Annotated in this window: 69 protein-coding genes, 1 pseudogene and 4 riboswitches (1 of these 74 cut by a window edge); of the genes and pseudogenes, 58 read left to right on the top strand and 12 right to left on the bottom strand. The window is 57.1% G+C overall.

Going from position 1 to position 115,343, the window contains the following annotated elements; translation table 11 throughout:
• The 22 genes from AC0YNU_RS22210 to AC0YNU_RS22105 all read left to right on the top strand — a co-directional run.
• Positions 1 to 1,123 carry the 3' portion of a thiamine pyrophosphate-binding protein gene (locus AC0YNU_RS22210; protein WP_475760704.1) on the top strand. Its footprint begins 662 nt before the window's first position, so the window shows 1,123 of its 1,785 coding nt (coding positions 663-1,785); its start codon lies beyond the left edge, outside the window; its stop codon occupies positions 1,121 to 1,123.
• A gap of 47 nt (positions 1,124 to 1,170) precedes the next feature.
• Positions 1,171 to 3,411, top strand: a complete 2,241-nt coding sequence (locus tag AC0YNU_RS22205) for a glycosyltransferase (protein ID WP_475760702.1) — start codon at positions 1,171 to 1,173, stop codon at positions 3,409 to 3,411.
• A gap of 533 nt (positions 3,412 to 3,944) precedes the next feature.
• Positions 3,945 to 9,413, top strand: a complete 5,469-nt coding sequence (locus AC0YNU_RS22200) for a beta strand repeat-containing protein (protein ID WP_475760728.1) — start codon at positions 3,945 to 3,947, stop codon at positions 9,411 to 9,413.
• 223 nt (positions 9,414 to 9,636) lie between these two features.
• Complete coding sequence (locus AC0YNU_RS22195; protein ID WP_475760700.1) at positions 9,637 to 11,421, top strand: thiamine pyrophosphate-binding protein; 1,785 nt, start codon at positions 9,637 to 9,639, stop codon at positions 11,419 to 11,421.
• Positions 11,418 to 12,299, top strand: a complete 882-nt coding sequence (locus tag AC0YNU_RS22190; protein ID WP_475760698.1) for an acetaldehyde dehydrogenase (acetylating) — start codon at positions 11,418 to 11,420, stop codon at positions 12,297 to 12,299. Before AC0YNU_RS22195 ends, AC0YNU_RS22190 begins: the two co-directional genes overlap by 4 nt.
• Before the next feature lie 3 nt (positions 12,300 to 12,302).
• Positions 12,303 to 13,304, top strand: coding sequence for a 4-hydroxy-2-oxovalerate aldolase (gene dmpG / locus AC0YNU_RS22185; protein ID WP_475760696.1), 1,002 nt, complete (start codon positions 12,303 to 12,305; stop codon positions 13,302 to 13,304).
• A 33-nt stretch (positions 13,305 to 13,337) separates the two neighbouring features.
• Positions 13,338 to 14,267 carry an NAD-dependent epimerase/dehydratase family protein gene (locus tag AC0YNU_RS22180; RefSeq protein ID WP_475760695.1) on the top strand — a complete coding sequence of 310 codons (930 nt, stop codon included), beginning with the start codon at positions 13,338 to 13,340 and terminating at the stop codon, positions 14,265 to 14,267.
• A 192-nt stretch (positions 14,268 to 14,459) separates the two neighbouring features.
• A complete protein-coding gene (locus AC0YNU_RS22175; RefSeq protein ID WP_475760693.1) occupies positions 14,460 to 16,247 on the top strand; it encodes a sensor histidine kinase in 1,788 nt (595 codons plus the stop codon).
• Positions 16,248 to 16,269: 22 nt separating this feature from the next.
• Positions 16,270 to 17,751: a glycoside hydrolase family 32 protein gene (locus tag AC0YNU_RS22170; RefSeq protein WP_475760691.1), complete on the top strand. Its 1,482-nt coding sequence runs from the start codon at positions 16,270 to 16,272 to the stop codon at positions 17,749 to 17,751.
• Positions 17,752 to 17,774: 23 nt separating this feature from the next.
• Complete coding sequence (locus AC0YNU_RS22165) at positions 17,775 to 19,463, top strand: response regulator transcription factor (protein ID WP_475760689.1); 1,689 nt, start codon at positions 17,775 to 17,777, stop codon at positions 19,461 to 19,463.
• Positions 19,464 to 19,547: 84 nt separating this feature from the next.
• The gene (locus AC0YNU_RS22160) at positions 19,548 to 21,254 is read left to right on the top strand and encodes an extracellular solute-binding protein (RefSeq protein ID WP_475760686.1); all 1,707 of its coding nucleotides are present in this window, start codon (positions 19,548 to 19,550) and stop codon (positions 21,252 to 21,254) included.
• Between the two features lie 85 nt (positions 21,255 to 21,339).
• Positions 21,340 to 22,239 (top strand): ABC transporter permease, encoded by a 900-nt coding sequence (locus tag AC0YNU_RS22155; protein ID WP_475760684.1) that lies wholly within the window; start codon positions 21,340 to 21,342, stop codon positions 22,237 to 22,239.
• Positions 22,240 to 22,250: 11 nt separating this feature from the next.
• A complete protein-coding gene (locus AC0YNU_RS22150) occupies positions 22,251 to 23,135 on the top strand; it encodes a carbohydrate ABC transporter permease (RefSeq protein ID WP_475760682.1) in 885 nt (294 codons plus the stop codon).
• A 175-nt stretch (positions 23,136 to 23,310) separates the two neighbouring features.
• Complete coding sequence (locus tag AC0YNU_RS22145; RefSeq protein WP_475760680.1) at positions 23,311 to 25,680, top strand: carbohydrate binding domain-containing protein; 2,370 nt, start codon at positions 23,311 to 23,313, stop codon at positions 25,678 to 25,680.
• Between the two features lie 96 nt (positions 25,681 to 25,776).
• Positions 25,777 to 27,864: a glycoside hydrolase family 36 protein gene (locus AC0YNU_RS22140; RefSeq protein ID WP_475760678.1), complete on the top strand. Its 2,088-nt coding sequence runs from the start codon at positions 25,777 to 25,779 to the stop codon at positions 27,862 to 27,864.
• A gap of 113 nt (positions 27,865 to 27,977) precedes the next feature.
• The gene (locus AC0YNU_RS22135) at positions 27,978 to 33,563 is read left to right on the top strand and encodes a sugar-binding protein (protein ID WP_475760676.1); all 5,586 of its coding nucleotides are present in this window, start codon (positions 27,978 to 27,980) and stop codon (positions 33,561 to 33,563) included.
• 174 nt (positions 33,564 to 33,737) lie between these two features.
• A complete protein-coding gene (locus tag AC0YNU_RS22130; protein ID WP_475760674.1) occupies positions 33,738 to 34,796 on the top strand; it encodes a zinc-dependent alcohol dehydrogenase in 1,059 nt (352 codons plus the stop codon).
• 29 nt (positions 34,797 to 34,825) lie between these two features.
• Positions 34,826 to 36,106 (top strand): glycoside hydrolase family 140 protein, encoded by a 1,281-nt coding sequence (locus tag AC0YNU_RS22125; RefSeq protein ID WP_475760672.1) that lies wholly within the window; start codon positions 34,826 to 34,828, stop codon positions 36,104 to 36,106.
• 147 nt (positions 36,107 to 36,253) lie between these two features.
• On the top strand, positions 36,254 to 37,114 hold the full coding sequence (locus tag AC0YNU_RS22120) for an AraC family transcriptional regulator (protein ID WP_475760670.1): 861 nt from the start codon (positions 36,254 to 36,256) through the stop codon (positions 37,112 to 37,114).
• Positions 37,115 to 37,238: 124 nt separating this feature from the next.
• Complete coding sequence (locus AC0YNU_RS22115) at positions 37,239 to 38,210, top strand: N-acetylglucosamine kinase (RefSeq protein WP_475760726.1); 972 nt, start codon at positions 37,239 to 37,241, stop codon at positions 38,208 to 38,210.
• A 45-nt stretch (positions 38,211 to 38,255) separates the two neighbouring features.
• Positions 38,256 to 39,554 carry a family 4 glycosyl hydrolase gene (locus AC0YNU_RS22110; protein WP_475760668.1) on the top strand — a complete coding sequence of 433 codons (1,299 nt, stop codon included), beginning with the start codon at positions 38,256 to 38,258 and terminating at the stop codon, positions 39,552 to 39,554.
• A 13-nt stretch (positions 39,555 to 39,567) separates the two neighbouring features.
• Positions 39,568 to 40,311, top strand: a complete 744-nt coding sequence (locus AC0YNU_RS22105; protein ID WP_475760666.1) for a 6-phosphogluconolactonase — start codon at positions 39,568 to 39,570, stop codon at positions 40,309 to 40,311.
• A 56-nt stretch (positions 40,312 to 40,367) separates the two neighbouring features.
• On the opposite strand, the gene AC0YNU_RS22100 is transcribed toward AC0YNU_RS22105, so the two are convergent.
• The 4 genes from AC0YNU_RS22100 to AC0YNU_RS22085 form a co-directional block, all read right to left on the bottom strand.
• A complete protein-coding gene (locus AC0YNU_RS22100) occupies positions 40,368 to 41,468 on the bottom strand; it encodes a Ger(x)C family spore germination protein (RefSeq protein ID WP_475760664.1) in 1,101 nt (366 codons plus the stop codon).
• Positions 41,465 to 42,565, bottom strand: a complete 1,101-nt coding sequence (locus AC0YNU_RS22095) for a GerAB/ArcD/ProY family transporter (protein ID WP_475760662.1) — start codon at positions 42,563 to 42,565, stop codon at positions 41,465 to 41,467. The genes AC0YNU_RS22100 and AC0YNU_RS22095 overlap by 4 nt, the downstream gene beginning before the upstream one ends.
• Positions 42,562 to 44,004: a spore germination protein gene (locus tag AC0YNU_RS22090; protein WP_475760660.1), complete on the bottom strand. Its 1,443-nt coding sequence runs from the start codon at positions 44,002 to 44,004 to the stop codon at positions 42,562 to 42,564. Before AC0YNU_RS22090 ends, AC0YNU_RS22095 begins: the two co-directional genes overlap by 4 nt.
• A 100-nt stretch (positions 44,005 to 44,104) precedes the next feature.
• A complete protein-coding gene (locus AC0YNU_RS22085) occupies positions 44,105 to 44,644 on the bottom strand; it encodes an NAD(P)H-dependent oxidoreductase (RefSeq protein WP_475760658.1) in 540 nt (179 codons plus the stop codon).
• Positions 44,645 to 44,909: 265 nt separating this feature from the next.
• On the opposite strand from AC0YNU_RS22085, the gene AC0YNU_RS22080 reads away from it, so the two are divergent.
• From AC0YNU_RS22080 to AC0YNU_RS22065, 4 genes are all read left to right on the top strand, one after another.
• On the top strand, positions 44,910 to 45,260 hold the full coding sequence (locus tag AC0YNU_RS22080) for a winged helix-turn-helix transcriptional regulator (protein WP_475760656.1): 351 nt from the start codon (positions 44,910 to 44,912) through the stop codon (positions 45,258 to 45,260).
• Between the two features lie 214 nt (positions 45,261 to 45,474).
• Positions 45,475 to 47,256 carry a sensor histidine kinase gene (locus AC0YNU_RS22075; RefSeq protein ID WP_475760654.1) on the top strand — a complete coding sequence of 594 codons (1,782 nt, stop codon included), beginning with the start codon at positions 45,475 to 45,477 and terminating at the stop codon, positions 47,254 to 47,256.
• Complete coding sequence (locus AC0YNU_RS22070) at positions 47,237 to 48,388, top strand: response regulator (protein WP_475760652.1); 1,152 nt, start codon at positions 47,237 to 47,239, stop codon at positions 48,386 to 48,388. The genes AC0YNU_RS22075 and AC0YNU_RS22070 overlap by 20 nt, the downstream gene beginning before the upstream one ends.
• 324 nt (positions 48,389 to 48,712) lie before the next feature.
• Positions 48,713 to 62,584, top strand: coding sequence for an S-layer homology domain-containing protein (locus AC0YNU_RS22065; protein WP_475760650.1), 13,872 nt, complete (start codon positions 48,713 to 48,715; stop codon positions 62,582 to 62,584).
• 86 nt (positions 62,585 to 62,670) lie between these two features.
• Here the strand turns inward: AC0YNU_RS22065 and AC0YNU_RS22060 are convergent.
• Positions 62,671 to 63,096, bottom strand: a pseudogene (locus AC0YNU_RS22060) (DUF6526 family protein).
• Between the two features lie 254 nt (positions 63,097 to 63,350).
• Between AC0YNU_RS22060 and AC0YNU_RS22055 the strand changes: the two are divergent.
• From AC0YNU_RS22055 to AC0YNU_RS21995, 13 genes are all read left to right on the top strand, one after another.
• Positions 63,351 to 65,723: a glycoside hydrolase family 95 protein gene (locus AC0YNU_RS22055; RefSeq protein WP_475760648.1), complete on the top strand. Its 2,373-nt coding sequence runs from the start codon at positions 63,351 to 63,353 to the stop codon at positions 65,721 to 65,723.
• 722 nt (positions 65,724 to 66,445) lie between these two features.
• Positions 66,446 to 67,999 carry a response regulator gene (locus AC0YNU_RS22050; protein WP_475760724.1) on the top strand — a complete coding sequence of 518 codons (1,554 nt, stop codon included), beginning with the start codon at positions 66,446 to 66,448 and terminating at the stop codon, positions 67,997 to 67,999.
• Positions 67,996 to 69,696 (top strand): sensor histidine kinase, encoded by a 1,701-nt coding sequence (locus tag AC0YNU_RS22045; RefSeq protein ID WP_475760646.1) that lies wholly within the window; start codon positions 67,996 to 67,998, stop codon positions 69,694 to 69,696. Before AC0YNU_RS22050 ends, AC0YNU_RS22045 begins: the two co-directional genes overlap by 4 nt.
• A 191-nt stretch (positions 69,697 to 69,887) precedes the next feature.
• Entirely contained in the window at positions 69,888 to 70,868 is a 981-nt protein-coding gene (locus AC0YNU_RS22040) for an ABC transporter permease (RefSeq protein ID WP_475760644.1), read from the top strand.
• 24 nt (positions 70,869 to 70,892) lie between these two features.
• The gene (locus AC0YNU_RS22035) at positions 70,893 to 71,789 is read left to right on the top strand and encodes a carbohydrate ABC transporter permease (protein ID WP_475760642.1); all 897 of its coding nucleotides are present in this window, start codon (positions 70,893 to 70,895) and stop codon (positions 71,787 to 71,789) included.
• A 51-nt stretch (positions 71,790 to 71,840) separates the two neighbouring features.
• The gene (locus tag AC0YNU_RS22030) at positions 71,841 to 73,499 is read left to right on the top strand and encodes a type 2 periplasmic-binding domain-containing protein (RefSeq protein WP_475760640.1); all 1,659 of its coding nucleotides are present in this window, start codon (positions 71,841 to 71,843) and stop codon (positions 73,497 to 73,499) included.
• Positions 73,500 to 73,614: 115 nt separating this feature from the next.
• Entirely contained in the window at positions 73,615 to 75,993 is a 2,379-nt protein-coding gene (locus AC0YNU_RS22025; protein WP_475760638.1) for a hypothetical protein, read from the top strand.
• On the top strand, positions 75,990 to 79,454 hold the full coding sequence (locus AC0YNU_RS22020) for an endo-alpha-N-acetylgalactosaminidase family protein (RefSeq protein ID WP_475760636.1): 3,465 nt from the start codon (positions 75,990 to 75,992) through the stop codon (positions 79,452 to 79,454). The genes AC0YNU_RS22025 and AC0YNU_RS22020 overlap by 4 nt, the downstream gene beginning before the upstream one ends.
• A gap of 36 nt (positions 79,455 to 79,490) precedes the next feature.
• Positions 79,491 to 80,492 (top strand): asparaginase, encoded by a 1,002-nt coding sequence (locus AC0YNU_RS22015; RefSeq protein ID WP_475760634.1) that lies wholly within the window; start codon positions 79,491 to 79,493, stop codon positions 80,490 to 80,492.
• A gap of 135 nt (positions 80,493 to 80,627) precedes the next feature.
• On the top strand, positions 80,628 to 81,500 hold the full coding sequence (locus tag AC0YNU_RS22010; protein ID WP_475760632.1) for a sugar phosphate isomerase/epimerase family protein: 873 nt from the start codon (positions 80,628 to 80,630) through the stop codon (positions 81,498 to 81,500).
• A 28-nt stretch (positions 81,501 to 81,528) separates the two neighbouring features.
• On the top strand, positions 81,529 to 82,824 hold the full coding sequence (locus AC0YNU_RS22005) for an alpha-L-fucosidase (protein WP_475760630.1): 1,296 nt from the start codon (positions 81,529 to 81,531) through the stop codon (positions 82,822 to 82,824).
• Positions 82,824 to 84,317 carry an arylsulfatase gene (locus tag AC0YNU_RS22000; RefSeq protein ID WP_475760628.1) on the top strand — a complete coding sequence of 498 codons (1,494 nt, stop codon included), beginning with the start codon at positions 82,824 to 82,826 and terminating at the stop codon, positions 84,315 to 84,317. Before AC0YNU_RS22005 ends, AC0YNU_RS22000 begins: the two co-directional genes overlap by 1 nt.
• A 44-nt stretch (positions 84,318 to 84,361) precedes the next feature.
• Positions 84,362 to 85,279 (top strand): metallophosphoesterase family protein, encoded by a 918-nt coding sequence (locus AC0YNU_RS21995; RefSeq protein WP_475760626.1) that lies wholly within the window; start codon positions 84,362 to 84,364, stop codon positions 85,277 to 85,279.
• A gap of 331 nt (positions 85,280 to 85,610) precedes the next feature.
• Here AC0YNU_RS21995 and AC0YNU_RS21990 read toward each other — a convergent pair whose 3' ends face one another.
• Positions 85,611 to 85,874, bottom strand: a complete 264-nt coding sequence (locus AC0YNU_RS21990; RefSeq protein WP_475760624.1) for a hypothetical protein — start codon at positions 85,872 to 85,874, stop codon at positions 85,611 to 85,613.
• A 264-nt stretch (positions 85,875 to 86,138) separates the two neighbouring features.
• On the opposite strand from AC0YNU_RS21990, the gene AC0YNU_RS21985 reads away from it, so the two are divergent.
• On the top strand, positions 86,139 to 87,185 hold the full coding sequence (locus AC0YNU_RS21985; protein WP_475760622.1) for a DUF4037 domain-containing protein: 1,047 nt from the start codon (positions 86,139 to 86,141) through the stop codon (positions 87,183 to 87,185).
• Between the two features lie 47 nt (positions 87,186 to 87,232).
• Here AC0YNU_RS21985 and AC0YNU_RS21980 read toward each other — a convergent pair whose 3' ends face one another.
• On the bottom strand, positions 87,233 to 88,822 hold the full coding sequence (locus AC0YNU_RS21980) for a helix-turn-helix domain-containing protein (protein WP_475760620.1): 1,590 nt from the start codon (positions 88,820 to 88,822) through the stop codon (positions 87,233 to 87,235).
• Positions 88,797 to 90,563: a cache domain-containing sensor histidine kinase gene (locus AC0YNU_RS21975; protein ID WP_475760619.1), complete on the bottom strand. Its 1,767-nt coding sequence runs from the start codon at positions 90,561 to 90,563 to the stop codon at positions 88,797 to 88,799. The genes AC0YNU_RS21980 and AC0YNU_RS21975 overlap by 26 nt, the downstream gene beginning before the upstream one ends.
• Before the next feature lie 252 nt (positions 90,564 to 90,815).
• Between AC0YNU_RS21975 and AC0YNU_RS21970 the strand changes: the two genes are divergently transcribed.
• The 6 genes from AC0YNU_RS21970 to AC0YNU_RS21945 all read left to right on the top strand — a co-directional run bounded on the left by AC0YNU_RS21970 (position 90,816) and on the right by AC0YNU_RS21945 (position 97,015).
• A complete protein-coding gene (locus tag AC0YNU_RS21970; protein WP_475760617.1) occupies positions 90,816 to 91,778 on the top strand; it encodes an ABC transporter permease in 963 nt (320 codons plus the stop codon).
• A gap of 23 nt (positions 91,779 to 91,801) precedes the next feature.
• A complete protein-coding gene (locus AC0YNU_RS21965; RefSeq protein WP_475760615.1) occupies positions 91,802 to 92,692 on the top strand; it encodes a carbohydrate ABC transporter permease in 891 nt (296 codons plus the stop codon).
• An 85-nt stretch (positions 92,693 to 92,777) separates the two neighbouring features.
• Entirely contained in the window at positions 92,778 to 94,481 is a 1,704-nt protein-coding gene (locus tag AC0YNU_RS21960) for a type 2 periplasmic-binding domain-containing protein (protein WP_475760613.1), read from the top strand.
• A 180-nt stretch (positions 94,482 to 94,661) separates the two neighbouring features.
• Positions 94,662 to 95,600, top strand: coding sequence for a hypothetical protein (locus AC0YNU_RS21955; RefSeq protein ID WP_475760611.1), 939 nt, complete (start codon positions 94,662 to 94,664; stop codon positions 95,598 to 95,600).
• A 51-nt stretch (positions 95,601 to 95,651) separates the two neighbouring features.
• Complete coding sequence (locus tag AC0YNU_RS21950; protein WP_475760609.1) at positions 95,652 to 96,077, top strand: NUDIX hydrolase; 426 nt, start codon at positions 95,652 to 95,654, stop codon at positions 96,075 to 96,077.
• Positions 96,078 to 96,472: 395 nt separating this feature from the next.
• The gene (locus AC0YNU_RS21945) at positions 96,473 to 97,015 is read left to right on the top strand and encodes a GNAT family N-acetyltransferase (protein WP_475760607.1); all 543 of its coding nucleotides are present in this window, start codon (positions 96,473 to 96,475) and stop codon (positions 97,013 to 97,015) included.
• 45 nt (positions 97,016 to 97,060) lie between these two features.
• Here AC0YNU_RS21945 and AC0YNU_RS21940 read toward each other — a convergent pair whose 3' ends face one another.
• Positions 97,061 to 97,963: a helix-turn-helix domain-containing protein gene (locus tag AC0YNU_RS21940; RefSeq protein WP_475760605.1), complete on the bottom strand. Its 903-nt coding sequence runs from the start codon at positions 97,961 to 97,963 to the stop codon at positions 97,061 to 97,063.
• Positions 97,964 to 98,122: 159 nt separating this feature from the next.
• Between AC0YNU_RS21940 and AC0YNU_RS21935 the strand changes: the two genes are divergently transcribed.
• The 5 genes from AC0YNU_RS21935 to AC0YNU_RS21915 all read left to right on the top strand — a co-directional run bounded on the left by AC0YNU_RS21935 (position 98,123) and on the right by AC0YNU_RS21915 (position 104,178).
• Positions 98,123 to 99,259 carry a Gfo/Idh/MocA family protein gene (locus tag AC0YNU_RS21935; protein ID WP_475760603.1) on the top strand — a complete coding sequence of 379 codons (1,137 nt, stop codon included), beginning with the start codon at positions 98,123 to 98,125 and terminating at the stop codon, positions 99,257 to 99,259.
• A gap of 176 nt (positions 99,260 to 99,435) precedes the next feature.
• On the top strand, positions 99,436 to 100,902 hold the full coding sequence (locus tag AC0YNU_RS21930; RefSeq protein ID WP_475760601.1) for a spore germination protein: 1,467 nt from the start codon (positions 99,436 to 99,438) through the stop codon (positions 100,900 to 100,902).
• On the top strand, positions 100,899 to 101,984 hold the full coding sequence (locus AC0YNU_RS21925; RefSeq protein WP_475760599.1) for a GerAB/ArcD/ProY family transporter: 1,086 nt from the start codon (positions 100,899 to 100,901) through the stop codon (positions 101,982 to 101,984). Before AC0YNU_RS21930 ends, AC0YNU_RS21925 begins: the two co-directional genes overlap by 4 nt.
• On the top strand, positions 101,981 to 103,090 hold the full coding sequence (locus AC0YNU_RS21920; RefSeq protein WP_475760597.1) for a Ger(x)C family spore germination protein: 1,110 nt from the start codon (positions 101,981 to 101,983) through the stop codon (positions 103,088 to 103,090). Before AC0YNU_RS21925 ends, AC0YNU_RS21920 begins: the two co-directional genes overlap by 4 nt.
• 131 nt (positions 103,091 to 103,221) lie before the next feature.
• Positions 103,222 to 104,178, top strand: a complete 957-nt coding sequence (locus AC0YNU_RS21915; protein WP_475760595.1) for a phytanoyl-CoA dioxygenase family protein — start codon at positions 103,222 to 103,224, stop codon at positions 104,176 to 104,178.
• Positions 104,179 to 104,360: 182 nt separating this feature from the next.
• Here the strand turns inward: AC0YNU_RS21915 and gcvPB are convergent, their stop codons facing one another.
• The 3 genes from gcvPB to gcvT form a co-directional block, all read right to left on the bottom strand.
• On the bottom strand, positions 104,361 to 105,818 hold the full coding sequence (gene gcvPB / locus AC0YNU_RS21910; RefSeq protein WP_475760722.1) for an aminomethyl-transferring glycine dehydrogenase subunit GcvPB: 1,458 nt from the start codon (positions 105,816 to 105,818) through the stop codon (positions 104,361 to 104,363).
• Between the two features lie 182 nt (positions 105,819 to 106,000).
• Complete coding sequence (gcvPA, locus tag AC0YNU_RS21905; RefSeq protein ID WP_475760593.1) at positions 106,001 to 107,356, bottom strand: aminomethyl-transferring glycine dehydrogenase subunit GcvPA; 1,356 nt, start codon at positions 107,354 to 107,356, stop codon at positions 106,001 to 106,003.
• A gap of 5 nt (positions 107,357 to 107,361) precedes the next feature.
• Entirely contained in the window at positions 107,362 to 108,471 is a 1,110-nt protein-coding gene (gene gcvT / locus AC0YNU_RS21900) for a glycine cleavage system aminomethyltransferase GcvT (RefSeq protein WP_475760591.1), read from the bottom strand.
• A 104-nt stretch (positions 108,472 to 108,575) separates the two neighbouring features.
• Positions 108,576 to 108,671: riboswitch (glycine riboswitch) on the bottom strand.
• 3 nt (positions 108,672 to 108,674) lie between these two features.
• Positions 108,675 to 108,779: riboswitch (glycine riboswitch) on the bottom strand.
• A gap of 149 nt (positions 108,780 to 108,928) precedes the next feature.
• Positions 108,929 to 109,045, top strand: a riboswitch (glycine riboswitch).
• Positions 109,046 to 109,048: 3 nt separating this feature from the next.
• A riboswitch (glycine riboswitch) is annotated at positions 109,049 to 109,131 on the top strand.
• Positions 109,132 to 109,247: 116 nt separating this feature from the next.
• On the opposite strand from gcvT, the gene gcvH reads away from it, so the two are divergent.
• The 7 genes from gcvH to AC0YNU_RS21865 all read left to right on the top strand — a co-directional run bounded on the left by gcvH (position 109,248) and on the right by AC0YNU_RS21865 (position 115,311).
• Positions 109,248 to 109,640 carry a glycine cleavage system protein GcvH gene (gcvH, locus tag AC0YNU_RS21895; protein WP_475760589.1) on the top strand — a complete coding sequence of 131 codons (393 nt, stop codon included), beginning with the start codon at positions 109,248 to 109,250 and terminating at the stop codon, positions 109,638 to 109,640.
• A complete protein-coding gene (gene lipA, locus AC0YNU_RS21890; RefSeq protein ID WP_475760587.1) occupies positions 109,582 to 110,592 on the top strand; it encodes a lipoyl synthase in 1,011 nt (336 codons plus the stop codon). The genes gcvH and lipA overlap by 59 nt, the downstream gene beginning before the upstream one ends.
• 12 nt (positions 110,593 to 110,604) lie before the next feature.
• Positions 110,605 to 111,270 carry an L-serine ammonia-lyase, iron-sulfur-dependent subunit beta gene (sdaAB, locus tag AC0YNU_RS21885; RefSeq protein WP_475760585.1) on the top strand — a complete coding sequence of 222 codons (666 nt, stop codon included), beginning with the start codon at positions 110,605 to 110,607 and terminating at the stop codon, positions 111,268 to 111,270.
• A 122-nt stretch (positions 111,271 to 111,392) separates the two neighbouring features.
• On the top strand, positions 111,393 to 112,298 hold the full coding sequence (gene sdaAA / locus AC0YNU_RS21880; protein ID WP_475760583.1) for an L-serine ammonia-lyase, iron-sulfur-dependent, subunit alpha: 906 nt from the start codon (positions 111,393 to 111,395) through the stop codon (positions 112,296 to 112,298).
• 39 nt (positions 112,299 to 112,337) lie between these two features.
• Entirely contained in the window at positions 112,338 to 113,768 is a 1,431-nt protein-coding gene (gene lpdA / locus AC0YNU_RS21875; protein WP_475760581.1) for a dihydrolipoyl dehydrogenase, read from the top strand.
• Between the two features lie 5 nt (positions 113,769 to 113,773).
• Entirely contained in the window at positions 113,774 to 114,637 is an 864-nt protein-coding gene (locus AC0YNU_RS21870) for a lipoate--protein ligase family protein (RefSeq protein ID WP_475760579.1), read from the top strand.
• Between the two features lie 14 nt (positions 114,638 to 114,651).
• The gene (locus AC0YNU_RS21865) at positions 114,652 to 115,311 is read left to right on the top strand and encodes a hypothetical protein (protein WP_475760577.1); all 660 of its coding nucleotides are present in this window, start codon (positions 114,652 to 114,654) and stop codon (positions 115,309 to 115,311) included.
• Positions 115,312 to 115,343: the final 32 nt, after the last annotated feature.

Genomic DNA, 115,343 nt, shown 5'->3' with positions numbered 1-115,343 from the left:
CGGCGTTCGAGGGGCGAACGCAACCCAACAACTCCGCGAGCTGGCGGAGAGCTGCCGAATACCGGTTGTCAGCTCGTTGATGGGTCTAGATGCGCTGCCGGCCGACCATCCCATGAGTACGGGACTTATCGGTTCCTACGGAAATCGCTATAGTAATCTCGCGTTGGCCAACTGCGATTTCTTGCTCATCTTGGGGTCGCGATTGGATTCTCGCCAAACAGGGACGCGGCCCGATACCTTCGCCAGAGCGGCCAAGAAAGTTCATGTGGATGTGGAAGACGTTGAACGATTCGGGAACGTGCGCGCGGATCTAACGATTCGTGCCGATGTCCGGCAATTCTTGAATGATATGAATAAAGCCTTGTCCGGACGGCTCCTTCCGGACTTCTTGCCATGGCAGGAAACCATCTTGCGATATAAGCGCAATTATCCGAGCGGGAGACCTGCGGCCCAATCGGAGGCGATTAATCCTAACCGTTTTATGGAATTGTTATCCTCGCGCAGCGGCGAAGGCGACATTATCGTGCTGGATGTCGGTCAACATCAAATGTGGGCCAGCCAATCCTTTCGCTTGCGCGAAGGTCAACGGCTCCTGAATGCCGGCGGCATGGGAGCCATGGGATTTGCTCTTCCGGCCGCGATCGGAGCCGTCATGATGGCCCCGGATAAACAGGTCATCGTGATTGCAGGTGACGGCGGCATACAGGTCAATATTCAGGAGCTGCACACGATTGTTCACCAGGAGCTTCCGATTAAGATTTTCGTCATGAATAATCATCATTTGGGCATGGTGAGGCAATTCCAAGATCTCTATTTCGAAGGTCGTCAGCAATCTTCGGTTCAAGGGTACGGCTGCCCCGATTTCGTGAAAGTGGCGGCTGCTTACGGCATTCCTGCTCTGAAAGTGGAGCGCTATGAAGAAGCCGCAGCCAAGATCGACATGGCGTTGGAAGCAAAAGGTTGTTTTCTAGTCGAGATCCATTTGGACGTTCTGACCAATGTAATTCCCAAGCTTGCCGTTAATCGTCCGATTGAAGATATGTCTCCCTTGTTAACGCGCGAACAATTAGCGGCCGAGATGCTGATAGAGCCTCTCCCGGAACCCGGTGACGGCGTATCGTGACGTGAATGACATGAGAGCGGCAGGGCATTTCGTATCGAGGTGGACAAATGACAACCAGCATCGTGATTCTGACGCATAATCAACTATCGTTAACGGAAAGGTGTTTGCATAGCATCAGGCAGCATACGAAGGATTATGAACTCATCGTCGTCGATAACGCGTCCACGGACGACACGGTGGCTTATTTAAGGATGCAGCCCGACGCGATCATTCTGGAGAACAACGAGAATCTTGGTTTTGCCATAGGCTGCAACCAAGGCATGGCGCTTGCAACGGGGGAAAACATCCTCTTTCTCAATAACGATACGATCGTGACGGAACACTGGTTAGAAAATATGCTGCGCGTGTTGTACGAGAACGAAAGAGTCGGAATGGTCGGTCCCGTAACGAATTACTCCAGCGGACATCAATGCATTCCGGTTACCTATAGCGATATGAGCGATGTAAGCGGACTTGAACGATTCTCGAGGAATCATTGCCAAGAGAATGCAGGTTGTTACACCGATGTGCGCCGTTTGGTCGGTTTCTGTTTATTAGCGAAGAGAAGCTTGCTGGACGAGATCGGCGGCTTCGATGAACGTTATCGGCTCGGAAACTATGAAGACGACGATCTATGTCTGCGCGCGCTGCGAGCCGGATACTTGCTGCGGGTCGTTCATGATTCTTATATCCACCATTTCGGCCATGCGACGATGCATCATCTGGCAGAAATGAATCTCGCTTCGCTCATGCAGCAAAATCGTCAGAAAGCATCGGAAAAGTGGGGCAATGAAATCCATCAGATTATTTATAAACCCGCGCGTACCGTCAGTTTCTGCATGGTTGCCAAAAATGCCGGGCAAACGTTAGCGCAATCGTTGGTCTCCATCCTGGATGATGCGGAGGAGATCATTATTGTCGATCTGGGCTCGGACGATCGGACGATCGAGATCGCGAACAACTATACCTCTCGTGTATTTCGTTATGACGGACCGGATGAACTTGAAGGTCCTTGCCGATATGCCTTCGATCAAGCAACGCAAGAGTATGTCGGTTGGCTGCAGCAAGATGAACGGTTCGATGCGGAGCTGCTTAGAAAGCTAGCTAGCCTGAAATTTTCAATGGATGGCAGCGAGGATCGCGTCTCTCTGGCCAACGATCGCTGCCTGTTCCGCAGAGCGGCGGGATTTCCAATGCCGGACGAATCGGAAGAGGGGGAGGGAAGCTCAACGATGATTACCGTTAGTCTGTGCATGATCGTTCGGAATGAAGAGGACGGACTGGCTAATTGTTTATCATCCGTCAAGGGAATTGCAGACGAGCTTGTAATCGTGGACATGGGATCAACCGACCGCACGAAGGAAATTGCCGCATCCTTCACGGACCGGATTTTTGATTTCGAATGGACGGATGATTTCTCGGCAGCTCGCAACTATGCCTTCAGCCAGGCCACCAAAAAATATATCCTCTGGCTGGATGCCGATGAACATATGCAGGAGAAAGACCGGCAGCTGTTCATCAGACTGAAAAAAACGCTTGGCATGGATGTGGATAGCGTGACCATGAACGATTACCTCGCTTTCGATACGTCCGGGAACGTAGCTACCAGTCAGCGGCGGCACCGATTAGTCCGCAGGGACCGCAGCTTTCCATGGATGGGCGCGGTTCATGAATATCTGGCTGTCTCGGGCAACATACAGCACAGCAACGTGGGCATTACACCTAGTAAGCGTGAAAGGCCTACTGACCTTCACTTGCAAATCTACTTAAAGAAAGAGCAGGCCGGTGAACCGTTCGCGCCAAGAGATTTATATTATTTTGCAAATGAGCTGCGCGATCACAGTCAATATCGCAAGGCCATGCTGTATTACGAAAAGTTTCTGAGCAGTAAAGAAGGATGGGTGGAAGATAATATCCAAGCCTGCATGCGGATCGCCGATTGTTTTGGACGGCTGGGCCAGAGGGAGAAACAGGTCGAATCGATGTGCAGGACGCTCGCCTACGATAGACCGAGGGCGGAATTTTGCTGTGCGCTTGCTGGCTATTTTCTGGAAGAGAAGCAGTACGACAACGCGATCTTTTGGTTTACGGCTGCCGTGAATCAGGAGCACGACGCGAATACGATGGCCGAGGTCAATCATTTTCACTCGACTTGGCTGCCTCACTTGCAGTTGTGCATTTGTTACGACCGCTTAGGACAGTTTGAGCAAGCGAATGCGCATAATGAGAAAGCCTTGTCGTATTATCCGAATCATCCGAGCATGCTGTTTAATCGGAATTATTACCAGAACAAGTTGGGAGTTAACTGATTTCTTTTTTTTCATCGAGTAATCCGTCCATCCCAGTCAACGTTTATCCTCATACTTTATGGGTATGGAGGTGACAGACGTTGACTGTTTTCTGTTCGCTAAAGAAAGCGAAATCGAACAAGAATCGAAAAACAACTAAAACCACATGTCCAGGAAACAACCCTCGTAAAAAAAAGAAACCAGTCAACAAGTCGCCAAAGGGTCCTCATAAACAGAAAAAAAGGAAAAAACCACATAAAATGTGTTTGGTGTGCCATGAAGTACGTTGTACATGCCATAAGAAATGTACCAAGAAAGGAAGTTGCAAGCGAGGTCCGCGCGGGTTGAAAGGAACCACGGGCGAACAAGGGCAGACGGGAGCAACAGGTGCTACGGGAGATCCGGGAACAACCGGAGTAACGGGAGCGACGGGTCCGACGGGACCGAAGAGAGCTGCTGGTCTGACTGGGGCTACTGGTGCTAGAGGTGCGACTGGAGCTACGGGAGCAAGAGGAGCGACTGGAGCTACGGGTGCAAGAGGTCCGACTGGAGCTATGGGAGCAAAAGGAGCGACGGGCGTAACAGGAGTTATGGGAGCGACGGGCGCTACTGGTGCGACGGGAGTTGCAGGAGTTACAGGGTTGACGGGAGCTACGGGAGTAACGGGGCTTACGGGAGTTACAGGAGCTACAGGAGCTACAGGAGCTACAGGAGTTACGGGGCCGACGGGAGTAACGGGAGTAACAGGAGTCACGGGAGCTACAGGAGCTACAGGAGCTACAGGAGCTACAGGAGTTACAGGTCCGACGGGAGTAACTGGAGTTACAGGAGTCACCGGTCCGACGGGGTTAACCGGAGCTACAGGTTCGATAGGGGCAACAGGTCCGACAGGGGCTACAGGAGTAACCGGTCCGACCGGTCCGACAGGAGAAACTGGAGTAACAGGTCCTACCGGTGCAACCGGAGCCACAGGAGTAACAGGTCAAACAGGAGCAACAGGAGCAATAGGAGCCACAGGTCCGACGGGAGTTACCGGTCCAACAGGTCTGACGGGAGCAACAGGCCCGACAGGAGCCACAGGTGCAACCGGTCCAACAGGCCCAACAGGAGTTACCGGTCCAACCGGCCCGACAGGTGTAACAGGTGCGACCGGCCCGACTGGAGAAACTGGAGTAACAGGTCCTACCGGTGCAACCGGAGCCACAGGAGTAACAGGTCAAACAGGACCGACGGGAGCAACCGGAGCTACTGGTGCAACGGGAGCAACTGGAGTTACTGGAGTTACTGGCGCTACGGGTCCGACAGGAGTTACCGGCCCAACAGGTGCAACAGGAGCCACAGGTTTGACGGGAGTTACCGGTCCAACAGGTCTGACGGGAGCAACAGGCCCGACTGGAGCTACAGGAGTAACCGGTCCGACCGGTCCGACAGGCTCGACTGGAGCAACCGGCCCGACAGGTGCAACTGGACCGACGGGAGTAACGGGGGCTACAGGTCCAACTGGTGCCACTGGCCCGACGGGAGCAACTGGTCTGACTGGCCCAACAGGAGCAACAGGAGCAACAGGCCCGACAGGAGCAACAGGAGCCACCGGCCCAACAGGTCCAACGGGAGATACAGGTTCAACCGGAGCAACAGGTCCGACGGGAGTTTCCGGTCCAACAGGAGCAACAGGCCAGACAGGTGCAACAGGACCGACGGGAGCAACTGGTGCAACAGGACCGACGGGAGCAACAGGAGCCACCGGAGCAACAGGAGTAACCGGAGTAACCGGCCCAACCGGCTCAACAGGTCCGACAGGAGTAACGGGTCCAACAGGTGCAACAGGTCCGACCGGCCCAACGGGAGCGACCGGAGTAACCGGCCTAACAGGCCCAACAGGAGCAACGGGAGTAACCGGCCCGACAGGCCCAACAGGAGCAACAGGCCCGACTGGCCCAACAGGAGAAACGGGAGTTACTGGCTCAACCGGCCCAACAGGAGAAACGGGAGTTACAGGTCCAACAGGAGCAACAGGCCCAACAGGAGTAACCGGCCCAACAGGCCCAACCGGTCCAACAGGCCCAACCGGTCCAACAGGAGCCACAGGATTAACCGGCCCAACGGGAGCAACAGGAGCAACTGGCCCGACAGGAGCAACCGGAGCAACTGGCCCGACAGGAGCAACAGGAGTAACCGGCCCAACCGGCCCAACAGGCTCAACGGGAGCAACAGGCCCGACTGGCCCAACAGGAGAAACTGGAGTTACTGGCCCGACAGGAGCCACCGGAGCAACAGGCCCGACAGGAGCAACGGGAGTAACCGGCCCAACCGGCCCAACAGGAGCCACCGGAGCAACAGGCCCGACTGGCCCAACAGGAGAAACTGGAGTTACTGGCCCGACAGGAGCCACCGGAGCAACAGGCCCGACAGGAGCAACAGGAGTAACAGGAGCGACCGGTCTGACAGGTGCAACAGGTCCAACAGGTCCGACGGGAGCTACCGGTGCAACAGGAGTAACAGGTCCAACAGGAGTAACAGGAGTAACCGGCCCGACCGGAGTAACAGGCCCGACCGGTGCAACCGGAACCACAGGTGTAACTGGTCCGACAGGAGCCACCGGACCAACAGGTCCAACAGGTCCAACGGGTGTAACAGGTCCAACAGGAGCCACAGGAGTAACCGGTCTGACCGGCCCAACAGGAGAAACGGGAGTTACTGGCCCGACAGGAGCGACCGGCCCGACAGGTCCAACTGGCCCAACTGGCCCAACGGGAGCAACAGGAGCAACAGGAGCAACAGGTCCAACAGGAGCAACAGGAGTAACCGGCCCAACAGGCACAACAGGAGCAACAGGAGCAACAGGTCCGACAGGAGCTACCGGCCCAACAGGTGCAACGGGAGCTACAGGTCCAACAGGAGCAACAGGAGTTACCGGTCCAACAGGTGCAACAGGCGCAACCGGCCCGACTGGAGCAACAGGAGCAACAGGCGCAACCGGAGCAACAGGCCCGACTGGAGCAACTGGAGTAACCGGCCCAACAGGTCCAACCGGAGCCACCGGAGCAACCGGCCCGACTGGCCCAACAGGAGAAACTGGAGCAACTGGCCCGACAGGAGCAACGGGAGTAACCGGCCCAACCGGCCCAACAGGCTCAACGGGAGCAACAGGCCCGACTGGCCCAACAGGAGCAACTGGAGTTACTGGCCCGACAGGAGCGACCGGCCCGACAGGTCCAACTGGTCTAACGGGAGTTACCGGTGCAACAGGAGCAACCGGCCCGACTGGAGTTACTGGAGTAACAGGCCCAACAGGAGCAACTGGAGTTACTGGCCCGACAGGAGCTACCGGCCCAACAGGTCCAACGGGAGTTACCGGTCCAACAGGTGCAACCGGCCCGACAGGAGCAACAGGAGTAACAGGAGCGACCGGTCTGACAGGTGCAACAGGTCCAACAGGTCCGACGGGAGCTACCGGTGCAACAGGAGTAACAGGTCCAACAGGAGCAACAGGAGTAACCGGCCCGACCGGAGTAACAGGCCCGACCGGTGCAACCGGAACCACAGGTGTAACTGGTCCGACAGGAGCCACCGGACCAACAGGTCCAACAGGTCCAACGGGTGTAACAGGTCCAACAGGAGCAACAGGAGTAACCGGCCCAACAGGCACAACAGGAGCAACAGGAGCAACAGGTCCGACAGGAGCAACAGGAGCAACAGGTCCGACAGGAGCTACCGGCCCAACAGGTGCAACGGGAGCTACAGGTCCAACAGGAGCAACAGGAGTAACCGGCCCAACGGGAGCAACCGGAGCAACTGGCCCGACTGGCCCAACAGGAGAAACGGGAGTTACTGGCTCAACCGGCCCAACCGGAGCAACTGGCCCAACAGGAGTAACCGGCCCAACAGGAGCCACAGGAGCAACAGGTCCGACAGGAGCTACCGGCCCAACTGGTGCAACGGGAGTTACAGGTCCAACAGGCCCAACAGGAGCAACAGGCCCAACAGGAGTAACAGGCCCAACAGGTCCAACGGGAGCTACAGGTTCAACCGGAGCAACAGGTCCGACGGGAGTTACCGGTCCAACAGGAGCAACCGGCCCGACTGGCCCAACAGGAGAAACGGGAGTTACTGGCTCAACCGGCCCGACGGGAGTTACCGGTCCAACCGGAGCAACAGGAGCAACAGGATTAACAGGCCCGACTGGAGTTACTGGCCCGACAGGAGCAACAGGCGCAACCGGCCCAACAGGTCCAACAGGTCCAACAGGAGCTACCGGCCCAACCGGCCCGACAGGAGCAACAGGTCCAACAGGAGCAACAGGAGCAACTGGCCCAACAGGAGAAACTGGAGTTACTGGCCCGACAGGAGCGACCGGCCCGACAGGTCCAACTGGCCCAACGGGAGTAACAGGCCCAACCGGTGCAACCGGAACCACAGGTGTAACTGGTCCGACAGGACCCACAGGCCCAACAGGTCCAACGGGAGCAACAGGAGCAACAGGAGCAACAGGCCCGACTGGCCCAACAGGGGCAACAGGCCCAACTGGCCCAACAGGGGCAACAGGCCCAACAGGGGCAGCAGGCCCAACCGGCCCAACCGGCCCAACGGGAGTAACAGGTGCAACCGGCCCAACCGGCCCAACCGGCCCAACAGGTCCAACAGGAGCAACCGGCCCAACCGGCCCGACAGGAGCAACAGGTCCGACGGGAGTAACCGGCCCGACCGGCCCAACCGGAGCGACCGGAGTAACCGGCCCGACTGGCCCAACAGGAGCCACTGGAGTAACCGGTCCAACGGGTGTAACCGGCCCGACTGGAGCCACAGGAGTAACCGGAGTAACAGGCCCGACTGGCCCAACAGGAGAAACTGGAGTTACTGGCCCGACAGGAGCAACAGGTCCAACAGGGGCAACAGGTCCAACCGGCCCGACTGGAGCCACAGGAGCAACGGGAGTAACCGGTCCGACTGGAGCCACTGGAATAACCGGCCCGACCGGTCCAACCGGAGCCACTGGAGTAACCGGCCCAACTGGTCCAACAGGAGCAACAGGAGCAACAGGAGCAACAGGAGCAACCGGCCCAACTGGTCCAACGGGAGCCACCGGAGTAACCGGTCCGACCGGCCCAACCGGAGCCACTGGAGTAACCGGCCCTACAGGTCCAACAGGAGCCACCGGAGCAACAGGCCCAACCGGTCCGACTGGAGCCACTGGAGTAACCGGCCCAACTGGTCCAACAGGAGCAACAGGAGCAACCGGCCCTACAGGTCCAACAGGAGCCACTGGAGTAACCGGCCCAACTGGTCCAACGGGAGCCACCGGAGTAACCGGTCCGACCGGCCCAACAGGAGCCACCGGAGTAACCGGTCCAACAGGCCCAACTGGTCCAACGGGAGCCACGGGAGCAACAGGCCCAACAGGCCCAACAGGAGCCACGGGAGTAACCGGCCCAACCGGCCCAACAGGTCCAACAGGAGCGACTGGAGTAACCGGCCCAACCGGTCCAACAGGAGCGACCGGAGTAACCGGCCCAACCGGTCCGACAGGAGCCACCGGAGTAACCGGCCCAACAGGTCCAACCGGCCCAACGGGAGCAATAAGCCCAACCGGCCCAACAGGAGCAACGGGTGCAACTGGCGTAAACGTTACGAACGCATCGGCCTTCGCTGAAAATACATCGGGAACGCTTTTGGTCGTATTAGGCGGACTTAATGTTCCTTTGCCTAACAATCAAAATATTGGCCCAGGGATCACGATCAACGGCGCAAACGACACGTTCACGCTCGCGAATGCGGGAAGATATTATATTTCGTATAAAATCAATACGACGGTTGCTTTATTAGCGCAATCCAGGATACTGTTGAATGGAGCTTCGGTGCCGGCTTCAGTTGTTACGCCGACACTGAGCACGCCTCTTTTCTTGGCTGACTTTATTATTACCGTTCCTGCCGGTGCGACGATAATTCTCCAAATCTTTGGATTGCTGGCTACAGTCATTCTATCGCCGCCAGGTGCGACGATTAATATCATTCAAGTTGGTTAGCATTGCCCTGTAATGCATTCCGAAAACTTACAAAAGCAGGTTCATTGTGGCCGGATATCGCCATCTTGAGCCTGCTTTTTGTCTTCGAATCATATCTGAGCTGCTTCCATAATAAGATAATTAGGACAAAGTTCTGCAGGTATAAGCTAAAATCTCGACTCCGTATTCGCTTCATGAAGCGATCCATAACAGGATTGATCGGCATACGTTAGGGAGGGGCATTATGAAGATGCGAGTGGCTGATTTTATTACGAACGCGCTGTACGAAGCAGGCGGCGAGCACGTTTTTCTTGTGACGGGCGGCATGATCATGCATCTAACGGATGCCCTCTATCAACACAAGGAGCAAACCCATATTTCTTGTCATCATGAGCAAGCAGCGGCAATGGCGGCGGAGGCGTACGGAAGATATACCAATCGGCTAGGCGTCGCTTACGTTACTGCCGGACCTGGCGCCTTAAACTCCATAACCGGCGTTGCCGGTGCTTTTATCGACTCCTCCCCTATGGTGATCGTGGCGGGAAACTCGAAGGTATCCTTAGCTAAAATCAAGGGACCTCGACAATTTCCTTTGCAAGGATTCGACTCGCTGCCCATGTTCGCTTACATAACCAAATATGCCGTCATGCTCGATGATCTATCGAAAGTGAAATATGAAGTCGAGAAATGCATACATTTGGCAAAGTCGAATCGAGTCGGACCTGTATATCTTGAAGTTCCAGTCGACATCCAGGGGGCGTTATTTGATCCGGATGACTTTGAAGGATATACCCCAGAGCAGGGGATAACGGCACGAATGACCGAACAACAGCTTAATCTAACTAAGAAAGCCATAGCAGCAAGCAGAAGACCATGTCTATTGGTTGGCGCGGGCGTACGATTATCGAATGCGATTGACAAGCTTCATGAATTTGTAGAGAAAACGCAAATACCTGTATTAACCTCGAGATTAGGCATGGACTTAATCGACCATCACCATGCATTATTCGTGGGCAGGCCAGGCACCTACGGGGACCGCGCGGCTAATTTCACGATTCAAAATTGCGATCTGCTGATCACGGTCGGTTGTAGACTCGGCATCGGCTTGGTAGGGTACGATTTTCAAGATTTTGCGAGCAAAGCCTATAAAATTTATGTGGATATCGACGAGAAAGAAATCCATAAACCTTCGGTTGCGGCTGACTTATCGATTCAAGCAGACGCCGGAGCATTCTTCAAGACGCTAACGGAAGCCTTGCCTGAGCGGTTGGAAAACAGAAGAGCGTGGATCAACCAAACCCGGACGTGGAAACAGAAGTATCCCGTTGACCTTGCCGAGTACGACGATGATCGCAATGGCATCAACTCCTATCGGTTTGTTTCCAGATTCTCGGATCAAGCTTCGCCGACAAGCGTGTTTGTAGTCGATACGGGCTCATGCTTCCACGTTCATGCGCAAGCGTTCAAGGTGAAATTCGGGCAAAGGCACATTATCACCGGCGGATTATCTACAATGGGGTATTCTCCTGCGGCCGTAGGCGTATCCGCAGCTTCGAACCATCAAGAGGTGTATTGCATCACCGGAGACGGTTCTTTCCAGATGAATCTTCAGGAGCTGCAAACCATTCATCACTACAAGCTGCCGATCAAGTTCGTTTTATTCAGCAATAATGGCTACTTGTTGATGCGGCACACGCAAAATAACTTCATGGATGGAAGACTGATCGGGGAAAGTCCTTCGACCGGCGTCAGCTTCGCGCCATTTGACAAGGTAGCCGATACATTTGGACTCGGATATATGAGAATAGCCAGCCTCGATGAGCTAGACTCGAAATTGGAGCAATTATTTGCTTATCAGGGATCCATGATTTGTGAGGTCATTACGCCTCCCGATCAATTATTGATACCAAGGGTTTCATCCAAGAAGTTAGACGACGGAACCATGATTTCCATGCCTTACGACGATATGTTTCCATTCTTATCAAGAGAGGAATACCATTCCAACTCGGTTTCGGAGAGAGACCTATGAAGAAAGTAAACGTAGCCATCTTGGGAAGCGGCCATATAGGCACGGATCTGCTGATCAAGATTCTGAGATCCCCCTATCTGGCATGTACGATGTTCATAGGCAGAAATGCGAATTCCCCGGGAATGCTGAAGGCCAGAAGTTTAGGCATTCCAACGTATGATACAAGCATCGATGCCATTCGGATGAACCCCTCCTTATGCGATATCGTCGTCGACGCGACCTCGTCATCGAGTCATACGGATCATGCCCCCATACTGAGGCGACTGGGGAAATTCGTCATCGATATGACGCCGTCCAATATCGGCGAGATGTGCGTACCGGCCATCAATTTGCAAGCGTGCCTGGAGCTCGACAATGTGAATATGATTACTTGCGGCGGACAAGCAGCGTTACCGATTGCCTATGCGATCGGTCAATCGCAGAAGGCCGTCGATTATATCGAAGTGGTATCGAGTATCTCTTCCAAGAGCGCCGGACCCGCAACACGGATAAACCTCGATGAATATATCGAGACGACAGAAGCGGCAATCAAACACTTTTCGGGATGTTCCAGAGCCAAAACGATCCTCAATTTAAACCCGGCCCATCCGTGTATCGATATGCAAACGACCATTTTTGCGTTAGTCGATCATCCGGACATGGATGCCTTGTTGTCGTCGGTGAACGAAATGATCGCCTCCATCCAAAGAATCGTACCCGGCTATCAACTGATTGTCCCCCCTACGATGGAGAACGGCAGAATCGTCGTCATGATCAAAGTACAGGGCTTAGGCGATTATTTACCCACGTATGCCGGTAATTTAGACATTATCAATTGCGCGGCCATTGCCATTGCGGAAGAATACGCGAAGAACAGAATCGATAAGGCGGGTGTCTAAGGTATGAGGCCTATTTTAATCAGCGACCCTACCTTAAGAGACGGATCCCATGCCATTCATCATCGATTAACCGTCGAGCAAATTAGCGCCTATACCAAAATGGCAGAAGAAGCGTCGATTCCAATCGTCGAGGTCGGGCATGGGAACGGACTTGGCGCCTCGTCATTGCAATTAGGGGAGAGTCTGGTTTCCGATCAGCACATGTTAGAAGTGTGCAGAGTGAATCTGAAGAACACGAAGCTAGGCATACATGTCATCCCGGGGTTTGCCACGATCAATAGAGATTTAAGCCGTGCGATCGATATCGGCGTAGATGTCATACGGGTTGCAGCCCATTGTACGGAAGCGGATATCACGCAGAGGCATATTGAATACTGTCGCAAGAGGGAGCGGGTCGTCTATGGCGTTCTCATGATGTCTCATATGGCGCCGGCTTCCATATTGCTGGATGAAGCGAAGAAAATGATGAGCTATGGCGCGCATGGAATCATTATGATGGACTCTGCGGGAGCCTATCTACCCGTGAACGTAAGAGAGAGAATCAAAACATTGGTAGGCAGTTTGGCTATTCCTGTCGGCTTTCATGCTCACAATAATTTGGGCATGGCTGTAGCCAATTCCTTGACCGCAATCGAAGAAGGCGCCTCGATCGTAGACGGCACGATGAAAGGGTTCGGAGCAGGGGCAGGAAACGCGCAGTTAGAAGTTTTAGTCGCCGTCCTGCATCAAATGGGGTATGACACCGGAATTGATTTATACAAATTATTGGATGCTTCCGACGTTGCGGAGGAAAACTTCGTCAAAATACCATCCATTCATTCATCCAGCATTGTGAGCGGACTAGCGGGGGTGTTTTCGGGATTCGCCAAACCCGTCGAGCGGATTGCAAAACAATACAATCTGGATCCTAAAGATATTTATTTTGAATTGGGCAGAAGAAAAGTAGTCGCAGGCCAAGAAGATCTTATTTTGGAAGTTGCCGTGAGTCTTTCGCAATTAAGATAGTGACTATTCATCGGGAAGGAGAACCGGGAGAAGATGAACAAAATTACAATTGCCATCCTGGGAGCCACGGGACATATCGCAAAAAACATCATCGCGGGTTTATGCAAAAACGCGAATTACGAATTATTTCTATTTGCCAGAAACCAGGAACTGCTCCGTTCATTCCTGAAGACTGAGATCGCCGATAGCGATGGAATAGCGATTCATTCGTTTGATGCCTTCTTGAGTCTGAACTACGATGCCGTCATTAACTGCGTGGGCGTTGGCGATCCTTCCAAATTGAAAAAAATCGGCGGAGACATTTTCAAATTGACGGAGGAATTCGATAATTTGGCCTTAAGGGCGATCGAAATCAGCCCCAAAACCTTATATATCAATTTCAGCAGCGGCATTGCTTACGGTTCGAATTTCAATACGCCCGCAGATCAAAATAAAACGGCCATGATCAACATCAACAACATTTCTTCAACGGATTACTATACCATTTCAAAAATCAACACGGAAGCCAAGCATCGTTCATTTTCCAAATCCAATATCGTAGACTTAAGGGTATTTGGTTTTTTCAGCAGATACATGGATTTGAAAATGCCTTATTTCCTAAGTGATATCGTGAATAGTCTCAAACGCAATCAAGCGTTTATTACAGGCAGCAATGACATGGTGAGAGATTATATACACCCCGAAGATTTAGTCGAATTAATCGAAAGATGCATTTATATCCGCACCATTAACGATGTTTTCGACGTGTATAGCGTAGAGCCCATAAGCAAGTTCCAGATGCTTGAATTTTTCAAAACCAAGTATGGATTGCGAGTAACGATTGAAAAGGAAACCGAAATTATGTCCGTAACAGGCTTGAAATCAAATTACTATTCGCTGAACAAGAAATCGGATAGCATCGGCTACCAACCCAAACATTCCTCTATAGATGCCATCATAGCCGAATTGAAATATGTGTTGTAATTCAAACAAAGGCCTAGCTACTCGACTGTAGCAGGCTTTTTTTTGTTTCTCGTTGTCGGCGAATGCATGCTGCGGCCAAAAGTCAAAAGAAGAGAGTCTCGTCTGCAAACTAGTGAGTAGCCGCAGCGCGAGCGTTGCGCTAATCTAAAGGGATAGATAGAATTCCCAATCGCTAGATGGAGGTTCGCACGGATGAAAGGACACTGGACGTACCGGTCGCTTACGATCTACCCCAAGCTGGTCATGGCCTTCTTGCTCGTCATCGTTCCGATTTACATTTTGAGCTTTCGAATGAATCATTCCGGTCAGAGTCTGGTAGAGTCGCAGTTATCGACGGCGATGGAATCGCAGGTCCATTTCTACTTAACCTCCATCGATACGGAAATTACGCGGCTAATTACGCTGAAGGCCGAGTACGCCAACGACAATGATTTCCAAAGGCTGGCGACGTCGGCTAATTTGATGAACAACTATGAACGGGTGCAGGCGATTCTTAGCGCCAAGAACAAGCTGAATTTGTTGAAGATGTCGACCCCGCTGGTGGAAGACGTCAAAGTCTATATTCCGCTGCTCGATCGCAGCATTATCGCGAGCAATCTGAATGACCAGATCCCCCGTGAAGAGATGAAGGCGATCCTGGATCCGGCCAACATGAAATCGGTCATTTTCAATTTCCAAAGCCGTTTGCTCATCAGTCAGCTCTACCCGGGCGTGGTAAGGCCAGGCAAGCTTCCCGTCATCGCGCTCGAGATCGAATTGTCCGGCGCCAGGATGGAGAACATGCTCTCCGGCATCGTCAAAACGACGGGCGGCACGGCCATCCTGATGAACGCGAATCAGAATTGGCATGTCTCGAGCGGCGAGATCGGGAAGTTCCGGCCCGAACTCGCCAAGCTGATCAGCAAGGCGAATGCGGAGAAGAAACAACTCGGGAACGGAAAGATCCGCGTAGACGGGCAATCTTATTTTGCCATGTACGAATACTCCTCGGTCGTGGATTCCTACCTTGTTCTGTACGTGCCGATGGAGAAAATGCTGGCGCCGTTGACCCGTTACAGGGACTGGCTCTGGCTGTTGTCCATCTGTTCCCTGGCTGTCGTCGCCTTGTTCTCGTTCTCGATTTTCCGCTTTATTCATCGACCGCTGCGCCTCTTGGTAAGCGCATTCCGCAAAGTGGAGAAAGGCGATTTGGGCGTCAAGGTCGAGCACCGCAACTTCGACGAGTTTCATTATCTGTACAGCCAGTTCAACCAGATGGTCGGCCGCATCCGCGTCCTGATCCGGGAGGTGTACGAGCAGCAGATCCTTTCCCAGCGTTCGGAGCTGAAGCAGCTGCAATCCCAGATCAACCCCCATTTTCTCTATAACAGCTTCTTCATCGTGAAAGGGTTGGTGCGCAGAGGGGAAGAAGAGCTGTCGCTGCGGATGCTCGACAGCCTGGGCGAATATTTCAAATTCATCACCCGCAGCGGCTCGGAGGAGGTCTCGCTGGAAGCCGAGCTCGGCCACGCCTTGTCCTATCTGGAAATCCAGAATATGCGGTTCTCCGGCGCCATCGACGCCTCATGCGACCCGCTGCCGGCGGAATGGAGAGAGGTGCTTGTTCCGCGGCTTATTCTGCAGCCGCTGCTGGAAAATGCCTATAAGCACGGCTTGGAAGAAAAGGTTGACGGAGGACGACTCGATATTCGCTTCAAGTCTCATCCGACGGAGCTCAACGTGATCGTGGAGGATAACGGGGAACGGCTGGAGGATGACGGATTGTTTCAGCTCATGCAGAATTTGCAGCGATCTCATCCGGCGCAAGAGACGACAGGGATCTTGAACGTCAGCCGGAGGCTGCGGCTGACCTACGGCGATGCGCATGGACTGCATGTTTCCCGGAGCGAGCTCGGCGGGCTGCGCGTGCAATTCGTCATTACGAGGAGAGATCGTGAAGATGAAGAGCCGGGCGCGCGAAGCGTTACGGCAACCTACTAGACCATTACGAGGAGACGAAGTCATGTTCAATGAAGCCGCTTATAAGGAAGTGTACCGTCCGCAATTTCACTTTACGCCGGCCTCCAACTGGATGAACGATCCGAATGGAATGGTCTATTACGAAGGGGAGTACCATCTGTTCTATCAATATCACCCCGAGAGCTGCGTATGGGGACCCATGCATTGGGGTCATGCGGTCAGCAAGGATCTCGTACATTGGGAGCAACTTCCGATCGCGCTGTACCCGGACGCTAACGGAAGGATTTTCTCCGGGAGCGCGGTCGTCGATCGGCAGGATTCCAGCGGTTTTTTTGGCGGCGCTTCCGGACTAGTGGCGATCTTCACGCACGAAGACGAGGATCCGAATACCGGAAGGTCAAGGCAGCGCCAGAGTCTGGCATATAGCGCTGACCAGGGAAGGACATGGACGAAGCATGCCGGTAATCCGGTGCTGGCCGACGAGCGGTTCCCGGATTTCCGCGATCCCAAAGTAAGCTGGGACGAAGGACGCGGACGATGGTCCATGGTGCTTGCTGCGGGCGACCGCGTCCTGTTGTATCATTCGCCTAATTTGCTCGATTGGACGCCAAGCGGCGAATTCGGCGCATCGGAAGGCTCCCACGACGGGGTATGGGAGTGCCCGGATTTATTCGAGCTGCCGGTAGAAGGAAGCGATGGCGAATCCAGATGGGTTCTGATTGTCAGCATCGGCCCCGATCCGAACCTGCCGGAAGGCTCGCGTACCCAGTACTTCGTGGGCAGCTACGATGGCCATTCATTCACGAACGAGAATGCTCCGGACAAGGTATTATGGCTGGATCACGGCAGGGACAACTACGCCGGCGTGACCTGGTCCGACGTCCCGTCGGGAGATGGGCGGAGACTGTTCATCGGCTGGATGAGCAACTGGAAATACGCGAACGAGACGCCGACCTCCGGCTGGAGAAGCGCAATGACGCTTCCGCGAGTACTGAAGCTTCGGAACGGCCCGGAGGGCATCCGTTTGATTCAGGAACCGGTTCAAGAATTGGAAGCGTTGCGAACTCCTCTTATCCATATCGAACAAGAGATCGTCAACCCTGGAGACCCCTTCGCTCTGAAAGGCCTTACGGGGAATACGCTGGAGATCGAAGCGGAGATTGATTGCGGCGATTGCGCCGAATTCGGCTTCCGTATCCGCGGAGCGTCCGGCGAGATAACGGTGATCGGATACGATCGTGCCCGAGGCCGCCTGTACGTCGACCGGACGCTCTCCGGCGATACGTCCTTCCATCCCGACTTCGCTTGCAAGCACGATGCGGAGCTGCACGCTGTCGCCGGGGCGATACGGCTGCGGATCTTCTTGGACGCGTCTTCCGTCGAAGTCTTCGCGGGCGAAGGGCGCGTGGCGATCACGGATCTGATTTTCCCGAATTCCGATGGTCCGCAAGTGGACCTATATGTTCGCGAGGGAAACATCCGCATTCGTTCGCTGCATGGCTATGAACTGAAGTCGATCTGGTAAATCATCCCGAAGGAGGGGCTCGCATGTACCGTCTGCTGATCGTGGATAACGAGAAGCTTATCGTCGACAACCTGGTCGACTTGTTCATCAAGTCCAGCCAGTTCGAGCTGGAGGTGCACGGGTCGTATACGGCGGCCAGCGCGCTCGAGCTGATGTCCAGAACCAAGATCGATATCGTCCTCAGCGATATCCGCATGCCTGGCATGAACGGATTAGAGCTGCAGCAGGAGATCAATCGGCAATGGCCGAGCTGTAAAATCATTTTCCTGTCGGGCTACAATGATTTCGAATATGTCCAGCAGGCGCTCCGCCACGACAGCGTGGACTATTTGCTCAAGACCGAAGGCGAGCAGAAAATCATCGATACGGTCGGCAAAGCCATCCGAATGCTGGACGAGGTGTGGGGCAAGGAACGGTTGATGAAGCAGGCCATGCAGCAGATGCAGGCGACCCGAACGCTGCTTCATAAGGAATACCTATGGTCGCTGCTGCAGGGGGAACCGCAGGCGCTTCGCCAGCTGCCAGGCAAATTCGAGGAGCTGCAGATTCCGTTATCCGCGCAAAGCCCGCTCATGCTGGCCGTCGGCAGGGTAGACGACTGGCGGGATGATCACAGCTCCGCGGACCGGGAACTGCTGCTCTATGCCATTCGCAATATTGCGGATGAGTACTGGAGCGCAGGCGCGCGAGTGATGTCGGTCGCATTCGACAAGAACAAGGTGGTCTGGCTGATACAGCCGGCGGAGGAGCTCTCAGGGCATGCAATCCAAGCGGCGGAGGCGGCATGGACCCGGTTCGTCCGCTTTACGCACGGAACCGCCGAGTCGATCCAGATGACCTGCAGACAGCTGCTCGGACTCAAGCTATCTCTGGCCATGGCGGGAGAGCGGCGGGAATGGCGGCAGGCGGCGGAGCAATTCGACTCGCTTAAGCTGCTTCTTAATTTCGGGGCGGGGCTTGGCCAGGAATCGCTGCTATTCGATCGGAATCAGCAGGATCGCGCGTTACCCCAAGGCTATGACCACGAAATCCGGTCGGGCTTGAAGCGGCTTCAGTCGCTGGGAACCTATTTGGAGAACGGCGAGCAGCAGCAGTTCTTTGCCGATTTCGCCAGCTTAGCATCCCTGGCGAATGCGCAGAATGGTTCCGCCAACGGCCTGCGCATGGAGATCGCCTTGTCGCTGGCGACCGTCTTCCTCTCTTACATCAACCGATGGGGACTGCACGGAGCCGTATCCGGCAAGTTCGACTTGAATTTGATGACGCGCTTCGATCCGCACCGCAGCTGGACGGAGACGATGAATCATTTCGCTTCGCTCGCGGAATGCCTGTTCGAGAACAAACGGAGCAGTCAGGAGTTTCAGGAGAACGATATCGTCAAACACGTGCAATGGTACGTGAAACAGCAGCTGTCCGGCGATCTGTCGCTGACTCGGATCGGCGAGGTCGTCGGGCACAATCCTTATTACCTATCACGGCTGTACAAGCAAATCACCGACGAGAATTTATCGGATTTCATTGCGGGCGCGCGCCTGCAGAGGGCCCGGGAACTGCTCTCCGAGCAGACGCTGCGAATCGTGGACATCTCGAAGCTGGTCGGATTTACGTCGGAGCAGTCCTTCTACCGCTTCTTCAAGAAAGCGACGGAAACCACCCCGCAGGACTACCGGGACGGGCTGGCCGCGAAGTATAAAAGAGATACCCCGAAGTAAAAATCGGCGAGTAGAAGCGCCCCTGAGGGGGCTCTATAATGAAGCCGAGGACAGCATTCTCAACATCCATAGGGGGAATTAGAAATGCGCAAAGAGTTAATCAAGTCGGCATCCGTGCTGCTTGCCGCGACGTTGGTGCTCGCGGCTTGCTCCAAGGCGGACAATGGCAAAACGCCGGCTCCGGCCGACAACCAAGCGTCGACATCGGACAACGGCAATGCCAAAAATAATGAAACAGCGGCACCTGCGGACCCGATGGCGAAGTACGATCCGCCCGTCGAGATCAAGGTCGCCTGGCCATCGAGCCAAGCCTGGAAATACCAGACGGGGGACAGCCTGGACAACAACGTCTGGAGCCGGGAGTATCTCGATAAGCTCGGCATCAAGATCAAGACGGACTGGACGGCCGAAGGTGGACCGTCGGGCTATGACCAGAAGATGAACGTGGCGATCGCTTCGGGAAGCCTGCCCGACATGTTTTGGCTCAACCCGCTTCAGCTCAAGCAGCTGGTCGACGCCGGGCAGCTGGCGGATCTGACCGAGGCGTACGACAAATACGCCACGCCGCTGACCAAGAAGATCATGGAGAGCGACGGCGGTCTTGGTCTTGGCACCGCGACGTTCGACGGCAAACTGATGGCGCTTCCAAGTCTAGGCGCAACGTTCTATTCCCCTAGAGTGCTGTGGGTGCGCACCGATTGGCTGAAGAAGCTGAACCTGCCCGAGCCGAAGACGATGCAGGACGTATTCGCGATCTCGGATGCCTTCACGAACAAGGATCCGGACGGCGACAACAAGAAGGATACGTACGGACTGGGCCTGAGCAAGGATTTGTACAACGGCGGGATTGCCTTGCTCGACGGATTCGCGAACGGGTACCATGCTTATCCGACGATTTGGGTCAAGAACGAAGACGGTACCGTTACCCACGGCAGCACGAGCCCGCAGATGAAGGCGGCGCTGGCCAAAATGCAGGAGCTGTACAAAGCAGGCCAGATCGATCCGGAATTCGGGGTCAAGGACGGCGGCAAGGTCGGCGAATCCATCGCGGCCAACAAGCTTGGCATGTTATACGGCGAGAACTGGCTGCCGTATTATCCGCTGATCGACGCCATGAAGCAGAACCCGGAGATGGAATGGAAGCCGTTCGCGCTGCCGTCCATCGACGACCAGCCCGCCAAGGGCGGCGCAGGGCTCCCGCTCGGACCTTACACGGGCGTCAGCAAAGGATACGGAAGTCCGGAAGCCGCGATCAAAATGCTGAATATGCAGGTCGAGAAATTCTACCAGGAACCGGTTGATCCCAACTCGCCCTTCAATGTCGTCATGCAGGGCGAAGACCGGATCGAGAATTATCACTTCGCCTTCGTAGGCACGGGCGCAGGCGGCGATATCGTCGCGGATTCGGTCCGTCTGCTCAAAGACGCGATCGATAAGGACGACCCCGAAATCGCCAAGAAGATGCTGGCGGAAACCGATAAATTCGAGCCGATCCGCGAGTACACGAAGACCAAGAAAATGGAGTTCTGGCCGCAGGCAATGCAATTCGAAGCCTTCAAGGTGATGCTGGGCTACTATGACAACAAGCTGATCGAGACGAGTCCGTTGGCCGGCCAGACCGAGTCGATGGGCGAGAAAGGCGCTGCTCTGGAGAAGCTCGAGAAGGAGACGTTCACGAAAATCATCATGGGAGCGGCCCCGATCGACGATTTCGATAAGTTCGTCGCGGATTGGAATAAAATCGGCGGCGATCAAATCACGAAGGAAGTCAATGCACTGGTAAACAAATAGTTCGCAGCATGAGGTTCGGGAAGGCGAGGGACGATCAATCCCGCGCCTTCCACCGATTAATAGCAAGAAGGCGGTGCAAAGAGAGATGACAGCATCAAAATGGTGGAGAGAGTGGCCGCTGCACATGATGGTTTGGCCGGGTTTGATCTTCGTGCTTATATTCAGCTACACCCCGCTCGTCGGGCTCGTGCTTGCTTTCCAGAAATTTTCTCCCTTCAATGGCTGGTTCGGGTCGCCGTGGGTCGGATTCGCGAATTTCCATACCGCGTTCACGCTGCCAGGCATCGGTCAGGTCATGTGGAATACGGTCTTTATCGCATCGATGAAAATTATCGCGGGGCTCATCGTTCCGATTATCATCGCGCTCTTGTTGAACGAAGTGAATCGGTTGTTCATTAAGCGAGGAATTCAGACCTTGATTTACTTGCCTCATTTCTTGTCCTGGGTCATCCTAGGAGGCGTTCTTGTCGATATCTTGTCGCCGACGGAAGGCATCGTAGGCTCCGTGCTGCAGAACTTCGGCATCAAGCCGATTTACTTTCTCGGCAGCAACCATTGGTTTCCGAGCGTGCTCGTCGGTACGGACGTATGGAAAGAATTCGGATTCAATACGATCGTATATTTGGCTGCCATTACGGGCATCAACCCCTCTCTCTACGAAGCGTCAATCGTCGACGGGGCGGATCGTTGGAAGCAAACGTACCATATTACGCTGCCGGGCATGAGACCGATTATCGTTCTGCTCGCCACTCTTAGTCTCGGAAACGTGTTGAATGCCGGTTTCGATCAGGTATTCGTGCTATATAGCCCGTCCGTCTATCAATCCGGGGATATTTTGGATACGATGATCTTCCGAATGGGGCTGGAGAATTTCCAATACAGTCTCGCCACGGCAGTCGGGTTATTCAAATCGGTCGTTTCCTTTATCCTCATCTCGGTATCCTATTGGCTGGCTTACCGCTTCGCCAACTATCGCATTTTCTAGAAGGGAACGCTGTGATGCTTAAACTATCCATGGGAAGACGCGTGTTTCTATCTTGCAACTATGTGTTTCTGATCGGGCTGTCGCTGCTGTGCTTGCTGCCGTTCGTCAATGCCGTGGCGATTTCCTTCAGCGAAAGTTCGGCGGTCGTCGCGGGCAAAGTAAGCGTTTGGCCGGTCGATTTTACGCTCAGCTCCTACAAATATATTCTGAATAGCCAGATTTTTCTGCAAACGTTCGGCAATACGCTCGTCAGAGTAGCGCTCGGTACTGGCCTCAACATGCTGATGACTTGCCTGCTGGCCTATGCCTTGTCCAAGGAAAAACGTTCCTTGAGCTTCCGGACCTTCTACGTATGGATCTTCGTCGTCACGATGTTGTTCAACGGGGGACTGATTCCCTGGTATATGACGATCAAGGAGGTCGGCATTCTGGATTCGGTCTGGGCGCTCGTGCTGCCCGGCGCGGTTCCCGTCTTCAATGTCATCCTGCTGCTGAACTTCTTCCGCGGGCTGCCTCGGGAATTGGAAGAGTCGTCGTTTATCGACGGCGCGGGCCACTGGACGACGCTATGGAAGATTTATCTGCCGATCTCGACGCCGGCGCTCGCGACGATTCTGCTGCTGACGATGGTCGGACATTGGAATTCCTGGTTCGACGGACTGATCCTGATGAACAAGGTCGAGCATTATCCGTTATCCAGCTATTTGCAAACCGTCGTCATTCAGATGGACTTTACGCATTTGGACCCGAAAGACGTGCAATTGCTGGGCATCATCTCGGATCGTACGAGCAAGGCGGCCCAGATCGTGCTTGGCGCGCTTCCGATCCTGCTGGTTTACCCGTTCCTGCAGCGCTTCTTCGTCAAGGGAATCGTGCTCGGCAGCGTGAAGGAATAACAAGCGTGACGTCTGCCCGGGCAGACGAATCAAGGCTTGCAGCAACGGGGAAGAGGCTGCAAGCCTTTCATTTGGGGAGGTGATGCTCGCACACGTATCCGCTTGCTAGGACAGTTGCCGCAACATGCTTTCAAGCAATGGACATGACAAATTCAGAAAAGCAAAGGAGATTGTTATGAAGAAGAAATGGCTTGCGATGCTGCTGGGAATGGCGATGATGCTGCCGTTCCTCCCAACCCATTCCGCGCTTGCGACCCCTGCGGGCGTGGCGAATATCGGCGTTTATCATTGGGATCGGCAGCCGGGACAGATTACGGATTTTTCGCAATGGATCAATGGAAGCGCATACTTGGCCGAGGATTTCCTAATGAATTCGAATTGGAGCCAGTTGGAAGGCGCGGACCGTCTGTCGTATTGGCAGGGCACGCCTTGGCAGAACAAGATGGTTTGGGCCGCTTATCCGTTCCCGAACGGACAAGGCACGCTTAAGGACGCGGCAACGGGATCGTACAATTCGCATTACTACCAACTTGGCGTGAATCTGGTGAACGCGGGCATGGACAACGCCATCATCCGATTCGGTCACGAATTCAACGGCAACTGGTACGCTTACTCCGTCTTCAAAGACCCGGACGGCGTGGCCGCGGGCGAAGCGCGATTCGCGGAGAGCTTCCGGCAGTTCGTCACGACGATGCGCTCGGTGCCGAACCAGCATTTCAAATTCGTCTGGAATCCGACCGTCAACATCTGGGGCGTCAACTTGGCGAATGCCTATCCCGGCAACAGTTACGTGGACGCGGTCGGCATCGATACGTACGACCAGTGCTGGGACGCCAATACGTATCCGTATCCGGCCGGAGCGACGCCTGCCGAACGGTTGACGCGTCAACAGAACGCATGGACGGCGAACTTGTACAATAACAACTGGGGTTTGAACATGCTCGCCGACTTCGCGGATACGAACGGCAAGCCGATCGTCATTCCGGAATGGGGCATCGCGGAGCGCGATGACGGCCAAGGCGGCGGGGATAACCCGTATTACGTGGAACAAATGTACAACTGGATGAACACGCGCAACGTCATCTGGAACATCTATTTCAACGTAGCGGCGGGAGACGGCAACCATGATCTGTACGACGCCGTCAAATTCCCGCAAGCATCGGCGAAATTCCAGCAGCTGTGGAATCCGTCCGGCATCACTCCGACTCCCCGCCCGGCCAATCCGGCGGTAACGTATCCGGCTGGAACGGTATTCAAGGAGGCGGAATCGGGCACGTTTACGCAGCCGGCGGGCACGCAGGCGAGACCTTACGGCAACCCGTGGGCATCCGGCAAGCAGAATGCCTCGCTCTTCTTCCCTGGATCTGCGGTATCGATTCCGAATGCGCCGGCAGCCAGCAGCCTGATGGTTCGCTACCAGGCTCCGCCGGACGGCGATATCTATGTATCGGTCTACGTGGACAATGTCCTGAAGGCTTCCCACGTCAAGCTGCCTGCCGTGGACCGCACGCTGCAGACGACGTACCGGGTGCTGACGGTCCCGGTCGCGGTTCCGTCCGGCAGCACGGTGAAATTCCAGATCGACGCGAACGATGATCAAACGCCGAACGGCGTATGGGATGCCGTCTATCTGGACAACGTCGGCTTCGTGCCGTCGTCCCCTCCGGCCGGTGGAACGGCGCACAGCGGAACCTGGTCGGCCAAAGCGGTGCTCGGCTCCGGCTCGAATTGGAAGTATATGGTCCAATATCCGGTCGTGACGGCGAACACGTCCTATACGGCAAGCGCCTGGTTGAAGGGGAGCGGCCAAGTGACCCTGCGCGTATTGGATGCTTCGAGCTGGTCGCCGATCGCTTCGCAAACCTTCACGGCGACGAGTACGTGGACGCAGGTGAGCCTGCCCGTCAACAGCGGCAATCGGACCCAGGTCATCTACGAGCTGATCGACGATACCGGCTCGTCCGGTACGCTCTATATGGACGATGCTTATCTTGGCATCGGCACGAGCGGTACGAACCTGCTGAGCAATCCGGGCTTCGAGAGCGGCAATAACAATCAATGGAGCGGCGATTGGGGCTCGATCTTCTCCATCATTCAAGATACGACCCCGCCGAGCAACGCCCACGCCGGAACCTGGGCAGCCAAAGCGGTGCTCGGCTCCGGGACGAATTGGAAGTACATGGTGCAGTATCCGGTCGTGTCGACGAATACGTCGTATACGGCGAGCGTCTGGCTGAAGGGAAGCGGGCAAGTATCGCTTCGCGTGCTGGACGCGTCGAACTGGTCGGAGGTCGCTTCGCAAACGTTCATGGCGACGAACACGTGGACGCAAGCGAGTTTCTCCGTCAATAGCGGAAGCAGGACCCAGCTAATCTATGAGCTGATCGATAATACCGGCTCGTCCGGAACGCTTTATATGGACGATGCCTATCTGGGCATCGGCGCGAGCGGCACGAACCTGCTGAGCAATCCGGGCTTCGAAAGCGGCAATAACAATCAATGGAGCGGCGATTTCGGCTCGATTTTCTCCATCGTTCAACCGTAACGTCCTCAATCCTTCTCTCCCCTGAGATCGCGGCATGGCTGCTTTCGGGGGAGAGAAGCTTTCTAGTAAACAATTGCAAGGGTGGAGAGATTCGATATGGCTGGCAGAAGAATAGAACACACCGAGGGCGAGCTGCGGCTCGTAGTTGAAGTCGGCGACGATCAAGCGGTCAAGCTGCTTCACTTTGCCCCTTTTCAATACGAAGGGGAGGAACTGGACGACAAATCGTACGCGAACCGGCGGATCGTAGACGTTCACTGCACGGGCGAGAACGGCTTCATCCACCATGGGCTGAAGCATGTCGGCACATTGCCGGGCGGGCGATTGAAGTACCGGTCGCATGAGCTGAACCGTCTTGAAGGCGGAAGCCGGCTGAGCATCGAACAATTCGACGAGAAGACGGGCATGGTCGTCATCAGCCATTATCGGTTCTATGAAGGACGCCCGCTGGCCAAGTGCTGGACGGAGCTAAGGAACGAAGGGCCTGAGGAATTGCCGGTCGAGTATGTCTCTTCATTTGCTTATAACGGGGCGGGCAAGGAAGGCAAGAAGCTGTGGGACGAGAAAATGCGGCTGCATATCCCGCGCAATTCATGGTGCGGCGAGGTGCAGTGGCAGAACCATACCTTGCCGGAGTGGGGACTTTCTCGCGTGTTCCATCATTCGGTGAACCGTTTGTTGGTCAACTCCCAGGGAACGTGGTCGTCTTACGAACATATGCCGATGGCGGTCCTGGAGAATACGGAGGCCGGCTCTTGCTTGTTCTGGCAAATCGAGCATAACGGCTCCTGGCACTGGGAGGTCAGCGATGCGGAGGTCAACCAGCTGTACGTCCGGCTGAGCGGACCGAGCGAGAACGAGAGCCATTGGACGAAGATGCTGCAGCCGGGCGAGACGTTCGAGTCGGTACCTGTTGTCGCCGGCGCGATTCGGGGCGGTTTCACGGAAGCAACGCAGCAATTGACCGGGTATTTGCGGCATGTCCGCCGTCCGGCCGAAGATAATCGCAGGCTCCCCGTTATTTTCAACGACTTCATGCATGCCTTATGGGGCAATCCGACCACCGCCAAGCTGGTGCCGTTCGTCGATGCCGCCGCCGAGTCGGGCTGCGAGATCTTCTGCATCGACGCCGGATGGTACAAGGACGGCCTGGGCGAATGGCTTCCGGCAGACGACAGGTTCGAGGGCGGGCTCGGGGCGATGATCGGCTACATCAAGTCCAAGGGCATGGTGCCGGGGCTATGGCTGGAGCTTGAATCCGTGGATACGGTCAGCCCGCTGGCGGAGAAAGCCGGGGATGATTGGTTCTTCCGCAGACGGGGAAGACGCGTCGTGGACGCGGGCCGTTATCAGCTCGATTACCGTCATCCGGAAGTCGTGCGCCATGCGGACGAGACGGTCGACCGCCTTGTCCGGGAATTCGGCATCGGCTATTTCAAATTCGATTACAACCAGAACGCGGGCATCGGAACGGATGCCGACGCGGACAGCGCGGGCGACGGGCTGCTGGCGCACAACCGGGCTTATCTGGCTTGGGCGGAGCGCTTGTTCGAGCGCCATCCGAATCTCATTGTGGAAGCATGCGCAAGCGGAGGCATGCGGATGGATTACGCGACGCTCTCCAGATTCAGCCTCCAGTCCGTGAGCGATCAGATGGACTATCGATTAATGGGCATGATCGCCGCGGCAAGCCCGTCCCTTGTTCCGCCGGAGCAGGCGGGGGTGTGGGCATATCCGTTGAAGGAATCGGACGACGAAGCGGTTATTTTCAATATGGTCAACGTCATTCCGTTTCGCATCATATTGGGCGGGCAGCTGCATGAAGTCAGCGAGACGGGCAGGGAGCTCGTGCGCGAAGCCATCGGCTATTACAAGACCGTCCGGGAATTCCTCGCCGAAGCCGTCGCTTACTGGCCGCTCGGCATCGCGACCGCGTATAGCGACTGGGCCTGTCTGCAGCTGGTCAAGGGCAATCGCGTCCTGCTTGCCGTCTGGCGGCTGAACAGCGATACGGCGGAGATGGCGATACCGCTTCCGATGCTGCAAGGACGCGAGCTTTCGCTCACAGGCGCTTATCCGGCTTCAGCGGTCGAGACGATCGAACGGTGGGATCGCGAGTCCGGCGTGTTGACGGTGAAGCTGCCGCAGGCTTACAGTGCGCGGATCATAGAAGCGGCGTTCTAAAAGCGCGGTTAACATACTGATTTGCGGTCGATGCGGAGCAACCCTCGTTTGAAAAGATCTTCAACCTGTATCGCTTTTTAATAAAAGCAAGTACAAACAAGGAGGCTTCGAACGTGAAAAGAAAGCTCTTCGCGCTCATGATGGCGCTTGTCATGCTGCTGCCCATGAATCTAGGGTACGCGAATGGTGCCGAGACCGAATCGGACAGCGCCCCGTCAGTATTATCCGGCGATCTCGCGCACAGCGGAACCTGGATGGCCAAAGGGATACTCGGTTCGGGAAACAACTGGAAGTATATGATTCAATATCCGACGGTTACGCAGCAAACGAATTACACGGCAAGCGTCTGGCTTCGGGGAAGCGGTCAAATCTCCCTGCGGATGCTGAACGGCAATTGGCAGCCGATCGCTGCGCAGACCTTTACGGCGACGGACGAATGGACGCAGGTCAGCATGAATTTCGACAGCGCCGGCGAGAGCTTGATTTTATTCGAACTCATCGATAATGCCTATACGACAGGCACGATCTACGTCGATGATGCCTATCTGGGTACCGGCGATAGTGGGGCGGCCAATTTGCTGGCGAATCCGGACTTCGAGAAGGGGAACCGCGACTGGCAGGGAGATTGGGGTTCCGTCTTCACGATCGCGAAGGATGCGTCGACCCCTCCGCCGAATCCGTCGACGGAAGGCGCGAAGAATCTGGGAGTCTACCATTGGGACCGGCAGCCGGGGCAGATTACGGATTTCTCGGAATGGATCAACAAGAGCGCCTACGTGGCCGAGGATTTTCTGCTGAATCAGAATTGGAGTCAGCTGGAAGGCGCGGACCGGCTGTCCTATTGGCAGGGCACGCCATGGCAGAACAAAATGGTCTGGGCCGCCTATCCGTTCCCGAACGGACAAGGAACGCTCAAGGATGCGGCAGCGGGATCCTATAACTCGCATTACTACCAGTTGGGCGTCAACCTCGTAAACGCGGGGATGGATAACGCCGTCATCCGGTTCGGTCACGAATTCAACGGCAATTGGTACGACTACTCCGTATTCAAGGATCCCGACGGCGTACCCGTGGGCGAAGCGAGGTTCGCGGAGACGTTCCGGCAGTTCGTCACGACGCTGAGATCGGTGCCGAACCAGCATTTTCAATTCGTCTGGAATCCGACCGTGAATATCTGGGGCGTGGACCTGGCGAACGCTTATCCCGGCAACGACTACGTGGATGCCGTAGGCATCGATACGTACGATCAGTCGTGGGACGCCAAAACGTATCCTTATCCGGACGGGGCGACCGCTGCAGAACGATTGACGCGTCAGCAGAACGCCTGGACCGCGAACTTGTATAACAACAATTGGGGACTGAAGATGCTCGCGGACTTCGCGGATGCGAACGGCAAGCCGATCGCCATTCCCGAATGGGGGATCGTGGAGCGCGAGGATGGCCACGGCGGCGGGGATAACGCGTACTACGTGGAGCAGATGTACGATTGGATGAGCACGAACAACGTCATCTGGAACGTCTATTTCAACGTTCCGGCGGGCGACGGCAATCATGACCTGTACGATACGGTCAAGTTCCCCGAAGCCTCGGCGAAATTCCAGCAGCTGTGGAATCCGTCAGGCGTCACGCCGGATCCGCGAGCTGCCGTGCCGACGGCGACATATCCGGCGGGAACGGCCTTCTTGGAAGCGGAAGCGGGCGATTTCACGCAGCCGTCCGGAACGCAGGCGAGACCTTACGGCAACCCGTGGGCATCCGGCCGCCAGAACGCATCGCTGTTCTTTCCTGGAGCGGCGGTATCGCTCGCGAATTCGCCGGAAGCGGGCGGTTTGATGGTTCGCTACCAAGCTCCGCCTGACGGGGACATCTATGTGTCGGTCTACGTGGATAATGTACGAAAGGCATCCCATGTCAAGCTGCCTAATGTGGACCGCACGCATCAGACGACGTACCGTGTGCTTAATATCCCTGTCGCGGTGCCGTCCGGCGGCACGGTGAAATTCCAGATCGATCCGAACGACGACCGCACGCCGAACGGGGTCTGGGATGCCGTCTATCTGGATAATATCGGCTTCGTGCCGACAAGCGAGATCGGCGGCGTCGATTGGGGAGACGCGGGCGACGGAGGCGGCAATCCGCCATCTTCGCAGGCACCAGACGCGCATAGCGGCAGCTGGTCCTTGGAAGGCGCGATGAGCGGAACGCCGACCTACGCGGGACCGAATCAGAACGTGACGCTCGAAGCGGGTCACACCTACCGTTTCGGCGCATGGCTGAAGGGCAAGGGCGATGTGGCGCTTGTTCTGCATAAGGGGGATTGGAGCGGCGTTTTAGCGTGGAACAAGCACACCGCGACCGAGGACTGGGCAGCCGTCGGCAACGAATTCACGGTGCCCGAGGGCGCTTCCGGCACGTACCATGCGCAGATTGCGGACGTCGACGGAAGCGGCTCGCCCGCGACCGTCTACGTCGACGACGTGTCCGTTCGCGAGGGAGACGGGCCGAATCTGCTGGACAACGCGGATTTCGAGCAGGGGGATACGGGGGCTTGGGTTGCCGGAGGTCCGTTCCGGATCAAGAATCAGACCGTCGTGCCGCTGGAAGGCGGATTCGTGGACGACGATTTCTCCGCGACGCTCGAGAAGTCGGGCAATATCGGCATCGACGGAAGCAACGCGGCTTCCTTCGGAGGGGATACGGCCCGGTTAACGCGAACGTCGCCGGACGATGGCTATGTCGTCTACAAGACGGCTTACGACATCTCTTCGTTCTCGATTCCGAGCTACAATTGGTCGGATCGGAAGCCTTCGCCGCTGAAGGCGCTCGTATCGGCGGACGGCGTTACGTACGCGGAAGTCGCGCTGGAAGCCTATAAGTTCGCGAACCCGGCTTCGGGCAGCTGGCCCATGACCGTCTACGAGGCTTACGGCATTCCGTCCGGCAGCCGGTACTTGAAGATCGTGCTGCCCAACAACGGCGAGAACGGCGAAGGCTGGGCCACGCAGGTCGCGAGCGTCGCGGTCAACGTGAACACCGCTCCCGTGAAGGCCGATCCCGGGCCGAAGAAGATCGACGGTCCGATCGAGGTGAACCTGACGACGCGGACAGAGGGCGCCAGCATTTACTACAGCTTGGATGACGGTCAGGAGCTGGCCTACGACGGCCCGATCGACATTCAACATACGACGCATCTGACCGCCTACGCGAAGAAAGACGGCAAGCGGGACAGCCTGAAGCAGACGTTCTCCTACACGTCGGCGGCGGACGAGATCGTGGATACGTTCGGCCAGATCAAGAGCGCGGCGTTCGCGGGGAAAGTGACGAGCGAAGCGCAGCTGCAGGCCGACCTTGCCGCAGACCAAACGTACTATGACGGCTTGACCCCGCCGGAGCGGGATAGTTACGGCGGGCTTCCGGACAGCAAGGCCAAATACGGGCTGACGCAGACCGGTTTCTTCCATACGCAGAAGCTGAACGGCAAGAGCGTCATGGTCGATCCGATCGGCAATCTGTATTTCAGCTTGGGCGTGAACGGCATCGGCTACGTCGGCGAGACGTACACGCAGGTTACCGGCCGCGAGTACGCCTACGAATGGCTGCCTCCCTACGAGAAAGACGGAACCTACGCGACGGCTTATCTGGATCCGAACGGGAACAACTTCTCGTACTATGTGGCCAACCGGATTCGGAAGACCGGAGAACCTTTCGATCAGGAAGCGTATTATTACGAGAGCGTAGACCGGGTCAAGAAATGGGGCTTCACCGGAGAAGGCGCATGGTCGACGGAGAACTACGGCAGAAGCATCAATTTCCCGAGCGTTGGCTGGCTGTCGCTGCCGAGCGCGCCGATTCCGGGCAGCGGCCTGTACGATATTTTCAAGCCGGGGCTGGCGGCCGAGATGGATGCGGCATTCTCGGGACTAGCCGCCCGGAAGGACGATGCGACTCTGGTCGGTTACATGTTCGGCAATGAACTGCCGTTCGACCAAATCAAGAAGGCGATCCCGGCGGCTAAGGCCAGCGAGGCCGGTTCGAAGAAACGATTGGTCGACATGCTGAAAGACAAGTACGCCGGAGACATCGCGGCATTCAATGCGGCGTGGTCCGAGTCCGCGGCAAGCTTCGACGCGTTGTACGAGAAGAGCCTTGCCGTGACGACGGATGCCGCCGTCAAGGATATGGATGCGTACACGCAGATTTATCTCGACGCCTATTACGGCACGGTAGCGGCTGCCTTCCGCAAAGCGGATCCGAACCACATGATCATCGGCGACCGCTGGCTCGCTGGCGTGATGAACGACGATAAGCTGCGAGGCTATCTGGCTACGGCGGCAGGAAAGTATTTGGACGTCCTCACGTACAACTACTATACCTATGATCTGAATCTCGACCGGATCAAGACGATGTACGAACAATCCGGCGGCAAACCGATGATTTTCTCCGAATTCCATTACGGCGAACCTACGGAGGGACTGACGTTCGGCGCGCGGATGGCGGATAACGAGCATGACAAAGGACTGATGTACCGCAATTACGTCGAGAAGGCGGCCGCTTCGGGTTACGTAGTCGGCACGCATTGGTTCGCTTATCTGGACCAAGCGCCGACGGGAAGGTGGTTCCAGGGCTTGAACGGGGAATCCGGCGCCATCGGACTGCTGAACGTCGCGGATCGTCCGTATAAGGATTTCCTCAGCTCGGTCATGCAGACCAACTACGGCATCTACGATCTGGTGCTCGGCAACAAGCAGCCTTATCAATATGCGTTCACGCCAGGCCAGGGCGAGCGGGACGATCATAAAGTGCTGAACGCGCCGAAGGCTGCCGCTCCGATCGTCATCGACGGCGTGCTGGATGCGTCCTGGCCGGCTGGCCAAACGATCTCGTTCACGGATCTGGACCGTGTGCTCGGTACGGGCAAGCCGGGCGTATCGGCCGATATGCGGTTGGCATGGGACGCGAACAATCTGTACGTGTACGCGCATATGATCGATTCCACGCCGATGACGAACGTCAACACGGGTGAATGGATATGGGACGGAGACGCGGTCGAGATCTTCGTCGGCCCGGATAACGTGGAGCAGGGCGGCTCCATTCAATTAAAGGATACGCAGCTTGTGCTGGCAGGCGCCTTGAAGGACGGCGAGCCCCAATATTATTGGTATAACGGCGCGCAGCAGAAGCCGGTCGACATGGCCGTCGTCAAGGATAGCGATGGCAAAGGCTATGTGATCGAAGCCGCGATTCCGCTGGCGAGTCTGAACGTGACCGACGCGAAGTCGGGCAAGGAAATCCGATTCGACATCGGCTTCGACGACGCGGGCGTCAAGAACCGCGAGCGCCAGTTCATGTGGAACGGCGTGGACGGCAATGCCCAGAACCGCGAGAAATGGGGCAAGGCAGTGCTGCTCGGCGAGCCTGCGACGGCTGCAAGCGTAGCAGCGGGAATTACGGCGATCGCGGCTCCCGCGAAAGGCGCGACGAAGCTGACGCTTCCGACCGTTCCGCAAGGGTACACGGTTGCGATCGTCAGCACGAGCAAGAAGAACGTGATCGGTCTGGACGGCACGGTATCTCCTTCCGGGAACGACAAGGCAGTCGATCTCGTGCTGGAAATTACCCGCACTTCGGACGGCAGCAAGGCTCGGACGGGTACCCTCACCGTCGTTGTTCCTTCTAAGCACGACGGCAAAGACAAATAAGCGCAGCTTCGAAATGGATCGGGGTCGCCATTAAGATTCGCGCGATTCCAGCAGAAGGCGGCATTCGGCCTAACATCCGAATGCCGCCCATTACCCATGCCGATACGTCCCGACAGGGACTTATCAATAGACTTATCCATAATGGAGCAATCATTCAATCGGAGGTTGAACGACATGAAGATCATGGTATACGACGGGCCAAGGCAGCTACGCGTGGAGGAAGCCGCTTCGCAGCCCTTGGGAAGCGATCAGATTCGCGTGAAAACGATGTATTCGGGTATCAGTCACGGCACGGAAATGAACGTTTATCGGGGAGTGGCCCCGTTCTTCAGAAGAAAAAGCGATTACGACGTTCGGTTGTTTGTCGACGCCGAGCAGTCGGACACCTGGGAATATCCGATTCGCAGCAGCGACCCCGGCGTCTGGTACATGGGGTACGCGAACGTGGGCAAGGTCGTCGAGGTCGGAAGCGACGTGAAGCAGTTCGAAGCTGGGGATATCGTCTATTCGGACGCGCCCCATCAATCGGAATACGTGAAACGGGCAGACGGAGGGGTCGTCAAGCTGCCGCCGGACATCAAGCCCGAGCACGGCATCATGTTGACGAACCTGATGACGACGTATAACGGCATTCTGGATACGAAGATCAAACTCGGGGACACCGTCGTCATCTCGGGTCTCGGGCTCATCGGCCAGCTGCTGCTCCAAATGGCCAAGCTGTCCGGCGCGTTCAAGGTCATCGGCATCGACACCGTGGAGAAACGACTGCAGACGGCGCTGGAGAACGGGGCGGACCTCGTCTTCAACCCGCTGGAATGCGACGATGTCGCGTTCGCGATCCGCAAGGAGACGGGGAATAAAGGCGCAGACGTCGTGATCGAGGCGACGGGCAATCACCGCGCGCTTCATCAGGCGATTCGAATCGCCGCTCCCGATACGGTCATAACCGCCATGGGCTGGTACCAAGGGCCGGCGACCGACATCGATTTCTCGGAGGAATTTCACCATAACCGGGTCACGATCCGTTCCTCGCAGACGAACGAGATCAATCCGGAAATCCGCCATATGTGGAATCATGACCGCAAGCGCCAAGCCTGCGTCGACCTGCTCGGCAAGCTCAAGCTCGATAACTTGATCACGCACCGCATTGCCTACGATCAAGTCGCGGACGCGTATGCCATGGTCGATAATAAGCGCCCCGACGTGATTCAGACGCTGCTTGTATACGAATAATCGAGGCTGACGATAGAGAGGTGACCGGCATGGCAACGGCAGTAGAGAAGCATTACCTGACGCGGGACGGCAAACCGTTCTTTTACTTGGCGGATACGGTCTGGAACGTGTTTGCCAATGCGTCCGTCGAAGAATGGCAAGACTACTTGGAATATCGCAAATGGCAGCAGTTCAACGTACTTCAGTTCAGCGTATTGCCCGTGCTCCATGACAACAGCGAGCTGAGCGATCCGCTCATGCCGTTCCATGTCGGTGCGGACGGAAGGTGGGATTTCAACGGGATCAACGAAGTCTACTTCGACAAAGCGGAGCTGATCGTTCGCCTGTCCTGCGAGATGGGTTTTATTCCGAATTTGACGTTGCTCTGGTGCAGCTACGTGCCGGGGACCTGGCTGCATAACCCTGATCCGTCCGTCGTCATGCCGCTCGAAGCCGTGGCGCCTTACGTTCGGTATGTCGCCGGGCGCTTCGCCAAGTACGATCCGATTTATATGATCAGCGGGGATACGGACTTCTCGGATGCGGCGAACGACTACTACCGGGAGGCGGCCTTGGCGCTCAAGGAAGTCACGCCGAACGCGCTGGCGACGCTGCATACCCGTACGTCCGAGCAGTGGCCGGACAGCTTCGTCCATATGAAAGAATTGGACTTCTACGTCTATCAATCCGGTCATTTGCTGCAGGACGGCCGGCTTCCGTTCGAATTGGCCGCCCGATACGCGGGGGAGCCGGTGAAACGGCCGATTCTGAATTCGGAGCCTTGTTACGAAGGAGCCGGACACGGCATGCAATACGGCCGGTTCGATGCGTTTGCGGTCCGCAAGGCATTCTGGCTCAGCGTGCTCTCCGGCGCGAGCGCGGGGTTTACGTACGGCGCCCACGGCATCTGGTCGTGGCATGCCCGGGGAGCCGAGTTCAATAACGAGATTTGGTCGAAGACGCCGCTTGATTGGCGCAAGGCGCTCTCGCTCAAAGGGGCTTGGGACGTGTCGTTTGCCAAATCCATCGCGGAACGGCATGGGCTGCATGCGGCAGTATCCGCGCAGGAGCTGTTATTGACGCCCTATGAAGATATTCGCGTCGCGGCGACGCCCGATCGGGCATGCGTCGCCGTGTACGTCCCTTACACGACGAGCGTGAAATTGACTGGCGATTGGAGCGAATATGCCTGCCATTGGGTCGAATTCGAGCATCGCAATGTCATGCCGGCTTCCTTCACGGCGGCCCATGCGGAAGAAGAAGCGCATACGATCTTCGAGATGCAGCCCTTTAATGCCGATGCTTTGCTCATCATGGAGAAACAGCGTTAAACGAGTAACTTTTTATTAAGAGCGTCCTCGCGGACGATAGGAAAGCAGGGGGAAGACCTTTGCGCAATCCCATCGCGGCGAGGCGCTTTCGTTTTTTTTATGCGGAGGTAATAATAAACAATAAAACGCAGCAATGGAGGTGCGGCAGTGGGCACGATCGAACGCGACTGGCTCGGCTTATCCAAATCGTTTCCGATACGGATCAACGATAATCAAGGCGTCGTCCCCGACTATAACCGGCTGCATTGGCACGATAGTCTGGAGATCAACTACGTGAAGCAGGGCGAGGGTTCCTATCTCATCAACGGCCGGATGCATGCCATAGGTGAAGGGGACATTATCATGCTCGGTCCGAGCGATTTGCACCGGGCGTTCGAGACGCGGAATCTCGTGCTGCAGGTCACGGTGTTCGATGCCGCGATGTTCGCGGCGGATCAGCGCTTCGAGCCGGATATTCTCGCGCCGTTCGCGGAGATGGGCATTCGGTTCGCTAATGTGCTCGATCGCCGGCAGGCGCGTATCGGAGAGCTGCGCGAGATCCTGCTCGACATGCAGGCCGAATACGAAGCGCGGGAAACCTCCTATCGCGCAGCCGTTCGGGCACAGCTTGCGCGGTTCTTGGCCTACGTCAACCGTTATTTCTCTATCTCCCCGGTTCAATCCTACGGCGATTTGCGCAGCAAACAGGCGCTTGCGCGCATCGTGCTGGAAGCGATACACGGCAATCCCGTCCGCGTCTGGACCCTGCAGGAGCTGGCGGATATCGTCCATCTCAGCCCGTCGAGATTCAGTGCCGTGTTCAAACAGGTGGTCGGCACTTCGCCTTCGAATTATTGCATCGAAATCCGGCTGGGACAGGCGATACGGCTGTTGGAATCGACGGACCTCAAAATCATCGAAATCGCCGCGGAATGCGGATTCCCCAACTTGTCCAACTTCAACCGCGTGTTCGGCGCCCATGTCGGCCGAACGCCGAGCCAAGTGAGGAGAGCACGGAGAATGCAGTAAGATTGCATTAGTCGGCAGTCGGATCGGCAAAGATGAAGCCGACGTGCAGGTGTACCATTAAGGTGTGAAACAAGCAAGTCGTGAAACAAGCCAAAACAAGTTAGCAGGTGCGGACTTGAAGTACATGATCGGATTGGATCAAGGCGGCACGAAGACGATCGCCGCGGTAGCAGACCGCGACGGCCGCATCTGGGGTGCCGGCCGCTCAGGCGGGAGCTGTCACAGCGTCAACGGAATGGCGCATAGCATGGAGCGAGTCGCGGAAGCGATACGCGGTGCGCTGAGCGAAGCGAACGCGACGATCGAAGAAGTGAGCTGCATTCACGCGGGAATGACGGGAGCCGATTTCCCGTACGAATACGAACGGTTGAGAGAAGCCATGATCGCCGCGACGGGAATCGGAGACGTCACGATCGAGAATGACTGCATCATCGCCTACCGCGGCGGGACTTCATCCCCGTTCGGAGCGGTTCTCTGCATCGGAACCGGAACCAACGCGGCGATCATTCGGCCTGGCGCCGATCCGTTCATCTATGGGTATCACATCCACGATGAGGATTCCGGCGGCGAAGCGCTCGGCGGTTCGGCGCTGCGGGCGGCGCTGGATTCGGATGTCGGTCTAGGTCCGGCAACCCGCTTGAAGCCGTTGATTCTCGCGCATTACGGATTGAACGATACGGCCGAGTTGATGGAAAGCTGGATTCAAGGCAAGCTTGGCTCGCGCAAGCATCTCGTCCCGCTTGCTTTCGAGGCTGCCGGGGATGGGGACGAAGCCGCGATCGCGCTTATCCGCGCATTCGGCGTTCGCAGCGCGAGATACGTCCATGCCGGCATTCGGCGATTCGCGATCGCGGACCGCAGTGCGGAAATCGTCCTGTCGGGGAGCTTGTTCAAGGCGCGTACGCCGATTCTGAGGGACACGGTCGAGGGCGAGCTGAGGCGGCATGATCCGGCGATCCGCATCGTGCATGCGGCTTACGAGCCGGTCGTCGGCGCGGTTCTCCTGGCTTTGGACCGACTTCATGGACAAGCCTACCCGCTGGACGGACAGCCGCTTGTTGCGTCCGTTCGGGAGAAAGGCTTCATGCGCTTTTGACCGTTTCGATCTTACGATTTTGAAGGGATAAGGGAGGCAGCCAAAGTGGCAGCGATAAAATTGGTCTACATCGGAGGAGGAAGCACCCGGGCCGCAGGCACGATGGCCAGCTTCATCCATCAAGGCGACAACTTCAAAGGCTCCGAGGTCGTGCTCGTCGACTTGAACGAAGAGAGATTGGAAGTCGTCCGCAAGCTCGCGCAGCGAATGGCCGACGCGGAAGGCGCCGATATCAGAATCACCGCAACGCTGGACCGCGCGGCAGCCCTGCAGGACAGCGACGCCGTGTTGACCAGCTTCCGCCCGGGAGGCTTCGAGGCGAGATATTTGGACGAGAGCATTCCGCTGAAGCACGGCTTTATCGGCCAAGAAACGCAGGGGGCCGGCGGCTTCTTCATGGCGCTGCGCTCGCTGCATGCCTTGAAAGGCATCGTGGAGGACATGGAAGCCATCAGCCCGAACGCATGGCTCTTCAACTATACAAACCCTGTCAATATCGTATCCGAGGCGATTACGCGCCATAGTCCGCTCAAGACGGTGTCCTTGTGCGAAGGGCCGATCATCTTCCCGCAATGGATCGCGGAAACGGCGGGCCTCGACCCGGCTTTCCTGGATGTAACCATGATCGGATTGAACCACAACTGCTGGTCCAACCGGCATTTGTACAAAGGAAAGGATCTGATGCCGATCCTGGCGGAGGCTTACGGGCGGCTGAAGGACGATCCGTCCGTCGGCCGTCATCAGCTTCGCATGCTGAAGCTGGCCGTGACGATGAACGCGATCCCGGCGGATTACTTCCAATACTATTATTACAAGGAAGAAGTGCTGGAGCAGTTGCAATCGAAGGGGACGACCCGATCTCAGGACATTCTGGCCAAGGTACCTGACTACTGGAAGCACTATGCCGAGCAGGCGGAGCGCGTGACGCCGGCATTGGATCCGGGTCGTTCGCGCGGCGGCATTCACGAGCTGGAGCTTGCCTTCGACGTCATGGACGCCGTCTTCAACGACCGCAAGGAAGTATGGACATGCAACATGCCGAATAACGGCGCGATCGCGGACTTTCCGGCGGACCGGGTCGTCGAGGTGCCTTGCTTCGTCGACAAGAACGGCATCGCCCCGATTTCCCAAGGTTATATGCCCAAGCAAACGGCCGGCCTCGTCAAGATGCTCGGCGAATATCAATCGCTGACGGCGGAAGCTGGGTGGAACGGCTCTCGCATCGATGGCATCCGCGCGCTTGCCAGCCATCCGTTAGTCTACTCGATCGATCGAGCGGAGAAGCTTTACGACGAAATGGCTCATGCCCATCGAGCTTACTTACCCGAGCGGCTGCTGAAATAAGGAGGAAACGGATATGGCAAACATCAACCTGATCGTCGTCGAAGACTACGATGCGTTAAGCCGCGAGGCGGCCAGATGGCTTGCGGACATCGTCGGCGGCAAACCCGATGCGTCCATGGTGCTGGCGATGGGAAATACACCGATGGGCATGTACGAGAAGCTGGCAACCATGCAATCCGAAGGGGAAGTCGATTTCTCGGCCATACGGGCCTTTCAATTAGACGGTTATCTCGGAATTCCGAGCGACGATCCGCGGTCGCTCGAAGGCTGGCTGCGGCGCTCCGTCGTCGAGCCATGGAAGCTGAGGGAAGACCAGCTCGTCCTGCTGGACGAGAATACGGATGATCCGGCGCTAACGTCAAGCGAATACGATCGTCAAGTGAAGGAGGCCGGCGGCTTCGACGCCGCCATTCTCGGGCTCGGGCCCAATGGACATCTCGGATTCAACGAACCGCCTTCCCATGCGGATTCCCCGACGCGCGCAGTCTCGCTGACGGAGAAGAGCTTGATCAGCAACGCCGTGTATTGGGGCGGCCTGGACCGCGTCCCTAGCGAGAGCATCACCGCCGGAATGGACGTGCTGCTAGGAGCGAAGCGAATCCTGCTGCTCGCATCCGGCCCGAACAAGCGCGATGTCTTGAAGGCGACTTTGCAAGGTACGGTCGACGAGAACGTTCCGTCCAGCTTCCTGCAAGACCATGCCGGCTTGACCGTCATTGCCGATAGGGCAGCATGGCCATGGGCGCAGCATCGTTAACATTCAATTCAACACACAGCGAGCCTGCGGCATGATCAGCCGCAGGCTCGTTTACGTCAGCTCAGTACGCCGGTGTTCAGAATCCGCACCTTCACGATCGGTTTGATGGCCAGCTTCGGATACTCTTCCCGCCAGTTCATTCCTTGATACAGCTTCGGATGATAGGCGGCCAACTCGTGGCTAAGTTGAAAATAATCGCAATTCGCCTTTTGGAGCTTGGCAAACAAGACCGATGCTTTCGAAGCGATGTCGGCTGCGATTGCCTTCTCCAGCTCCGCGAGCTCCGCGGACGTATGGCTCTTGTCGTTGCGACCGTCCCCGACTAATTTGACGTCCAGCTGGAGCGAGATGTCGATTTCGCGAAGTCCGTTCTCCTTGCTCCGCAGCATATGGAAGTCGCGCTTTTCGCCTTGAACCTGTATCGTATAGTTCTTGCCATCCAATTGACCGCCGAGCGGCTGGTTTCGGCTCTTGGCTCCGTCAATGATGCAAGCCAGCAGCGTCTGCTCGTTATCCAGATTGAACCCCGTGTATCTCCCGTCGCGAAACAGCGCCGTCCCCGCAAGGCGGGCTTCGTCCCCGCTGGGCTCGAACAGGTTCAGCGCGAAGTCGTTAAGGAACCTCTCGCCGCCCAAAATATAGCGAAGCAGCTTGTTCGACGGAATTCTGCCGCGCTTCAGTTGGTCATCGATTAAGCCGACCAGAAACTCCGATACGGTCGCATCTTTGATTTTCTTCTTCGCCATCAGCTTCGACAGGTCCCCGTCATACACGGCCAAATAGGCGTATAACGGATTGGTTACCAGTTGGCCGACCGCGTTCAGCGTACTTAGCGGATCATCCTTGGCGAAGCGGGTCGTCATCATATACAATCTGGTTTCTTGCACGGTCAACACGCCGGGCATGGCCTGGTTCGATCGGGTTACGGCGTCATAGAAGCTGTCGCCGATCGATTCCACGTATAAGCCCGATGGCTTGCCTCCGCCCATATTGGCTTCCCGGAGCACGGAGATCAAGTAGCTCATTTTGAGTTTTTTGCTGTCGCCGGCATAATCGACGCCGACGACGTCGACGAACAGCTGCTTCTTCAGCTGGGTCTGATCCCAACAGCCCGTCAGCAGCAGGCATGCCATCAGCGCCGCTATCCCTCTCTTCATGCTTTGCTCCTCCCGATGCCCCGCAGTCCTGAAATAACGAGGAGGATAAGCGGCAAGGCCACGACCATGACGAGGGACAGCCGATCCTGAATGCTGCCGAGTTTTAAGATCGCGGCGGTTCTCTGCAAGAAGAAGGCGCCGATGAAGCACGCGCCCGCGATCGTCCAGACCCATAACCCTTGCTTGCCCAAGCCTTGCGCGCGAAGATGCAGGAACGCTTTCGCCGCCAAGAAGAAATAGACGTAAACCGTGCTCGCCACGATGCTTAGGTAGAAGACCAGGAATAAGATGTCTATGCTTTGCAAGACTTCGATCCGGTAGTTCTTCAAAATAAACACGATCGGTTCGGGTATCAGCGCAAGCTGTTTCAGGCTGAACATCGTGGAACTGATTAGGCAGACCGTCACGTAAACCGCGATCGTGCACGCGTTTGCCAGCGTCATGACGAGCAGCAGCCGCTTCTTGTTCTCGGATTGCACGTACGGGTACGCGTAAAGAAGAACATCGTAGCCGACATAGGCGGTAAACGCGGTAAAGATGCCTTTCATCACGGGATTCCAGCCGCCCGGCATGAGCGGCAGCAAATTTCTCGCGTCGATCCCGTATACGCCGCAAAACAGGATGAGCAGGAAGCCGATCAAGGGAAGAAACAGGAGCGACTGCGCAATATAAGCCAGCTTCTGCAGCGACGATACCGCCGCGTAGCCGCACAGGATCAGCAGCAACAGAATAAGCAGCCACCGCGGCGTGAACACGAACAGCCAGCGCTTTAGGATATCGGCGTAAAGCATGGTCAGCAAATATCCGGAAAGGGCATAGTAGCAGCCGTACAGCGCATTGACGCAAGTTCCGAGCGGCCTGCCGAGGATTTGGGCGGTATAGGCAAACAAATTTCGCGCCGGATACCGGCTGCCCAGCCACCAAATCAACAGAATGCCGACCTGCGCCGCCACTCCCGCAAGCAGCACGGCCAGCCAAGTATCATGGCCGGCGATGCCTGCTTCCGCATGGGGCAGCGACATGACCTCGAGCCCGATTTGGGACATGAACACGAGCGTGAACAGCTGTCTTCCGGTAATGACCGTTTCTTTGTTCATCGTTTCCAGCCCCTCGGGTCGCGCAGCCTGGTCCGATTGTCCGGCGCCGTTGCCGCAGGCCGCTTGCGCAAGTTCCAGATCGGCGCGCGAATCAGCGTATCCTTCGCGTCGCTCAAGCTGAACGGCGGTCTATAGTACGGATGCCCCATCATATCCAGATGACACAGATGCACGCAGATCATCATGAAGAAAAATACGAGGCCGAACAAACCGAACATCGCGGCCAGCAGGAGTGCCGGGTAGCTTAACAGCCGCATCGCGTTGCTCATCTCGTATGACGGCACGATGAAGGAGGCCAAGCCCGTTAAAGCCGCGATGATGACCATCGTATTGGAGACCAAATTGGACTGCACGACAACGGTCCCGATCACGATGCCGCCTACGACGCCGATGGTTTGTCCGACGGGGCTGGCGAGCCGAACCGTCGCCTCTCTCAAGATTTCGAGAAGGAGCATCATGGCCAGCGCTTCGATGGCCGGCGGAAGCGTGACGTACTTCAGCGAGCTCTGCAGCGTACTGACGAAATTGATGGGCAGCAATTGGGGATTATAGGCGCTGACCGACACGTACAGGCCGGGTAAGCCGATGGAGATGAAGAAGCAGCAAATGCGCAAAAGGCGAAAGATGGAGCCCATTAACCAGCCGATTTGATAATCGTCCGGGCTTTGGAAGAACGACCAGAACGATGCGGGAAGAATGAGCGCGTCCGGCGAACCCGAGGCTGCGACGACGACCTTGCCTTCCATGAGGTACGCCCGCGCGCGGTCGGGCCGTTCCGTAACGAGCAGCTGGGGAAACAAGCTGTACTTCTTTTCCCGGATCAGCTCATCGATAAAACCCGGCATTTCGATATAGTCGATGTCGATGCTTTGAAGCCGTCTGTCCAGCTCTTCGATAATCGCGGGTTTTGCCAGGGTCTTGATATACATGACCGCGATTTTCGTCTGCGAGAGCCGCCCCAGCGAATAGGTTTTGACGATGAATTCTTTCGAGTTGATCAGCTTGCGCATGAGATTGAGATTCGTATCCAAATTCTCGATGAACGCTTCGTTCGAGCCGCGAAGAACCCGCTCGTTGGTCGGAATATTGATGGAGCGTTCCTTCTTGAGATCCGTGCCGAGCAAATAAAGCTTGCCCTCGCCTCCCCGCTGCAGAACGGTTTTGCCGTACATGAGCGCTTGAAGCGCGTCCTCGAATTCATCGGTTTCGGCATAATCGAGAATCGAAACGACGTCATGAATGTGATCCTCCGGCCTGAGAAGCAGAGGTTTCAGGATAAACTCTTGCACGATGCCGGAATCGATCAACGTATCGAAATAAAACAAACGAAACTCGGATTCCCCGATTAACAGCGGTTTCGATTGGAAGTCGCTTTGTTCCGCGAACAGCTGGTTGAAATAGCGTTCCGTTTCTTCTAACGACGGACTTAGCTTCATCATATCTTCCTCCTCGCGCGCCGTTTTCTTTACTCTCACCAACAAATGGTAAAAGTATGCAATCGGCGGCAGCGAAGAGGAGCGCCTGACGGATTCTTATCGCTTAGTGAACGAGCGCCTCCATGCGAAGCTGGATATGCTCCGCAAACCGCCGCGCTTCTCTTGCAAGGTACGCTTCCGAGCCTGCATTCGCATTATAGGTAACGAATCCGGGCAGATAGGTGCCGTTGCATCTGACGAGGGTCTGCTCGATCGGCCGCAATAATTCGCTGACCGTGAACCGGTTGCCGCCTCCCGGGCGGTAGGCGTTCTCCGTGCCGCCGGCGGTCGTGGCGAGCATGAATTCCTTGCCCAGCAATTTGTCGCCTCCGGGGCCGTACGCCCATCCGAACGTCAAGACGTCGTCGAACCATTTCTTCAATAAGGGCGGGCAGCTGTACCAGTAGAGCGGGAACTGCAGCACGATGCGGTCGTAGCGAAGGAGCAATCGGCGTTCTTCATCCGCGTCGATGTTCCAATCGGGGTACTCCTCGTACAAATTGCGGCAATCGATGCCAGCATGTTTCGTTAATTCAAGGGCGAGCAACCGGTTGGCCCGGGATAGATCCGGCCGGGGATGCGCCGCAATGACCAAGATTCGCATAGGTGGGTGTTCCTTTCCTGTTCGAAGTTAACCTCGCGAGTTACATCCCCATTATTGGTCACGGTCGGGCGTTTGCAAAGTACGCAGTTTCTCCGTACTTAGTCTTCCAAACCGTACGATAGACGCCGGATGACAAACCGGATGACGAGGGCTTATCGTACGGAAAAACGTACTAGGTACGCTAAAACGTCGTACTGTTTATTTTCCGGATACTCTGATAAAGTAACGGCTAGGAAAGCAAATCTCGCGTTCGGGAGTGTGGAAGATGCCAGCGGAAATTCGCGAGCCCGGTTCGACGCAGGGCGTATTGACGATGCTGCAAGCGATCGGCGGAAAGTGGAAGCCGCTCATCTTGTTCATTTTGCTGCAAGAAGGAACCAAACGGTTCGGGGAGCTCAGGCGCCAGCTTCCCCATGTCACGCAAGGGATGCTGACCAATCAGCTGCGCGAGCTGGAGCGGGATGGGCTGATTGTGCGCCGGGCGTATCAGGAGATCCCGCCCAAGGTCGAGTACGAATTGTCCGAGCACGGGATGACGTTAAAGACCGTATTGGGCGAGATGTGCACATGGGGATATCGGCATCTGGATTTCTTGAACGTCCAACATGATCGTTAAAACGGCAATCGTCCTCCTCTTCTGATTTTGGAAAAGGAAGAAGGCGATTGTCTTTTTATTGATTTGGAATGGTTGCGGCTGCGCTTCTCTATGAAGTCGAATTAATATGTTGCCCGCGTCCACGGACAAGATGGTATGATGCAAGTAAATCGTTATTTGTCGAAAAAGAAAGCAGGTGCCCGTTCTGGACACTCGAATAGGGATGTCGACGCTATTGTTTATCGCGACGGCGCTGATGGCGTTCGTGGCGCTCTTGTCTTACCGGAAGCGGCATTTGCCCGTAGCCGGGACGATGGTGCTGATGATGCTGGCCGGCGCTTTCTACGCGCTGGGCTACGGCATGGAAGTGCTCGCCCGAAGCTTGGACCAAGTGAAGCTGGCGCTTCAAATCCAATACATAGGCATTCCGTTCGTGACGACGTTGTGGCTCTATCAGGCGATTCAATTCACGGGGACGGCCGAACGGTCCCGCCGCAAGCTTGCGGCCCTGTTGTTCCTTTTTCCTACCCTGCTGTTCGTCCTCCACTTGACCAATGACTGGCATCACTTGGTATACGTCAGTTATTCGTTGAATGCCGATGCATCCGTCCCGCTGTACACGACGGTCAAGGGCATCGGCTACAACCTGCACGCCCTCTATAGTTATGTCATCCTGCTGTGGGGCATCGGCCTGTTCGTCACGATGTATATCCGGGCGCTCCCCGCCATTCGCAAGCAAATTTTGATTCTCCTATTGGGCGCGTTCGCGCCGATGGCGTTCAATCTGCTGTTCTGGTTCGGCGTCAAAATCGATTTCACGCCGTTCGGCTTCGCAGTCTCGGGAATCGCCTACGCGTGGGGAATTCTGCGGTTTAACTTGCTGCGGTTAACGCCGCTCGCGCTTGCGAAGGTGTTCGAAACGATCCGCGACGGCGTCTTATTGCTGGATGGCGATGGACGGATCGTCAGCTACAACGGCGCGGCCGCGCTCATTTTTCCCGAACTCGGGTTCGTGCCGAAGTATCCCGCGCTGGCCGGCGGTATTCTGACCGAACATCCGCGTCTATTGCAGCTCATTCTATCCGATCGCGCCGAGGATGAACGTTTCCCGTTCCAGAGGCAGCTGGACGGACGGAGCAAGCATTACAGCTGCGGCTTGTCGATCATTTACGATGCGGGGACGATGCCGGTCGGCAAAATGATCATGTTCAACGACATCACGGAGCTGATCGAGAACGAGGCGCGTCTGCGCGAGAACGCCAGGCAATTGTCCGAGCTGAACGCGTTCAAGGACAAGCTGTTCACCGTCGTCGCCCACGACATCCGCGATCCGATCGCGCTGCTCGTCAGCTTGACGGACTTGCTCGGAGACGAGCTGACCGCCGCCGATATCGAGCATGCCGACGTATTCGTCGAGCTCCGGGGCCAAGTGCAAAGCACCTACCATCTCGTCGATAATTTACTGGATTGGTATCGCAGTCAGAAGGGCGCGGTGGTGTTTCGCCCTTCCGGCTGGAACGTGAGGCAGGTCGTGCAGCAGGCGATGTCGCTCGCAAGCCCCAAGGCCGGCATGAAGACGATCCGAATAACGGAATGGATCGATCCGAGGCTCGCGGTCGACGCGGACAAAGAGATGCTGGATCTCATTCTCCGCAACCTGCTGTCGAACGCGATCAAGTTCACCGGCTTCGGCGGTCAGATCGAGATCGGCGCCGAGGCGGAAGGCGACCGGATCGCGGTATTCGTGCGCGACAACGGAGCGGGCATCGACGGCAAAACGTCGGATATGCTCCGCCTCGAAGAGCCTTTCTCGAGGGCGTCCTTAGCCGGCGGCGATTCCGGGGATACGCGGTTCGGCTTGGCGCTGGCCCGTGAATTCGTCCGCATCCACGGCGGCGTGCTGCGATTCGAGAGCGCGCCGGGCGCCGGCACGACGTTTACGTTTACGCTCCCGCGGGCGAAGGCGGGGCATCATTCTGGCGAAGAGGAGGATTACGATGAAAGTCATACTGGTTGACGACGAGCCGATGATGCATCTGATCATGGGCAAAATGCTGGACAAGCTGCCGGGCGTCGAGGTGGCTGGCGCTTTTGCGAATACGAAGCAGGCAGCGGCTTTCCTGAACGAGAACGACGACATCGGGCTCGCCTTCGTCGATATTTCGATGCCGGACGAGACGGGCATGGCGTTCGCCGCGAAGATGGAGCAAGCCCGATCGCCGGTGCAGATCGTCTTCGTCACCTCCCATAAGGAATTCGCGCTGGATGCGTACGAGCTGTCGGTTACCGATTATTTGGTCAAGCCGGTGTCGCAGGAACGGCTCGAGCGGACGGTCAATCGGGCATTGGCGACCCGCACGGCCCACGGATCCGCCGAAAGCTCGCGAGCGCCCGTCTCCTCGGCAACGCCGAGGCTCGTCGTTACGACGCTTGGGGACGTGTCGATCGGCAGCGAATCGCAGCGGGTGAAGTGGATATCGCGCAAATGCGCCGAGCTGTTCGCGTACTTGCTGCTCTACCGAGGCAAGCGGATTCCCCGGTCCCGGCTGGTGGCGGACATCTTCGGCGGCATGCACCAGGAGAATGCGGAAAACTATTTGAACACGACCGTCTATCAGCTGCGCAAATCGCTGGAACCGCTTGGGCTGAGGGAAAACGTCCGCTCGGAGAACGACGGCTACGTGCTCGAGCTGCCGCATGCGTTCATCGACTACGCGGAGTTCGAAGCGAAAGCGCGGGCGCTCCAATCCATCAACGCAGGCAATCTGGAAGAGGCGCTGCAAGCCGAGCGGTTGTACACGGGCGACTTGTTCGGGGACAAAGCGTACGTCTGGGCCATCCATGAAACGGAACGCTACGCCGAATTGTACGGGGCGTTCGTCATCCGGGTCGCAGAGGCGCTGATGGCCATGAACGATGCGTCGTCCGCGTCGAAGCTGCTGGCGAAGCTGAATGAACGCAATCCGCTGGACGAGTCGGTCATTCGGCTGCTCATGGCGATTCGCGGGACGACGGAAGATCGCAAAGGGCTGATCGCCCTCTATAACGGCTACGTTCGCCTGCTTGGCCGGGAGCTCGGCATCCGCCCGTCCGCGGAGCTGACCGGTTACTATGACGAGCTGATAGCCCGATTCTCCGATAAGAAATAACCTGTTTCCTGGAAGGGATATAGAATGGCAGGCAGAACGGCAGAACGGCAGAACGGCAGCTAGGTAGGTAGATAGATAGGTAGATTGCAAGACATCATAGTAGGTAAAAAGTAAGACGCAAGCAGGCTAATAGAGAGGCGAAAAAGCAGGCAAATAGAAAGGCCAAAGAGCAGGCAAAAATTCGCGGAACCCAATCGGGGCGCGGTTTTTGTCTTTTTTTGTCTGATTCTTTCATTATTCTTTTAGTGACAGTTCGTAGAATGGGAGGATAACAGTTAGGAATCTGTCCCATGGACAGAGTGATCTGCGAGAGGGGAATACGTTATGGGTTTCATCAGGTACGGGAAGAGGGCAAAGCTCTTCATTCATTGGCTCGTGATCGCGAGTCTCGTCTGCGGTTTGATAGAGCCGGGGACCGGATACGCGAGCTCCGCCGAGGCGGGCAGCGCGTCGTCCGCGCCGAAAGACATACAGGGCCATTGGGCGGAGCGTACGCTGACCGACTGGCTCGGGAAGGGATACATCGAAGGATTCGACGACGGCACCGTCCGTCCGGACGCGAGCATCTCGCGGATCGAATTCGTCGCGCTCGCGAACCGGCTGTTCGCCTATGAGGGCGGAGCAGGCTCATCGTTCAAGGACGTATCCGCGAGCGCATGGTACGCGTCCGACGTGGCCGCGGCCGTCGGCGAGGGCTACGTCTCCGGGTTCCCGGACGGAACGTTCCGTCCGAACGGCACGCTGACCCGCGTCGAAGCGGCTTCGATGCTGGCGAAGCTCGTGCCGGTGGTCGTTCGCGAAGGCGCTGACCCGCTTGCCGCGTTCAAGGACCAAGGCAGCGTGCCGGCTTACGGCCGTTATGCGCTCGGCGCCGCGCTCGAGGCGGGGCTCGTGACCGGCTATCCGGATCACACGCTTCGTCCGGCGGCCACGATGTCGCGGGCGGAAGCGGTCGTCGTGCTGGATCGGATTTTGAAGCAATCGGCTCCGAATGCCGCGGGAGGCATCGTCGTTCCCGCGAAGTCGTTACGGGAGGCGGGGACGTACGGGCCATCGTCCGGCACCGTCACCGTTGCGGGGAATCTTTCGATCGACGTTCCGGGCGTCACGCTTCGCAACGTGATCGTTAAGGGTGATTTGACGATCGGCCAAGCGGTCGGAGACGGGGACGTTTATTTGGACGGCGTCACCGTGAACGGAACGACGGCCATTAACGGAGGCGGCGAGCACAGCGTCCATATCGACGACTCCAAGCTGGGCACCGTGATCGTCGAGAAGAAGGACGGGCGCATTCGCGTCGTCGTCGACGGCACGACGGTCATCGAACAGCTGGACGTTCGGACGGACGCGCGCATCGAGTCGAACGGAACGGCGCCGGCTGCCGGCATCGCGGGCATCGCGATTTCCGCGGACGGTGAAGTGACGTTATCCGGCCAGTTCGCGTACGTCGAGATCAAGAGCGACATGAAATTAATCGTCGAGACAGGTTCGATCGATCGTCTGGTCGTGAACGAGACGGCCGGCGGGACGGCGGTTACGCTGAACGACGGCGTCAAAGTCGCGAACGCGGAGCTGCACGGCACGACGAGCGTGCAAGGGGCAGGCGAAATCGCCAAAGCGCTCGTCGACGCGCCGGATGTCGTGTTCGAGACCGAGCCGCTCCAAGTAGAGAAGACGGATCGCGGCGGCAAGGACAGCGGCGCGCCGGTCGGCGGAGGCGGCGGAGGCATCTTCGTTCCGCCGAATCCGACCGGGCCATCGACGGTGAGCGTATCGGTCGCTCAGGCCGGCGTGTCCGGGTTTAAATTGCTTTTCAGCACGGCCGTGACGGGTTTGACGCCGTCCGCGGTCACGCTGCTGGACAAAGGCGGCCAGCCAGTAGCGGTTAGTTCCATAGCGACGTTGGACGGCGGTATTTCCTATGGGGTCATGGCGGTCCTAGTCGAAGGCGAGACCTATACGGTCGCATTGGCCAAAACCGGTTATGATTTCGGCAGCGCCGTCAGCTTCTCGGTAGCGGTAACGCCGCCGCAGTCGATCGATGTCGTCGCGAACGTGACGGAGATCTCGGCGGCGGGCTTCAAGGTCGTATTCGATCAAGAGGTAACCGATCCCGTATTTACGTTGAAGCAAGCCGGCAATACGGTCGCGATCGCGGACGCCGCGACATCCGACAACGGAATCTCGTATACGATCGCGGCAGCTTTGGCCGAGGACGTTACCTATACGCTGACCGTTACGAAAACGGGCTATGATTTCGGCCATTCGAAGTCCGTCTACGTGCCGGTAACGACGCCTGAAACCGTCCCGGTGACGGCTGCGGTCAGCGGCGTATCCGAAACCGGATTTACCGTTTCGTTAAACGGCGCGGTTGACGGCTTGTCCGCCGGCGATTTTAGCTTGACGGACGCGCTTGACGCGCCGGTTGCCCTAACGGCGGCAACAACCGACGGAGGAGCGACGTATGCCATAGCCGCGACGCTTGCGGCCGGCGAATCGTATACGCTTGCCATTGCCAAGACCGGCTACAGCTTCGGCGCAGCTCTTGCCGTAGTCGTACCGGGCGCTCCGGACATCGTTCTCGTAACGCCGTCCGCGACCAACGTGACGACGGCGGGCTTCGTGCTGTCGATGGATCAAGCGGTGCCGGACATGGAGCCGCTCAGCTTGGAGCTGCGGAACGGCGATCACGATCCGGTCGGCATCGACATGCTGAGCGCGGTCGTCGTCGGTTCGCGGTACGAAGTGTGGGCGTCGCTGGACATGAATGAGACGTACACGCTGACGCTGAACAAAGAAGGGTATGCCTTCGACGCGCCGGTTGCCATCGAAGTGGTCCCCGAGCGGATACCCGCGACGGTGAGCCAAGTATCCCACGGGTCGTTCCGATTGAAGTTCGATACGCCGGTCGGCGGCTTGACCGCCGAACAGTTTGCGCTTAAGGACGCGAACGGACAACCAATAGCGGTCACCGGTCTTCGATCGGAAGACGGCGGCCTCGCGTGGAACATTGAAGCCGATATGGCTGAGGCAGGCACGTATGCCTTCCGGTTCGATATGCCGGACGCCAAGTATGCCGAAGGCGACGTCGTCGTTCCCGCGACGATCGCGGTCGACAGGTACACGACAATCAACGGACCGTACAGTCCGCAGTATACGGGGTATACGGTTCACTTGGACCGGGCAGTTCCGGGACTGGACGCCTCCCGTTTCTCATTGTCGAAAGCGAACGGGGATCCGATCGTTCCGACCGAGGTTTCGACCGCTGATAACGGATTGACGTACACGCTGCAGACGACGGAAATCAACGCGGGCGGACCTTTCACGCTCGGCGTGACCGCGCCGGGCTACGATTTCGGCTCGCCGGCGATCATCGTCAGCGCGACGCTGAATCCTTGGAACGCGAGCCAGCGACCGCCGCAGTTCATGGCCGGGTTTAACCCGTCGGTTCCGAACATGACGAAGGATAATTTCCGTGTCGTCGACGAGACGGGAGCCTTGGTCGAGGTGCTCGAAGTCGTCTGGGATGCCCAAATGCACCTCTACATCGGCAAGTTCGCCGGCTCGAACGGGCATTCGTACGCGTTATCGGCCCATGCCGACGGCTACGACTTCGGCGCTCCGAAGCCGATTCGCGTCTCCGCGCGCAACGAAATCTCCGCGGTGTCCGCGACGGGCGTGACGCTCAGCCTGAATCCGCCGCTGACGCTCGATGCCGGCGCGTTTACGCTCAAGACGCTTGACGGCGTCACGGTTCCGATCGGCTCGGCCGCGACGGACGATGGCGGAGCCACGTACCGGATCTCGGCGAGCTTGGCGGGCGGGGAGTACATGCTGAGCATGAACGCCGATGCCGATCCGAATCAGTTCTATATTCATCTTCCGATTCTCTCGACGATTACTGTCGGCGCGATCGGCAACGACGGCTTGACGGTGACGTTGGATCACCCGAACGGCGGCTTATGGGAGGGCAGCTTCCTGCTGTCGAATACGACAACCGGAGATCCAGTCGCGATAACGTCGGCAACGACCTCTGACGGCGGGCATTCGTACCGACTGAATGCCGTCCTGACGGGAGGCACGTACAACCTGAAGCTGCTCGGGCATTTGCCGGAAGGCGGCGTCTCGTTCCAAGCGGCGGATACCGTCGATGCAGGTTCGACGACGATCGCGTCGATCACGAACGCAGGCTTCGAGCTTGCCTTTGCGAACCCGATTGCAGGATTGCTGCCGGCGAACGTGGATATCCGGGACGCGGCCAATAATAGGCTGAGCGGAGTCACGTTGGCAACCGACGATAACGGCGCAACGTACCATGTTCGCGTCCAATTGGCTTCGAGCCAGGACTATACGCTGACGCTGACGAAAGCGTACGCCATTTTCCAATCGCCGGTAACGTTCCACGTCAACCGCTTTATTACGGGCAGCGTGACGGACGTGACGGCGGGCGGCCATTTGATCCTGCATTTCGCTCCCGCGTTCCCCGAGATCGAGAACTATCTCGGCCTGACCCTGAAGGACGAGAACGGGCAAACCGTCTATCCGAACGGGTTCGAATCTGCCGATAACGGGCTCACCTACCGCGTAACCGTTCCGGGAGGTTTCCACCCGGGAGCCGATTATGCGTTCACGCTCGGGCTGGACGACTTCGAAATGAAGCCGGTCGCGTTCGTCGTGCCGCCGTCGATGACGGTTGCAAGCGCATCGGCCACCGGCGTAACCGTCGCGTTCGCCACTCCGATCGCGGGCCTTCAGCTTCGCAACTTCGTCGTTCGCGGCCCGCAAGGCGAGATCATCGCCATGACGTCCGCGACGACGAGCGACGGAGGCTCGACGTATGCGATCGCGGGCACGCTGGCTTCAGGCAAGGCGTATACGGTTCAATACAAGCCGAATGCCGCGTCCCAAGTCAACGAACCGGTTCCGTTCGTCGTCACGAAGCTCGTTACGGCGACGGTCGCGAATCCGACGGTCACGGGCTTTAAGCTTCAATTCAACGCGCGGATCGCAGGCTTGCTGCCTGGGCAGCTGATCGTGCGGGACCCGGACGGAAACCGGATCGCGGTGAACCAATACACGCTCGCGACTACGGATCAGGGACTAACGTACAAGGTGACGATGTCCATGGTTCAGGCGGGCGAAGGGTACACGGTCGACTTGGCGAGGGAAGATTTCAAGCTCGCATCCCCGGTGTCGTTCAACGTCCCGGCGACGGCGCAGACGCGATTGCTCGGCACGCAGACGAACTTGATCGCCGTCCAAGTATTCCCGGACATGCCGGGTCTCACGGCAGCTAACTTCACGCTGGTCGACGGGACGGGACGCACGGTTGCGATTGCCGCCGCCTATCAGGGAGGCGCAATCTATCACCTGACGGGCATCTTCGATCCGAACCTGACGTACACGCTGAAGACGACCGTACCCGGCTATGCGTTCGGCGATCCGATACCGGTCGCTTACGTCGTGAAAGTCGATGCGATCGTGCTCCGGCAAAATCAATCGGGCTTCGCGCTGAATTTGAGACCCGCGATTCCGGGGCTGGTCGCGAGCGATTTCCGGCTCGCGGACGCGGACGGCAATACGGTCGCGATCACGTCCGCCGTCACGTCGGACAATGGGCTAACGTATCAAATCCAAGCGGCATTGACGGCAGGCAAGACCTATACCGTGGCGACGACGAAGTCCGGCTACGCGGTCGTCACGTCGGATCCGTTCTCGCTTACGTCCAAGAGAGCGTCGATCGACCGCGTGTCCGTTCACGGCTTTAAGCTGAACTTCACGTCGCCGATCGCGCTGCTCGATACGGATCTGGTCTTGACGAACGAGCAAGGCGCTCCGATCAGAGCGACGTTCGTCTCGTGGGACGGCGGGCTGACCTACCAGGTCTCGGCCGAACTGACGGCGGGGGTCCACTACTCGCTGTCGATCAACAAGATGGGTTACGATTTCGGCGCGGCGCTGCCGTTCTCGCTGCAAGCGGTCGTTCCGACGTTCGGGGGAACCATGGTCGGCAATGTCAACGCCTTTACGCTGAGCTTCGATCAGCCGGTACCGGACTTGCGCGCAAGCGACTTCGTCATCATGCGGGAAGGCTGGGGCCAGCCGATTCCCGTACAGCAAGCAGCGACGGAGGACGGCGGTTCCACGTATCTGATCGAGACGACGTTCTGGGGCGCGGCGCATTACACCGTGCTTCCGAAGAAAGACGGCTACGACTTCGGAGCGCCGGTCCCCATGGATATTCCCGTCGCGGCGAGCGCTGCTGTGCTTCGATCAGGCGCGACGTACATCGACATGGGCTTGAACCCGGCGGTTCCGGGCTTAAATGCTTCGGACTTCGTATTAAAGGACGATAACGGCAACACGCTTAGCGCGACGGCAGCCGTCACGACCGACGACGGAGCGACATACCGCGTAACCGCGGCGTTCGTTGGCGGCCGGACATACTCGGTGCAGCCGGTCAAACAAGGCTATGACTTCGGCTTGGAGACGTCCGTCTTTTTCAAGGCGGTTATCACGGTTCAACAAGTCGGCGTTAATGCGGGTCAACTGAGCGTGAAGCTGTCGCCTTCCATCGGCGGCTTGCCGGCTGGCGCCTTCGAGCTCCGGAATTCCGGCGGGGTGCTCGTTTCAATTAATTCGGTCGAGGAGCTGAACGACGGAGCGGTTTACGCCCTCCACGCAACGCTAACCGAAGGCGAGACGTACACGCTTTCGATTCACGCGGACGGCTACGACTTCGGAACCGCGCTGTCGGTGAACGTGCCGATTACGGTCGGCATGAACGTTGCCGACATTCGCGCCGATGGCTTCGACGTTACGCTTGATCAAGCCGTTGCGGGCTTAGTCGTCGGTAACGTCGAGTTGACGGACGAACAGGGTGCTTCGGTCACGGTTCAATTCGTCACCGCCGCGAATGGCGACAAGCAATATCATGTCGTTGCAGCGCTGACGGAAGGTAAGACGTATACGCTGACGATAACGCGCGGCGGCTACGATTTCGGCATCGGACGGCAAGCATTCGTACCGGTTTCCGTCGCGGCGACGTTGAAATCAGCGAACGCGGCAGGTATCGCGATTGAGTTCCAGACCGCGGTAGCCGGACTGACGAAAGGCAGCTTCGCATTGCTGGACGCAGAGGGGAATACCGTCGGCATCCAAGCGGCGACGACCTCCGATGACGGCGTCACGTATGTTATCGCTGCTCATCTCGAAGATGGCAAGCCTTACTCCGTAACCATCGCGGCATCCGGTTACGCGTTCGGAGCGCCGATCGCATTCGACGTTCGAACCGCAACGGTGTCCAACGTGACGGCCTCCGGCTTCAAGCTTGGCCTAAGCGCAGCCGTTCCGAATTTGAGCCCGTCGCTCGTCCGACTGAAGGACGGCAACGGAAACGTCATCGCCTTGAACGCGAGCAAGTTCTTCGACGAGAACCCGAATTCGCCGGACAAGGGCAAATCGTACGCGGTGCTCGTATCGCTGACGGCAGGCGTCATTTATACCATCGAAGTGCTGGATCCGGCGCATCCGACTACGGGATCGTCCGAAGTCATATTGCCGATCCGTGTCCAAACGAGTGTCGTTGGGGTGAACGCGAGCGGCATTACGTTATCCTTGTCACCGTCACAGGTCGCCTTGCTTCCGGCAGACATGACGATCGAGACGGCGGCGGGCGAGCGCATTCCGGTCTCGGCCGTCGTTGCGGGACCGGCGGCAGGCCAGTTCATCGCGCAAGCGCCGCTCTCGGAAGGAAACACGTATACGCTGACGTTCGCGAAGAAGGGCTACGCGTTCGCTTCGACCCTAACCGCGTACGTGCCGATCATGGCCATCGCGGCCGTGCAGGCGGTGAACGAAAACGGCTTTACGATTACGTTGAACGCACCGGTTCCGGGCCTGTCCGTCAAGCTGATCGACAGCCTTGGCAACAACGTCTCGCCGGTAACGGTTACGGCTTCCGACGAAGGCCTCAGCTATAAAGTCGCCTTCAATATGGGCTACAATCGGAATTTCACGCTCAAGCTGAGCAAAACCGGTTACGATTTCGGCAGCGATCGCATCGTCAATAACGTCAGCTCTGCGCCGAAGCTCATCGCGGCGACGTCCGACGAGAGCGGGACGAAAGTGATCCTGACGTTCGACAAACCGATGAAGCCGACGGACTCTACGTCGTTCTCGGTGAAGATCGACAACCAATGGCAAAGCAACGTGAGATCCGCGCTAGGTTCGGATCCGACGACGATCATCTTGACGTGGAGCGCCACAGGAAAGGTTATCGGCTCCGCGGCGACGGCGGTGGTCGCTTATGCCGGCGTCAACCGCGTGCAGGCGGTGAACCTGCTGTTCTTGCCGACATTCGGCGAGACGCCGGTAGCCAACGCCGCGACGGTTCAAGGCTTCGTATCGAGCAGCGCGGTCAATGATTCTTCCGCGGTGTACCCGGCGCAGGTGCTTCGCGGCCAGTACGGGATGACCGCTTTCGAAGCGCTCCAAGCGCTCCGGGAAGGCGGCTTCACCGTCGCCTCGTATACGAGAGCCGTCAATACCGTATACGAATTGTCCAAAGCAGCGATCATCGGGCTGTTCGGCGAGATGGAAGCCGACGCGACGACGATGCTGCAAGGGCAGGATGCCATGTTTGACACGAGCTACCCTTATTATGAGAGAGATATGATGGCAGCGGGCTATACGCCGTCCGAGTTCGGACCGTTCTTGCGCAAGCACGGCAAGACGAGCAAGCAAGCGGCGATTCAGCTGAAAGTCGCCGGAGCCTCCGCGTCCGACGTCGCGTCCATGCTGCGGTCGGCGTACGACGAGACGGCCGCAAGCGCGGCTTCGATTCTGAAGACTTGCGGTTATGGCCTGGAAGACGCCGCGGCAGCCGTGCAGTCCGCTTACGAGCTGAGCGATGCGAACGCGATCCGCGCCTTGAAAGACGCCGGCTGGCAAGCGACGGAAGTTGCCGCCGCGATGAAGGCGCAGCTGTCCGCGGGAGCGGCGGCGATGGCGAAAGCGCTGGCCGATGCCGGTTACGCGGCTGCCGCGATCGGCGGCGCGGTCGCGCAAGCGTACGCGTTCGACGACGCCGTTACGGCCGTGGCGGCATTCGTCCACGCCGGCTTCTCCGCATCGGATACGTACGGCATCGTCCGCGGTTCGTTCCCGCAGGCCGGCACGGCGAAAGCGATGTTGGATGCGGGCGTGGGATCCAGGGAAGTCGCTTCTGCCGTCCTGGAAGCAGGCGACAGCCCGGCCGTCGTCATCCAAGCGATGAAGGCGGGCCAAGCGGACGATCGGTTGATCGCCGTAACGATCAAGGAAGTGTGGGGGATGACCGGTTCTGCGGCGAGCGAGGCCATGAAGGCGTTCGGCGCGAACGGTTACGACTTGGCGAAGCGGGCAGGCTTGCTGCTTCTCGCTTACGAAGCGGATATCGCGACGGCTATCGGCGCGCTTTACGACGGCGCGACGAACGAAGAGCGAAACAATCTGCTCCGTTACTTGGTGAAAGGCGGTTACGATCCGGTCGCGACGACTTCTTATTTCTTGAATAACGTCAGGGGCACCGGCCGAAGCTCCGTGCTGAACCAACTGAAGCAAGCGGGACTCACGACATCGCAGGCGCTTAAGACGCTGCATGACGCCATCGTGCAAGACGGAACGGCGTTCGCACTCAACGACGCAATCGCAGTTCTAAGCGGCGACTATTCCACCCGATATACGGCGAGCGATGCGATTGCCGGTCTGCTGGCCGCCTTCGCGGGCGATCCCGGAACGGCACCCGATATCAATACCGTAGCGGCAGCCGTTTCCGCATCCCGGTTGTGGGACAAATATGAAATCGCTAGCGCCTTGAAAAGTTTGATGGGCATGAACCTGCAGCAATGGATTATGCTGGAGCGGATGAACGTCATGCCGGGCTGTCCATGCAGCGTCACGACGATTCGCAAGGATGCGCAATATCTCTACAGCGGAACGACGCTGGAGGATTTGACCGTCGCCATGAGCTTGTCCGGGCAATTCACGCTCGACGAGCTGATCGACGGCACGATCGGCGCCTACGGGTATAGCGGCGCGGGACAAGCGCTGCCTTACTTGACTTCGGCGCTGAAGAATGCCGGCTACGCCTTCGAGGACGTCGCCGAATCGTTCGACCGTAGAGGCTGGTCCGAATGGATTCTCGCCTTCAGCCGGTACGGCATCGCGGCGAGCGACGTCGCGGCTTACCTGATCGGCAAGCAGGAGACGATGGATCAAGTCATTCGCAAGCTGTCGCCGTATTCGCTTCGCGATATCGCGCTCGTGCTTCGCGAAAACTACGGGTTATCGGATTTGGACGCTTCAACGGCCATGAACGCGAGCACGGGCGAACCGTCGGACGACATCGCCGCGGCGATCGCGTGGGCGTACGGAAGCGACCCGATCATGCTTTGGATCCAGACGCTTCGCGCGCAAGGAGCGACGGCGACGTCCGTCATCAACACGCTGGCTGCCCGTTATCCGGACTACCGGACATACGACGCGCTCGGTCCGGCGTTGATCAAAGGCGGCTTCAGCCGCGACGAGGTTATCCAGGGGTTAATCGTTCGCTTCTCGTACGGCAACAACTTGCAGGGCACGATCAAGCTGATTCAATCCCTGTATGGGCAGCAGCAGATCACGATCGCGCAGCTGCTGACCGCATCCGGCAGCGCGACGCCGGAAAGCGGCATCGATTTCCTGGCGCTTGGCGGCTATAAGCTGTCCGACATGGCCGGCAGCTTGAAGGAATTTTACGGCTTGACTTCAGGCGAAGCGGCTTACGCGCTTTCGAAGAAATACCCGAATAACGTTAACGCGGTATTAATGGCATTATCGTCCGTTTACGGTCAGACGATCGAGACGACGATGGCGGAAGCATTGGACGCCCAAGGCATCTCGGCCGTCGAACCGGCCGTCGAATACTTGCGAAACGCGGGCTTCGGCTTCCGCGACATCGCGGCCGTGGCCAAAGAGCGTTTCTCCCGCGACGCCGGACAGATTGCGGCATTGTACGCCGCGAACCATACCGTCGACACGAACGCGGTCGCGACGACGCTGGCCTCGCTGTTCGGCCAATCCGTGGAATCCGTCGTTCATGACTGGCTGGAGACGCAAGGGAACACCTCTTATGCAGCGGCGATTACGTTCATGAACCGGGCGAATTTCAGCCTGGCGAGCATCGTCAAGCTGGCGAAGAACGAGTACGGCCTCTCGTCCGGAACGGCGCTGCAAGCGCTGGTCGCCTCCGGCTTGTACCCGCAAACGAACGTCGTCGGCACCGTTGCCGACGTCTACGGAAGCGGACAGAGCGAGACGATCGTCGAATCGCTGGCCGCTAACGGCCTCGATACGTTCGATCTGGCAGTACCGTATTTGAAGAAAATGTATTTCGGACTGAATGCGCTCGTGCGGGTCGGCCAAGAGCATTACGGCTTGACGAGCGGAGAGACGATCGCCGTTCTGGCCGTGACGACCGATTATTCCTCTTCGGAGATCGATGCCGCCGTCCAGAACGTCTACGGGCAAACGCTGCAGCAGACGCAGCTCAGCACGTTGACCGGGCTCGGCGTCGCGACCTTCGCGGATGCGATTCCGCAGCTGCGGACGCTCGATTTCACGCTGCGCGACATCGTATTGGCAGCCAAGACGTATTACGATTTGTCGGCCGGCAAGGCGACTTACGACTTGCTTCATTACGGGTCTATCGACGCGTCGGACATCTTGAACAAAGTCGCCGAGCTTTACGGACAGCCGATCGACCAAAGCCTCGAGGAGCTGCTGGACGAGAGCGGCCTGGCAACGATCGAAGAAGCCGCGCCTTTCCTGCGCGCCTTGGGTTACGCAATGCAAGACGTGATCGAAGCCTCCCGTTCGTACTACGGCAACGGGGCGGACGTTACGATTCAAGCGCTGATCGCCGCTTATCCGGATAGCGACAGCGTGATCGAGTGGACGGTACATCAGCTTTACGGCGATGGCGGGCAATCGTCAGCCGCTCAGGCGGCGCGAGATTCGTTGTTGGCGGCAGGCGTTGCGGATCCGGCAGCGGCAATTACGCATCTCTGGAACGCGGGCTTCTCGTTCCTCGACATCGCGGGCTTGCTCAAGACCGACTTCGGTCAATCCGCAGCGGATGCAGCGAAGCTGTTCCTGGCCAGCGGCTCGTTCGGGACGGCGGCGATCGTCGGCGGCATCGGCGCCGCTTACGGATCGACGTACGATTCGGCGTTCGTGGACGCCTTGAAGACGGAAGGCGTTTTGACCTCGGAACAATTCGTATCGTTAATGAACGAGACTGGTTACCGGGTCGCTTACATCGCCCAGGCGTTAAAGTCGAACTACGGCAAGACGAACGCGGAGACGAAAGCGATTCTGACGGCATTCGGCCAATACAGCGCGGCCGCGGTACAATCGACCGTCGACGAGGTTTACGGGTCGGATGCGACATCCGGCACGCTGCAGGAAGTGCTCGATTTGTTCGGCATCAAGACGGCGGATGGAGCAGCGGCATTCCTTCATCAGCAGAATGCTCCCGTCAAGGACGTCGTTCAGTATTTGAAGGACGCGTACGCGCTCGGAGCCGACGAGTCGACGGCGATCCTCTCGCCGTATTACGGCAAGACGGAGCTCGGCCTTGCGGTCGTAGCGATTTACTACGGCGATAAGAACGTCGGCTACTTGATCAAAATGATCCCTTCGGACAAAACGTCCACGCCGAACAGCGTCGCGGTGTATATGAGCGACAAGTTCAGCCCGACGGATATCGTGCTTGCGCTGAAGGTCATCTTCGGACTGGATGCTTTGGGCGTTACCGATGCCATTCGGGGCGAAGTCATCCCGGCGGACAAAGTTCGCGCGGCCGTGACCGAAGTGTTCGGCGCCGATCCCTTGTACGCGTACTTGAAGCGAATCAAGGACAAAGGCGGCAACGCGAACGACGTCGCGGCGGAATTGGCCAGACGAGGGATACTGGAGACGGCCGGCGCGAGTTATCTGATCGATACGCTGGCAAGCCTCGGCTTCGATAATGCCAGCATCTTGAAGATGCGGTATAACTACTACAACCGCTCCCGCCAGAACGCGGGAACGAACGAAGAGCAGGGCACGCAATTGGTCCGGCTCGGCGTGAACACGCCGGAAGCGATCGTCGCGTTCATCCGTACGACGAGCACGTCGCCGATCGACACGATCGCGATCGTGCGAGCCGGCTTGCCGAACGCCGACATGACGGCGATCGCCAAAGCCATGTACGACGCAGGGTACGAGAAACGCGCGCTCATGAGCGCCCTGAGTTTCTACGGCGAGCACGGGGACGGCGTCGCGGCGCTGCTGAGGACGTTCGGTTTATCGGTGCAGGATGCGCTGTCCTACCTGCGCGACCGCTCGGCCGATGACACGCTTCGCTGGCTTATCCACGACGGATATGCGCCTTCCGAGTACCTGCGATACATGAACATCCGATCCGATAACACGATCGCGATTCTCAAGGAGAACGGATATACCGCAGAGCAGCTAGGGACGCTGCTCGGGAATATGAACACGGAGTTCTATGCGATCGCGGACGCGCTCTATCACGGCGGCTTTACGAACGTCCCCGATCTCACCAGGGCACTGATCGCCGGTCGCAGCCGCGTCGTATGGATTCCCATGTATTTGGATGAAATCGGCGGCTGGACGCTGCAGGAAGTCGCGCAAGGGATGCTCGATTCGGGCTTGATCTCGCTGGTCGAGCTGGTCAGCGCGCTTCAGATGGCGAACGGCAACAACTTGAAGAATACGTACCAAATCATCAAAGCCATCTCGGCGAAAGAAAGACAAGCGTTCTACGACGAGCTGAGCGGGGCGGAGAAAGCCTTGATCGACGACAACGAAGTCGCCGTACTGGTCGCGATCTCCACGTTCAGGGAAGCCGGCATCAGCATCACGGACGTTGCCTTGCAGCTTCGGAATACCGAAGTCATCGGCTTCGAGGATGGGGCGAAGCTTATGGGCCTGGGCGGATTTAACGTCGGCGACATCCTCTCGACGGTGTGGGACGTATATCGCGACGAGATCGGCATCATGATCATCCAGAAGATGATCGAGAAAGTCATCGGCAATTACTTCGCCGAGTTCAAGAACTATATCAAGCTGATTAAAATCGTGACGAAGATCGTAAGAAGGTACGCGTAAAACACAAAAAAGCGGCGTGGAGGGAGATTCCCTGCGCGTCGCTTTTTTGTCATCGATACCTATTTATCTACAACGAGAAGTCTCTGTCATACGCGATGATCATCGTCTTTCCAGTCTTGAACGGCTTGCTTGATTTGGACAGCCGTCAGCTTCTGCTGGACAGCCTGCCGGCAAAGATTCGGAAATTCTTGATCGCTAGCAAAGCGCAAAGCGATAATTTGACTCTTATTGAGCTGCGTATCTAGAGGGGTACCGGTCAGCACGAAATGCCTGAAATTCTCTTCGGTCCGAATAATGCGGTCTTGAAGTTTCGTGGCGTAGGAACGGACTAACAAGAAGGTAAGTAGAATACCTGCGGTGCAAGCAAAGACGAGCAGGGACATTCATGTGCGCTCGGAGCAGAGAATAACGATCGCGCCCAAAAAACTTATGATGATCAAAGGCGCTCCTACATAATGGAATAACGGATGCATTCTCACATGATTCTGATAGTTTTGTTTAGTCAAGGTCATTTCTCCTGCTCGGTTTATTTGCGTCCACATTGTTCATCGTATCAATTTGGATCTCCCTGCCAAAATTTATTTCCTAAATCATAGCATGAAAGTTCATCGAATATCGGTATCTTTCGAAGAAATCGGATAATCCCATCCCTAGCTCCCTATGGTATGGTGGAGAGTAGTCGTCCAATTCTCTTATACCATGAATGTAGGAGAATCATTTATAATCAATCTGACATGTCATTTATTGCTAAGGGGAGAGTTGACGAATGAACATTCAATTCCAGAAGCCGGCCATGTTTTGGACGGAAGCGCTTCCAGTCGGAAACGGTAATTTAGGCGCGATGGTGTTCGGAGGCGTGGAACGCGAACGCATCGCTTTGAACGAAGATACGCTGTGGTCCGGGTATCCGAAGGATTGGAACAACAGCGAGGCCGCGAACGTATTGCCGCAGGTCAGAAAACTCGTCAGCGAAGGCTTGTTCGAGGAAGCCGACCGGCTCTGCAAAGGCATGATGGGTCCATATACGCAATCTTACTTGCCGTTCGGGGATTTGCGCCTCGTCATGGAGCATGGCGATCATTATAGGCAGTACTGCAGAAAGCTGGATTTGAGGCAAGGCATCGCTTCGGTGGCGTATACGATCGGCGACGTTCGTTATACGAGAGAAACGTTCGCGTCCCACCCCGATCGGCTGCTGGTCGTTCGTCTGACATCCAGCAAGCCGGGACAGCTCAGCTTCCATGCCAAGGTCGATAGCCTGCTTCGTCATTCCGCTTCATCGGACGGCGAGCACTACATGATTGCCGGCACTGCTCCCGAGCATGTCGCGCCGAATTATCAAAAGCACGATCATCCGATCCAATACGGCGATAAGGATACGTCGAAAGCGCTGCGCTTCCATGGCCGTTTGGCCGCGGTACACGAGGACGGCGCGATGAGCGTCGATCACGACGGGATTCACATCGCGGGAGCGACCAGCGTCGTGCTGTATTTTAGCGCCGCAACCAGCTTCGACCCTCAGCAAGGGGCGCCCAGCGCGCTGCGAGTACCGGAGCAGCTTACTGCCGGCGTAATCGGCGCGGTATTGAAGAAGGACTACGACGCCGTTCTTGCCGATCACCTAGCTGATCACGCCCCGTGGATGGATCGCGTAGAATTGCATCTCGGAGAAACCTTGGCGTCGCCGGACATGCCGACCGATCAGAGAATCGCCGAATTCGGAAGCCGGGATCTTGGACTGGTCGAGCTGTTGTTCCATTATGGACGCTATCTCATGGTCGCAAGCTCGCGGCCAGGCACGCAGCCGGCCAATCTGCAGGGGATCTGGAATGAGCATACGCGCGCGCCGTGGAGCAGCAACTATACGCTGAACATTAACACCGAGATGAATTACTGGCCGGCAGAGACGTGCAACCTGGCCGAAATGCATGCGCCTTTGTTCGATTTTATCGATCGGCTGGCAGTCAACGGCAGCAAGACCGCCGAGATCAATTACGGCGCAAAGGGCTGGGTCGCGCATCATAATGCGGATTTGTGGGCGCAGACGGCACCGGTAGGCGCGTACGGCGAAGGCGATGCCTCTTGGGCGTTTTGGCCGATGGGCGGGGTGTGGCTGACGCAGCATCTATGGGAGCATTACGCGTTCGGACGGGACGAGGCGTTTCTTCGGGAGCGGGCTTATCCGGTCATGAAGGAAGCGGCGTTGTTCTGCCTGAGCTGGCTGCATGAGGACGAGAACGGCCATTTGATTACCGCGCCTTCGACTTCGCCGGAGCATCATTTCAAATTCGGAGATCGCCACAGTGCCGTAAGCGCCGCGTCGACGATGGATTTGACCTTGATCGGCGAGCTGTTCGACAACTGCCTGGAAGCGTCGCGGCTGCTCGAAATCGACGAATCGTTCCGCGCCGACATCGCCGCGGCCAGAAGCAAGCTCCATCCGCTGCAAGTAGGCAGCCACGGTCAACTGCAGGAATGGGAACAAGACTTCGAAGACGGCGATGTCCATCACCGGCATGTGTCGCATCTCGTCGGCGTCTATCCGGGCAGGACGATTACGAAGGAAGCCGGTCCGGCGCTCTTCGATGCGGCCAGAACCTCGCTTGAACGCAGAGGAGACGGGGGAACGGGCTGGAGTCTCGGCTGGAAAATCGGCTTGTGGGCGAGATTCAAGGATGGCGACCGTGCCGAGCGGCTGATCTCGAATTTGCTGAACCTGATCAAGGAAAACGAACCGCTCGAATATGACGGCGGCGGCGTGTATGCCAACCTGTTCGATGCGCATCCGCCTTTCCAAATCGACGGCAATTTCGCGGCGACCGCGGGCATTGCCGAGCTCCTGCTGCAATCACATCAAGAGCATCTCGCGCTTCTTCCCGCGCTGCCTGCAGCATGGAAGACCGGTTACGTGAAAGGTCTCCGAGGACGCGGGGGCTACGAAGTCGATTTGAGCTGGGAGAATGGCGTGCTGATCGAAGCGGCCATCGTATCGAGCCGGACTCAGCATTGCATGCTGCGTTCGCAGCCGATTCATAAGGTCACTTCGGATGGCGCGGCAATCGCTTGGACGACGACGGATGACGGTTTCGGCAGCATTTCCGTGGAACAAGGCAAACGTTATGTGATTTCGTTCAGATAAGAGCTCGTACGAAAGCAGCTGCTTGCGGGATATAGGAGCTGATGCAAGGCGAAGAACCCTGAATGCCGCATCTTTTGGCGGCGTGCAGGGTTCTTTTGTTATGTACGGATGGCATGAAATCGCGGAAATCGGTGCCCAAGCCCCAAGGTGCACGAGGTGCATGACATGCCCGCGAAGTCGCGAGAGGCGGTGCAAGAGGCGCAACGACCCCTGCCGCTTACACGGACATGAAAGTCCGTTAGCGTTTATATTTCGGATGGTTGGCTTTCTTACGGACATTGATGTCCATAAGTGCGCGGTGGCTCAGAAATAATCGTGAAATGATCATCTAACGGTCATCTATGTCCATTCATTCAGAGAATGGACATGATTTTTGTTCTAACGGTCAAAATTGACCACTTGTTAGGACGACAATGTTGATATCCATTATAGGAGCAAATTGACCACTTGTTAGGACGACAATGTTGATGTCCATTATAGGAGCAAATTGACCACTTGTTAGGACGACAATGTTGATGTCCATTATAGGAGCAAAGCTTGCAAAATGGACGATAGCGTTGGCCGTATACCAATTATTCACGCCCACTTGATGCTTGCCGCATGCGCCAACGGATCAATCCTAACGCAAGGATAGCCGATTAGTTGGACTCGTGCTAGAATTAGAAACTAACTAGGAATACTGACTTTAGAATCACTTACTGAGGTGAATGCTGGTGTTCAAGATGCTGATCGTAGACGACGAAAGGTTCGAGAGAGAAGGCGTGAAGTTTCTGATCGAGAAGTTCGGACTTGCGCTGGAGACGTTCGAAGCGGATAGCGGGGAAAGCGCGCTTGCTTTCATGAAGGAGCATCCGGTCGATATCCTCTTCTCGGATATCCGCATGACGGGCATGGACGGACTGGAGCTTGCGGCTCGAATCCGGGAGCTCGATATTCCCGTCAAGGTGATCTTCATGAGCGCGTACGGGGAGTTCGAATACGCGCAGCGGGCGATCGATTTGAAAGCGATCCGGTATATCTTGAAGCCGGTCCAGGTGGATGAGTTTCTCAGAGTCCTGACGCAGGTGATTCAGTCCTGCGAGGAAGAACGGCAGACCAAGGCCCAGCAGATTCGTATGGAAGAAGCCTATCGCAACGAAGCGTACTACACGAAGCAGAAGCTGCTGTCGGATTTGATTTTGGGCAAAAGCGACGTGCTCCCGGACGATTTCGAGCCGGTCCAGCAGCCGTTCCCCATGGCCAGCGAAGGGCATCCGCTCGTGCGGTTGATCATGCTCGATTCGCGGAACCGCTTCTTCGATCGGCTCGATCAAGATTTCGAGCGCCGGCTGGCCGACGTCATCCAAGGCGGATTCGAAGTCGCGCACTTGAACGAATTCCAGAGTCTGCTCGTCATCGAGGCGGAGGCCGACGATTCCAAAGAACGGCTGATCGATTGGGGGAAGCGCCTCATCGGCTGGTTCCGCGAAACGTACGGCGGAGATGTGAGCGTTGTCATCGGCGGCACGGCAGGGAACGCCAAGCAGCTCTATAATCAATATCATCTGTTGGAGTCGATGCTGGAGTACAAATTTTTCTTCGACGAAGGAACGGTGCTGCTCGCGAATCCCGACGCGATCGGCGCTAGCGCGCAGACGTTCTCCGCGGAGGAAGCCTTGGACGAGCTGCGACAGAGCATCGGTCGTTCCCGTTACGATCAGGCCAAGCTGCGGTTCGAGCAGTTGTTCGACGAGCTGCAGAACAGCGAGCGGTTCGCGGTCGTGTACATCAAATATATATGCACGGAAATCGTCAAAGCCGTCTTCGACGCCTCGGCGAGCAAGCGTCCGGAGACCTTCAAGCTGAACTTGGAACGCATCTACAAGGCGGCGAAGCTCAGCGATTTGCGCCGGGTCGTTCTTGCGATCCTGGAAGAGAGCGGACAGCCTGCAAGCAGCGCCCCGCAGGAGTCGATGCGCAAGGTCATCGAGGATATCGTTCGCATTATCGAAAGCGATTACGGGGCTGACCTGTCCTTGGAATCGATCGCGGAGCGCGTCTACTTGTCGCCGAGCTACTTGAGCCATCTGTTCAAGAAGCATAAGGGAATCAGCTTCAATAAGTACCTCACGCTGCATCGCATGGAGAAGACCAAAGAGCTGCTCCTGACGACGAATCGGAAAATCGTCGATATCGGCATCGAAGTCGGCTATTCGAATTTCCCTTATTTCAGCTCGCTGTTCAAAACCCATTACGGCAAGACCCCATCCCAATTTCGCGAAGAGGCGGCTACATGAGCCAGGCGGTCCGCAACTTGTTCAATCGGCTGCGATTTAAGCAGAAGCTGTTCCTATCGTATCTAATCGTCATCATCATCCCGATTATCGTCCTCGGCATGTACGCCTATGATCAGTCGAAGCAAATGCTGCGCATTCAAGGGATTCAAGGCATTCAGAAGAACGTGGATACGATCTCGGGCAGCATCGACGGCTCGGTCGAGCGATACAATCACGCGATCCAGTCCATCGTGCTGAACAAGACGTTCCAGAAAATCGTGACGAACGATTACAGCGATCTCGTCAATCTGTCCTATGATCTGAACGAATATTTGACCCCGTACTTCAACATGATGGTCATGCTCGACAAAGAAATCGACGAAGTCAAATTCTACACGCAGACCTACGTGCCGGAGTACGGCGAATCGGTGCAATCGGCCGATCGGGTCAAGGATGAAGCCTGGTACAAGGCGGCCTTGAAGGGGAAGGGCAGCCAGTGGTTTTTCCATGACGGATTGATCGTGGTCGGCGCGTTTCCCCAGTTCTTCGCGGACAAGGCGACGAATATCGTCTACATGAAGATCAACGATACGAGCATGTTCAAGAACGTCGCGGAGCTTGCGAAGGACGATACGGTCGTCATTACCAACGAACGCGGCGACGTGATCTACTCGAATCAAAGCGCTGACGGGGAGCGATTCAGCGCAGCGCAGCTGCAGGGGATGAAGGAGGGCTCGTTCCGAAGCGGCAAGGCCGAGTCGTTCCTGGTGAAGAAGACGGTCAAGCAGACAGGCTGGACGATCTACTGCATCGTGCCCGCCAAGCTGCTGTCCCGCGACGCGGGATCGATCATCAACGCGACGCTCATCATCATCGCGGCCTGCATCGTCATCGTGCTCTTCATGATCTGGATCTTCTCCAGGACGATGATTCGCCGGATCTACAAGCTCAATACGGTGATGAAGCGAGTGGAGATCGGCGATCTGAGCATGCGCGTGCAAAGCGAATCCAAGGATGAGATCGGCGAGCTGACGAACCGGTTCGGCCATATGCTCATACGGCTGAACGAACTGATCGAAGAGCTGTACCGCAACCAAATCGTGCAGAAGGAAGCGGAATTCAAAGCGCTGCAATGGCAGATGAATCCGCATTTTCTGTACAATACGCTGTCGTTCATCAACTGGAAGGCCTTGCGCAGCGACTCGCCCGACATCAGCCACATCGTCACGACGCTGTCGAAGTTTTACCGAACGGGACTCAATCGGGGCGATAATATGATTCCGGTTCGGGACGAGCTGGAGCATGTGAAGTCGTATATCGAAATCATCCAGACGATGAAGGAGCATAGCTTCGACGTGACGTACGAGATCGACGAGGCCGTGTTCGGCTACACGACCATCAACTTTATCCTGCAGCCGCTCGCCGAGAACGCGATCCTGCACGGCATTAACCGCAAAGAAGCAGGACGGGGCCGGCTGCACATTACCGCCAAGCTGTCGAACGGCAAGGTTGCTTTCTTCGTGCAGGATAACGGAATCGGCATGCCGGCGGATACGGCGGCGACGCTGCTGCAGAGCGATTCCTCCGGTTACGGGCTGAAGAACGTCAACGAACGGCTGCGCCTGAAATACAGCTCAGACTATCGCTTCGCCGTAGAGAGCGTCGTCGACCAAGGCACGCAGATGAGCATCGTCATTCCTGCGTTCGTGCCTTCTTGAAGCCGTTTGCACCCTGCTTTGAATCCTAGAAGCCTGTCCTCTCGGGGACGGGCTTTTTCGTATGTGAGGTATTTTCGCATGTGCGCAGAAAAACGAAAGCAATCGAAAATATTTGATAATTCAATTCGGAGCCGCCTTTGTTATCCTTTTGTTAAGGGGATTGACACCGCATACAGAGGGGAGTGCCAAGGGTGAACGATACAGCAATCGTCCACGGCGCGGAAGCGCCGCATATGGACAAGCGTCTGGAGAAAGCGTCGCTAAGGAATGCCAAATGGAGGAAAATCAAACAATATCGCGCGCTGCTGCTCATGATGGTCCCGGCCATGATCTATTACATTGTTTTTCATTATCTGCCGATGTACGGCGTGCTGCTGGCATTCAAGGATTTTAAAATTTTGAAAGGGATCATGGGCAGTCCTTGGGTCGGACTCGACCTATTCCGCACCATATTCCATGACGAGTATTTCTACACGGTGCTCAAGAACACGCTCTTTATCAGCTTCTACAAGCTGCTGTTCGGCTTTCCGGTTCCGATCATCTTCGCGCTTCTGCTGAGCGAGGTGACGAACGCCAAGTACAAGCGGATCGTCCAGACGGTCACGTACTTGCCTCACTTCATCTCCTGGGTCGTGCTTGCCGGCATCTTCTTCGCCTTCTTCTCGCTGGAAGGGCCGCTCAACTCGATCATTACGTTCTTCGGCGGCGATCCGGTGCTGTTCCTGGCCGATGCTCGCTACTTCCGTTCCATTCTGGTCGTCACCGGCATCTTCCAAGGCTTCGGCTGGGGGTCGATCATTTATTTCGCGGCCATTTCGAACATTGATCCGCAGTTGTACGAAGCGGCCATCATCGACGGCGCCGGAAGGTTCAAGCGGATGTTCTACATCTCCATTCCGATGCTCGTCCCGATTATCGCCATCATGCTGATCCTCTCGATGTCCGGCGTGCTGGATGCGGGCTTCGACCAAATCTTCAACATGTACAACACGCAGGTATACAACGTCGCCGATATCATCGACACCTACGTCTACCGCAAAGGGATCGTCGAAATGAGCTACAGCTACGCAACGGCGGTCGGGTTGTTCAAATCCGTCGTCGCCTTGATCCTGATCTTCATCGTCAACCGCATCGTGAAGTTCATCGGGGGCAAGGATCACGCCATATGGTAGTGCGAGCGAAAGGAGAAATGAACCGTGCTGACTGTTAAAAAATCGCCCGCGGACAAACTGATCGACGTCGTGATTTATTCCGTCCTCGCCGTCATCATGCTGGTTACGCTCTATCCGTTCTGGACGCAGGTCGTCATCTCGCTCGACGGCGCTGGCGTCGACGGCTCCGCTTATGCCTCGGGGTTCGTGCTATTCCCTTCGAAGCTGACCTTCGGAAGCTACAAGCTGGCCTTCAAATTCGACGCGATATGGACGGGGTACAGCTATACCTTGCTGCGGACGGGGCTTGGCGTCGCGTTATCGATCGTGTTCACGTCGCTGACGGCGTACCCGCTTTCGAAGAAAGACCTGCCGTTCAATCAGCTATTCACCGGCATCATCCTGTTCACCATGCTCTTCGCCGGCGGGACGATTCCATCCTACCTGCTGATCAAAGAGCTTCATATGATGAATACGATCTGGGCGCTTGTCGTTCCGGGCATGATCGGGGCTTTCAACGTGCTGATCATGCGAAACTTCTTCCGCTCGATTCCGGAGGAACTGGAGGAGTCGGCGAGGGTCGACGGCGCCGGGTATGTCCGGATCTTCACGCAGATCGTCCTGCCGCTGTCGAAGCCGGTCATCGCGACGGTTGCCTTATGGGTAGGCGTCGGCCATTGGAATGCCTGGTTCGACTCGCTGATCTATATCACGGATCCGGATAAACAGGTGCTTCAGGTCGTCCTTCGCAAGATCATCATCCAGAACGATACGTCCGACATTACGCAGGTCATCCAGAATATCGGCAAAAACACGGAATACACGGGGCGCCAGCTTCAAGCCACCATCGTCATGCTGTCGATTATTCCCATGCTTATCGTCTACCCGTTCATTCAAAAGTATTTCGTCAAAGGTGTTATGATTGGGGCTATTAAGGGATAACTCCCTCCAATAGATAGCGACACATACCAGGGGAGAAAGGGTTGGTTCATTGTGAAAGCGAACAACAAACGTTTGATGGCAGGGGCAATCGCAAGCGTATTGGCGGTAACGGTATTGGCGGGGTGCGGGAATTCGGGTTCGAACGGGAACGCCAAAGCGAACGATCCGGCTCAAACGAACGGCGCGGGGAACGCAAACGCAAACGCGAATGCGAACGCAAACAAGGCGGACGATAAGCCGGCGAAGAAGCAGCTGCTGAAATTCTGGACGAGCACGCCGGAAACGGCCAAGATCGATTCGCCGGGGGTGCAGGCCATTCGCGATAAATTCGGCGTCGACGTCGAATTCGTGCCTACCGGCGGAGAAGGCTTCAAAGAGAAAGTCAATCTGATGATCTCCTCGGGCGACATCCCGGACTGGATGAAAGAACCGTCCTTCACGGACTACGATAAGTATCTGCAGCAAGGCATCATCAGCGAAATACCGCAGGAGCTGATCGAGCAGTACATGCCCAAATACGTGGCGTGGCTGCAGCGCTACCTCGGCGACGATCCGTTCAAGTACGTCAGAAGAGACGGCAAAATTTACGCGCTGCCGGTTATCTGGGATATCGGCATCGACGGCATGCAGCTTGCCTTCCGCGAGGATTGGCTGAAGAAGGTCGGCATTACGAAGACGCCGGAAACGATCGAAGAGATGGAAGCCGCGCTCACGAAGTTCCGTAACGACGACCCGGACGGCGACGGCAAGAAGGATACGTACGGCATGACGGCGGCGGGCGATAATATCGAATCGATGTTCAGCTCCGTATTCGGCGCTTACGGCGTATACCCGAACATCTTCACGGAAACGGACGGCAAAGTGGTACGCGGCGAAATCGAGCCCGGCGCCAAGCAAGCGCTCGAAGTGCTGAACCGCTGGTACAAGAACCAACTGATCGATCCCGAGTTCGTCGTCAACAAAGGCAACAACGTGGAAGACAAGGTGCTGACGGATAAGACGGGCGCCGTCGAATTCTACTGGTGGTCCTTCCTGCCGGGCAACGCGTTCCTCGGCGGCGAGCAATGGTACGACAAGCTCAAGGCGAAGCATCCGGACTTCGGCTTCGCGACGACCGGCGGCGTGAAGGGTCCGGACGGCAAATACGGCATCTCGCAGTACAATCCGGCTTACGCGTCCGGCGTCGTGTTCGGCAAGCAGCTGGCGGACGACCAAGACAAAATGATCAAGTACATGCAGATCTTCGAAGCCTCCCAATTCGATCCGGAGACCTACGAGAAGCTGAACTTCGGCGAGAAGGATAAAGAATGGAAGATCGGCGAGAAAGGAACCGTCGAGTATATCGCTCCGTACACGGACGAGAAAGAACGTCAAAAGTTAGGTCTTGGCGGCTACTCCATGAGCGGCTCGTTCAACGATTACGACTTTCAAACGTCCTATACGTCGGATGCAAGCCTGCGCCAGCTGGCGAAGGATACGAGAGCGAAGGGTACGCGGAATATTGACATTCTCGCGCCGTTCAACAAGCCGGTGTACAACGAAACGCAGGATAAGCTGAAGCAATTCACCACGCAGAACTTCATCGATTTCATTACGGGACGCAAGTCGTTGAACGATTTCGACGCCTTCGTCAAGGAATGGAAGAGCATGGGCGGAGACAAGGTGATGGAAGAAGCGCAGCAAGTGTACGATGCCAATCTCAAACAATAACATTCTACAAACATAACAATCTATAAAACTAACAATCTATAGCAGCATAGCGATGTCCTTTCCAAGTCATTTGGGAAGGACATCGATTTTATGGACGGAAAAGGAGATGCGAAGGATGGTACGATTTCAGGCAGGAAGCTTGTCCTTTCAAATTAGCGATCGAGGCGAACTGTTCGGCTTAACAGACGAGGCAAGCGGTAAAAGCCTCGATGCCGGGAGCCGCCGATCGCAGCTGCTGCGCATCGTCGCAGGCGGGACGATCAAGGAAGCAAGCAAAGTGCAGTACGATGATGAACAAGGCGTGCTGATCTTCGTATTCGATGGGCATCAGGCGCGGATCGACGTGAACGTGGGCTTGAAGGAGAAGTATGCGACTTTCGAGGTGACCGGAATTGAAACGGCGAACGGCTCGGCGGACATCGACGCGATTCTGTGGGGACCGATCGCGACGGGATTGCAAGGTTCGGTCGGCGAGTCCGTAGGCGTCGTCCACGACGGGGAGTTTGCCATCGGCTTGATGGCGCTGAACATGAAAACGATCGGCGGCTGGCCCGCTGAACTGAATAGACCGCACGATGCGGACGAGACGTACCCGGACAGCAAGTTCGACTACGCGGACAGCACGGCTTGGCCGATTCAAGGCGGCAGCCTGCTGCAAGCGTTTGCGCGCAATCGGACCGTCGGCGGACGCAGGCCGGTATGGAACTTGCGAGACATCGAGGTTGCGCCCGTTCAAGGCGTCGACGCGGAGTTGACCGGCACGGGCATGGCGTTGTTCGGCTGCGCGGCGGACAGCGTGCTTCCGGTCATCGAAGCCATCGAGCTTGACGAGGACCTGCCGCATCCTGTATTCGAGGGCGAGTGGGGTAAGACATCCGCGGCGGCAACGCAATCGTATCTCATCACCGATTTCTCGGAGGCGACGATCGACGAGGCGGTGCGGTATACGAAGCTTGCCGGCCTGAACTACGTGTATCATCCGGACCCGTTTGCGCAGTGGGGCCATTTCATCCTGAAGCCCGGCCAGTTCCCGCAAGGCGACGACAGCCTTCGGGCCTGCGTAGAATCGGCTGGACGCGAAGGCGTGAAGGTCGGCGTGCATACGCTGTCCACGTTCACGACGTTGAACGATCCTTATGTGACGCCTGTTCCGGCCGCAGGGCTGCAGAAGGTCGGCACGGCAAGCTTGATCGAGCCGGTTAGCGCGGATGCGGACGAGATCGCGATCGATGATCCGCAGCCGTTCCGAGAGAGCCTGTATCGGAATTCGGCCGTGCTCGGCGGGGAAATCGTCACTTACGAATCCGTGTCGGAGGACGCGCCTTGGAAGCTGCTAGGCATCCGAAGAGGGGCGAACGGGACCGCCGCGTCGGCTCATGCGGCCGGATCGGAGATCGGGCGGCTGTGGGATCATCCGTACGACGTGTTCTTCCCGGATCTGGAGCTGCAGGATGCCTACAGCAGCCGGATCGCGGAGCTGCTGCGCGCGACGGGCGTGAAGCAAATTTCCTTCGACGGGCTGGAAGGCTGTTATGCAACGGGCCATGACGGCTACGGCGTCAACCGTTTCGTGAAACAGAGCTACGACGGCTGGGGAGCGGAAGTGATCAATGACGCGAGTATCGTCGTGCCGAACTATCTGTGGCATATCTTCACGCGTTTCAACTGGGGCGAGCCTTGGGGCGTATCGACGCGCGAGGGCCAGCTGGAATGGCGACTGACCAACCAGCGGTATTTTGCCCGCAACTTCATTCCGCCGATGCTCGGCTGGTTCCTGATCCGTTCGACCTCCGACCGTTTCGAAGCGACCACGCTGGACGAGATCGAGTGGGTGCTGTCGAAAGCGGCAGGCTTCGGCGCGGGCTTCGCGCTCGCGGCCGATATGGCCGTTCTCCGTCGCAACGGCAATGCTGACGCGCTGCTGGAGATGGTGAGCCAATGGGAAACGGCTCGCAGCGCAGGCGCCTTCACGGAGTCGCAGAAGGAGCGGCTGCGCGATCCGAAGAGCGATTGGCATCTCGAGCCTGCGGAGGACGGCGGTTGGCGGCTCGTGCCGGTGAGCATCTCCAAGCCGCTCGTATGCAGCCCGGAAGAGCTGCAGCCCGGCCAGCCGGGAGGCGCGGATTGGGCGTTCTACAACAAGTTCGGCGAGCAGAGGCTGCAATTCTGCCTGCGCGTGTCGCCCGGATACGGCAACGCGGATGCCGGCATCCGGCGGCCGACCTTCTATACGAACGGGGAGTACATGACGTTCGAGACGGATGTGCGGGCGAACGAATATCTCGTGTGCAGCGGGGACCGGACCGGGAACATTTATGATTTGAACTGGAATCTGCTGAGAACCGTTCAAGCTTCCGCGGATGCGCCGATCGTTCGGGCAGGCGGGCAGACGGTCTCGTTCAGCTGCAAGTTCGAAGGCGATCCGAAGCCGGTCGTAAGCGTCACTGTCAGCACGTGGGGCACGCCTGAGGAAGTAAAGGCGGGAGCGCAATGATGAATGCGATCCGTCCATGCCGAATCGCATTCGGCGGCGGCCTCGAAGTGCAAGAGGATTCGGATGACAAATTCAGGCTGTTCGCGAACGGCTCGGACACCGGGGCCATCGCGGCGGACTTCGAGACATTGAGCGACGGGGAGTTTGCGTTCACGATGACGCCGCTCAGTCTTGCGGGGAAAGTCGGCGGGTTGATTCGCTATACGGCACCGGACAGCTGGATCTTCGTCGGCTGCGATACGCCGATGGACCCGTTCGGCAAGAGCACGTGGATATGGTCGATGCCATGCGGCAAGCAAGGCGTGCTGTTCCGATCCGACCCGCTCTATGAAGGTCACCGTTATGCGATCAAGCTTCGCTTCAACCGTACGGTACTGACCGTATTCATGAACGGGTATCCAGTGTTCCACGGCGAGTTACCCGAATGCAAGACCGGAGCCGGAGCCGTCGGCTTCATGGCGCTGGGAGACGGGAACGACGGAGGCGGTCATGCGCGATTCGGAGATGCGCAGGCCAGCGTTCTCGACGATAGGTACCGATCGGATTTCTCGCCGACGAACGGCGACGATGAGGCGCAAGCGAGCATCGCGTTGTCTTCGGAACGCATGGACGTGGAGGTGGATGCCGCGTTCCCGCGGGTATTGCGCTATCGGTGGAAGGCAAACGGGGCTTTGTTGTACGGCCAAGAGGAGCGACTTGCCTATGTCGAGCTGAACGGCGAGCGGTATATGCCGATCGTGGATACTTCGGCGCCAGGCAGCAGCGAAGTGAATTATCGGCTTCGCTTCCCGCAGCTTCAGGTAGAGATGGCGGCGGCTTTCGTCGTCGCGGGAGCGGCGCTCCAGCTGCGCATTCACGGGATCAAGGAATCCGGTGACTTCCGGATCCGCACGATCGAGTTTCCTCAGCATGGGCTTGTATCCGTCCGCGATACGCAGGAGGGTGCGGCCTATGCCTGCGCCGAAGGAATCAAAGGCGATACGTTCGGCCGCGTATCCGAGGAACCGGCCGAGCCGGCAGCTCGCTATCGCGCGATCGCGATCGTGAATACGGCGCAGCTGGCAGCTAGCGTAATCGGCAATTCGATGCATAACCGGCACCGTTTGTGCGTGCAGACCTCGCAGCGAGACGGCTATAAGCAGACCGCGGTATGGAACGCCTGCTGGACGTACCGGGGACCCGATATGGCCGTCATCGGCGAGCCGTGGTCCAAAGTAATCGTGACGGATGACCGCAACGGGGATGGCATCGTCGACTGGCAGGACGGGGCAATCGCGGTTCGAGAAGCGCTTCCTCCCCTTCCGGGTGCCGATGTGCTGCGGCGCAGCTATGCCCATATCGCGATGAATTTCGCCAGCTTGGCGCAGTATCCGTTTCTTCGCATTCTGGATAACGTGAAGAAATTTCATCTCTATACGGACGGCTTCGGTCAGATGCTGGAGTTAAAAGGTTATCAGAGCGAAGGCCATGACAGCGGGCATCCCGATTACGGCAGCAATTACAACGAACGGGCCGGCGGCTTGAAGGATTTGAACCTGCTGGCCGAACGCGCCCTCGGCTTGGGGGCCGTGATCGGCGTCCATATCAATCACAGCGAGGCTTATCCCGAGGCGAATGCGTACGATGCTTCGCTAGTCACGACGACGCCCGGATGGCGATGGATGGATCAGTCGTATTATATCGACCGGGAAGCGGATATCTTATCCGGCAACTTCGATCGGCGGCTTGACGAATTGAAAGAACAGGCGCCGCATCTGGGCTTCGTCTACGTGGATACGTATCGCGACGAGCATTGGGCGGCGTGGCGGCTATCCGGCAAGCTGCGCGGCAACGGCTGGACGATCTGGACGGAGGAAGCCGACGCGCTCGATTCCGATGCCGTGTGGACGCATGATTCCACGGGCGACAGCCGCATTTCCCGGTTTATCCGTCACCAGGACAAAGACGTCTACGCCGAGGATGCGCTGCTCAAAGGCGGATATGCGCGTTACGGCGACAACGGGTTCATGGGCTGGCAGCGCGAGCGCGATATTCATGCGGCCGTGAGATCCTTCTATACCAAGCAGCTTCCGTATCGTTATCTGATGCACTTCGCCATCCTGCGGTGGAAGGATTCGGAGGAGGCCGTGCTGGAAGGCGGCGTGACGTCCCGGCTGGAGAACGGAGAGACGGTCATTCGGAAGAACGGAAGGACGATCGCGATCGGCGATACCGTCTTCATCCCGTGGGATCCGTTTGCCGAATCGAAGATTTACCATTGGAACGCCGCCGGCGGCGAGACCGCATGGCAGCTCCCCGACAGCTGGCCGAAGAGCGGGACCGTCAAGCTGTACCGCATGACGAACCAAGGGCGCGCATTCATTCGCAACGTGGAGGTTCTCTCCGGCATCGTGGCGATTGAGGCGGAGGCTAGCGTTCCGTATGTGATTTATCCGAAGGAAGCGCCTCCGGTTCCAGATATGAATTGGGGCGAGGGCAGCCCGTTGAAGGATGCGGGATTCGACAGCCACGGGTTTGAAGCGTGGTCGAGATTCTCGACCGCAGGCACTGCCGACCATATCGCGATCGCGGAGACGAGCTACGGGCAATCGTATCTGCGCATAAGCGGCAATGACGGCGCCGACGGAGAGGTCTCGCAGCCACTGCGAGGTCTGGAACGCGGCAAAGCTTATTCCGCTTCCGTATGGGTCGAAGTATCGGAAGGGCGGGAAGCGGCGATTCGATTGTCGGGTTACGGCGGGCCGGAGCTGGTCCGAACGATTCGACGCACGGCGGTCGTGAACTGCGACGTCGATTCGGACAAATGCGGCACGTTTTACCAGCGGCTGCAAATTCGGTTCGTTGTGCCGGAAGGCGAAGGAGAGGCTGAATCCGATGAGATATTTCATCCCGTGCTGACCCTCGCCGCGGCCAAAGGCGAACCGGATTCCTACGTGCACTTCGACGATGCGCGCGTGAGGGAAGCGGACTTGCCTTCCACATCGAGCCATGACGTCTATGAAGATTTCGAGCATGTGGACGAGGGCTGGGGCGTGTTCGTCAGCGCCAACCCGAGAGTCGGCAAGACGCATCTCTCGCAGCTTCATCCGGGCTATACGGCGGACACGATCGAGGGGCAATGGTCGCTGAAAACGATGGATGAGCTCGCCGGCGAACTGGTACGAACGCTTCCGTCCAAGCTCGCGCTGCTGCCGAATCAGACCTACGCGCTTTCCTTCGCCTACAAGTCGGAGAACGAGGGTCAATATGCCGCGGCGCTGCGAACTTGGGACGGCGGTCCCGCGCAACAATTGTTCTTCGAGCCCTTGCGCGCGGGCTTGCGGGAGTGGAAGATAGAAGTGACAACAGGACCTTATACGGATTATTATCTTGCTATCGTAAGGAATGACGCCGAACCGGGCTGCCTGGTCATCGATCGATTCGCTGCCGATGTTGTCGACTGTTCGCGCGGTACTGATTGAACGAACGAACGAACGACAACTTAGGGGGAATACGGGATGACGGAGGTTCTGGTCACGGAGTATAGGGGCGGTTACGCGGAAAATTTGCACTATGGCCATATTTGCGGCGTCGACGCGAACGGCGTGCGGTTCGGAACGGGCAATATTCGCCATTTGACCTTCCTTCGTTCGGCCGGGAAGCCGATTCAAGCACTGCCGGCGCTCATGCATGGCGCGGATGAAGCATTCGGCCTAACGGAGAAGGAGACGGCGATTCTAACGGGTTCGCACTGGGCCGAGACGTTCCATGTCGCGGAGCTGGAATCGATGATGGCAAGGCTGGGCGTCGAAGAGAAGCAGCTGGTCTGTTCGCCGTCTTATCCGCTGAACGAGTCGGCACGAGATGCCTTGGTTGCCGGCGGCTTGCCGAAGCGGCGAATCTACCATAATTGCTCCGGCAAGCATCTCGGCATTATGGCGCTCTGCAAGCATCGGGGCTACGACTTGTCCGGTTACACGGACGGCGATCACCCCGCTCAGCGGGAAATTATCGCCATGCTTGCGTATTTGGCCGGCATGCCGGTACACGAGGTGGCGACCGGCGTCGACGGCTGCGGCTGTCCCGTGTTCGCTATTCCGCTGGACCGGATTGCGACGGTATACCTGAAGCTGGCACAGCCGCAATTGATCGACGATGCGTCCGTTCGCCGGGCCGTCGTCAAAATGACGAGGCTGATGAACCGCTATCCCGAGATGGTGTCCGGAACGGGGCAAATCTGCTCCGCGCTGCTGATGGACGACAATATCGTGGCTAAAGGAGGCGCGAAGGGCGTGTACGGCTTCGGCCTGCGCGAGGAAGGACTCGGCTTCGCGCTGAAGGTGCTCGACGGCTCCCAAGAAGAATGGCCCTTGATCATCGCTTCGATTCTGGAGCAGATCGGTTACGGCCGCCGGGCGACGATCGATCGCCTGCGTGCGCTGGCGCCCGCGGATATCTACAATGACAACGGCTTGATCGCGGGCAGAAGCGAGACGGAGTTCTTGCTGCAGCGGTATTAGGCTGCGAAGCGAAGCTCTTAGTGAAGCCTTAAGTAAACCCTTAAGTAAATTCTTAAGTAAACCCTTAAGTAAACCCTTAAGTAAAACCCGGAGTGAAAATCGGAATGAAACCAACTAAAGAAAGGCGGCAATCGGATGAAGATCGGATTAAGCACATATAGCTTGCTCGGCGCGCTGAAGTCAGGCGAAATGACGGTACTGGACGCGATAGACTGGATTGCGGATAACGGCGGCGAACATATGGAGATTGTTCCGTACGGATTCACGCTTGTCGATCATCTGGAATTGGCCGATGCGGTACGCGAGAAGGCGAAGGAAGCCGGCATCGGTTTGTCCAACTATTCGATGCCCGCCAATTTCGTGCAGCCGAACGAGGAAGCGTTCGAGGCCGAGATGGCCCGCGTGAAGGAGCATGTCGATGTCGTTCATCGGCTTGGCATGACGCATATGCGCCATGACGTCACGGCGTTTACGATCGGAAAGGAGCAGACGACGATCGCTTGGTTCGAGGAAAGCTTGCCGCTCATCGTGAAGGGAAGCCGGATCATAGCCGATTACGCAGCGCAGTTCGGCATTACGACGACGATCGAGAATCACGGCTTCAGCGTACAGGCAAGCGACCGCGTGCAGCGGGTGCTCCAAGCCGTGGACCGCCCGAACTTCAAGACGACGCTCGACGTCGGCAACTTCATGTGCGTGGACGAGAATCCCGTCATCGGCGTCATGAAGAATCTGCCTTACGCATCCTTGGTTCATGTGAAGGATTTCTATTTCCGGCCTTTCGATGAATCGCCGGGCGGCGGCGACTGGTTCCGGACGAGCAATGGCAACTATCTGCGCGGCGCGATCGTCGGCCATGGCGAGATTCCTCTCCGGCGTATCCTCAAGCTGATCAAGGCCTCCGGGTATGACGGGAACATGACGGTCGAATTCGAAGGCATGGAAGAGTGCAAGTCGGCGTCGCGAATCGCGATGGACAATCTTCGCCTGCTGTGGCAGGAAGCATAGGGATATGGGAATAGGAGGCGGTACAAGCATGCAAACAGAACAGAGAATCGTGCCGACGGCCAAGCAGCTGGCCTATCAGGATTGGGAATTCGGCTTGTTCCTGCATTTCGGCTTGCGGACGTTCTATGAAGGGTACGCCGATTTCGACGAGCGGCCGATGACGCCCGCCGATTTCAATCCGACCGGCCTCGATTGCGAGCAATGGATTCGCACGGCCAAGGAAGCGGGCATGCAGTACGCGGTCTTGACGGCGAAGCATCATGACGGCTTCTCCAACTGGCCGTCCAAGTTCAGCAGCTTCACGGTCGAATCGTCGCCTTGGAAGAATGGCCAAGGCGATGTCGTGCGCGAGTATGTGGATGCCTGCCGCAAGTACGGCATGAAACCGGGCCTCTATTATTCGCCTTATGACGGCTCGGCCGACTTCTATACGCAGGATGCCAAGGCCTACGATGATTATTTCGTCCATCAAATTACGGAGCTGCTCGGCAATTACGGCGAGATCGACATTCTCTGGTTCGACGGCTGCGGCTCCGAGGACCATACGTACGATTGGAGCCGGATCATCGGCGAGATCCGCCGGCTTCAGCCGGGCATCCTTATCTTCAATATGGGCGATCCCAATTTCCGCTGGATCGGCAACGAGGACGGCGTGGCGCCGATCCCTTGCTGGAATGAGGCGGATGCCACCGACTTCTCGATTTACACCGATAAGAAGGAGGGCTTCGGCAGCCGGCTGTGGCTGCCTGCGGAATGCGACGTGCAGATGCGGAACAACCGGATTAGCTGGTTTTACAGCGAGCTTGACGAGCATAAGGTCAAGAGCGTGGACGAGCTGACAGGCCTCTACTACTTATCCGTCGGCCGCGGCACGAACCTGCTGCTGAATATCGGCCCGGACCGCGAAGGCCTGCTTCCGAACAAAGACGCGGAGCATCTGACCCGCTTCGGAGAGGAGATCCGCAGACGCTTCGAGCATCCAATCGCGACGCTTGCGCAATGCGTGCAGGAAGGACAGGCGTGGACGTATACCGCTCCCGAGCCGCATCTGATCGATCATATCGTTATTCAAGAGGATCTGACGGGAGGAGAGCGCGTACTTGCGTTCCGCATCTCGGTCCTAACGGCCAAATCCCGCCGGGAGGTCGCCGTATACGAGGGCCGAAACATCGGCCATAAGGCGATCATCCGTATTCCGGCCATGAACGCCGCCGGCGTCGTCGTGGAGGTAACGGAATCGAACGGCGAGCCCGTCCTGCGCGAGCTTTCGTTCCATTATGCGGGAGAAGCAGCGGCGGCAGCCGGACAGCTCGGAGGTCAATAATGAAATCCATCAAGAAACCGAACCTGCTGCTCATTACGGTCGATCAAATGCGCTTCGATTGCTTAAGCGCGCTGGGTCATCCGCTCGTCGAGACGCCGAATTTGGACCGCCTGGCACGCTCCGGCACGCTGTTCCGCAACGCCTATTCCGCGGTGCCGACATGCGTGCCCGCACGGGCGGCGCTCATGACGGGGATGAGCCAGCGCTCGCATGGCTGGGTCGGTTACCAGGACCGCGTGCCGTGGACGTTCGAACATACGATGGCCGGAGAGCTGGCGGCTGCCGGTTACCATACGCAGTGCGTCGGCAAGATGCATATTTATCCGGCCCGGCATTTATGCGGGTTCCATAACGTCGTGCTGCATGACGGCTACCTGCATCATAACCGCGGCAAGCACGACAATGCGGCCGACGTTCATTTCGATCAGGTCGACGATTATTTGACCTGGCTTCGCCAGACCGGCGGCGCGCAGCTGGACATCACCGATAACGGGCTGGATTGCAATGCCTCGACCATGGCGCGTCCGTGGCATTTGGCCGAAGAGCAGCATCCGACGAACTGGACGGTTACGCAATCGATCGATTTTCTGAGGCGGCGCGATCCGAGCAAGCCGTTCTTCCTGTATACGTCGTTCGTCAGGCCGCATTCCCCGCTCGATCCGCCGCAGGCTTATCTCGACATGTACAACGGTCTCGAGTTTCCTGAGCCTCCTATCGGGGACTGGGTAGATGGCGAGGCAGCGGAGAGGCAGTCAGGCGACCCGACGATGATCTTCGGCCGCATTCCCAAGCGCAGGCTGGATCGCGCGCAAGCGGCGTACTATGCCTTGATTACGCATATCGACGCCCAGATCGGCCGATTGGTGAACGCGCTGCAGGAATACGGCGTGTGGGAGAACACGGTCGTCATGTTCTTGTCCGATCATGGGGAGATGCTGGGCGACCATCATTATTTCCGCAAAGCGCTGCCGTATGAAGGGAGCGCGAAGGTGCCGTTTATCCTAAGCGATCCCACAGGCAGGTTCGGCATCCGCGCCGGCAGCGAGGCGTCGGCGGTCATCGAGCTGCGCGACGTGATGCCTACCCTGCTCGACATTGCGGGCGTGCCGATCCCGGCTTCGGTCGACGGCCGCAGCGTGCTGCCGGTTTGCAGAGGCGATGAGCAGGAATGGCGCCCTTACATTCACGGCGAGCATAGCTACGGGACGCTGTCGCATCAGTTTGCGACGGATGGCCTGGAGAAGTATATCTGGTTCTCGCAATCGGGCGAAGAACAATTATTCGATCTGATCCATGACCCGGAAGAAAGGACGAATCTCGCGCATACTCCGGAGTGGCGGGATCGGCTGTCAGCTTGGCGGGAGCGGGTCATTGCGGAATTGACTGGGCGCGAGGAAGGTTATGTATCGGAGGGCCGCCTCGTCGCGGGCCGCCGGCCGGTAACGCTGCTGACGTCGAACAAGCGGGACGAATCGCCTGCAATCGACGGATGATAGAGCAGCCGCTCAGGTTCCGGGAAGACGGGACGTTTGTCATCGTGCAATTCACGGACGTGGAATTCATAGACGAATACGATGCAGACCCGGAGTCTGCGATGTTGGACGGAGAGACCCGCAAGACGATGGAGAAGGTCATCGAGGCGGAGCAGCCGGATATGATCGTGTTCACGGGAGACGTCATCGCGAGCGCGCGGGCAAGAGATCCGATTCAATCGTTTCGGAGCGCCATCGCGGTCGCGGAAGAGAACCGCATTCCATGGGCGGCCGTGTTCGGGAATCACGATTCGGAAGGATCGATTCCAAGAACAACGCTTCATGAAGCACAGCTCCAGTACCCCCATTGCATAGCACAGCCGGATCCTCCGAATGCGAGCGGTACCGGGAATTTCGCGGTGACCGTGCAAGATGCGAATGACAGGCTTGCGGCGGCACTCTATTTTCTCGATAGCGGGGATTATTCGCGAATCGCGGGCATCGAGGGATACGACTGGGTTCGCAGGGACCAGATCGATTGGTACGCGGCCAATTCCCGTGCGTTGACGGAGCGTAATGAAGGCATTCCGCTGCCATCGCTCGCTTTCTTCCATATTCCCCTGATCGAATACGAGGAAGCCTGGGAGACATCCGTTTGTATCGGCCATCGAATGGAGGGCGATTGCAGCACGCCACCGATTAATTCCGGGTTGTTTGCCGCGATGTTGGAGCTGGGGGACGTCGTCGGGACGTTTGTCGGACATGACCATGCCAATGATTTTTGCGGGGAGCTGCACGGCATTCAATTATGCTACGGACGGGCGACCAAATACGTGAGCTATGTCGACGGCAAGCGCGCGAATCACTTTCCCACGGGGGCCAGAGTCATTCGTTTGAAGGAAGGCGAACGCCGCTTCGATACGTGGATCCGCCAATCGGACGGTTCGGTATCGTCTCAGCCCGAGCATCATCCTGGCAAGTGAGAAGCCAATAGGCGTGGCGTTCAATCGCGTGCGGGGCTAGGCGCGTGGGAATAGAAATGGAAATGTAACTGTAATCGAATTGAAATGCTAGTTTCATCTTCTCTTAATGAAGCAAGCCTATAATAGAACTCGACCCCCTTTTAAAATATACACTTTAGACCCGCGGCCCGTTGCTGCGGGTCTCTTTTTTTCGCAAGCGAAGATTCTTCCATTTTTTAAATTTCTTATCGATGATAGAACAATCCGGTCGATCGTAAAAAAAACAAAAAGGCTGCCAATTGGCAGCCTTAGTTGTGGATTACGAGTTAATCATTGATGACAAGTAGGGAGCTTAATGCTCTTCCGGATGCTCCTTTATTTGTTGAGCTAGGCTTTGCATACGGCTTGCTTCGGATTTCGGAAACCCCATGTTAACCGTTTTAACGCTGCAAAGCTGACAAGAACAATGAACCTTATTTTTGGACAACCGCCCATATTGCTGATTAGGCACATGCCAGTAAAGTATTTGCATGGCGATTTTCTTTTTGCGAGCAATGGCTATTTGTCGTTGATAGCGAACAAAAGCTTGATTTCGATTTCTGCGTGTCGGTTTCAAATCATCACGTCCCCTTGGTTAGAGGCCCAGCCTGCAAAAGACACCAAGGATGTTGTAGATCTCTTACAGGCTGAGCGTGATGATAGACGCCTTCTGTTTCAAAGGGATCGCTTCCTTTCCAATTCCGTTCCAGCGGTTTATAGTTGATTGTACGTTATTGTCGGAAGCATCACAAACCTATTATGGAAATAGATGCGCTTGACCAGCAACGTTACGGACGGGCAGGATAGTTCAATGCTATTGGAGGTATCGGGAATGTCGGTTATGAAAGGCATCGAATTATGCCGCCGATTTCATGGCGAAATCGTTGAACCTGCAATGACGCAGCATTACGCTTTCTTGCCCTACTCATCGGCGCTCATTGGTCCGGGCAGCGAAGTGCTCGGGTACGATACGGAAATGTCGACGGATCACGATTGGGTGCCCCGAGTGTATCTTTTTCTTAACGAACTAGATGTCGGGTATGCGGAACAAATTCAATCCACGCTGCGCGAGCAAGCTCCGGAACGGTTCTATGGCTTCCCTGTCGATATCAGGAAGAGCGTCATCACATCGGTGCCGAGGTTCATCGAAAGTTACCTAGGCGTTAGCAAAAGTGAACGCCTAGATCTCGTAGATTGGCTAACGTTTCCTTCGCAGTCGCTGCTCGAAATCACGAGGGGAGAAGTTTATAGGGACGACGATGGCCAACTTGCCGCTTTACGCAAACAGTTCGACTATTACCCTCCCGACATTTGGCTGTACCTCATGGCATCCGGCTGGCAGCGAATCGGGCAAGAAGAACATCTGATGCTTCGTTCGGGTTATGCAGGCGACGAGCTGGGATCCGCTATTATCGCTTCGCGCCTTGTCCGCGATATCATGAACCTATGCTTTCTCATGGAGCGTCAGTATGCGCCTTATCCAAAATGGTTTGGCACGGCATTCAAACGTTTGAAATGTTCGGATTCGCTTATGCCCCATCTGCGGTCTGCCCAAACGGCAGCAGCATGGAGAGAACGCGAGCATGCTTTGAATCATGCGTATGAGTATCTAGCAGGGATGCATAATGGATTAGGGCTCACCGAAAAGATTCCTGAGAACGTTTCAGCGTTCTTTGATCGTCCCTTTAATGTCATGCACGGTGAAGAAATTGCGAGCCTCATGGCAAATGAAATTGCGGACCCGGACATCCGACTGTTATCCCAAACGCGGTTGATCGGCAGCATCGACCAGATTACGGACAACACGGATTTCAGATTAATGAAGTGGCCTGAGGGAGAAGGAGGAAGTACGAGGCATGCGTTGAGAAAGCTATATGATTCGGAATAAAATCGCAAGCCCCGATCGGATGATGCCGATCGGGGCTTATTTCGCGCTTACCTGGAACGCCGATACTCTTTCGGGGACAGACCGAAGTAGTTTTTGAATGCGCGGGAGAAGTGATACAGATTGCCGTAGCCGACCCGCTCGGACACTTCGTTCACGCGCAGCGTGGGATCCTGCAGGAGCTTGCGCGCTTCCTCCATCCGCACCTTGATCAAATAGGCGGTGAAAGTCAGCCCGGTCCGTTCCTTGAACAGCCTGCTGAAGTAGGAGTAGTTCATGGACACCCGGTTCGCCATCTCCGCGAGCTGGACGTCGCGGTTGAAGTGCTCCCTGACGTAGGCTTCCGCGAACGAGATGACGGTCTCCTCCGGTTCGGCGTTCTCGCTGAGAGCTTGCTTGGCGGAGTCGGCGTACGCTTTCAGATGCCGGCGAAGATCGCCAAGCGTATGGAAGGAGGCCAGCGCGAGAACCTGGCCGATCCTCTCGAACGTAAGCCGTCCGCTGAAGCGCCGCCGGATCTCCGTCAGCAGCAGCTCGTAGATGGCCTCGACGTGCTCGACGGAAGCGTTCCCGATCAGGCTGTCCGGCAGCCAGCGGTCGATCCAGAGCCCGATTCTCTCCAGTTGGAGCATTTCGACGGCGAGGCGAAGCTCCTCAATGTCTTTGCGAGCGGGAAGCTGTACGTCGAGGCCGCTTGGCGGCATGGTTGGCTGCCAACGCAACACGTCGCATGGCTGCCGCAGGATCCGATACGACATGGCGAGCCGCGCCTGCTCGTACAGCTTTCGCAAGTCGGCCGTTCGACCCGCCTCGCTGACGGCAACGACGGCCGATTGCCGCCCTTCATCTCTAAGCCGCCCGACGGCGTCACTGAACAGGGTACCCGAGACGCTGGACGAGAAGGCATCCGGAAAATTGACGACCGCGCAGACGTTTCCGCCTCCGTCGTGAAAGACGACTAGCCGAAGATGACCGGCCAATCCGGCGTTTCGCGTCTCGCGTTCCAGCGTGTTCTCGACTAACGCCAAATCCGCGGCGTTGAAGTAGGAATCGCTTACATGGAACAAGGCCACGACGGTCTTCGCATGAAGCAAATCCGGTTCCGTTAGCGAGTGATCCGCGACGCCGCCGACAACAGCGTCATCGCTTCCGAAGCCGCCGTCGCGAGGGCTGGCGGCGTTCAGGATCGCATTCAACCGCGCGGCAATCGCCAATCGTTCGGTTTGACGGCCTCGCTCCGCGAGCGCGGCTCGTCCGGCATCCTCTTCGATGGCTGCGATTGCCGCCCGGATTTGACTCGCTAATTCGGCGGATCCCGCCGGCTTCAGCAAATAGTCGAGTACACCGTATTTGAACGCTTCGCGAACGTACGCGTAATCGCCGTAGCCGCTGAGCAGGATGAATTTGGTCAGCGGCAGCTCGGACGAGAGCCGGCGGACGACTTGTACGCCGTCGATATCGGGCATGCGCATGTCCGTGATGACGATTTGCGGCTTTAGCTCGGCGGCGGCCCGAAGCCCCTCCTCTCCGCCGCAAGCGACGCGGATCTCCGATATTTCGTTCAGTCCCGCACGTTCAAGCTTGGCTTTGACCCCTTCGCCGATCAGGCTTTCGTCATCGATAATGAGCACGCTGTACATGGTGTATGCCTTCATCTCCTATATCGCAGGGAATGGTCACGATCGTCTCCGCGTATTCGCCTTCCACGCTGTTCAGCCGAACCGCATAGGCTTCGCCATAAAACAGCTTCAATCGTTCGTTAATGTTGCCGAGGCCGATGCTTTCCCTTGCCTGATCGTTGGTCGGCGCGTAATCGGAGTCCCTGAACCGCCGGTTGAGGAAAGCGAGGCGAGCAGGTTCGACGCCTTGGCCGTTGTCCTTGATCGCGATCAAGACGTTTCCGTCGGACGCGACCGAAGCGGACAGCGCTATGCGCAGCGAACCGTTCGGCGAATAGCCGTGCTTGATGCTGTTTTCCACGATCGGCTGCAGGATGAAGCGGATCATGCGGAGCGGCAGCAGCCTTGCCGGCACCTGAACGGCGAGTTCGATGCCAGTGCCATACTTGACTCTTTGCAAATTCATGTACTGCTCCAAGTATCGGATTTCGGATTCGAGCGTCGCGAACTTCGATTGCCCGTCCATGTTGTAACGCATCATTTTGCCGAAGTCGGCCATCGCGTCGGATACGTCGAATTGCCCGGCGAGTTCCATCCTCGCGCTGAACATATCGAGCGTATTATAGATGAAGTGGGGATTGATCTGCGATTGCAGCGCGGCCAGTTGGGCGTCCTTCTGAATCGTTTCTTTGCGAATCATGTCCTTCATCAGCGACGTGATCTTGTTCAGGAGCAGATTGAACTTCTCGGTTATGACCCCGAACTCGTCTCGTCGTTCGATCGGAATCGGATCGAAGCCGGCTTCGATCGCTTGGTCCATCTGGCGGATGCTCGTTCTCATCTTGCGAAGCGCCATCTTCAGCACGGAGTAGAAAGCGAACAGCAGGACGACGGTCGTCGCGATGAAGACGAGGTTGCTTGCGACCTGCCAGGAGTTCGCCGTGCCGGGAAGCTTGACGTTCATCAGCATGGACAAGCCGATGCCTTTCAGCGTCTCGCCGATATAGAGACGACCGTCGCGGACGGCATGGCCGCCGCCGGCCAGCGTCTGCTGCAGCGGGAGCGGAAGGTCGAGTCGGCTCCCCGCCGGGAACAGGATACGACCTTCTCCGTCCGCGATCACGACGTCTTGCCCGGTCGCCGGCTGCCCTTGCACGCTCGTGGCGAGCAGATCGTCCGGCCGGACTTCGACGAGGGTGAATCCGATATCCGCGCCCTCCAGCGAGATCATCTTCTGCACGTAGCCGAAAGTTCGGCCGTTCTCCGGGTTATCGCGCACGATCCACGCCGACTTCGAGCCGGACCGGGCGAACGGAGCGTACCAGGGCTCGCGCATCGCTTTGGATGACTTGTAGAAAGCACCGAAGCCCTCGGGGATCGTCTCGTTGTTCATGAAGACGGATATTTTCTCAGTATTGACCTTTTGGAACAGCATCGCGTAGTTAATAAGCGGCGCCGCGTAGCTGAAATACGTATCCAGCGAATTGTCGTCTTCGGAGAAGGGAGTATCCAAAAATTGCTGCAAACGATAGTTGTAGGTAATGGAATTGCTCAGGCTCTCGATCAAATCGATCTTGTTCTCGATCGTGAAAGTCATCTGCTTGAGCGTCGTGGAGGCGCTTGCAATCAACTGGGCCCGAATGAAACGCTGGGACTGGTCGTAGGTGTAGAGACCGAGCGTTGTAAAAGGAAGCAGGATCAACAGCACGAAAGCCAGCAGGACCTTGCTCTTGATGCTCATGGCGTTCAATTGACGGCGCAACGGCGGACCTTCTCTCCATGGGATTGAATCGTCCTTGACCTATTCGACAATTATCGCACCAACCCTTTCGGCTGTCTGGAAGAAGCAAAACGAAGGTATCAAATCTAAAATGGTGCTATTTTTATAAGCGCTTTCAGAACGTATAGTTGGATTATGCCTCCGACAACGACACGAAGGCGCCGAACAAAGAGACACGGTATCCGCGGCCGGGATCGCAAGCCGGACGGATATAAGGATGGGGGAGAACTAGAAGTGGAAAGAACCTTGGAAGCGGGACGCCGGGCTCCCGCTTCGGGAACGGCGGCAGCCGGCCGGCGATCGAGATGGAAGAGCCAATTCGCGCTTCAAAGCATGGTATGGCCCGGGCTGCTGTTCCTGATCTTATTTTCGTATTTTCCGATGTATGGTATTCTGATTGCCTTCAAGCAGTACGACTTGTTCTTGGGCATCGTGGATTCGCCGTGGGCGGGCCTGAGCCACTTTCGGGAATTCGTCTCCGACCCGAACTTTCTGAACGTCCTGCGCAATACGCTGGCAATGAATCTTCTGGCGCTGGTGCTCGGCTTTCCCGCTCCGATTCTGTTCGCGCTGCTCTTGAACGAGCTGACGGCGGGACGATTCAAGCGATTCGTGCAAACGGTTTCGTATTTGCCGCATTTCGTATCCTGGGTCATATTCGGCGGATTGATTCTGACCGTGCTATCGCCTTCGAACGGGATCCTTAATCTGCTTGCCGTCAAGCTGCATCTCTCGGACGATCCGATCAACTTCATGGGGAAGCCGGAACTGTTTTGGTTCATCATGGTCGGGGCGGAGATGCTGAAAGGCATCGGCTGGGGGGCGATCATCTATATCGCGGCGATTGCGGGCGTCGATCCGGAGCTTCACGAGGCAGCCAAAATCGACGGAGCCGGCAGATTCCAGCGGATGCGGTACGTGACGGTGCCGAGCATCATGGGGACGATCGTCATCATGCTCATCTTTGCGGTCAGTTCGATACTCAATACCGGCTTCGAGCAGATCATGGTCATGCAGAACCCGCTCAATCTCGACGTCAGCGAGACGATCGATACGTACGTGTACAAAGTCGGCCTGCAGCAGATGCGCTATTCCTACTCGACGGCGGTCGGATTGGCCAAATCGCTCGTTGCGCTCGTCCTGCTCTTCGGGGCGAATTACGTATCGCGCAGGCTGACCGACAACAGTTTGTTTTAAGTTGCGAAGAAGGAGGATTCACGATGAACATCCGATCCAGGGGAGACAAGTGGTTCGACGCTTTCAACGTCATCGTCTTGTCGGCCGTCGTGCTGCTGACGATCGCCCCGTTCTGGTTCGCGCTGGTCGGCTCGCTGAACCAGGGACTCGACTATATGCGGGGAGGAATCTACTTCTGGCCCCGCCGTTTCACGCTTTCGAATTACGTGACGGTTTTCGCTGACCATACGATTTACCATGCCTATTTCGTTACGATAGCACGAACGCTTGCAGGCACCGCGCTGCACGTGGCGTTTACCGCCCTCGTCGCTTACGGCATGTCGCGCAAGGCGCTGACTGGCCGCAACGCGTATCTGATCGTCATGCTGTTCACGATGTTCTTTTACGGCGGCCTTGTCCCGACCTATTTGCTGTATAAGGATCTTGGGCTGCTGAACCATTTCCTTGTTTATATCATTCCTTCGATGTTCAGCGTCTGGGATATGATTATCCTCATGTCGTTCTTCCGATCGATACCCGAACCGATTATCGAGTCCGCCAAGATGGACGGCGCCGGAGAGTATCGTATTTTGCTCCAGCTTATTTTACCGCTCACGAAGCCGGTATTGGCTGCCATCGCGCTGTTTAACGGCGTCTACCATTGGAATGCGTATACGGACGCAATGCTGTTCACGACCAAGGAAGCGCTGGAGCCGGTTCAATTGTTCCTGATGCGCATCGTCACGGATTCATCGGAAGCGATGAAGTTCGGGGAGCAAGCCGCAAGCGCGATGCCGGAAGAAGCGAAGCAGATCAGCCCGGAGACGCTCAAGCTCGCCATGATGATGGCGACGACGGCGCCGATCCTGGTTATCTATCCGTTTCTGCAGAAGTATTTCGTCAAAGGCGTGCTGATCGGCTCCGTCAAAGGTTGATTTTCGCGCCAAGCCGGCACGTACGGGCTGACGGGGCGCGAATGACAACATATAGCATCTATAAGTTCAAGGGGAGGCAAGAGACATGCAACGCAGCAAAAGATGGATCGGAACGGCTTTGGCGGCCGTTCTGCTCGGAGGCGTACTCGCCGGATGTTCTTCCAGTAACGGTAACGAGAACGCTGCCGGAAACGGTAACGTCAATGGTAACGCGAACGGTAACGGTGCCAAGGCCTCGGAATCGGCCGATACGACCGGAACGGAGAATACTTCAACTTCCACGTCGTCGAGCGAGAAGCCGGAGGACAAGTCTCCGATCAAGATTTCGTGGTTCGTCGACCAGGACTATTACAAGAAGAATTGGGATCCGGTCAACGATTTGCTCGACAAGATGATTACCGACGATACCGGCATTTCGATCGACTTCACCTCGGGCAGCTCCGACAAGCTTAGCGCGATCATCGCGGCCGGCGATATTCCGGACGTCATCACGCTCGATAAAGGATCCCCGCAGCGGGGCGTGCTCGAGAAGTCGGGCCTCGTCTCGCCGATCGACGAATTGATTCAGCAATACGACCCGGGCTTCCAAGTTCCGCAGTCGATGCAGGATTGGTTCCGCAATCCGGACGGCCATTATTACGGCTATGCCAGCTTCTTCTGGGCGAAGGAATCGTTCAAGCCGGGCGATCGCATTCGAAGCAATCAGGGATTATACGCAAGGAAAGATATCATGGATCAGCTCGGCATCAAGGCGGAGGACTTCAACACGAAGGAAGGCTTGGTATCCGCGTTGCGCAAGGTCAAGGACTCGGGGACCAAATACAACGGCTTCAGCGTCATCCCAGCGTATTTCGAAAGCTGGATTATCGGCAATTTCTTCGGCGCTCCGCGGGAAGACGCGGAAGGCAAGCTGATCGACCGCGAACGTACGCCGGAGATGCTGGAAGCTTACAAGTTTCTGAATCGGCTGTACCGGGAAGGCTTGATGCCGGAAGACAGCCAGACGCTCGACAAGAATCAGATTCAGGAGAAGGTCGCGAACGGCGCCGTCTTCGCGATTACGAATAAGACGATCGACTGGAGCGCGCTCTATCAAACGGATCCCAAAGCCGTCTTCGTTCAAGTGGGACCGGTAACGGGCGATGCGGGCAACAAGCCGTACGTCGATCCCGTCAATTCGTCGGGCTGGACGTTGTCGATGATCAACAGCAAGACGAAATACCCGGATCGCATCATCAAGCTGTTCGATTACTTGTCCACGGACGAGATGAGCTTGAACGTCAACTACGGGCCGAAAGGCGCGGCATGGGACTACGACGAGAACGGCAAGGTGAAGCTGACCGACGAGTTCAATAAGCTGAACGCCGAGGACGCGAACCAAGCCAAGCTCAAATACGGCAACGGAACGCTTCAATGGCTGATCAATTGGCTGCCGATTCAGCGCACCATGCCGGCAAGCAGCACGGAGGACGCGAGGATCAAGGAAGAGGCGACCGTCTACTTCGCGGATTACACCTACGATATGCTGCCGTTCGAATCGGTTACTCCGCTGGGCGGTACGGAGGAAGGCGGCATCAACGCGAAGATCGAGGAGAACCGGACGAAGCAGCGCGCCAAAATGATTCTTGCCAAATCGGAAGCCGACGTCGAGAAGCTCTTCAACGAAGGGATCGAGCGGGAAGAGAAGCTTGGCTATCAGAAGCTCTACGACTACCAGAACAATCAATTCCAAGCGGCGAAGAAGGCGTTAGGCATCGATTTCGCTTGGCCGACGAATCAGAAGAAATAAGCTTGCAATGCGGCCGCGTTAAGCGCGGCCTTTTTATATTTTACGCAACATTTCCGTTCCATTTTCGTCAAATAATGGGATTCGATAAGGAGCGCTTATGACGCCAACTTGGGATCCCCACCGTCATTCAACGCAATCAGTCGCAGGACTTCATTTATCAATCAATAGGGGAGTACGCAGGTGATAAAAACAGCATTCCTTTGTGCGGTATTAATCATTTTTACGGGTTGTGCCAGCAAAGAAATTCCACCTGTTTCTTCATCACCGAATTATGTGGCGTCAGATCAGGCAGAACCAGGTCAATATGCAACATTTCAGGATTTTGACTTACCGTCCTGGTTTCAACCGCTGAGGGAGCTTCGTCATGCTGATGCCGATGCAACTTATATCCTTCGCGAGTTTGTAATAACCCAACCTCTAATAGATGCAGATGAGTGGATCAGAAATGAATCGATTCGTTTAGGCGGGAAGGTCCTTGAAAGATTTACCTACGATATTACATCAAATGCCAATTTGGATTTAATCATTGAACTACCTTCCGAATCAGGCACTAGAATGATCAGTACTTATTCACAAAAGTATTTGGAAAAACAGCACCTCGTTATAGAAGAAACGCAATTCGAAAAAACCACCTCCATCGACCAGCAATATGAAGACCATGCATTAATTATCTTCACGCCGCTCGAAGACGGTTCTACGAAGGAAACTTTCAGAGGCAGTTACGAGCATGAACATACAGATAGTTATTTCATCTATTACTATTCGCAAGCATTTTTCAAAGAATTTTTTCGTCTAAACCCATCTAATCTTATGGAACAAAGCGAAGTACAGTATTTTGTGGGGTATGCAGATAAAGAAGGAAAAGAAATTTATTATGAAAATATTACAGAGGAAAATAAAGATCAGTTAACGTTCGGGATTCATCTTAAGAAGGACTTTCTGCCAAAAGATGAAGTGCAAAGGGACAGGATATTAAGAAATTGGGCAAAAACCGTGCTTATAGGAGATAAAGCATATTCGAGAACGATTAGTGGCGAGGAGCAAATTAATTTTGTCATATCGGGGAAAGTACTCAAATCATTTACAGCACGTGAATTGCTAAGCAATGTGCAGTCATAGGGAGATAGTGGTAATCTAGTTCTGTTCATTTCAATAGAGGAGGACGATGAAATGGTTCCCAAACATATCGTTTCTGCGGCTGCAATCGTAGTGAATGAGCGTAACGAGCTCTTATTGATCAGAGGACCCAAGCGAGGATGGGAAATGCCGGGAGGGCAAGTGGAAGAAGGGGAATCATTGAAAGATGCAGCGATCAGGGAAACCAAGGAAGAGAGCGGTATCGATATCGAAGTGACGAAGTTTTGCGGCGTTTTTCAAAATGTAGGCAGCAGTATTTGCAACACGTTATTTCTGGGCAGGCCAGTCGGAGGAGAATTAACGACGACCGCGGAGTCTTTGGAAGTCGGGTTTTTTCCAATCGAAACCGCGTTAGAGATGGTCACTTGGGGGAATTTCAGGCAAAGAATCGAGCTATGCTTGAATGAAGCGCTTCATCCCCTTTACGTTGAGTTTTCCATCCCGCTTAAAGATTGCTAGCGTGCTAGGCGAAGACAAGAGAGGGTGCAGGGCAATGTCGAGCGGAGCGAGAAGATTTATGAAGTTATTTGCCAAAAATCTAAAAGAAGTCAAGGGACCGGGGCAATATAGCACGAATGGAATTTCCATTATTTGCGTGCACTGTCAGTATGATAAATTCAAACCAGGTTACGCACAGTTAAATACATCGTTAATGAGTTTCCTTAACCTTGATTTTGCGAATCGTTCAGCGACTATATTGAGTTGCGACCGTTGCGGATATGTGCATTGGTTTAATCATGAAATCAAGAGAGTCTCGTTCTGATCATGTTCTAATGTTCTAAATCATTCTGAATCATCGTTCTGAATCATGTAAAATCGATAGATAACGAATCCCTAGACGAGGAAGGTGCAATATGTCGGAGCAGCGCGTATATATCCGGTTCCCCGTTCATGCGGACGCCACGGAATTAGCGGAGATGTACATGAGGAACAAGGAATTTTTTGAGATGTTTTCCCCAAGTAGACCGGAAGGCTTCGATACGGAAGCGCATCAGTTGAATGCCATCCGGAAGAGCGAGGCGGACAGGGAGTCGGATCTCAGTTATTCCTTCGTGATATGCCTTCGGGAAGAAGACCGGATTATCGGCGACGTGGGACTGTCCTTCGTGGCACGCGGGGCGCTTCAGAGCTGCATGATCGGTTACAGCCTCGACCAGGCTTATAACGGCAGGGGTTATATGACGGAGGCCGTGAAACAAGTGGTCCGTTATGCCTTCGAAGAGTTGAAGTTTCATCGGATCGTGGGGGAAGTATCTCCGCGGAATCCCGGCTCGATTCGCGTACTCGAGAATGCCGGCTTCCATAGAGAGGGCATCTCGCGCAGCAACGTGAAAATTAATGGGACGTGGGAAGATCATCAGGTATTAGCCCTTATTAATCCATCCGAGGACGACTAGGATCTGGTTCACGCAAGCCTCCGGTAGCACTCAATAACCCTCGTTCTATAAAATCGTACACATCTTCCGGTACTCCCGCGGCGACACGCCCTGCCATCGCTTGAAGACATGACTGAAGTGATGCAGACTGGCGAACCCGATCGAGCTGCCGATGGCCTCGACTTTCATGTCCGTTTCCCTCAAGCAGCGTTTGGCTTCCAGATGACGCAGATGCTGCACGTACTGATGGGGAGTCACGCCGAATTGTTCTTTGAACAAGCGGACAAAATGGTCCTCGCTGACGTTCAAACGTTCGGCCAGCGCCGCGTTCGGCCAAGAGAGATGCAGGCTGCGGCCAAGCTCGTCGGCCAATTCCCGAAGCTCGGTCAGGTAGGCAGCCGAAGCGGGTCGCCGCGGAATCGCCTGCTGTCTTAGGATGGCCGCGAGTACGAGCAGCATGGCCCCGCGGGTTACGAGATCGTACCCCGTTCGAGCGGTCGTGAATTCCTCGCAGATCAATTCCATGCCTTTCACGATATCAGCGGAAAGCGATGAATATTTACGAGCGAACAGCCGCTCTCCCTCGGGTCCCGCCGGCGATTGACAGAACAGCTCGGGATGGACGCGATTCTCGTCGACAACCATATGGACGTCGGGCGTCGGCTCGAAATCGTCGAAGAAGTCGAAATGAATGCCCAGCATGTGGGCGCCCGCGGCAGTCGGAATTTCAATGCGATGTCTCTCCGCGGCGCTTAAGAACATAAGGTCGCCGGGATAATAGCGAAGCGTCTCCGGCTCATCCATGAAATGAACGGCCATCTCGCCCGATAGGACAACCATGATTTCGAAGTCGTACAGACGCCGCTCGGATCCTTGATAATTCGAGGCTTGTTGAAATTGCGCCCAATGGATACTCGGCATCCACGCGTTGTTGGCTGACGGTGCAGCGGCAGGAGAGGTCATGTCCATCGATTTCCGATCCCTTTCTCTATTGAAGTCGCGAATAGACAACTTTATATCGACGAGGAGCAAATACTTCTTATCTTTCCTATAGTATCATTTGAACTAGTAGCTCGACAATGAACAACTATGAGGATCAATATGATGCTGGCGGAGGTCTCGGAATAGATGACGAAACGTATTGGAATCATCGGTTATGGACTACGAGTAGGCGGTTTATTCTCGACGATGGAGGAGACGAGCTCGGATTGGCGGCTTGCCGCGATTGCGGATCTGCGGAAGGATGAACTCGTCGCTTCCATGGGAGATTCCGCGAGCGGAATGCAGTGGTTCGAAGACGCGGATGAGATGCTCGACAATGCGGACCTGGACGGAATCGTAATCGGCACCCGCTGCAATTTGCACACCGAAATGGCGCTTAAAGTGTTAAAGCGTAATTTGCCATTATTCCTGGAGAAGCCCGTCGCTACGACGTACGCCGATCTGCTTCGCTTGAAAGCCGGCTACGAGGCATCGACTTCGCAGGTCGTCGTCTCGTTCCCGCTGCGCAACACCCCGCTTGTGAAGCTGGCGAAGGAAATCATCGACTCCGGTAAAATCGGAACGGTGGAGCATGTCCAAGCGGTGAACAACGTGCCTTACGGCGGTGTTTATTACCATAGCTGGTACCGGGACGAGAGCATCACCGGAGGCTTGTTCCTGCAGAAGGCGACGCATGATTTCGACTACATCAACTATTTGGTCGGCATGCAGCCGGCCGCCGTATGCGCCATGAAATCGAAGCAGATCTTCAAGGGCGATAAGCCCGCGGGGCTCATGTGCCGGGATTGCGAGGTGAACAGGACCTGCGAAGAAAGCACGCTGAAGCCCGAGAATAAACCGAGGGGAGACTATTGCTCCTTTGCTGTAGATACCGGCAACGAGGATTCTGGCAGCGCGCTCATCAGATACGAGACAGGCATGCATGCGAGCTACTCGCAAAATTTCTTCGCGCGAAGAGGCGCGCAAAAGCGCGGCGCGCGGCTGCTCGGTTACAAGGGGACGCTCGAATTCGATTGGTATACGGGCGAATTGCGGATCGACATGCATCATGAGGCCCGGGTGGAGACCCACCGATTCGACCTTAATGCAATGGAAGGGCATGGCGGGGGAGACGGCAAGCTGCTGCAAAATTATTATGAGATCGTAAGCGGCACGGGACGTTCTGCCACGTCGCTTGACAATGGATTGCTGAGCGCGCTGCTATGCTTGAAGGCCAACGAGTCCGCGGACACGAATACGTTTCAGCAAGTGGCCTGGACCTAGCAACATAGGCACCTGAATAATGAAATCATTCCCATTCTCCTAAAGAGAGCTATGCCGCGCAGGCATGGCTCTTTTTGCCGTTATCGTTGGCGGAGCCGTTATGCGAATGCTGGAAATAATTACAGCCGCAGTTGTAAAGACTAATGGAAATGATTGACTACGGCAGGTGATATGGCATGAACGGCGTCAAGAAGGAACAGATAATCGGTACGCTCGGACAGAAGGTCGCCCAGATCGCGGCGCATCTCTCGCATACGGAGGATCTCAAGATACAGAAGCTGACCTTCAGGAATCACGCGTGCGGGATTCTGTATTTGGAGGCCCTCATTAACCCGGATGCCATCCAAACCGGTATCCTGCAGCCGCTGAAAGAATCGACTTCGGGAGATGTCGCGCAGAACCTGAACGGGGTCGCGATCAAGCGATCGCCCGAGCTTGTTCGCATCGGCCAATATTTGCTCGAGGGCTGCTGCGCGATCGTGACGGAGGAGGATGCGGCGGCGATCATGATTCAAGTCCCGCAATCGCAAGACCGTTCGATCGAAGAGCCCAGAGCCGAGCAGGTCATCAAGGGAGCGCATGACGGATTCATCGAGAGCTTGAGCACGAACCTCAACTTGCTCCGCAGACGAATGAAGAATCCGAAGCTGAAAGTGAACTTTATGACGCTCGGGACCGTGACGAATACGAAAGTAGCGATGATCTACATGGATCAACTGGCGGATCCGGCAATCGTAGCCGAATGCGCGAAACGGCTCTCGGCGCTCGAGCTCGATTATTTGTATTCCGCCGGCAACCTCGACGAGATGCTCGAGGAGCATCCGATGTCGCCGTTTCCGCAAACGCTGCAGACGGAAAGGCCGGACAGGGTCGTTTCTTATTTAACGGAAGGCAAAATCGCCCTTATCGTGGACGGATGTCCGACTGCCCTGATTCTTCCGATTACGTTCTTTACCTTCTATCAATCGCCGGACGATTATAACAGCCGTTGGCTGATCGGATCGTTCTTCCGATTCATTCGCCTGATCAGCTTCATCCTGGCGATCTGCCTGCCCGCAATCTACATCGCCATCGTGACGTACCATTCCGAAGTGCTCCCGATCGGCATTCTGTATTCCGTCAAGGTGTCGCTCAACTACGTGCCGCTGACTCCGATCCTGGAAGCGATCTTGATGCAGATCATTCTCGAGCTGCTGAAGGAGGCCGCGATTCGGCTGCCCAATCCGATCTCCCAGACGATCGGCATCGTCGGGGGCTTAGTCATCGGCACGGCCGTGGTGGAAGCGCAATTGGTCTCGCATACGATGATCGTTGTCATCGGCTTGACGGCGATCGCGTCGTTCGTCACGCCGATCAACGAATTCGGAACGAGCCTAAGAATTTTGGGTTTTCCGATGATGCTTGCCGCCGCGTTGTTCGGTTTCTTCGGAATCGCCATCGTGCTGATGCTGATCTTTATTCACCTGTGCAAGATCGAAACGCTGGGCGTGCCTTATTTCGCGCCGTTCGGTCCTTATCAGGGCAAGGAAGGCTTCAAGGATATTTTTCTCCGCATTCCGCTCTGGGCGTTCAATAAGGAGGCGCGGAGAACGCAGGGCAGTCCGCTGAAGCAAACCGTATTCGGGAGGTGGAAACGATCTTGAAGACGACGATAACCAAATCCCAATTGTTTTTTCTGATTATCAAGACGCAGATTGGAATCGGCTTATTATCGCTGCCCTCCGAAATTCACCATTTGGGCAAGCGTGACTCGTGGATCTCGGTTCTCGTCGCGGGCGTCGTCATCCAAGCGTTGCTTCTCGTCTATTGGCGGCTGTTGAAGAAGTTTCCCAATCAAACGATGAAGCAAATTACGGTACGCATGCTCGGGTCTTTCGCGGGGACGTCGGTCAACTTTCTCTACTGCGTCTTCTTTATTCTCATTGCGGCTTACGCAAGCATGTTATATGTCAAGCTCATCAAAGTATGGATGCTTCCTTTGACGCCGGGCTGGATTCTTCTACTGCTCATTACCGGGACATGTCTCTATTTGGCGGTCGATCACTTGCACGTTATCGCCCGGTTTTTCATGGTGGCGTCCGTGCTGTTCGGCGTGCTGCTGTTCATCAGCGTGCTCAATTTCATGAACCCCACGCATTTCTCCAACATCCTGCCGATTGGCCAAGCGGGCGTCGTGCCGATTCTGGAGGGGAGCGAGCGCACGTTCCTGTCCATGCTCGGCTTCGAGGTGACGCTGTATTTTTACGCTCAGGTAGAGGGCAATCGTACGGGCATGCTTCGCGTGATGTCGATGGCCAACGGATTCGTGACCTTGTTCTATTGTTACTTCGTCTTCATTTGTTTGATCGGATTCAGTCCCGTCGTGCTGGAGCAAGTCAATGAGCCGGTTTTGTTTATTCTGAAGGGGCTGAGTTTTCGGTTGTTCGACCGTATTGACCTTATCTTCATGACGATATGGATTATCCCCATGACCGCGACGATCGTGTCCTATTTGTGCATCGCCGGAAGAAGCTTGACCGGAAGCCGGCGGTCGTATCGCAAGCTGGTGATGGCCTGCGGAGCGTTGGTTTTCGCGGCGGCTTGGTATTTATCGACGCTCGAGCAAGTCAAAGCGTTCAGCATATGGCTGGAATACGGCTACCTGATACTGATTGCGGCCGTGCCGGTCTTGCTGTGGCTGGCATCTTTGTTTATCTCCAACAAGGAGGAGGCGGGAGCGGCATGAGCAGACGATTCGCGCTCGCGGCGGTTTGGACCGGCATGCTGTCGCTCGTCTTGACGGGCTGCTGGGATACGCAATTATTGACGAACAAGAAGCTCGTTAACGGAATCAGCTTGGATGCGGCGAGCGATGGTCGAATATCCTTGGCAGTAAGGGCGATCGTGCTGGAGAATAAAGGCGGCGGACAATTCGACGTGAAGGACGAACTCACGCAGGCAGCAGGGGATTCATCCGCCGCGATCGGATTGAAGATCGACAGCAGGCTTCCAGGTACGACGGAAGCGAGCAAGACGCATGTCATCATTATTGGAGAAGAGCTTGCGATGAAAGGGATTTTGGCGCCGTTGGAGCCGATTTACCGCAATCCCAAAGGGTATCTGAAATCGAGCATCATTATCGGCAAGGGGAAGGCCTTCGACATATTGGCCTTCCCTCAAATCGATAATAATCCCATCGCCTTCGGCATTAAGCAGATCGTCGTTGGCGCCGACCGTTCCACCTCTGTTCCGAAGCAGACGTTGTATTCGTTATGGAATCAAATGACGGACCCGGGCGAGGACCCGATTCTTCCGATGATTCGGATCGTTAACGCGACCTCGTTAAGCGTCGATTCCGTTGCTTTGTTCGACGGGGACAAATACTCGGGCAAGTCGCTCTCCGGAGAGGACGGCAAGGTCCTGCTCCTCATGAGCGGCAAGCTAGGCAGGTTGTCCATATTGGCCGTTCCGTTCCAAGGGCAGAGGATTACTTTCGAAGTGCGACGGCTAAAGCAATCCTTGAAGGTAGCCGTGAATCCGCGTACGAACGAGATCGAATGTACTATCAAGGCGGACCTGTACGGCGCGCTGAACAGTTTTCCGGGCTATCTGAACGCAGCGGTAGACCGCGAACAACTGAACAAGGCAATCGCCGCATGGCTGAATGCGCGGGCGGCGTCGGTCGCCAGCCAATTGCTTCAGGCGAACTGCGACGCGCTCGCGATCGGCAGGAAGCTTAGAGTACAGCATGCCGGGCTGTGGAAAGCTATCGACTGGAAGAGCGAGTACAAGAACGTGAAACTCAAGCCGGATTTTCGCGTTCATGTTACAAGTACGGGCGTTATCCGATAATTCGGGTTCGGCTCGGCCCGGAAGAGGTCACAAAAGCGTTAATTGCATCCTAATTGGTTATAGTGCACGCGGAAATTCCGTTCTATAGTGGAGAAGAGCGAGAATTCGCAACCGCGATAGGATGTGAGAAGATGAATACGAAAGTGCTGACCAAATCGCAAGTCGAGCAATTCATCGAGCTGGGGTATGTCCATCTGGAGGAGGCTTTCCCGCGCAAGTCGGCGCTGGCGGCGCAGGACTTTCTGTGGACGCAGATCGAGAAGCAGGGGATTCGGAAGGACGACCCTTCTTCCTGGAATCAGCCGATGGTGCACATCAAGGAGCAGTTCGACGGCGACGAATTTCAAGTCTGCAACACGCTCCGGCTGGCCGATGCGATCGAGGATCTGGTCGGCGAAGGACGTTGGAAGGAACGTTCCGTGCACGGACAAGCCGGCGATAATACGCAATGGGGCTGGTGGCCGATCAACTTCGCGGCCGGATCGGATATTCCTTGGGATGTACCGAAGCAAGGATGGCACTGGGACGGAATGATGCGTCCGCATTACATGGATAGTCCCGAGCAGGGTTTATTGCTGCTATGCGTATTCTCGGATATCGGCAAGCAGAGCGGGAGCACCTTGGTTGCCGAAGGCTCTCACCGCATCGTCGCGAACGTGCTCGCCCAACACAACGACGGGCCGATGCTGCATGACGCCATCCCGATCGCCAACCGCTCCCATCCTTGGTTGAGGGAGCTTACGAATACGAGAGACGGCGATGCTGCAGCGATCGATATTTATGCGAACGACGCGGCTGCGGCGGCCGAGCCGGGGACGAGCAATCGGATCGAAACCTTCATGGAGCGAACGCATGTGGACGCGAACGGTTTCAGGCTCCGCGTGGTCGAGACGCCGTCGGCGGCCGGCGACGTGCTGCTCTGTCATCCGCTGCTCTATCACTGCGCGTCGCAGAATCATTCCGGCGTGCCTCGCTTCATGTGCAACCGCGCCACGCCCTTGGTGAGACGGATGAATTTGAACCGGGTGAACGCCGATGATTATTCGCCGCTCGAGACCAGCATCCGCCGTTCCATCCATCGGCCTTGATCGTATTTCGGTTCGGAAATGAAGCGGCCGCGGTGAAAGTCTAACTTGAAGTCATGCAATAATCCCGATCTGCGCGCGTGGGCTGTTTGCCGGGCTCGGACGCCCGGGAACTGGAAGAGCCTGCATCCCCGAAGGGGAGCAGGCTCTATTTCTGTTCGGTTCCGGGATGGAGTCGCCAGCGGTTAGCTGCAAGCGCAGTTCAGAACCGGCTTGCGCGCCGCCGTCGTTTCGTCCAGTCGACGCACGACGGTGTCGTATGGCGCGTTAAGGACGATCTCGGGATTCGTGCGCGCTTCTTCGGCGATGCGGATCATCGTATCGATGAAGCCGTCGAGCGTCTCCTTGCTCTCCGTCTCGGTCGGTTCGATCATGATGCATTCCTCGACGTTCAGAGGGAAGTAGATAGTCGGCGGGTGGTAGCCGAAGTCGAGCAGCCGCTTGGCGACGTCGAGCGTGCGAACGCCATAAGCCTTGAGGCCGCGGCCCGACATGACGAACTCGTGCTTGCAAACGCCGGGGTATGGAAGCTCGAAATGCGGCGCGAGCCGGTGCATCATGTAGTTGGCGTTCAATACCGCGCATTCCGAGACGTGGCGCAACCCTTCCGGCCCGTACGTCCTGATGTACGTGTACGCCCGCACGAGGATGCCGAAGTTGCCGTAGAACGCCTTGACGCGTCCGATCGAGTCGGGGCGGTCGTAGTCGAAGTAGTACGTGCCGTCCGCGCGGCGGGTGGCAAGCGGCTTAGGCAGGAACGGAATGAGCTTGCTCTTCACGCCGACCGGTCCGGAACCTGGACCGCCGCCGCCGTGAGGCGTGCTCATCGTCTTGTGCAAATTCAGGTGCACGACGTCGAAACCCATGTCGCCGGGGCGGGTGATGCCCATGATCGCGTTCGAGTTGGCTCCGTCGTAATAGAGGAGGCCGCCCGCCTCGTGGACGATGGCCGCGATTTCGACGATCTGTTCCTCGAACAGGCCGAGGGTGCTCGGATTCGTGAGCATGAGCGCCGCGGTGTCGCTGCCGACCGCCGCGCGGAGCGCGTCCAGATCGACCATGCCGCGCGCGTTCGATTTGATCGTTATGGTCTCGAAGCCTGCGACGGTGGCGCTGGCGGGATTCGTGCCATGCGAGGAGTCCGGGACGATGACTTTGGTGCGCGCATCGCCGCGGCTCTCGTGGTACGCGCGGATCATCATCAAGCCGGTCCATTCGCCGTGTGCGCCGGCAGCCGGCTGAAGCGTGACTTGATCCATTCCGGTCAGCGCGGCCAGGTCGTTCTGCAGCACGTACATCAGCTCGAGCGCGCCTTGAATGCTCTCTTCCGGCTGGTACGGATGGATCTTGGCGAAACCGGCAAAACGGGCAGTGTCTTCGTTGATCTTCGGATTGTACTTCATCGTGCACGAGCCGAGCGGGTAGAAGCCGTTGTCGACGCCGAAGTTGCGGCGGCTCAGCTCGGTGTAATGGCGGATCACGTCGACTTCGTACACCTCGGGAAGCTGTGCAGGCGTCTGCCGCAGCATTGCGGCCGGGATATAAGCCGAAGGATCGGACTCGGGCACGTCGCAAGCCGGAAGCGAGTAGGCAACCCGGCCCGGCTTGCTCAATTCGAAGATGAGCGATTTGGCCGGCTTCACGGACAGGTTCGCGAGCGGGTTTACGGTTTCTTGCGCGATGCCGTTTGAAATTTCGTTCACAGTTCCGTTAACAGTCGCATTCACGATCCCATTCTCGTTCCCATTCGTAGTCTCATTCGCTGTCCCGTTCAAAGTTCCGTTCGAATTCCCGTTCCCTGCCGGGCCGTTCATTGGATTCGTAATCATGCCAATTCCCCCAGTCTCGTAACAAAGGTATCGATCTCGGCGCGCGTGCGCTTCTCGGTCACGGCAATCAGCATATGGCCATGAAGCTCGGGATAGGCGAGACCCAGATCGTACCCGCCGAGGAAGCCGGCTTCGAGCAGCTTCAGGTTCGTCTCTCTCACGGAAGCGCCGTCCGGCAGCTTCACGACGAATTCATTGAAGAACGGCGCGGAGAAAGGGAGCTCGAAGCCCTGCTTCGCCAGTTCGCCTGCAGCGTAATGCGCCTTCTGGAGGTTCAGGTTGGCGGCCTCGCGGAGCCCTTCCTTGCCCATCGTCGAGAGGTAGATCGAAGCGCACAAGGCGAGCAGCGCTTGGTTCGAGCAGATATTGGACGTCGCCTTCTCGCGGCGGATATGTTGTTCGCGGGCTTGGAGCGTGAGCACGAAACCCCGCTTCCCGTCGATGTCGGTCGTCTGGCCGACGATCCTTCCGGGCATCCGGCGCATGAGCGGCTCGGCGACGGCGAAGAAGCCGCAGGTCGGTCCGCCGAGCGATTGCGAGATGCCGAAGGGCTGCGCATCGCCGACGACGATATCGGCGCCGAGCTTGCCCGGCGTCTCGAGCAGGCCGAGCGCCATCGGGTTGCTGCTGACGACGAGCAGCCCTTTGACGCCGTGGGCGATCGGTTCGATGGCGGCGAGATCCTCGACTGCGCCGAAGAAATTCGGCGACTGCACGAGCACGGCAGCGGTCTTGGCGTCGACGGCGGCGCGCAGCGCGTCCAAGTCCGTCACGCCGTTCGCGCAGCCGACCTCGATAATCTCCAGATTCAATCCGCGGGCCATCGTACGGATCATCTCGCGAGCTTCCGGATGGACGGAACGCGAGACGACGAGTTGCTTGCGCTTCGTCGCGCCTGCGGCGAGAGCCCCGGCTTCTGCCAAGGCGGTCACGCCGTCGTACATGCTCGCGTTAGCGACGGCCATGCCGGTCAATTCGCAAATATACGACTGGAACTCGAAGATGGCTTGGAGCTCCCCTTGGCTGATCTCCGGCTGGTAAGGCGTATAAGCGGTATAAAATTCGGAGCGCGATATCATATGGTTAATGACGACGGGCAAGTGGTGATCGTAAATGCCGGCACCCAGAAAGCTTTTGTAGCGGTCCGTGTCGGCATTGCGTCCGGCCAGCTCCTTCATATGCTCGAGCAGCGAGAATTCGTCGAGCGCCGAGGACATCGGCATGGTGCCTCGGTAACGGATGGCTTCCGGAATATCGCGGAACAGCTCCTCCGTCGACGCGACGCCGATCGTTGCCAGCATGTCGGTCCGGTCTTGTTCGGTCATGGGAATGTAACGGTGCAAATTGGCCATGGGGATCACTCCTTCGGAAGTCTCTTGTAGAATGGCGTCTGGACGACTTCGGCTCTCAGCCGTTTGCCGCGAATCTCGACCGTCAGTTCGGTACCGAGGGAAGCATAGTTCGCGTCGATCAGGGCGAGCCCGAGGTTGCGCTTCAGCGTCGGAGATTGCGTGCCCGTCGTGACTTCGCCGATCAGCGCGTCGTTCGCGTAGACGGGATAGTGCGTGCGAGGGATACCGCGGTCGATCATCTCGATGCCGACGAGCCTGCGTGGAAGACCGGCTTCCTTCTGCCTTAGCAGCGCGTCGCGGCCGATGAAGGCTTCTTTGCCGAGCTTCACGAAGAAGCCGACGCCGGCTTCCAATGGCGTGATGGCGTTCGACAGCTCTTGGCCGTACAACGGCAACCGGGCTTCGAAGCGCAGCGTGTCGCGGGCGCCGAGCCCGGCGGGAACGAGTCCGAGCGGTTCGCCGGCTGCGAGCAGGGCATTCCAGACATTGCCGGCATGATCGGCGTGCACGTAGATCTCGAACCCGTCTTCGCCCGTGTAGCCGGTACGCGATACCAAGGCTTGCACGCCGGCGATCGGCGTTCTCGGTGCGAAGCGGAAGGCGGGCAGTTCGAGCACGGCGGTATCCGCGCCAGCTGCGGCCATGACGGCTGCCGCTTGCGGTCCCTGCAAGGCGAGCAGCGCGAGCGTGTCGGATACATTCTCGAGCACGACGTCCCCGATAAGATGGCTTCGCATCCAGTCGAAGTCTTTGTCGATGTTCGACGCGTTCACGACGAGCATGAACTGGTCCGCCGTGATCCGATAGATTAATAGGTCGTCAACCACGCCGCCGTCCGGGTAGCACATCAGCGTGTATTGCGCCTGGCCGTCCGCGAGCTTGGCGACGTCATTGGTCGTCAGGAGCTGCAGGAAAAGCTCCGCGAATTGCCCCGTCACCATGAATTCTCCCATGTGAGAGACGTCGAACAGTCCGGCGTGCCGCCGCACGGCATCGTGTTCCTTCTGAATGCCGGAGAATTGGACGGGCAGCTCCCAGCCGCCGAAGTCGATGCAGCGGGCATCCGGATAGTCGGCGTAGAGCGGGTACAGCGGGGTTCTCTTCAATTCGGTCATCCTCGTCTCTCCTCCTCGGAATTCGCTATCGCAGGTCGACGCAAAGAAGGACAGCGGCAAAAAGGCACGCGTCCTCAGCTTAAGCTGCCTGCGTTTCCTCTTTGCTCTGTCCTTTGTACCTGAGAGTTGCCTTATGCCCGAATTCGGAAGGACATAAGTTTCCCCGTGGGTGACCCCGTCATGCGGGATGCTCTCCAGAGGCGCGTCCGATAAAGGTCCTTTTGCCTGAGAGATTCGCCTCGTGTGAGGTTTACTCCTTCGGCGCCGCCTCCGACTAGCCCGTGGGCGATCTCTCCCGTTACCATCATCCGCATATTCGGTTGTCTACCCTCTATTCTTACACAACTACGACATGTACTGTCAATGAAAACTTCGTTTTCTAAATATTTTGTAAGGTATATTGACATGAACCTTCCTTGTGAATTACGCTAAACGCATCAAACGAATGAATATGCGGATGACGATGGCAGGGAGAGACCGACGGGGCGCAGCGCTCCGAGCGGCACCGAAGGAGCAAGTCGACGGCCGGCCGGCCGAAGATCAATCTCTCAGGTAAACGTACCGCCATCCGACGCGACTCTGGAGAGAGCGAACAGCCACCAAAGGGGTAAGAGCGGTCCTGCGAAGGAACGTTTAAACTCTCAGGTACCCGGGACAGAGAACACGGCGCACAGCCGGTTCTCTGTCCTTTTTGCGCATTCGAGCGGCGAAGTTTGGCCAATGGGGATTCATTTAGGCAATAGGCATTCATACATGACAGGGAGAGGACGTTGAACATGAGCGAAGTAAAAGCGGGACTGGGGTATTCGGAGGAGCATGAATGGGCGGAGGCAAAGGGGGCCGTCGTGCGTATCGGCATTACGGACTTCGCGCAGTGCCAGCTTGGCGACATCGTATTCGTGGAATTCCCCGAAGTGGGGGCGTCTCTGGAAGCGGATCAGCCGATGGGCACGATCGAGTCCGTTAAGACCGTATCCGATCTGTTCAGCCCGGTAAGCGGCAAGGTCGTGAGCGTGAACGAGGAACTGCTCGACTCGCCGCAGAAAGTGAACGAGGATCCGTACGGGGAAGGCTGGATCATCGAGGTCGAAGTGGACGGCGATTCGGCGGATGTCGTCGCGGCGCTATGGAGCGGCGAGCGGTACGAGGCATTCATTTCATCCAAATAAGGAGGTGCGGAAGATGCGGCAGCCCAGGGAACGCAAGCCGGAATGGTTGAAGATATCGCTGAATACCGGAGACGGCTTTCAAGAGATCAAGTCCATGATGCGCGGCCGCCACCTGCACACGGTGTGCGAGGAGGCGAAATGTCCGAACATCTTCGAGTGCTGGAGCCAGCGGACGGCGACGTTCATGATTTTGGGCAAAATCTGCACGCGCGCCTGCCGCTTCTGCGCCGTGACTTCGGGTCAGCCGACGGAGCTGGATCTGGAGGAGCCGGGGCACGTTGCGCAATCCGTCAAGGAGATGGGGCTCAAGCACGTCGTTATTACGTCGGTTGCCCGCGACGATCTGAACGATCACGGCGCAACGATGTTCGCGGCGACGATTTTGGCGGTGCGCCAGAGTAATCCCGCGACGAGCGTCGAGGTGCTGATCCCGGATTTCGGCGGCGACGCCAAGCGGCTCGGCATCGTATTGGAGGCGAAGCCCGACGTGCTGAACCATAATCTCGAGACGGTAAGCCGTCTGTCGGATAAAGTGCGCGCGAAGGCCAAATACCGCCGATCGCTGGCCGTGCTGCGCATGGCGAAGGAACTGCGCCCGAACCAGACCACGAAATCCGGCATCATGGCCGGGCTGGGCGAAACGATGGAAGAGCTGGTCGAAGCCATGAAGGATTTGCGGGAAGCCGGCTGCGACATCCTGACGATCGGGCAGTATTTGCAGCCGACGGCCAAGCATATGGCGGTCGGCCGGTATTATCATCCGTCGGAATTCGACGCGCTGAAGCGGGAGGGACTCGCGCTCGGATTCGCGCACGTCGAGTCGGGGCCGCTCGTCCGCAGCTCTTATCACGCTCGCGAGCAAGCCGAGCGAGCGAAGACGGCCGCCGGAGCCGAAGCCGCGGAACGCTCGGAACGAATCGTCCCGTTCGCGGCCGGCGAAGCATTGGCTTAGGGGGCGGCGAGAATGAGATTCAAGCATGTCTTCTCGATCATCGGCCCGGTCATGGTCGGCCCCTCGAGCTCGCATACCGCCGGCGCCGCGCGAATCGGGCGGGCCGCGCGGCAGCTGCTCGGCTGCGTGCCGGAGGAGGCCGAGGTGACGCTGTACGGTTCGTTCGCGGAGACGTACGCCGGGCACGGTACCGATCTTGCGCTTATCGGCGGGCTGCTCGACTTCGGGACCGACGACGAAAGAATGCCGGATGCATTCGCGGAGGCGGAACGGGCGGGGCTGCACGTCGCGATTCGCGCATCCGGAGATCCGAGCCCCCATCCCAACTTCGCGCGGGTTACGGCAAAGGCCCGAGGGCGCGTGGCGGACGTCCGCGGAGCTTCGATCGGCGGCGGGAATATCGAGATTCATTCGCTGAACGGCTTCGACGCGGGGTGCTCGGGGTATTATCCGACGCTCGTCATCACGCACGAGGACCGGCTCGGCGTCCTCGCTTTCATTACGCGGGCGGCGAGCGAAGCGGGCCTTAACATCGGGTACATGAACGTATCCCGCAAGGAGCGGAGCGGGGCGGCCATGACGGTCGTCGAAGGCGATCGCCGGCCGGATGACGCGCTGCTCCTGGCACTGCGGCAGCTGCCGTTCGTTCAAGAAGTGGCCGTTATCGACGTGACTTGATCCTGAATGGGGAAGACGACAGGGATACGAGTGCTTGGCATGACGAATTAGAGCGTTTTCATAATGGACACGAGTGTTTTAACCTAAGATGCGGCTTTCACGATGGATAAGGGGATGAAGCGATGCGATTCCGTACACTTAACGATATTGCGGTGATTTGCAACCGGGAGTCGCTGACGATCTCGCGACTGATGATCGCCGAGCAAGCGAAGGAGACCGGGGAGACGGAGGCGCATATCGTACGCCAGATGACCGGCTACTACCAAGTCATGAAGGAAGCGGTCCGCAAAGGACTGGAAGCAGGCACGGTATCTCGAAGCGGGCTGACGGGCGGAGACGGCCGCAAGGTGAACGAATACGTCGCGGCCGGCGAACCGTCCGTCGGCGACTGGGCCGGCAAGGCGATGGCCTACGCGTTGTCGGTCTCCGAGGTCAACGCCTCGATGGGGAGGATCGTGGCGACGCCGACAGCCGGCTCATGCGGCATCTTGCCCGGCGTGCTCGTCAGCTCCCAGGAACGATTTGGCTGGGACGACGCCAAGGTCGTGGACGGCCTGTTCGCCGCCGGCGCGATCGGCTACGTAATCGCGAACAATTCGTTCATCTCCGGAGCCGAAGGCGGCTGCCAGGCGGAGGTCGGCTCCGCGATCGGCATGGCCGCTGGCGCGCTAGTCGAGCTGCGCGGCGGTAGTCCGGAGCAGGCGGTCCATGCCGTAGGGCTTGCGCTGAAGAATACGCTCGGCTTGATCTGCGATCCGGTCGCGGGGCTGGTCGAGATCCCCTGCATCGTTCGCAACGGGCTCGGTGCCGTGAACGCGCTGGCGGCGGCCGACATGGCGCTGGCCGGCGTGCGGAGCGTCATCCCGTCGGACGAGGTGATCGGGGTCATGCTCGAGGTCGGCTTGAAGATGCCGAGCGAGCATCGCGAGACGGCGCTCGGAGGCCTGGCGCAGACGCCGACGGGACGCAAATTGACGGAGCAGCTCAAGGCGGAGAAGGCAGCCTCTATATCAACGACACAGAGATAGACTTCGACATCCAAACCATAGAATCGGGAGAGTGGCTCTATGAACAACTACGACATCGTTATTCTTGGAGGAGGTCCCGGCGGGTATGTCGCGGCGATCCGCGCCGCACAGCTGGGCAAACGCACCGCGCTGGTAGAGAAGGATAAGCTTGGCGGCACTTGCCTGCATAAGGGCTGCATCCCTAGCAAAACGCTGCTTCGGAGCGCGGAACTCTACGAGACGATGAAACGCAGCGCGGGCTTCGGCATCCGCGCGCAGGGCGTCGAGCTCGATTACGGCGGAGTGCTTTCCCGCAAGGACGGCATCGTCGAGCAGCTCGAAGCCGGCGTGCGCTTCCTGATGAAGAAGAACCGGATCGATGTCTATGAGGGCAAGGGGACGATCGCTGAGACGACTGATGCCACGAACGAGCGAAACGGAGTCATTGAAGTCTCGGCGAGCAGCATGGCCGAAGGCGAAGCGCCGACGCGGATCGGTTACCGCGATCTGATCGTGGCAACGGGATCGCGGCCGCGCCGCCTGGCGGGCTTGCCGGCGCACGAGCGGATCATGAGCAGCGACGAAGCGCTTGCCATGTCGGCCGTTCCGGCTTCGGTCCTGATCGTCGGAGGCGGCGTCATCGGCGTCGAATGGGCTTCGATGCTGAGCGACTTCGGCGCGCAGGTGACGATCGTGGAGGCGGCCGACCGGATCGTGCCGACGGAGGACGCCGACGTGTCCCGCGAGTTGGCGCGGCTCTTCGCGAAGCGCAGGATCAAGACGCTGACGGGCGCGAAACTGCTCGCGGTGAGCGTCTCCGCGGATGAAACCGGCATCGCCGTTCAGGTGGAGCGGGGCGGCAGGACGGAGATGCTCACGGCGGAGCGAATGCTCGTCTCCGTGGGCAGGGCGGCCAATGTCGAAGGCTTCGGCCTGGAACGGACGGCGGCACGGGTCGAGCGCGGGGTCATCGCCGTGGACCGCTCGATGCGGACGACCGATCCGCATGTCTACGCGATCGGAGACGTCGTCGGCGGTCTGCAGCTTGCTCACGTCGCCAGTCACGAAGGCGTGACGGCCGTGGAGGGCATCTGCGGCATCGAAGCGCATGCGCCCGATCCCGCGTCCGTGCCCAAATGCGTCTACAGCCGTCCGGAGCTGGCTTGCGTCGGGCTGACCGAACAGGCCGCGATTGACGGGGGCCATGCGGTCAAGGTCGGCAAATTCTCTTTCAAGGCGATCGGCAAAGCGCTCGTCTACGGCGAGTCCGACGGATTCGTCAAAGTCGTGGCGGACGAGAATACCGGCGACATCCTCGGCGTCCACATGATCGGCCCGCACGTCACGGACCTTATCGGCGAGGCTGCGCTTGCGCAGCTGCTCAAAGCAACGTCGATGCAGGTCGGAAAGATGATTCATCCGCATCCGACGCTCTCCGAGATTATCGGAGAAGCCATGCTGGGGGCCGACAAGCTGGCCCTGGGGATGTGAGCGCGATGTGGAGGTTCGTGCATACGGGGAACCGAACGCCGGCGGAGAACATGGCCATCGACGAAGCGATCGTCATTGCGCACGAACGGGGGATGGTGCCGCCGACCGTGCGTTTCTACGGCTGGCGGCCGGCGACGTTGTCCATCGGCTGTTTTCAGCAGGCGGCCAAGGAAGTCGATTTTGACGCGCTGCGCGAGCGCGGCATCGGCTTCGTTCGGCGGGCGACCGGCGGACGGGCGGTGCTTCACGATCAAGAGCTCACGTACAGCCTGATTGTCTCCGAGCAGTATCCGGGCATGCCGTCCAGCGTGACGGAAGCTTACCGCGTGCTTAGCATGGGATTGCTCTACGGCTTTCGCATGCTTGGCTTAGCCGCGGAAATGTCGGGCATGGAAGTCTTGGCGTCCGCTGTCCGCGAGGAAGAGCCGGAGGATAAGGCGTCGCGAGGGAAGCCGTTGTCGGCGGCATGCTTCGATTCCCCGTCCAAGTACGAGCTCGTCGTCGAAGGAAGGAAAATCGCCGGGAGCGCCCAGCTGCGCACGAAGGGGGTCATTCTGCAGCACGGCTCCGTTCTGCTGGAGCTGGATTCGAATTTGTTATTCGATGTGCTGCGCTTCGCGGATCCGACCGAGAAAGAGCGGATGCAGCGTCTATTCGAACGCAAGGCGGTCGCGATTAATTCCTGCCTGCGCCGGAAGGGGATGCCCTTGTTGACGACCCCGGACGTGGAGCGGGCATTTCGCGCCGGCTTCTCCGAAGGGCTGGAGACGGAGCTCGTCTCCGGGACGCTGACGCCGTTCGAGACGGAGCTTGCAACCGTGCTCGCAGCGGAAAAATACGGCGTCGACAGCTGGAATCTTCGAAGATAACGGAGGATGATCGCATGAAGCCAAGACAACGGTCTGTATCCCTGCCCCGCCTGCTCGGGTCGAAGCCGCGCCGGCTTCTCATGGTGCTCTTCGTCTCCTGGTTCTTCGGCATCGCGATGTTCGCTGCCGCCGCGCATGCGCTTCTGGAAGGCTTCGAACTCTCTCCGGCGGCGGCCGTCATGAAGCTGCTTCCCGGCTTGCTGCTCTGCATCGGGGCGTTTATTCCGGGCAATTCGCTTGCGCGATCGGCGTGGTCCTCCATTGGAACGGGCTTGATGCTCAGCCTGTTTGCCTCGGTTTGTCTGGTCGCTTGGGAAGGCGGAGATTCTTCCGTCATTACGCTGGCCGCCGCCTGCGCGGGCCTCGGGTTTGCCGCCGTCCAGCTAGGCGTCGCCTCCGAGGCGGCAGAACCGTCCGAGAAAGAGCCGCCTGCCGGCGTTGCCCCGAACATGCTGCGCGCGAGGCTCTCGGGCGCCGGCATCGGCATCGTCTTCTCGGCGCTGCTGCAACTGGCGCAAAGGGACGGCTTCCGCCTCTATTGGATGCGTTCGGAATTCGCATGCCTGTTCGTTCTGCTTGCCGTCTGTATTCTCCTTTTCTACGCATTCGGAAGCAGCGGAGCCAAAGGCGATTCCCCGTACGCAAGGTTTCTATCGTTCCGAGGGAGGAAATGAAACGGCCGCGGTGAAGTGTTACTTAACGTTGC

Source organism: Paenibacillus sp. J31P316, from assembly GCF_056269105.1.
This window is presented reverse-complemented; position numbering and strand designations above follow the sequence as displayed.

Coding starts and splice junctions, on each gene's coding strand:
- AC0YNU_RS22090 (WP_475760660.1), bottom strand. CDS start 44,004: ATGATGAAGCTAAGTCCGTCGTTAGAAGAAACGGAACGCTATTTCAAC.
- AC0YNU_RS22045 (WP_475760646.1), top strand. CDS start 67,996: ATGAGCCAGGCGGTCCGCAACTTGTTCAATCGGCTGCGATTTAAGCAG.
- AC0YNU_RS22195 (WP_475760700.1), top strand. CDS start 9,637: ATGAAGATGCGAGTGGCTGATTTTATTACGAACGCGCTGTACGAAGCA.
- AC0YNU_RS21865 (WP_475760577.1), top strand. CDS start 114,652: ATGAAGCCAAGACAACGGTCTGTATCCCTGCCCCGCCTGCTCGGGTCG.
- AC0YNU_RS22025 (WP_475760638.1), top strand. CDS start 73,615: ATGGTACGATTTCAGGCAGGAAGCTTGTCCTTTCAAATTAGCGATCGA.
- AC0YNU_RS22180 (WP_475760695.1), top strand. CDS start 13,338: ATGAACAAAATTACAATTGCCATCCTGGGAGCCACGGGACATATCGCA.
- AC0YNU_RS22085 (WP_475760658.1), bottom strand. CDS start 44,644: ATGCGAATCTTGGTCATTGCGGCGCATCCCCGGCCGGATCTATCCCGG.
- AC0YNU_RS22125 (WP_475760672.1), top strand. CDS start 34,826: ATGGCAACGGCAGTAGAGAAGCATTACCTGACGCGGGACGGCAAACCG.
- AC0YNU_RS22100 (WP_475760664.1), bottom strand. CDS start 41,468: ATGAAGAGAGGGATAGCGGCGCTGATGGCATGCCTGCTGCTGACGGGC.
- gcvH (WP_475760589.1), top strand. CDS start 109,248: ATGAGCGAAGTAAAAGCGGGACTGGGGTATTCGGAGGAGCATGAATGG.
- AC0YNU_RS22065 (WP_475760650.1), top strand. CDS start 48,713: ATGGGTTTCATCAGGTACGGGAAGAGGGCAAAGCTCTTCATTCATTGG.
- AC0YNU_RS21960 (WP_475760613.1), top strand. CDS start 92,778: ATGCAACGCAGCAAAAGATGGATCGGAACGGCTTTGGCGGCCGTTCTG.
- AC0YNU_RS22005 (WP_475760630.1), top strand. CDS start 81,529: ATGCAAACAGAACAGAGAATCGTGCCGACGGCCAAGCAGCTGGCCTAT.
- dmpG (WP_475760696.1), top strand. CDS start 12,303: ATGAGGCCTATTTTAATCAGCGACCCTACCTTAAGAGACGGATCCCAT.
- AC0YNU_RS22175 (WP_475760693.1), top strand. CDS start 14,460: ATGAAAGGACACTGGACGTACCGGTCGCTTACGATCTACCCCAAGCTG.
- sdaAA (WP_475760583.1), top strand. CDS start 111,393: ATGCGATTCCGTACACTTAACGATATTGCGGTGATTTGCAACCGGGAG.
- AC0YNU_RS21965 (WP_475760615.1), top strand. CDS start 91,802: ATGAACATCCGATCCAGGGGAGACAAGTGGTTCGACGCTTTCAACGTC.
- AC0YNU_RS22050 (WP_475760724.1), top strand. CDS start 66,446: ATGCTGATCGTAGACGACGAAAGGTTCGAGAGAGAAGGCGTGAAGTTT.
- lpdA (WP_475760581.1), top strand. CDS start 112,338: ATGAACAACTACGACATCGTTATTCTTGGAGGAGGTCCCGGCGGGTAT.
- AC0YNU_RS22000 (WP_475760628.1), top strand. CDS start 82,824: ATGAAATCCATCAAGAAACCGAACCTGCTGCTCATTACGGTCGATCAA.
- AC0YNU_RS22020 (WP_475760636.1), top strand. CDS start 75,990: ATGATGAATGCGATCCGTCCATGCCGAATCGCATTCGGCGGCGGCCTC.
- AC0YNU_RS21915 (WP_475760595.1), top strand. CDS start 103,222: ATGAATACGAAAGTGCTGACCAAATCGCAAGTCGAGCAATTCATCGAG.
- AC0YNU_RS21935 (WP_475760603.1), top strand. CDS start 98,123: ATGACGAAACGTATTGGAATCATCGGTTATGGACTACGAGTAGGCGGT.
- AC0YNU_RS22165 (WP_475760689.1), top strand. CDS start 17,775: ATGTACCGTCTGCTGATCGTGGATAACGAGAAGCTTATCGTCGACAAC.
- AC0YNU_RS21870 (WP_475760579.1), top strand. CDS start 113,774: ATGTGGAGGTTCGTGCATACGGGGAACCGAACGCCGGCGGAGAACATG.
- AC0YNU_RS21940 (WP_475760605.1), bottom strand. CDS start 97,963: ATGGACATGACCTCTCCTGCCGCTGCACCGTCAGCCAACAACGCGTGG.
- sdaAB (WP_475760585.1), top strand. CDS start 110,605: ATGAGATTCAAGCATGTCTTCTCGATCATCGGCCCGGTCATGGTCGGC.
- AC0YNU_RS22160 (WP_475760686.1), top strand. CDS start 19,548: ATGCGCAAAGAGTTAATCAAGTCGGCATCCGTGCTGCTTGCCGCGACG.
- AC0YNU_RS21985 (WP_475760622.1), top strand. CDS start 86,139: ATGAAAGGCATCGAATTATGCCGCCGATTTCATGGCGAAATCGTTGAA.
- AC0YNU_RS22105 (WP_475760666.1), top strand. CDS start 39,568: ATGGCAAACATCAACCTGATCGTCGTCGAAGACTACGATGCGTTAAGC.
- AC0YNU_RS22130 (WP_475760674.1), top strand. CDS start 33,738: ATGAAGATCATGGTATACGACGGGCCAAGGCAGCTACGCGTGGAGGAA.
- gcvPA (WP_475760593.1), bottom strand. CDS start 107,356: ATGGCCAATTTGCACCGTTACATTCCCATGACCGAACAAGACCGGACC.
- AC0YNU_RS21950 (WP_475760609.1), top strand. CDS start 95,652: ATGGTTCCCAAACATATCGTTTCTGCGGCTGCAATCGTAGTGAATGAG.
- AC0YNU_RS22140 (WP_475760678.1), top strand. CDS start 25,777: ATGGCTGGCAGAAGAATAGAACACACCGAGGGCGAGCTGCGGCTCGTA.
- AC0YNU_RS22205 (WP_475760702.1), top strand. CDS start 1,171: ATGACAACCAGCATCGTGATTCTGACGCATAATCAACTATCGTTAACG.
- AC0YNU_RS21930 (WP_475760601.1), top strand. CDS start 99,436: ATGAACGGCGTCAAGAAGGAACAGATAATCGGTACGCTCGGACAGAAG.
- lipA (WP_475760587.1), top strand. CDS start 109,582: ATGTCGTCGCGGCGCTATGGAGCGGCGAGCGGTACGAGGCATTCATTT.
- AC0YNU_RS22190 (WP_475760698.1), top strand. CDS start 11,418: ATGAAGAAAGTAAACGTAGCCATCTTGGGAAGCGGCCATATAGGCACG.
- AC0YNU_RS21980 (WP_475760620.1), bottom strand. CDS start 88,822: ATGTACAGCGTGCTCATTATCGATGACGAAAGCCTGATCGGCGAAGGG.
- AC0YNU_RS22115 (WP_475760726.1), top strand. CDS start 37,239: ATGATCGGATTGGATCAAGGCGGCACGAAGACGATCGCCGCGGTAGCA.
- AC0YNU_RS22070 (WP_475760652.1), top strand. CDS start 47,237: ATGAAAGTCATACTGGTTGACGACGAGCCGATGATGCATCTGATCATG.
- AC0YNU_RS22095 (WP_475760662.1), bottom strand. CDS start 42,565: ATGAACAAAGAAACGGTCATTACCGGAAGACAGCTGTTCACGCTCGTG.
- AC0YNU_RS21945 (WP_475760607.1), top strand. CDS start 96,473: ATGTCGGAGCAGCGCGTATATATCCGGTTCCCCGTTCATGCGGACGCC.
- AC0YNU_RS22200 (WP_475760728.1), top strand. CDS start 3,945: ATGGGAGCAAAAGGAGCGACGGGCGTAACAGGAGTTATGGGAGCGACG.
- gcvT (WP_475760591.1), bottom strand. CDS start 108,471: ATGACCGAATTGAAGAGAACCCCGCTGTACCCGCTCTACGCCGACTAT.
- AC0YNU_RS22015 (WP_475760634.1), top strand. CDS start 79,491: ATGACGGAGGTTCTGGTCACGGAGTATAGGGGCGGTTACGCGGAAAAT.
- AC0YNU_RS21920 (WP_475760597.1), top strand. CDS start 101,981: ATGAGCAGACGATTCGCGCTCGCGGCGGTTTGGACCGGCATGCTGTCG.
- AC0YNU_RS22170 (WP_475760691.1), top strand. CDS start 16,270: ATGTTCAATGAAGCCGCTTATAAGGAAGTGTACCGTCCGCAATTTCAC.
- AC0YNU_RS22145 (WP_475760680.1), top strand. CDS start 23,311: ATGAAGAAGAAATGGCTTGCGATGCTGCTGGGAATGGCGATGATGCTG.
- AC0YNU_RS22155 (WP_475760684.1), top strand. CDS start 21,340: ATGACAGCATCAAAATGGTGGAGAGAGTGGCCGCTGCACATGATGGTT.
- AC0YNU_RS22080 (WP_475760656.1), top strand. CDS start 44,910: ATGCCAGCGGAAATTCGCGAGCCCGGTTCGACGCAGGGCGTATTGACG.
- AC0YNU_RS22010 (WP_475760632.1), top strand. CDS start 80,628: ATGAAGATCGGATTAAGCACATATAGCTTGCTCGGCGCGCTGAAGTCA.
- AC0YNU_RS22055 (WP_475760648.1), top strand. CDS start 63,351: ATGAACATTCAATTCCAGAAGCCGGCCATGTTTTGGACGGAAGCGCTT.